At 48.5% G+C, this 115,343-nt stretch carries 97 protein-coding genes, 27 tRNA genes and 6 rRNA genes (2 of these 130 only partly in view); 31 read left to right on the top strand and 99 right to left on the bottom strand.

The features are described from left to right. Both LACSTY_RS03825 and LACSTY_RS03820 read left to right on the top strand, forming a co-directional pair. A protein-coding gene (locus tag LACSTY_RS03825) for an Abi family protein (RefSeq protein ID WP_306390955.1) crosses the window boundary here: on the top strand, positions 1–490 show its 3' portion. 485 nt of this gene lie to the left of the window's left edge; only the last 490 of its 975 coding nucleotides appear in the window; its start codon lies off the left edge, out of view; it ends in the stop codon at positions 488–490. A gap of 115 nt (positions 491–605) precedes the next feature. Then, entirely contained in the window at positions 606–1,733 is a 1,128-nt protein-coding gene (locus tag LACSTY_RS03820) for a site-specific integrase (RefSeq protein WP_306391017.1), read from the top strand. A gap of 121 nt (positions 1,734–1,854) precedes the next feature. Here LACSTY_RS03820 and LACSTY_RS03815 read toward each other — a convergent pair. The 8 genes from LACSTY_RS03815 to LACSTY_RS03780 form a co-directional block, all read right to left on the bottom strand. Further along, positions 1,855–1,944, bottom strand: a tRNA-Ser gene (locus tag LACSTY_RS03815). An 8-nt stretch (positions 1,945–1,952) separates the two neighbouring features. After that, positions 1,953–2,025 (bottom strand) — tRNA-Asn (locus LACSTY_RS03810). 7 nt (positions 2,026–2,032) lie between these two features. Next, a 5S ribosomal RNA gene (gene rrf / locus LACSTY_RS03805) occupies positions 2,033–2,149 on the bottom strand. A 199-nt stretch (positions 2,150–2,348) separates the two neighbouring features. Continuing rightward, positions 2,349–5,266: ribosomal RNA gene (locus tag LACSTY_RS03800) — 23S ribosomal RNA — on the bottom strand. Positions 5,267–5,485: 219 nt separating this feature from the next. Then, positions 5,486–7,055: ribosomal RNA gene (locus tag LACSTY_RS03795) — 16S ribosomal RNA — on the bottom strand. The 16S, 23S and 5S rRNA genes sit together here with 2 tRNA genes alongside, the layout of an rRNA operon. Before the next feature lie 474 nt (positions 7,056–7,529). Beyond that, positions 7,530–7,991: a Fur family transcriptional regulator gene (locus tag LACSTY_RS03790; RefSeq protein WP_025013988.1), complete on the bottom strand. Its 462-nt coding sequence runs from the start codon at positions 7,989–7,991 to the stop codon at positions 7,530–7,532. 301 nt (positions 7,992–8,292) lie between these two features. Then, positions 8,293–10,389, bottom strand: a complete 2,097-nt coding sequence (locus LACSTY_RS03785; RefSeq protein ID WP_087911758.1) for an LTA synthase family protein — start codon at positions 10,387–10,389, stop codon at positions 8,293–8,295. Between the two features lie 495 nt (positions 10,390–10,884). Further along, entirely contained in the window at positions 10,885–11,160 is a 276-nt protein-coding gene (locus tag LACSTY_RS03780; protein ID WP_010493839.1) for a YkuJ family protein, read from the bottom strand. A 166-nt stretch (positions 11,161–11,326) separates the two neighbouring features. On the opposite strand from LACSTY_RS03780, the gene LACSTY_RS03775 reads away from it, so the two are divergent. Then, positions 11,327–12,499, top strand: a complete 1,173-nt coding sequence (locus LACSTY_RS03775) for a pyridoxal phosphate-dependent aminotransferase (RefSeq protein ID WP_087911757.1) — start codon at positions 11,327–11,329, stop codon at positions 12,497–12,499. A 134-nt stretch (positions 12,500–12,633) separates the two neighbouring features. On the opposite strand, the gene LACSTY_RS03770 is transcribed toward LACSTY_RS03775, so the two are convergent. The 4 genes from LACSTY_RS03770 to LACSTY_RS03755 form a co-directional block, all read right to left on the bottom strand. Continuing rightward, the gene (locus LACSTY_RS03770; protein ID WP_087911756.1) at positions 12,634–13,653 is read right to left on the bottom strand and encodes a lysylphosphatidylglycerol synthase transmembrane domain-containing protein; all 1,020 of its coding nucleotides are present in this window, start codon (positions 13,651–13,653) and stop codon (positions 12,634–12,636) included. A gap of 12 nt (positions 13,654–13,665) precedes the next feature. Next, positions 13,666–14,694, bottom strand: a complete 1,029-nt coding sequence (locus LACSTY_RS03765; RefSeq protein ID WP_087911755.1) for a glycosyltransferase family 4 protein — start codon at positions 14,692–14,694, stop codon at positions 13,666–13,668. 2 nt (positions 14,695–14,696) lie between these two features. Continuing rightward, positions 14,697–15,905, bottom strand: coding sequence for a glycosyltransferase family 4 protein (locus LACSTY_RS03760; RefSeq protein ID WP_087911754.1), 1,209 nt, complete (start codon positions 15,903–15,905; stop codon positions 14,697–14,699). 234 nt (positions 15,906–16,139) lie between these two features. Further along, the gene (locus tag LACSTY_RS03755) at positions 16,140–17,840 is read right to left on the bottom strand and encodes an APC family permease (protein WP_075760706.1); all 1,701 of its coding nucleotides are present in this window, start codon (positions 17,838–17,840) and stop codon (positions 16,140–16,142) included. Between the two features lie 450 nt (positions 17,841–18,290). Between LACSTY_RS03755 and LACSTY_RS03750 the strand changes: the two genes are divergently transcribed. The 5 genes from LACSTY_RS03750 to tnpC all read left to right on the top strand — a co-directional run bounded on the left by LACSTY_RS03750 (position 18,291) and on the right by tnpC (position 22,369). After that, on the top strand, positions 18,291–18,833 hold the full coding sequence (locus LACSTY_RS03750; protein WP_087911753.1) for a sigma-70 family RNA polymerase sigma factor: 543 nt from the start codon (positions 18,291–18,293) through the stop codon (positions 18,831–18,833). 757 nt (positions 18,834–19,590) lie between these two features. Beyond that, on the top strand, positions 19,591–19,785 hold the full coding sequence (locus LACSTY_RS03745; protein WP_049172871.1) for a hypothetical protein: 195 nt from the start codon (positions 19,591–19,593) through the stop codon (positions 19,783–19,785). Positions 19,786–20,225: 440 nt separating this feature from the next. After that, on the top strand, positions 20,226–20,423 hold the full coding sequence (locus LACSTY_RS03740) for a hypothetical protein (protein WP_087911752.1): 198 nt from the start codon (positions 20,226–20,228) through the stop codon (positions 20,421–20,423). Beyond that, the gene (gene tnpB, locus LACSTY_RS03735; protein WP_087911751.1) at positions 20,398–20,751 is read left to right on the top strand and encodes an IS66 family insertion sequence element accessory protein TnpB; all 354 of its coding nucleotides are present in this window, start codon (positions 20,398–20,400) and stop codon (positions 20,749–20,751) included. Before LACSTY_RS03740 ends, tnpB begins: the two co-directional genes overlap by 26 nt. 100 nt (positions 20,752–20,851) lie before the next feature. Next, on the top strand, positions 20,852–22,369 hold the full coding sequence (tnpC, locus tag LACSTY_RS03730; RefSeq protein WP_087911750.1) for an IS66 family transposase: 1,518 nt from the start codon (positions 20,852–20,854) through the stop codon (positions 22,367–22,369). 186 nt (positions 22,370–22,555) lie between these two features. Here tnpC and LACSTY_RS03725 read toward each other — a convergent pair. The 30 genes from LACSTY_RS03725 to LACSTY_RS03580 form a co-directional block, all read right to left on the bottom strand. Further along, a tRNA-Leu gene (locus LACSTY_RS03725) sits at positions 22,556–22,639 on the bottom strand. A 45-nt stretch (positions 22,640–22,684) separates the two neighbouring features. Further along, a tRNA-Cys gene (locus tag LACSTY_RS03720) sits at positions 22,685–22,755 on the bottom strand. Positions 22,756–22,801: 46 nt separating this feature from the next. Next, a tRNA-Gln gene (locus tag LACSTY_RS03715) sits at positions 22,802–22,873 on the bottom strand. 7 nt (positions 22,874–22,880) lie between these two features. Further along, positions 22,881–22,953: transfer RNA gene (locus tag LACSTY_RS03710), tRNA-His, on the bottom strand. A gap of 9 nt (positions 22,954–22,962) precedes the next feature. Next, a tRNA-Trp gene (locus LACSTY_RS03705) sits at positions 22,963–23,033 on the bottom strand. 5 nt (positions 23,034–23,038) lie between these two features. Beyond that, positions 23,039–23,119: transfer RNA gene (locus LACSTY_RS03700), tRNA-Tyr, on the bottom strand. Between the two features lie 4 nt (positions 23,120–23,123). Continuing rightward, positions 23,124–23,196 (bottom strand) — tRNA-Phe (locus LACSTY_RS03695). Between the two features lie 48 nt (positions 23,197–23,244). After that, positions 23,245–23,318 (bottom strand) — tRNA-Asp (locus LACSTY_RS03690). Positions 23,319–23,324: 6 nt separating this feature from the next. Further along, a tRNA-Met gene (locus tag LACSTY_RS03685) sits at positions 23,325–23,398 on the bottom strand. Positions 23,399–23,408: 10 nt separating this feature from the next. After that, a tRNA-Ser gene (locus LACSTY_RS03680) sits at positions 23,409–23,500 on the bottom strand. 9 nt (positions 23,501–23,509) lie between these two features. Next, positions 23,510–23,581 (bottom strand) — tRNA-Glu (locus tag LACSTY_RS03675). Between the two features lie 4 nt (positions 23,582–23,585). Further along, a tRNA-Ser gene (locus LACSTY_RS03670) sits at positions 23,586–23,673 on the bottom strand. A gap of 27 nt (positions 23,674–23,700) precedes the next feature. Continuing rightward, positions 23,701–23,774, bottom strand: a tRNA-Ile gene (locus tag LACSTY_RS03665). 13 nt (positions 23,775–23,787) lie between these two features. After that, positions 23,788–23,858: transfer RNA gene (locus LACSTY_RS03660), tRNA-Gly, on the bottom strand. Positions 23,859–23,876: 18 nt separating this feature from the next. Continuing rightward, positions 23,877–23,949 (bottom strand) — tRNA-Phe (locus LACSTY_RS03655). Positions 23,950–23,954: 5 nt separating this feature from the next. Then, positions 23,955–24,028 (bottom strand) — tRNA-Asp (locus tag LACSTY_RS03650). A gap of 6 nt (positions 24,029–24,034) precedes the next feature. Continuing rightward, positions 24,035–24,108, bottom strand: a tRNA-Met gene (locus LACSTY_RS03645). A gap of 48 nt (positions 24,109–24,156) precedes the next feature. Beyond that, a tRNA-Ile gene (locus LACSTY_RS03640) sits at positions 24,157–24,230 on the bottom strand. 8 nt (positions 24,231–24,238) lie between these two features. Beyond that, positions 24,239–24,312: transfer RNA gene (locus LACSTY_RS03635), tRNA-Met, on the bottom strand. Positions 24,313–24,338: 26 nt separating this feature from the next. Further along, positions 24,339–24,412 (bottom strand) — tRNA-Pro (locus LACSTY_RS03630). 5 nt (positions 24,413–24,417) lie between these two features. Then, positions 24,418–24,491, bottom strand: a tRNA-Arg gene (locus LACSTY_RS03625). Positions 24,492–24,551: 60 nt separating this feature from the next. Continuing rightward, positions 24,552–24,623, bottom strand: a tRNA-Gly gene (locus LACSTY_RS03620). A gap of 34 nt (positions 24,624–24,657) precedes the next feature. Then, positions 24,658–24,730, bottom strand: a tRNA-Thr gene (locus LACSTY_RS03615). Positions 24,731–24,772: 42 nt separating this feature from the next. Further along, positions 24,773–24,845: transfer RNA gene (locus tag LACSTY_RS03610), tRNA-Lys, on the bottom strand. A gap of 2 nt (positions 24,846–24,847) precedes the next feature. After that, positions 24,848–24,920, bottom strand: a tRNA-Val gene (locus LACSTY_RS03605). 8 nt (positions 24,921–24,928) lie between these two features. Next, positions 24,929–25,045: ribosomal RNA gene (rrf, locus tag LACSTY_RS03600) — 5S ribosomal RNA — on the bottom strand. Between the two features lie 199 nt (positions 25,046–25,244). After that, positions 25,245–28,162, bottom strand: a 23S ribosomal RNA gene (locus LACSTY_RS03595). Between the two features lie 219 nt (positions 28,163–28,381). Then, a 16S ribosomal RNA gene (locus LACSTY_RS03590) occupies positions 28,382–29,951 on the bottom strand. 843 nt (positions 29,952–30,794) lie between these two features. Then, positions 30,795–31,178 (bottom strand): CvfD/Ygs/GSP13 family RNA-binding post-transcriptional regulator, encoded by a 384-nt coding sequence (locus tag LACSTY_RS03585; RefSeq protein ID WP_087911749.1) that lies wholly within the window; start codon positions 31,176–31,178, stop codon positions 30,795–30,797. 63 nt (positions 31,179–31,241) lie between these two features. Then, entirely contained in the window at positions 31,242–31,826 is a 585-nt protein-coding gene (locus LACSTY_RS03580) for a peptidylprolyl isomerase (protein WP_087911748.1), read from the bottom strand. A gap of 294 nt (positions 31,827–32,120) precedes the next feature. Here LACSTY_RS03580 and LACSTY_RS03575 point away from each other — a divergent pair, with 294 nt between their 5' ends. The 3 genes from LACSTY_RS03575 (at position 32,121) to LACSTY_RS03565 (ending at position 34,393) form a co-directional block, all read left to right on the top strand. Beyond that, complete coding sequence (locus LACSTY_RS03575) at positions 32,121–33,107, top strand: NAD(P)/FAD-dependent oxidoreductase (RefSeq protein WP_087911747.1); 987 nt, start codon at positions 32,121–32,123, stop codon at positions 33,105–33,107. A 42-nt stretch (positions 33,108–33,149) separates the two neighbouring features. After that, entirely contained in the window at positions 33,150–33,653 is a 504-nt protein-coding gene (locus LACSTY_RS03570; RefSeq protein WP_049171081.1) for a phosphatidylglycerophosphatase A family protein, read from the top strand. 86 nt (positions 33,654–33,739) lie between these two features. Next, positions 33,740–34,393, top strand: coding sequence for a VTT domain-containing protein (locus LACSTY_RS03565; protein WP_010493822.1), 654 nt, complete (start codon positions 33,740–33,742; stop codon positions 34,391–34,393). 81 nt (positions 34,394–34,474) lie between these two features. Here the strand turns inward: LACSTY_RS03565 and LACSTY_RS03560 are convergent, their stop codons facing one another. The 8 genes from LACSTY_RS03560 to LACSTY_RS03525 all read right to left on the bottom strand — a co-directional run bounded on the left by LACSTY_RS03560 (position 34,475) and on the right by LACSTY_RS03525 (position 40,980). Then, positions 34,475–35,107: a TIGR01906 family membrane protein gene (locus LACSTY_RS03560; protein ID WP_087911746.1), complete on the bottom strand. Its 633-nt coding sequence runs from the start codon at positions 35,105–35,107 to the stop codon at positions 34,475–34,477. Beyond that, on the bottom strand, positions 35,108–35,884 hold the full coding sequence (locus tag LACSTY_RS03555; RefSeq protein WP_025012341.1) for a TIGR01457 family HAD-type hydrolase: 777 nt from the start codon (positions 35,882–35,884) through the stop codon (positions 35,108–35,110). 8 nt (positions 35,885–35,892) lie between these two features. Next, the gene (locus LACSTY_RS03550) at positions 35,893–36,519 is read right to left on the bottom strand and encodes a YutD family protein (RefSeq protein WP_087911745.1); all 627 of its coding nucleotides are present in this window, start codon (positions 36,517–36,519) and stop codon (positions 35,893–35,895) included. 59 nt (positions 36,520–36,578) lie between these two features. Next, complete coding sequence (locus LACSTY_RS03545; RefSeq protein ID WP_087911744.1) at positions 36,579–37,955, bottom strand: bifunctional metallophosphatase/5'-nucleotidase; 1,377 nt, start codon at positions 37,953–37,955, stop codon at positions 36,579–36,581. Between the two features lie 100 nt (positions 37,956–38,055). Then, positions 38,056–38,658, bottom strand: a complete 603-nt coding sequence (locus tag LACSTY_RS03540) for a metallophosphoesterase (protein ID WP_010493813.1) — start codon at positions 38,656–38,658, stop codon at positions 38,056–38,058. Between the two features lies 1 nt (position 38,659). Next, on the bottom strand, positions 38,660–39,400 hold the full coding sequence (locus LACSTY_RS03535; RefSeq protein ID WP_087911743.1) for a YibE/F family protein: 741 nt from the start codon (positions 39,398–39,400) through the stop codon (positions 38,660–38,662). Beyond that, on the bottom strand, positions 39,397–40,464 hold the full coding sequence (locus LACSTY_RS03530) for a YibE/F family protein (RefSeq protein ID WP_087911742.1): 1,068 nt from the start codon (positions 40,462–40,464) through the stop codon (positions 39,397–39,399). Before LACSTY_RS03530 ends, LACSTY_RS03535 begins: the two co-directional genes overlap by 4 nt. A 201-nt stretch (positions 40,465–40,665) precedes the next feature. Then, positions 40,666–40,980 (bottom strand): hypothetical protein, encoded by a 315-nt coding sequence (locus LACSTY_RS03525; RefSeq protein ID WP_087911741.1) that lies wholly within the window; start codon positions 40,978–40,980, stop codon positions 40,666–40,668. A gap of 181 nt (positions 40,981–41,161) precedes the next feature. Between LACSTY_RS03525 and LACSTY_RS03520 the strand changes: the two genes are divergently transcribed. From LACSTY_RS03520 to LACSTY_RS03510, 3 genes are all read left to right on the top strand, one after another. Beyond that, a complete protein-coding gene (locus LACSTY_RS03520) occupies positions 41,162–42,502 on the top strand; it encodes a glycerophosphodiester phosphodiesterase (RefSeq protein ID WP_087911740.1) in 1,341 nt (446 codons plus the stop codon). 157 nt (positions 42,503–42,659) lie between these two features. Next, the gene (pepV, locus tag LACSTY_RS03515) at positions 42,660–44,063 is read left to right on the top strand and encodes a dipeptidase PepV (RefSeq protein WP_087911739.1); all 1,404 of its coding nucleotides are present in this window, start codon (positions 42,660–42,662) and stop codon (positions 44,061–44,063) included. 154 nt (positions 44,064–44,217) lie between these two features. Beyond that, positions 44,218–44,964 carry a biotin--[acetyl-CoA-carboxylase] ligase gene (locus LACSTY_RS03510; protein WP_087911738.1) on the top strand — a complete coding sequence of 249 codons (747 nt, stop codon included), beginning with the start codon at positions 44,218–44,220 and terminating at the stop codon, positions 44,962–44,964. 12 nt (positions 44,965–44,976) lie between these two features. Here LACSTY_RS03510 and LACSTY_RS03505 read toward each other — a convergent pair whose 3' ends face one another. Further along, positions 44,977–45,660 carry a YjjG family noncanonical pyrimidine nucleotidase gene (locus tag LACSTY_RS03505; RefSeq protein ID WP_087911737.1) on the bottom strand — a complete coding sequence of 228 codons (684 nt, stop codon included), beginning with the start codon at positions 45,658–45,660 and terminating at the stop codon, positions 44,977–44,979. 357 nt (positions 45,661–46,017) lie between these two features. Here LACSTY_RS03505 and LACSTY_RS03500 point away from each other — a divergent pair, with 357 nt between their 5' ends. Further along, positions 46,018–48,768 carry a transglycosylase domain-containing protein gene (locus tag LACSTY_RS03500; RefSeq protein ID WP_087911736.1) on the top strand — a complete coding sequence of 917 codons (2,751 nt, stop codon included), beginning with the start codon at positions 46,018–46,020 and terminating at the stop codon, positions 48,766–48,768. 130 nt (positions 48,769–48,898) lie between these two features. On the opposite strand, the gene ccpA is transcribed toward LACSTY_RS03500, so the two are convergent. Then, positions 48,899–49,900, bottom strand: a complete 1,002-nt coding sequence (gene ccpA / locus LACSTY_RS03495) for a catabolite control protein A (protein ID WP_010493797.1) — start codon at positions 49,898–49,900, stop codon at positions 48,899–48,901. Between the two features lie 321 nt (positions 49,901–50,221). Here ccpA and LACSTY_RS03490 point away from each other — a divergent pair, with 321 nt between their 5' ends. Continuing rightward, positions 50,222–51,325 (top strand): M24 family metallopeptidase, encoded by a 1,104-nt coding sequence (locus LACSTY_RS03490; protein ID WP_087911735.1) that lies wholly within the window; start codon positions 50,222–50,224, stop codon positions 51,323–51,325. A gap of 138 nt (positions 51,326–51,463) precedes the next feature. On the opposite strand, the gene LACSTY_RS03485 is transcribed toward LACSTY_RS03490, so the two are convergent. The 3 genes from LACSTY_RS03485 to LACSTY_RS03475 form a co-directional block, all read right to left on the bottom strand. Further along, positions 51,464–51,985, bottom strand: a complete 522-nt coding sequence (locus LACSTY_RS03485; RefSeq protein ID WP_087911734.1) for a transcription repressor NadR — start codon at positions 51,983–51,985, stop codon at positions 51,464–51,466. Positions 51,986–52,129: 144 nt separating this feature from the next. Further along, positions 52,130–52,636 carry a YtxH domain-containing protein gene (locus LACSTY_RS03480; protein WP_010493791.1) on the bottom strand — a complete coding sequence of 169 codons (507 nt, stop codon included), beginning with the start codon at positions 52,634–52,636 and terminating at the stop codon, positions 52,130–52,132. A 14-nt stretch (positions 52,637–52,650) separates the two neighbouring features. Beyond that, entirely contained in the window at positions 52,651–53,079 is a 429-nt protein-coding gene (locus LACSTY_RS03475; protein WP_087911733.1) for a DUF948 domain-containing protein, read from the bottom strand. Between the two features lie 742 nt (positions 53,080–53,821). Between LACSTY_RS03475 and LACSTY_RS03470 the strand changes: the two genes are divergently transcribed. Together LACSTY_RS03470 and LACSTY_RS03465 are read left to right on the top strand one after the other, a co-directional pair. Continuing rightward, positions 53,822–54,697 carry a mechanosensitive ion channel family protein gene (locus tag LACSTY_RS03470; protein WP_087913233.1) on the top strand — a complete coding sequence of 292 codons (876 nt, stop codon included), beginning with the start codon at positions 53,822–53,824 and terminating at the stop codon, positions 54,695–54,697. Positions 54,698–54,751: 54 nt separating this feature from the next. Further along, positions 54,752–55,657 carry a DUF368 domain-containing protein gene (locus LACSTY_RS03465; protein ID WP_087911731.1) on the top strand — a complete coding sequence of 302 codons (906 nt, stop codon included), beginning with the start codon at positions 54,752–54,754 and terminating at the stop codon, positions 55,655–55,657. 55 nt (positions 55,658–55,712) lie between these two features. Here the strand turns inward: LACSTY_RS03465 and cbpB are convergent, their stop codons facing one another. Then, positions 55,713–56,198 (bottom strand): cyclic-di-AMP-binding protein CbpB, encoded by a 486-nt coding sequence (gene cbpB / locus LACSTY_RS03460; protein WP_010493780.1) that lies wholly within the window; start codon positions 56,196–56,198, stop codon positions 55,713–55,715. Positions 56,199–56,759: 561 nt separating this feature from the next. On the opposite strand from cbpB, the gene LACSTY_RS03455 reads away from it, so the two are divergent. Continuing rightward, on the top strand, positions 56,760–57,491 hold the full coding sequence (locus tag LACSTY_RS03455) for an MIP/aquaporin family protein (protein WP_010493778.1): 732 nt from the start codon (positions 56,760–56,762) through the stop codon (positions 57,489–57,491). A 78-nt stretch (positions 57,492–57,569) separates the two neighbouring features. On the opposite strand, the gene LACSTY_RS03450 is transcribed toward LACSTY_RS03455, so the two are convergent. Together LACSTY_RS03450 and racE are read right to left on the bottom strand one after the other, a co-directional pair. Further along, positions 57,570–58,088, bottom strand: a complete 519-nt coding sequence (locus tag LACSTY_RS03450) for a metallophosphoesterase (protein WP_087911730.1) — start codon at positions 58,086–58,088, stop codon at positions 57,570–57,572. Then, on the bottom strand, positions 58,085–59,539 hold the full coding sequence (gene racE, locus LACSTY_RS03445; protein ID WP_087911729.1) for a glutamate racemase: 1,455 nt from the start codon (positions 59,537–59,539) through the stop codon (positions 58,085–58,087). The genes LACSTY_RS03450 and racE overlap by 4 nt, the downstream gene beginning before the upstream one ends. 325 nt (positions 59,540–59,864) lie before the next feature. On the opposite strand from racE, the gene LACSTY_RS03440 reads away from it, so the two are divergent. Next, positions 59,865–60,347, top strand: a complete 483-nt coding sequence (locus LACSTY_RS03440) for a DUF2507 domain-containing protein (RefSeq protein WP_010493769.1) — start codon at positions 59,865–59,867, stop codon at positions 60,345–60,347. A 146-nt stretch (positions 60,348–60,493) separates the two neighbouring features. Here the strand turns inward: LACSTY_RS03440 and dltD are convergent, their stop codons facing one another. From dltD to ruvA, 27 genes are all read right to left on the bottom strand, one after another. Further along, on the bottom strand, positions 60,494–61,765 hold the full coding sequence (dltD, locus tag LACSTY_RS03435) for a D-alanyl-lipoteichoic acid biosynthesis protein DltD (RefSeq protein WP_087911728.1): 1,272 nt from the start codon (positions 61,763–61,765) through the stop codon (positions 60,494–60,496). Beyond that, complete coding sequence (gene dltC, locus LACSTY_RS03430; protein ID WP_010493765.1) at positions 61,762–62,007, bottom strand: D-alanine--poly(phosphoribitol) ligase subunit 2; 246 nt, start codon at positions 62,005–62,007, stop codon at positions 61,762–61,764. Before dltC ends, dltD begins: the two co-directional genes overlap by 4 nt. Positions 62,008–62,074: 67 nt before the next feature. Continuing rightward, positions 62,075–63,292 (bottom strand): D-alanyl-lipoteichoic acid biosynthesis protein DltB, encoded by a 1,218-nt coding sequence (gene dltB / locus LACSTY_RS03425; RefSeq protein WP_087911727.1) that lies wholly within the window; start codon positions 63,290–63,292, stop codon positions 62,075–62,077. Further along, positions 63,292–64,812, bottom strand: a complete 1,521-nt coding sequence (gene dltA, locus LACSTY_RS03420; RefSeq protein ID WP_049171138.1) for a D-alanine--poly(phosphoribitol) ligase subunit DltA — start codon at positions 64,810–64,812, stop codon at positions 63,292–63,294. The genes dltB and dltA overlap by 1 nt, the downstream gene beginning before the upstream one ends. Positions 64,813–64,829: 17 nt before the next feature. Then, positions 64,830–64,979, bottom strand: coding sequence for a teichoic acid D-Ala incorporation-associated protein DltX (locus LACSTY_RS03415; protein ID WP_005714493.1), 150 nt, complete (start codon positions 64,977–64,979; stop codon positions 64,830–64,832). Between the two features lie 519 nt (positions 64,980–65,498). Next, positions 65,499–65,810 (bottom strand): thioredoxin, encoded by a 312-nt coding sequence (trxA, locus tag LACSTY_RS03410; protein WP_010493758.1) that lies wholly within the window; start codon positions 65,808–65,810, stop codon positions 65,499–65,501. Between the two features lie 66 nt (positions 65,811–65,876). After that, positions 65,877–68,237 (bottom strand): endonuclease MutS2, encoded by a 2,361-nt coding sequence (locus LACSTY_RS03405; protein WP_087911726.1) that lies wholly within the window; start codon positions 68,235–68,237, stop codon positions 65,877–65,879. 65 nt (positions 68,238–68,302) lie between these two features. Continuing rightward, a complete protein-coding gene (locus LACSTY_RS03400) occupies positions 68,303–68,836 on the bottom strand; it encodes a CvpA family protein (protein WP_087911725.1) in 534 nt (177 codons plus the stop codon). Positions 68,837–68,848: 12 nt separating this feature from the next. Beyond that, positions 68,849–69,094, bottom strand: a complete 246-nt coding sequence (locus LACSTY_RS03395) for a cell division protein ZapA (protein ID WP_087911724.1) — start codon at positions 69,092–69,094, stop codon at positions 68,849–68,851. 487 nt (positions 69,095–69,581) lie between these two features. Beyond that, positions 69,582–69,902, bottom strand: a complete 321-nt coding sequence (locus LACSTY_RS03390; RefSeq protein WP_010493750.1) for a DUF1292 domain-containing protein — start codon at positions 69,900–69,902, stop codon at positions 69,582–69,584. Between the two features lie 48 nt (positions 69,903–69,950). After that, complete coding sequence (gene ruvX / locus LACSTY_RS03385; protein ID WP_025012321.1) at positions 69,951–70,385, bottom strand: Holliday junction resolvase RuvX; 435 nt, start codon at positions 70,383–70,385, stop codon at positions 69,951–69,953. Continuing rightward, positions 70,385–70,645, bottom strand: a complete 261-nt coding sequence (locus LACSTY_RS03380; RefSeq protein ID WP_003564007.1) for an IreB family regulatory phosphoprotein — start codon at positions 70,643–70,645, stop codon at positions 70,385–70,387. Before LACSTY_RS03380 ends, ruvX begins: the two co-directional genes overlap by 1 nt. A 104-nt stretch (positions 70,646–70,749) precedes the next feature. Next, the gene (locus LACSTY_RS03375) at positions 70,750–71,841 is read right to left on the bottom strand and encodes a hypothetical protein (RefSeq protein ID WP_087911723.1); all 1,092 of its coding nucleotides are present in this window, start codon (positions 71,839–71,841) and stop codon (positions 70,750–70,752) included. 206 nt (positions 71,842–72,047) lie between these two features. Beyond that, on the bottom strand, positions 72,048–74,693 hold the full coding sequence (gene alaS / locus LACSTY_RS03370) for an alanine--tRNA ligase (RefSeq protein WP_087913231.1): 2,646 nt from the start codon (positions 74,691–74,693) through the stop codon (positions 72,048–72,050). 415 nt (positions 74,694–75,108) lie between these two features. Further along, a complete protein-coding gene (locus LACSTY_RS03365; RefSeq protein WP_087911722.1) occupies positions 75,109–76,044 on the bottom strand; it encodes a hypothetical protein in 936 nt (311 codons plus the stop codon). A gap of 4 nt (positions 76,045–76,048) precedes the next feature. Then, positions 76,049–77,395, bottom strand: coding sequence for a DEAD/DEAH box helicase (locus LACSTY_RS03360; RefSeq protein ID WP_087911721.1), 1,347 nt, complete (start codon positions 77,393–77,395; stop codon positions 76,049–76,051). Positions 77,396–77,400: 5 nt separating this feature from the next. Beyond that, the gene (locus LACSTY_RS03355; protein WP_010493715.1) at positions 77,401–78,357 is read right to left on the bottom strand and encodes a DHH family phosphoesterase; all 957 of its coding nucleotides are present in this window, start codon (positions 78,355–78,357) and stop codon (positions 77,401–77,403) included. Between the two features lie 6 nt (positions 78,358–78,363). After that, positions 78,364–79,677: a DRTGG domain-containing protein gene (locus tag LACSTY_RS03350; protein ID WP_087911720.1), complete on the bottom strand. Its 1,314-nt coding sequence runs from the start codon at positions 79,675–79,677 to the stop codon at positions 78,364–78,366. 116 nt (positions 79,678–79,793) lie between these two features. Beyond that, positions 79,794–80,900 (bottom strand): DNA polymerase IV, encoded by a 1,107-nt coding sequence (dinB, locus tag LACSTY_RS03345; protein ID WP_087911719.1) that lies wholly within the window; start codon positions 80,898–80,900, stop codon positions 79,794–79,796. Positions 80,901–81,182: 282 nt separating this feature from the next. Beyond that, a complete protein-coding gene (gene zwf, locus LACSTY_RS03340; protein ID WP_087911718.1) occupies positions 81,183–82,670 on the bottom strand; it encodes a glucose-6-phosphate dehydrogenase in 1,488 nt (495 codons plus the stop codon). 29 nt (positions 82,671–82,699) lie between these two features. Further along, on the bottom strand, positions 82,700–83,344 hold the full coding sequence (locus LACSTY_RS03335) for a metal-dependent transcriptional regulator (protein WP_087911717.1): 645 nt from the start codon (positions 83,342–83,344) through the stop codon (positions 82,700–82,702). A gap of 159 nt (positions 83,345–83,503) precedes the next feature. Beyond that, positions 83,504–86,110: a bifunctional acetaldehyde-CoA/alcohol dehydrogenase gene (gene adhE, locus LACSTY_RS03330; protein WP_151466767.1), complete on the bottom strand. Its 2,607-nt coding sequence runs from the start codon at positions 86,108–86,110 to the stop codon at positions 83,504–83,506. A gap of 328 nt (positions 86,111–86,438) precedes the next feature. Next, positions 86,439–86,840 carry a preprotein translocase subunit YajC gene (gene yajC / locus LACSTY_RS03325; protein ID WP_162494878.1) on the bottom strand — a complete coding sequence of 134 codons (402 nt, stop codon included), beginning with the start codon at positions 86,838–86,840 and terminating at the stop codon, positions 86,439–86,441. Positions 86,841–86,930: 90 nt separating this feature from the next. After that, entirely contained in the window at positions 86,931–88,073 is a 1,143-nt protein-coding gene (gene tgt / locus LACSTY_RS03320) for a tRNA guanosine(34) transglycosylase Tgt (protein ID WP_049171575.1), read from the bottom strand. Positions 88,074–88,541: 468 nt separating this feature from the next. Continuing rightward, a complete protein-coding gene (gene queA / locus LACSTY_RS03315) occupies positions 88,542–89,627 on the bottom strand; it encodes a tRNA preQ1(34) S-adenosylmethionine ribosyltransferase-isomerase QueA (protein WP_047107365.1) in 1,086 nt (361 codons plus the stop codon). 19 nt (positions 89,628–89,646) lie between these two features. Beyond that, positions 89,647–90,678 carry a Holliday junction branch migration DNA helicase RuvB gene (gene ruvB / locus LACSTY_RS03310; RefSeq protein ID WP_087911713.1) on the bottom strand — a complete coding sequence of 344 codons (1,032 nt, stop codon included), beginning with the start codon at positions 90,676–90,678 and terminating at the stop codon, positions 89,647–89,649. 79 nt (positions 90,679–90,757) lie between these two features. Beyond that, on the bottom strand, positions 90,758–91,354 hold the full coding sequence (ruvA, locus tag LACSTY_RS03305) for a Holliday junction branch migration protein RuvA (protein WP_049171578.1): 597 nt from the start codon (positions 91,352–91,354) through the stop codon (positions 90,758–90,760). Between the two features lie 89 nt (positions 91,355–91,443). On the opposite strand from ruvA, the gene LACSTY_RS03300 reads away from it, so the two are divergent. After that, the gene (locus tag LACSTY_RS03300; protein ID WP_010493681.1) at positions 91,444–92,040 is read left to right on the top strand and encodes a TVP38/TMEM64 family protein; all 597 of its coding nucleotides are present in this window, start codon (positions 91,444–91,446) and stop codon (positions 92,038–92,040) included. Between the two features lie 106 nt (positions 92,041–92,146). Here the strand turns inward: LACSTY_RS03300 and LACSTY_RS03295 are convergent, their stop codons facing one another. Together LACSTY_RS03295 and LACSTY_RS03290 are read right to left on the bottom strand one after the other, a co-directional pair. Continuing rightward, positions 92,147–92,620, bottom strand: a complete 474-nt coding sequence (locus LACSTY_RS03295; protein ID WP_010493679.1) for an S-ribosylhomocysteine lyase — start codon at positions 92,618–92,620, stop codon at positions 92,147–92,149. 113 nt (positions 92,621–92,733) lie between these two features. Further along, the gene (locus LACSTY_RS03290; RefSeq protein ID WP_087911712.1) at positions 92,734–93,867 is read right to left on the bottom strand and encodes a vitamin B12 independent methionine synthase; all 1,134 of its coding nucleotides are present in this window, start codon (positions 93,865–93,867) and stop codon (positions 92,734–92,736) included. Between the two features lie 612 nt (positions 93,868–94,479). On the opposite strand from LACSTY_RS03290, the gene LACSTY_RS03285 reads away from it, so the two are divergent. After that, complete coding sequence (locus LACSTY_RS03285; protein WP_087911711.1) at positions 94,480–94,941, top strand: DUF3290 family protein; 462 nt, start codon at positions 94,480–94,482, stop codon at positions 94,939–94,941. A 9-nt stretch (positions 94,942–94,950) separates the two neighbouring features. After that, entirely contained in the window at positions 94,951–95,598 is a 648-nt protein-coding gene (locus tag LACSTY_RS03280) for a DUF421 domain-containing protein (protein WP_049171588.1), read from the top strand. An 8-nt stretch (positions 95,599–95,606) separates the two neighbouring features. Here the strand turns inward: LACSTY_RS03280 and LACSTY_RS03275 are convergent, their stop codons facing one another. Both LACSTY_RS03275 and LACSTY_RS03270 read right to left on the bottom strand, forming a co-directional pair. After that, positions 95,607–96,452 carry an alpha/beta hydrolase gene (locus tag LACSTY_RS03275; protein ID WP_087911710.1) on the bottom strand — a complete coding sequence of 282 codons (846 nt, stop codon included), beginning with the start codon at positions 96,450–96,452 and terminating at the stop codon, positions 95,607–95,609. Positions 96,453–96,607: 155 nt separating this feature from the next. Then, positions 96,608–97,405 (bottom strand): hypothetical protein, encoded by a 798-nt coding sequence (locus LACSTY_RS03270; RefSeq protein WP_191981866.1) that lies wholly within the window; start codon positions 97,403–97,405, stop codon positions 96,608–96,610. 218 nt (positions 97,406–97,623) lie between these two features. Between LACSTY_RS03270 and LACSTY_RS03265 the strand changes: the two genes are divergently transcribed. Beyond that, positions 97,624–98,448, top strand: a complete 825-nt coding sequence (locus LACSTY_RS03265) for an aldo/keto reductase (RefSeq protein WP_087911708.1) — start codon at positions 97,624–97,626, stop codon at positions 98,446–98,448. 168 nt (positions 98,449–98,616) lie between these two features. Next, positions 98,617–99,090: a class Ib ribonucleoside-diphosphate reductase assembly flavoprotein NrdI gene (gene nrdI, locus LACSTY_RS03260; RefSeq protein ID WP_087911707.1), complete on the top strand. Its 474-nt coding sequence runs from the start codon at positions 98,617–98,619 to the stop codon at positions 99,088–99,090. Between the two features lie 8 nt (positions 99,091–99,098). On the opposite strand, the gene LACSTY_RS03255 is transcribed toward nrdI, so the two are convergent. Then, positions 99,099–100,031: an alpha/beta hydrolase gene (locus LACSTY_RS03255; protein ID WP_087911706.1), complete on the bottom strand. Its 933-nt coding sequence runs from the start codon at positions 100,029–100,031 to the stop codon at positions 99,099–99,101. 123 nt (positions 100,032–100,154) lie between these two features. On the opposite strand from LACSTY_RS03255, the gene LACSTY_RS03250 reads away from it, so the two are divergent. Beyond that, on the top strand, positions 100,155–100,613 hold the full coding sequence (locus LACSTY_RS03250; RefSeq protein WP_010493661.1) for a MarR family winged helix-turn-helix transcriptional regulator: 459 nt from the start codon (positions 100,155–100,157) through the stop codon (positions 100,611–100,613). Between the two features lie 87 nt (positions 100,614–100,700). On the opposite strand, the gene LACSTY_RS03245 is transcribed toward LACSTY_RS03250, so the two are convergent. The 5 genes from LACSTY_RS03245 to LACSTY_RS03225 form a co-directional block, all read right to left on the bottom strand. After that, positions 100,701–101,372: an HAD hydrolase-like protein gene (locus LACSTY_RS03245; protein ID WP_087911705.1), complete on the bottom strand. Its 672-nt coding sequence runs from the start codon at positions 101,370–101,372 to the stop codon at positions 100,701–100,703. An 82-nt stretch (positions 101,373–101,454) separates the two neighbouring features. Further along, on the bottom strand, positions 101,455–102,609 hold the full coding sequence (locus LACSTY_RS03240; RefSeq protein ID WP_087911704.1) for a cation:proton antiporter: 1,155 nt from the start codon (positions 102,607–102,609) through the stop codon (positions 101,455–101,457). Positions 102,610–102,633: 24 nt separating this feature from the next. After that, on the bottom strand, positions 102,634–103,158 hold the full coding sequence (locus tag LACSTY_RS03235) for a GNAT family N-acetyltransferase (protein WP_087911703.1): 525 nt from the start codon (positions 103,156–103,158) through the stop codon (positions 102,634–102,636). A 157-nt stretch (positions 103,159–103,315) separates the two neighbouring features. Next, positions 103,316–103,663 carry a hypothetical protein gene (locus LACSTY_RS03230; RefSeq protein WP_010493652.1) on the bottom strand — a complete coding sequence of 116 codons (348 nt, stop codon included), beginning with the start codon at positions 103,661–103,663 and terminating at the stop codon, positions 103,316–103,318. A 52-nt stretch (positions 103,664–103,715) separates the two neighbouring features. Beyond that, complete coding sequence (locus LACSTY_RS03225; RefSeq protein ID WP_087911702.1) at positions 103,716–104,639, bottom strand: proline iminopeptidase-family hydrolase; 924 nt, start codon at positions 104,637–104,639, stop codon at positions 103,716–103,718. Between the two features lie 166 nt (positions 104,640–104,805). On the opposite strand from LACSTY_RS03225, the gene LACSTY_RS03220 reads away from it, so the two are divergent. Beyond that, positions 104,806–107,154 carry a cation-translocating P-type ATPase gene (locus LACSTY_RS03220; RefSeq protein ID WP_087911701.1) on the top strand — a complete coding sequence of 783 codons (2,349 nt, stop codon included), beginning with the start codon at positions 104,806–104,808 and terminating at the stop codon, positions 107,152–107,154. Between the two features lie 88 nt (positions 107,155–107,242). Continuing rightward, a complete protein-coding gene (gene ndk, locus LACSTY_RS03215; protein WP_087911700.1) occupies positions 107,243–107,683 on the top strand; it encodes a nucleoside-diphosphate kinase in 441 nt (146 codons plus the stop codon). A 104-nt stretch (positions 107,684–107,787) separates the two neighbouring features. Here ndk and LACSTY_RS03210 read toward each other — a convergent pair whose 3' ends face one another. Beyond that, positions 107,788–108,138: a hypothetical protein gene (locus tag LACSTY_RS03210; protein ID WP_010493644.1), complete on the bottom strand. Its 351-nt coding sequence runs from the start codon at positions 108,136–108,138 to the stop codon at positions 107,788–107,790. Positions 108,139–108,273: 135 nt separating this feature from the next. Here LACSTY_RS03210 and pepF point away from each other — a divergent pair, with 135 nt between their 5' ends. After that, entirely contained in the window at positions 108,274–110,088 is a 1,815-nt protein-coding gene (gene pepF / locus LACSTY_RS03205) for an oligoendopeptidase F (RefSeq protein ID WP_087911699.1), read from the top strand. A 421-nt stretch (positions 110,089–110,509) separates the two neighbouring features. On the opposite strand, the gene LACSTY_RS03200 is transcribed toward pepF, so the two are convergent. Further along, a complete protein-coding gene (locus tag LACSTY_RS03200) occupies positions 110,510–112,093 on the bottom strand; it encodes an ATP-binding cassette domain-containing protein (protein ID WP_087911698.1) in 1,584 nt (527 codons plus the stop codon). A gap of 114 nt (positions 112,094–112,207) precedes the next feature. Between LACSTY_RS03200 and LACSTY_RS03195 the strand changes: the two genes are divergently transcribed. Beyond that, positions 112,208–113,182 carry an Rgg family transcriptional regulator gene (locus tag LACSTY_RS03195; protein ID WP_087911697.1) on the top strand — a complete coding sequence of 325 codons (975 nt, stop codon included), beginning with the start codon at positions 112,208–112,210 and terminating at the stop codon, positions 113,180–113,182. A 24-nt stretch (positions 113,183–113,206) separates the two neighbouring features. Here LACSTY_RS03195 and LACSTY_RS03190 read toward each other — a convergent pair whose 3' ends face one another. Further along, complete coding sequence (locus LACSTY_RS03190) at positions 113,207–113,716, bottom strand: flavodoxin domain-containing protein (protein ID WP_087911696.1); 510 nt, start codon at positions 113,714–113,716, stop codon at positions 113,207–113,209. Positions 113,717–113,942: 226 nt separating this feature from the next. Here LACSTY_RS03190 and LACSTY_RS03185 point away from each other — a divergent pair, with 226 nt between their 5' ends. Continuing rightward, positions 113,943–114,440 carry a thiol peroxidase gene (locus tag LACSTY_RS03185; protein ID WP_087911695.1) on the top strand — a complete coding sequence of 166 codons (498 nt, stop codon included), beginning with the start codon at positions 113,943–113,945 and terminating at the stop codon, positions 114,438–114,440. A gap of 178 nt (positions 114,441–114,618) precedes the next feature. Here LACSTY_RS03185 and LACSTY_RS03180 read toward each other — a convergent pair whose 3' ends face one another. Further along, positions 114,619–115,343, bottom strand: partial view of an AEC family transporter gene (locus LACSTY_RS03180; protein WP_087911694.1) — the 3' portion only. It continues 262 nt past the right edge of the window; the window shows 725 of its 987 coding nt (coding positions 263–987); its start codon lies beyond the right edge, outside the window; its stop codon occupies positions 114,619–114,621.

Raw genomic sequence — 115,343 nt, 5'->3', positions numbered from 1 at the left:
CGTGCCCCTGTGGGTGCTCGTGAATTTCCTCACTTTTGGTGAGCTGAATTATTTTTATTCAAATATGACTACTGATCTGCAACTGGAGGTTGCAAAAGATTTCACACGAATGCGAGTGCGAGAATATCGGCCAACACACTATGTTCCTACATCTCCTGCAGCAATTCGATCTGTCAACAAAATAGTGAATTTGTTCAGGAACAGTGTCGCACATGGGGAAATCACATTCTCAAAAAAGCTTGTCAAAAGCACAAATATGAAGCCTATCAAACAAGCGCTCGGCATTACAAATATCGCCTTAAATAGTCAAGCCGGGTTATTTGAACTCATCTTATGCATGAAGTTGATGCTAACGAAGAAGGACTATCATCGGTTGCAAAAGGACTTAAAAGGCTTATTTAGCAACTATAAAAATGAATTCACATCAATTTCATTCAATTCTGTGTTACAAGATATGAACTTTCCCAAGCGATACTTTGACTATATTTAAAGAAAAAAGCGCCTACCCCACTGGCTAAAGTGAACGGGTAGACGCTTAAAAGAACGTGACTGTGTGGTGGGTGCAATAGCACCCGTTTGTATTGTAGCACAAGGAGGTATGAATGATGGCCAGCATTAGTAAACGTGGCAAAAAATGGCAATATCGTGTCTCTTACAAGGATAATGATGGAACACGCAAGTATGTCAACAAGGGTGGCTTCCCCTCAAAAAAAGCTGCTGATATAGCGGCAATCGAAGTCGAACGTCAGCATAATCGCGGTGCAAATTTGGATCTTAACAAGATAACGTTAATCGACTACTGGGACAAATGGATTGAGCTGTACAAATCTGGTAAGCATTCTCGTATCACCGAAGCCCGGTATAAAACAATTCGTAAACAGTTATTAGCCTATTGGGGCGAAAGCCGTGAACTAAAATCAATTTCAAAATCAGACTGGCAGGCATTTATCAATGATTTTGGCAAAAAAAGGGCTAAAGATACAGTCAGCAAATTGAATGGCTATGTTCGCTCAATGGCTGATTCTGCCGTCGATGACCAAATAATATATACTAACTTCACTCATAACGTTGTCCTCACTGGTAATGAAGGCCAAGCAGGAATCATCAAATATTTGCAAGTAAAGGATTTGCGCAAGCTCGTCAATTACTGTCTAGAATTTGCAGACTACGAGCATATTGCTTACTACATCATCGCAACCGGGGCACTGACCGGAGCTAGGTATTCTGAAGTTCTTGGGCTCACGTGGGATCATGTTGATCTTAAAAAGCGCGTTGTGCACATTACCAGAACGTGGGATCACAGATATGGCAGCGGCTTTGCTGCTACTAAGAACAAATCAAGTGTACGTGACATCGACATCACGAGAGAACTTGCAGACTTGCTTTTACGTCTCAAGAAAGAACAGCAAGAGGTCTACCTTGCTCAGGGATATCGTGATAGCAAACAACTATTATTTCGCAGCATACGGCATAACATGCTATCGAGCACGGCAATTAATAAGGATCTAAGGACGATCGAGAAGACTCTCGACATTTCCCCCGCGATTACTTTCCATGGGCTTAGACACACTCACGTTTCCTATTTGATTGCCAATCACGTTGACATTAACTATATTTCAAAAAGACTTGGGCATGCCAATACAATGATCACTCAAAAAGTCTACGCTCATCTTCTTGAAGATCAAAGAAAAGAGCAGGTATCCCAGACACTACAAGCACTTTCGAGACTTTAGCTTGTGCACATTTTGTGCACCGGAGGAAAAAAACAACCGAAAATAAAAGGAAACAAAAATCCCGAAATGCCTTTATACCAGCATTTCGGGAAGCTACAGAAAGCATCTAGAAGCATAAAAACGGAGAGTAAGGGATTCGAACCCTTGATACAGGTAAAACCCGTATACATGGTTTCCAACCATGCTCCTTCAGCCTCTCGGACAACTCTCCATAAAAAACTCCGGTTGTCAGGCTCGAACTGACGACAACCTGATTAACAGTCAGGTGCTCTACCAACTGAGCTAAACCGGAATAAACAGCGTGGCAGCTTCCTACCCTCGCAGGCAGTTTCCCACCAACTACTCTCGGCGTGAAGAAGCTTAACTTCTGTGTTCGGCATGGGAACAGGTGTATCCTTCTTGCTATCGCCACCACACTTATGAGAACTTTGCGCTCTCAAAACTGGCTATCATTGTTGCTGGTTTTCTTTGCTGAGAATCGGCGTATTTCATCGAAACGCGTTCGCAGTCGCAGAAACCTCCACATAAGGACCCTGAGTCCATTGGCCAAAACCCGGCCAACGAACTCAGGCCCGCTTATGCTCCGGTTTCTAAGCGCTCCTGCTCACGCTCTACTTGGTTAAGTCCTCGACCGATTAGTACTGGTCCGCTCCATGCATCGCTGCACTTCCACTTCCAGCCTATCTACCTGATCATCTCTCAGGGGTCTTACTTCCATATAGGAATGGGAAATCTCATCTCGAGGGGGGCTTCACACTTAGATGCTTTCAGCGTTTATCCCTTCCGTTCATAGCTACCCAGCGATGCGCCTGGCGGCACAACTGGTACACCAGCGGAACGTCCATCCCGGTCCTCTCGTACTAAGGACAGCTCCTCTCAAATTTCCTGCGCCCGCGACGGATAGGGACCGAACTGTCTCACGACGTTCTGAACCCAGCTCGCGTACCGCTTTAATGGGCGAACAGCCCAACCCTTGGGACCGACTACAGCCCCAGGATGCGATGAGCCGACATCGAGGTGCCAAACCTCCCCGTCGATGTGGACTCTTGGGGGAGATAAGCCTGTTATCCCCAGGGTAGCTTTTATCCGTTGAGCGATGGCCCTTCCATACGGAACCACCGGATCACTAAGCCCGACTTTCGTCCCTGCTCGACTTGTCAGTCTCGCAGTCAAGCTCCCTTCTACCTTTACACTCTGCGAATGATTTCCAACCATTCTGAGGGAACCTTTGGGCGCCTCCGTTACATTTTAGGAGGCGACCGCCCCAGTCAAACTGCCTACCTGACACTGTCTCCCGCCACGATCAGTGGCGCGGGTTAGAGTGTTCATACAGCTAGGGTAGTATCCCACCAACGCCTCCATCGAAACTAGCGTTCCGATCTCTACGGCTCCTACCTATCCTGTACAAGCGGTACCAACACTCAATATCAAGCTACAGTAAAGCTCCATGGGGTCTTTCCGTCCTGTCGCGGGTAACCCGCATCTTCACGGGTACTATAATTTCACCGAGTCTCTCGTTGAGACAGTGCCCAAATCATTACGCCTTTCGTGCGGGTCGGAACTTACCCGACAAGGAATTTCGCTACCTTAGGACCGTTATAGTTACGGCCGCCGTTTACTGGGGCTTCAATTCTGGGCTTCGCTTGCGCTAACTCATCCTCTTAACCTTCCAGCACCGGGCAGGCGTCAGCCCCTATACATCATCTTTCGATTTAGCAGAGACCTGTGTTTTTGATAAACAGTTGTTTGGGCCTATTCACTGCGGCTGACCTTGCGGTCAGCACCCCTTCTTCCGAAGTTACGGGGTCATTTTGCCGAGTTCCTTAACGAGAGTTCGCTCGCTCACCTGAGGATACTCTCCTCGACTACCTGTGTCGGTTTGCGGTACGGGTAGTTTATTTCTCACTAGAAGCTTTTCTTGGCAGTGTGACATCAGGAACTTCGCTACTTTAATTTCGCTCCCCATCACCGCTTGTCCTTATGGTCGCAAGCATTTCACTCGCCACCAGACTTGCGGCTTGGACGCACTTTTCCAGCCGTGCGCTTTCCTTAGCCTCCTGCGTCCCTCCATCGCTTAAACAAAATAAACTAGTGCAGGAATCTCAACCTGCTTGTCATCGACTACGCCTTGCGGCCTCGCCTTAGATCCCGACTAACCCTGGGAGGACGAGCCTTCCCCAGGAAACCTTAGTCATACGGTGGATCAGATTCTCACTGATCTTTCGCTACTCATGCCGGCATTCTCACTTCTAAGCGCTCCAGCCGTCCTCACGATCGACCTTCAACGCCCTTAGAACGCTCTCCTACCGCGCACCCTGACGGGTGCACCCACAGTTTCGGTATTATGCTTAGCCCCGGTATATTTTCGGCGCAGTGCCACTCGACTAGTGAGCTATTACGCACTCTTTAAATGGTGGCTGCTTCTGAGCCAACATCCTAGTTGTCTGTGCAACGCCACATCCTTTTCCACTTAGCATAAATTTAGGGACCTTAACTGGTGATCTGGGCTGTTCCCCTTTCGACAATGGACCTTATCGCTCACTGTCTGACTCCCGGAGTAAGATCGATGGTATTCGGAGTTTATCTGAATTCAGTAACCCTTGATGGGCCCCTAGTTCAAACAGTGCTCTACCTCCATGATCCATCCTCCGAGGCTAACCCTAAAGCTATTTCGGAGAGAACCAGCTATCTCCAAGTTCGTTTGGAATTTCACCGCTACCCACAACTCATCCCAGCATTTTTCAACATACATGGGTTCGGTCCTCCAGTGTGTTTCACCACACCTTCAACCTGGTCATGGGTAGGTCACTTGGTTTCGGGTCTACATCTGCCTACTCATTCGCCCTGTTCAGACTCGCTTTCGCTCCGGCTCCGACTTTTCATCTTAACCTCGCAGGCAAACGTAACTCGCCGGTTCATTCTACAAAAGGCACGCCATCACCCCTTAACGGGCTTTGACTAATTGTAGGCACACGGTTTCAGGAACTGTTTCACTCCCCTTCCGGGGTGCTTTTCACCTTTCCCTCACGGTACTGGTTCACTATCGGTCACTAGGGAGTATTTAGCCTTGGGAGATGGTCCTCCCGGATTCCGACGGAATTTCACGTGTTCCGCCGTACTCAGGATCCTGGACGGAGGGTCCGCCGTTTCGCTTACAGGGCTTTCACCTTCTATGGCGCAGCTTTCCAGCTGACTTCGACTACGTCGAACTTTGGTAACTCCAATGTCCAGTCCTACAACCCCGAGAAGCAAGCTTCTCGGTTTGGGCTCTTCCCACTTCGCTCGCCGCTACTATGGGAATCGAGTTTTCTTTCTCTTCCTGCGGGTACTGAGATGTTTCAGTTCCCCGCGTCTGCCGCCGACAAGCTATGAATTCACTTGCAGGCAATACACTGATGTGTACTGGGTTCCCCCATTCGGAAATCTCCGGATCAAAGCTTACTTATAGCTCCCCGAAGCATATCGGTATTAGTTCCGTCCTTCATCGGCTCCTAGTGCCAAGGCATCCACCGTGCGCCCTTTGTAACTTAACCTGTACTGACTTGCGTCAGCGGTTATGCGATGCGAATTTCTAAATTAGAAACTCATACAAATACGCTGTGTTCTCGGCAATTTAAAACATTTACAACAATGATATCCAGTTTTCAAAGAACAAAGTCGCACCCGCTAGGGTGCTTGAGGGTCGTCCCCTCAAAACTAAACAAAGTTTCGTGTGTGCAGGTTTCCGTCAGACTTAATGTCTGTTTCCTTAGAAAGGAGGTGATCCAGCCGCAGGTTCTCCTACGGCTACCTTGTTACGACTTCACCCTAATCATTTGTCCCACCTTAGACGGCTCGCTCCCTAAAAGGGTTACGCCACCGGCTTCGGGTGTTACAAACTCTCATGGTGTGACGGGCGGTGTGTACAAGGCCCGGGAACGTATTCACCGCGGCGTGCTGATCCGCGATTACTAGCGATTCCGACTTCGTGTAGGCGAGTTGCAGCCTACAGTCCGAACTGAGAATGGCTTTAAGAGATTAGCTTGACCTCGCGGTCTCGCAACTCGTTGTACCATCCATTGTAGCACGTGTGTAGCCCAGGTCATAAGGGGCATGATGATTTGACGTCATCCCCACCTTCCTCCGGTTTGTCACCGGCAGTCTTACTAGAGTGCCCAACTTAATGCTGGCAACTAGTCATAAGGGTTGCGCTCGTTGCGGGACTTAACCCAACATCTCACGACACGAGCTGACGACAACCATGCACCACCTGTCATTTTGCCCCCGAAGGGGAAACCTGATCTCTCAGGTGATCAAAAGATGTCAAGACCTGGTAAGGTTCTTCGCGTTGCTTCGAATTAAACCACATGCTCCACCGCTTGTGCGGGCCCCCGTCAATTCCTTTGAGTTTCAACCTTGCGGTCGTACTCCCCAGGCGGAATGCTTAATGCGTTAGCTGCGGCACTGAAGGGCGGAAACCCCCCAACACCTAGCATTCATCGTTTACGGCATGGACTACCAGGGTATCTAATCCTGTTCGCTACCCATGCTTTCGAGCCTCAGCGTCAGTTACAGACCAGACAGCCGCCTTCGCCACTGGTGTTCTTCCATATATCTACGCATTTCACCGCTACACATGGAGTTCCACTGTCCTCTTCTGCACTCAAGTTTCCCAGTTTCCGATGCGCTTCCTCGGTTAAGCCGAGGGCTTTCACATCAGACTTAAAAAACCGCCTGCGCTCGCTTTACGCCCAATAAATCCGGATAACGCTTGCCACCTACGTATTACCGCGGCTGCTGGCACGTAGTTAGCCGTGGCTTTCTGGTTGGATACCGTCACGCCGACAACAGTTACTCTGCCGACCATTCTTCTCCAACAACAGAGTTTTACGACCCGAAAGCCTTCTTCACTCACGCGGCGTTGCTCCATCAGACTTGCGTCCATTGTGGAAGATTCCCTACTGCTGCCTCCCGTAGGAGTTTGGGCCGTGTCTCAGTCCCAATGTGGCCGATCAACCTCTCAGTTCGGCTACGTATCATCGCCTTGGTGAGCCGTTACCTCACCAACTAGCTAATACGCCGCGGGTCCATCCAAAAGCGATAGCTTACGCCATCTTTCAGCCAAGAACCATGCGGTTCTTGGATTTATGCGGTATTAGCATCTGTTTCCAAATGTTATCCCCCACTTAAGGGCAGGTTACCCACGTGTTACTCACCCGTCCGCCACTCGTTTTAAGTTGAATCACAGTGCAAGCACCGTTCATCGACCAAAACTCGTTCGACTTGCATGTATTAGGCACGCCGCCAGCGTTCATCCTGAGCCAGGATCAAACTCTCATATAAATATGAGCTGTTCGAATAGCTCGATTTGTTGTTCTAGCGAATTGACTTCGCAAATGTTACTTTTTGCCTCGATACCGAAATATCAAGGACCCTGCACATTTAAACGAAACTTTGTTCAGTTTTCAAAGGACGATCTTGTCAAAAGACAACTTTGATAGATTATCATGCCAACAAACGAGTGTCAACACTTTTTATTAATCAGCTTCACAACAAGGTTATGAAGCAACTTCTATCTCTTTCCAAAAAAGAAAGTTCGGTTTTTGACAGCAATAATATAATACCAGTAACCTCGACAGCACGCAAGCATTTTTCTCAAAATGCTTGCACAAATCATTGCCATAAAATAGCTATCGAAAATGAAACCTACGCGTTCATCCAAAGTTTTTCGCGCAAAATCAAAAAGTGCGGCAATCAGGCTAGACCTGAAAACCGCATAAACTAAAATAGCTTAACTTTTTCGACGCGAATTATTGTTCACTTTGTATGCTGCTTTGCTGGCTTCATACCCAATTTAACCTGGCAATCAGGACAAATACCGTAGACTTCAAGATGATGGCCGCTCACCTTAAATCCGGTTTCTTTAGCCGCAACCGCTTCAACGTCTGTCACTCCTGGGTAGGTAAAGTCAAAAATCTTACCACAATTTGTACAGATCGCATGGTAGTGCGGTTCAATTGGAAAATCAAAATGTGTTGCCGCATCATTGGAAGACATTTCTTCAACTAGATTAAGGTCCACCAACAGACGCAAATTGTTATACACCGTGGCAACACTCATATGCGGAAATTGCGGTGAAAGCTTTGCATAAATCATCTCGGCTGTCGGATGTGCAGTGCTGTCGATCATGTATGAAATGATCGCTTCACGCTGTGGTGTGACCCGAATCTGCTTTGCTTTGAGCAAGTTAATTGTCTTGTTATAAACTGCCTGATTCATCGCCAACCTCCTAATTTATAAACATTATCATCTAGTAAAATTGTACGCCTTTTTCTAATGTAGCACAACCTTTACTTACAAAAGTTTAGAATTTCCTCAGTACTAGATACTTAAGACTCACGCATGAATTTGTGTACACCAAAACGGATTAACCCTCAGCGACAACCCTGATACATCTAATTTGGCCAAGGGCTTTGGTCATAATGTCATCTTTACACATTACAAAGCGCCCTACGAAGACAGGCTATCAATTGAAAAAAGCAGCGCCTCAGTGGGCACTGCTAAACCATAATCATCGTGACTACTTTGAGTCATCGCTGCCATCGTCATCACTACTGCTTTTAAGTTCGGGCGCATCGGTTTTGTATTCATCCACCGTAGACTTACCCTTATTTTGCGCCTTCAGACTCGTACCGTCTTTTTGGGCAGCTTTGAGCTTCTTCTTCGTATCGGTTAACTTATACGAAAAGTCACTGCGATCGACTTTTTTAAAGCCGCTTGGCGTATAGAATCGGAGAAGGTCGCCGTTAATCACGCGATCTGACAAGGAAAGTTCAGTTGTCACGCGGTTGGTAGCCGCATCAACTGTCTTTTTCTGACTGGCTGATAGTTTGCTGATCTTCTTGCCAGTGCTGGTGTTAAAGTACTGACTTCCCACCTTGGTAAAGTCAGGCGTCACAAAATCCCCGTTTCTGAATGCAACTGTTTGTGGATGGTTGGGCGACAGCAAATCAGAACCAAATTGAACAGTGTTGTTATCCTTGACACCAAGTAAATTCAAAATGGTCGGCAACGCATCGATTTCCCCACCGTACGTGTGATTAATGCCGCCTTTGAGTCCTGGCATATGAATCATAAACGGCACTCGTTGATACATGGCGTTGTTATAGTCATTAAAGCCGGAGATGTTGGTTAACTTAGCCATCGCCTTTTTATGGTTGTTGGAAATCCCATAGTGGTCGCCGTATAACACAATCATCGACTTATCATACAACCCGGTTTCTTTTAACCAATTGAAAAATTCACCCATGGCTTCGTCAAGATAGCGCGCCGTCTGCACATACCCGTCTACCGTGTCATCGCCTGTATCGGTTTTACTGATCGTTTGGTTGGCCTTATCTAGAGTATACGGATAATGGTTGGTAACCGTGATCATTTTGGCATAAAACGGCTGAGGTAGCTGTTCAATGTATTGAGCCGAATCTTTAAGGAAGATCTTGTCTTTCAGACCATAGCCCACGTCATAATTCTTACCGCTTGAGAAGTAATTCTTCGAGAAGAAGTAATCATACCCCCAAGACTTATACGTATTATCGCGATTCCAAAAGCTTGGTACATCCCCGTGGAATGAAGCGGTGGTGTAACCATGCTGGTCTAAAATAGCCGGAGCCGCCTGAAACGTGTTAGTCGTGCCATCTGTCACCATGGCCGCGCCTTCAGGTAAGCCAAATAATGAGTTCTCCATCATCATTTCGGCATCCGCGGTTTTACCTTGGCCAACTTGATTAAAGAAGTTATCAAACGATAAAGTATCAGATTCGTGATACAGCTTATTCAAGTTTGGCGTGACTTCCTGGCCATCCCATTTGAAGTCGATCATAAACTGCTGCAGGCTCTCCAGATGGATGATGAAAACATTTTTGCCTTTTGCCACACCTGTGTATTCCGCATTTGGAGCAACACGATTTTTGTTCAAGTAGTTCAACACTGACTTAACATCGCTGGAATCGGCATTAGCTTTGGTGGCACTGTTTTTGGCTGTCTTAACGCCGTCAACAACTGTGTAGGCGTTTAAGCCGAGATACTTGACGATATAGTTGTTATCAAATGTCCGGGTCAGCAAACCAGAACGATCGCTGTAGGCCATCGCCAAGTTGGCGCCAAACATCAATACAGCAAGCAGCGAAACGCCGAGAGCAAACCGTTTTTTGATCGGACGAATATCCATGCGAATCACTTTAAACGCCAGTAATAAAATCAAAACCACAACGTCAACAAAAACCAGGAAATCCGTTGGTTGAACAATCCCCATGATCCCTTTGTTTAAGTTATTGGAAACCGCTCCCGATCCTTTGATCAACGCAAACGTCAAGAAGTCTGAGAATTCCCGATAATAAAGCACATTGGCAAAAAGCCAAACAGACGTCAATGCATCAATCACCAGCATCGTGACATACGATTTTCGTCCGGACATATATAAAGCAATGCCAAAAAGAAAAAGCGTTGTCGGGATGGGATTAATCGCCAAAATCAGATGTTGAAAGCTGCCGGTGACTCCCAAGTTAAATTTAGCTTGATATGCCCAGTACGTCTTTGCCCAGAATAAGACAATGGCAAGGGCCAAAAAGCCGAGTCTTGTATTGAAAAAACCTCGAAGTTTAGTGCCGATCTGGTTCATTTGGAGCCTCCAAGTCATTGTTTAATGTCAAAAGTATAGCACATTCGCTAGGATAACCGCTTGTTTCTCAAAAGACAAATGTTCACCGTTGATTAAAGCTTAATTATGGGCAATCTTAAAGAAGCCTTAAAATGGGACGTCCGGATATCGTGGAGAACGAGCGTTGTATTATTTACGGCGCGTGTGCATGCGAAGCTCTGCTTTCCATAGAGCTGTTCACCGGCACAGAAGTCTGCATTGTAAGGACCTTGGTCGCAGTGGTCAATGATTTCTTACTGGGGATTGTTCTATTAGAGGCAAAAAGCTAATTGATTTTCGCTTTCTATAACGCGTTCGCAGTCGCAGAAATCTACGTGTAAGGACCTCAAGCCTAAATGGCAAAACCCAGCCATTTAGGCTTGAGGCCACTTACACTCCGATTTCTAAGCGCTCCTGCTCACGCTCACATAAAAAAGAGGCCAACCCTTTCAAGTCCGCCTCGTTCAGCACTCAGACTTAAGCCTGATCACTGTCGTTAGTATCATTAGTGTCCTCGTCTTCATCAAAATCCATCAGATCATAGATTTCCATGGCCGCAAGATCGATGTTGTCAAACTGGAAAGTCTGGTGCGTTCCAAGTTCTTCAAGTTCATAAGTTTCGGTCTTGGGATCGTATGTCACGAGGCCCTTTTCATCACCATTTTTTTCGAAGCGGCGTGACTGTGTCTCGCCGTCGCCTGTCTGCATGGCTTCGAGGCGTTTGATGATGGCCACGAGCTGTGATTGTTTCATAAAATGGCCTCCTAATTTTCCTATTTCAAGAAATAGCTTAGCATAAACCGCCGCCTCTGTGGGAGAAATATCACTTCAAATTGCAGTTTTATCCGCTTTGATAACGTTGCGCGACGACGGGTAAATGGACTATGCTATTTGCAACCTACATATAAGGAGCGCGCGTATGACATTGCAACCACTAAATGAACAATTACCGGCGATTGAGGTCAGTGAAATCCGAAAATTTGACGAAAGCGTCAGTAAAATTCCCGGCATTTTGAAATTGACCTTGGGCGAGCCTGATTTTAACACACCAGAACACGTTAAACAGGCGGGTATCGCGGCCATTCAGGAAAACTATTCCCATTACACCGGCATGGTCGGTGATCCTGAATTACGGGCAGCGGCCCAGCATTTTTTCAAAACTAAGTATGGAACGGATTATGATGCCGCGGATGAAATCCTGGTGACCGTGGGGGCGACCGAAGCCTTAGCAACAGCAATTACCACGATTAGCGATCCAGGTGATGCAATCCTGGTTCCCTCCCCCATTTACCCCGGCTACATTCCGCTTTTGACTTTGAATCATGTGACCCCGATTTATATCGACACCAGCAAAACTGATTTTGTATTGACGCCGGAGCTCATCGAGGCCACCATTGCTGCCAACCCTGATGCCAAAATTAAGGGTATCATCCTGAATTACCCTAGCAATCCCACGGGCGTGACCTACCACGCTGCCGAAGTTAAGGCCATCGCCTCGATTGCCGAAGCACACGACCTTTATATTATTTGTGACGAAATTTATTCTGAGTTAACTTATGACGCTACCCATATTTCAATGGGGCGTTACGCTTACGATCGGACATTCGTCGTCAACGGCTTATCTAAATCCCACGCCATGACCGGCTGGCGCATCGGTTTCCTGATGGGTCCGCGTCACTTAATCGCCGAAGCCAAAAAGGTGCACCAGTATCTCGTCACTGCCGCTACCACCATTGCGCAACGTGCCGGCATCGAAGCCTTAACGAATGGTGCCGACGATGCCCAGGTCATGAAGGCAGCTTATATCAAACGGCGCGATTTTGTTTATGCTGCCCTTATTCAAATGGGCTTTGAAGTGGCCCGCCCTGATGGTGCTTTTTACCTTTTTGCCAAAATTCCCGAACGGCTTCATATGCATTCGCGTGAATTTACCCAAGCGTTAGCCAATGAACAGAAACTGGCCCTGATTTCCGGAACTGCATTCGGCCCGGGTGGTGAAGGCTACATCCGGATCAGTTATGCCGCTTCAATGGACGACCTTAAAGAAGCGGTCAAACGGCTGCGTGCTTTCATTGCCAGCCGAACTGCCTGATGGCTGCCAAAAATGCACTGACTGAACACAGCACCTAAAAAAGTGACGTTAGAGACAATCTTGATTCATGTCTCTAACGTCACTTTTGATTTGTCTGAGTCGCTGGGCGCAAACCGCAGCGCAACACCTGATGTTCAGGAAACCTTATCCGACTTTTTGGGTGGTAAGGCCATCGCAATGATGCCGCAAATCATGCCGAGATAATAAGTTAAAAAACGCCACAATAACATCCCTAACACCAACTTGGATGGCGAGGTAACATATGTCGCAAACAGCGTCTTAAAGCTATATTCCGCACCGCCAGCACCGCCAGGAATCGGAAACAGGCTGACGATCATGACGATCATGACGTGCAGAACAATCACCTCAACAATGCTGACGTGATTAACCCCGAGTGCCAGAAGAACAAAATACGGCACCGCATAATAAAGTAACAGCTGCACCAACGTCAGTAAACAAGCCTTGATCACGCGCACTTTTTCCCGCTTTAAATGCAGGCTTTCCGCATAAAACGTATCGATTTTATGATCAAGATCGGTCTGCATCGCCAGTTTTCTTTCCGGCTTCACAAACCAGCCAACCGGCACCATGATGAGTCTAACCAAGCGCTTGGTAAATTTGTAATAGTACATCACCATCAACAAACCGACAATCACGATGACATGAATGACAAAGCCAAACACAATAAATAAAGCCAGCGCGCCGAAATGTCTGGAAACCTGATCAAAACCGATGACCAACGTTAAAATGAAATTGATCAGGACCATAAATTGATAGACGACAAACTTCATCAAAAGCACCGAGCTCGCGCGACCGGCCTCAACGCCACTTTGCATCAGCGCAAATAACTGAGCCGGCTGACCACCGGAAGCCATTGGCGTAATCGCGTTGAATAGCTGCTCGACCAGTGGTACCCGCAGCGCCGTCTTAAAATCGAGTGTATCCGTCCCGTTCTTGATAAAAATCTGGACGACAAACGTTTCGACGATCCATGAGCCGAACATGAGCAAAAAGGCCACCAGCAACCACTTGAGATCAAGTGATAATAACTCGTGCACCAGCTTGGCGCCATTCAAATCACGCGCTTCGTAAATAAAAATGCCGGCGCCAATCAGAACCATGATTAGGACGGCCAGTTTGTTCTTCCGTGTCATATAACTCCTCGGCTATTGCTTCCCTAACGCGGCCTGCTTTACGTAGAAATCGTGCCAGATCTTTTCAAGGCGGCTTTCCGCATAAACCTGCGCTGCCTGATGACTTTTAGTCGCATAAGTTGCCAACAACTCCCGGTCATCCGCCAAGGCTCGAATCCGCGCCTGCATATCATCGACATCAGCCGCGGTAATGGCATAAGGGGTGATGATCTGCTGGTAAAGCTCAAGATCACGTACCATAACCGGCGTACCGGTTGCAAAAGCTTCAAGCACCGACATCGGAAACAGCTCTTCAAAAGACGGCAAAAGAAACAGGTCCGCCATGTTATAGTAATCAATCATGGTTTCCCGCGGCATAATGCCGGTAAAGTCCAGGTTTGCCGGCGCATTTGCTACTGCCTGCTTAAGCCGTTCATAGCCTTCAGTGATCCGGCCAAATGAAAATCCGCCAGCCCATACAAACCGAAAGTCAGGATTCTGTTGGGCCAATTTGATAAAATCACCGACGCCTTTCCGATCTTGCACCTGACCGGCACCAAAGATCACAAAGTCATCGGGCTTAAACCCATTCGCATGGCGCAATGCCTGCCTTTTTTCGGCCGACACTGGATGAAACGTCCGTTGCGAAACAAAATTCGGAATATACGTCACTTTTTCGGGACTGATCCCATAAGCTTCCAATTTCGGAATGAAATTGGGATTGACCACGACCAATTCATCCATCCGCTTATAAAAGGCAAGCGTATATTTATCAAGCGTCCACCGCGCAACTCGCGGCAACTTTAAGCTGGCATCCAACGTGCTGGGAACAAAATGAACAAATCCGATTTTTCGACCTCGTTTTTTGGAAAAGGTTGAGGCGTAAAACTTAGGATCAATTGTATGATAATGGCTAATGTCACTGCGCGTATAACGATTCACATTGATTTGAAACTCATTGGCAAAGTCATGCTTGAGCAGCCCCATTAATTCTGTGTAAACTGCCCCCACGCCTTGCCCCGCCACTTTATTAGCGGACGAAAACATGTTAATAACGATCATAGTTAGCCTTTCATGGTCCGTTTACTCGTACTTTCATCGGTCCATGGCGCAGATTCATCAGCTTCATTAGGCGAATAATGACTGATAACATCACGATAGAAATCAAGCACGCGATCCCCGAAACGATCCGCAGAAATGGCAGCTAGTTTTTCAGCACGCGGTTTAGGGTCATCATAAGCGTTAGGATGACGCAGATAATTCACAACTTGATGAACCATTTCCGCTTCCGTTGAAAAAGTGGTTCCAAGTGCCGGATCATCAAGTAAATGATCGGTGTAATCGCCTGACAAAGCCACCACTTTTCGATCTGCCGCCATGGCTTCAATGTAGGTTAACCCCTGGGACTCCGAATCACTTGCCGACACAAAAACATCGCCAACCCGGTAATAATCACCCACATCATCATGATTGATTTCACCGGTGAATCGCACATGATCGGCAATTTCTAACTCGGCGGCCTGTGTCTCCAGATCTTCTCGCGCTGGACCGTCACCAACAATTAAAAGCACGGCGTTAGGAATCTGCGCCAAAATGGCCGGCATCGCACTGATCACCTTGTCGATCCGCTTCTCATAAGCAACCCGACTGAGTGAGATCAAGACCGGTACATCAGCTAGGCCCAGCTTTTCACGAAGATGCGGATCTTTTTGCTCGGCAAATTGGGTTAAGTCAACTCCGGTCGGTATGATCTTAATCTGCGTTTTAACACCATAGCGCCGTAACGTGTCGTAAACCCGTTCAGACGGCGCAATCACGCCACTGACATGATAAAGAAAGGCACGCGTAAATTGCTTCACATGATACGGCTTTAGCAGATGGCCATTTAAAACATAGTGCAGGTAATCTTCATACATCGTGTGATAAGTATGGATGGTTGGAATCTTTAATTGCTTCGCCACAAACTTGCCGATGTAACCCATTGAAAACTCGGTTTGTGTGTGGACAATATCCAGGTTCAGTTCCTTAGCCACGGCATAAGCATGGAACAATCCGCGCACCGCAATTCGCCGATCGGTAAAGGACACGAATGGCACACTCGTAAAACGGAATAAGTTGGGTTCGACAGCATCATCCGGCACATGTGGGTCAGTGGTCGTAAAAATATAAACCTGATGACCTTTGCGTTCTAGATCGTCCTTCAAGGTCTTGATGGACGTCGCGACACCGCTGACTTGCGGAAAGTAGCTATCTGTAAAAATCCCGATATTCACCTGATCCCCTCCAGACGTCATTTGTTTAGTATAAGTATAAAGATAGGCTTAGCTAAATGCAATTTTCTCACAAACCTTTAGAATTATCTTACCTTGCCGTCAAATTAACCTCATCAGGCAAAAGTCGTAAGTTTTTTCCCAGTCGTTTTGTAAGCATTGTTGAAGCCAAGCCTTTTATAAACTATCTTCTCCATTCGCTATCCATAACATTTTTAATAATAGCCAACAAAGCAATCATCTTTTAGCCGTCTGCTCGGCATGGGTGCTGTCATCAGATGGCGGCATTTTAACTTTGGCATTGACCCGCCGTGCTCTGCGGAAATACTTGGAAAAAATGTGGCTGTTGATTCCCCAGAAGTAGAAAACAATCGCACCTATCACAATCACCACAAAGTCCATGGGATAGTGAATCCAGTTTAAACCATTAAACTCACGACTGCCAATTAAGGAAATGACCGACAGGAAGATCAGGTAGCCGATCATCCACGCGGACGCTTTCAGCTGTTGCCATGTCGAACGCCAGCCCGAACGCCATTCATAAAATAAATACAGTGGAATGCCTAAGAAGATGACGCCGATGACTTCCACTGTCGTTGGCCACTTCGCCCAATATGCTGCCAGTGAAGTTAACACAAACGCCAAGGGTGCCATGAAACGCAATCTGGCTGACTTAACCGGTCGCTTAAAGTCAGGTGCCATGTCGCGTAATGAGATAACCGTAACCGGACCAGTCAGATAAGCGATCAACGTGGCCGTCGAAATGACGCTTGCCAGTGTTCCCCAAGACGGGAAAATCGAGACCATGACCATACTCAAGACTGCATTGACTACCATTGCGACTCGCGGCGTTCCGTATTTTTCGTCAATTTTACCGATGAATTTAGGAATATGGTTGTTCCCGACCATGGCCTGAAGTGCGCGCCCTGATGAAGCGACAAACGAGACGCCGGTACCAAATGGCGACACAAAGGCATCCATATAAAGTAAAACGGATAACCAGTGAATTCCTAATAAAATGGCCAGATCAGCAAATGGTGAATTGAGATTCAATCCTTTCCACCCGTGCGTTGCCAACATGTTCGGCGAGATCGTCGTAATGAAGACACTTTGCAGCAAAATATAGATCACCCCGCTGATTAACAGCGAGATGCCGATGCCACGTCCGATGTTTTTCTGCGGGCGTTTAACATCGCTGCCCATATTGATCACGGTCTGGAACGCATTAAACGAGAAAATAATCCCTGATACCGATGTTGCCGCAAAAATCGGTGCGCTCCCATATGGCATCAAGGTGGCCAACGAGTGTCCATAATTTTCGGGATGGAAGCTCGACATTGCCAGCAAAATAATCGTCAGCAGCGGCACCCCGATTTTAAAAATCGAAATGAAGCTGGTAAACCGCGTCAACAGCGTGACTGACCAGTAATTAAGCAATGTGAAAATAATAATAAACGCAAAGACGACTAGCAAGCCCTCCGGCGTTATCTTGCCTGCCTTTAAAAAGCCGCGAGTAAAGCCCGCCCATTGCCACGGCCACGACGCCATATACTGCACGGCCGCCACAGCTTCGATCGGCAGCAAGGTGACCAACGAAATCCAGTTGGCCCATGATGCGATGAAACCGACCAGCGAACCATGTGAATACTGGGCAAATTTGCTCATCCCGCCAGACTCAGGAAACATGGTCCCCAGTTCGACATAGTTATAAGCGATGACCCCAATGATGACGCCACCAATGATCCAGGAAAAAATCGCAGCTGGTCCGGCAACTGCGGCTGCTTCCCATGATCCAAAAAGCCAGCCGGAACCGATCAACGAACCAAGCGCCAGCATGACTAATTGAAATAGACCAATTTTATTATCTTTCCCTTTAGAAGCGATAATATGAACCCTCCTTATAAAATGACTTTTATAATTTAACGCAGATTTCTCCATATGTAAAATAACCTGACTCGTAGGATGGCGCCACAAACAAAGTCATGGGACTGGTGGCGCGTGCCTGAGATTTTTTGGGGTCTTTGCAGAAATCAATCATCCTTGTCACCTGAAACGAAAAATAGAAACGATCTGTCCTCACATACCGATTTTATTTTGGCAATCGTTAATGTGGGATTTAGTTGAAGCTTCAATTGCGAGATCTCATTTAAAAAAGCTGTCACTTCGGCATTAAATACGCACGCTCTCATTTTTCGCGAAAAAAATAAGAAAATAATGTTATTAATTTTGCATTTTCAAAAGTGCTATCTGTTCTCCTTTTCGCGAGCATACAAGTGATTAAATGGTATAACTGAACAATTGTTCGCTATTCAATTGCAAACGCTTTATTGTAGAATAATCTTGTCATTACAGGGTAATACTGCTAGTTAATCGGAGGGAGGAGGCGATATGAAACAAGTAGAAATAGAACTCATACGTGAAGCTGTAAACGATTCGGCAGCATTTGGCAAATTGTTCGCTCAGTATCGGCCATTGGTGTTGACGGTTTTAAAACCTTACCATCTCAGAGACTTTTCATACGACGATTGGATGCAGGAGGCCCGGATTGCGATGCTTAAAGCCGTTGTTCGCTATGACGGCAGCAGCGGCTCACAGTTTGGCCCCTACTATCGGATGGTTTTAAAATCCCACCTGCGCTCGGTGTTGCGCAAACACTTTGCCCATAAACGGCGCATTGACGCCAACGCTATTCCGGTCAATGACACGTCACTCGAGTCATTGCATGATCGACTGGCAATTCGCTCAGTTGAAGACGGACTGCTAATGCGCGTCGAATTCTTACAGTTTCTGGAAAGTTTGTCACCCTTGGAATATGAGGCATTTGAGGCGGCCATTCTATATCCGTCCAAAAAGCCCATACTTAGTCGGCATCGACGCGCGTTAGAACGCGCTCGCGCGAAGATTCTGAAGTTCTCGCGGGAAGACGAGTAATAACAACTCCAAAGCTTTCCAAGATCATTAAGCTACTGCCTTATCGTGACCGTTCACGACGGACATGGTAAGGCAGTTTTTGCGTGGCATGAATTTGTTTCGCTAGAAAGCTGGATTATGAGCCGACATTCAGTTTAGTTTGCTGTTTCTACATGCAAGTTTTCGAAGTGTCAAAAGAGGCAATAATCTCACTCCGTCAAAAAAGCCACCAGCTCACGGACTTTAGACAGCGACCGTAAAAATTTTGCCATAGTGGATCATTACACGACGATTCAGCTAAACTTATTGTTAAATCCTTGTAAAACACACCATCTTTAAAAACCTTATTTATTCAAGATTGGAATCAGCCCGATCGTAACTAAGTGCCTTCAATCCCTGCCAAATCACTGGATACACAAAAAGTTCGATTCCGAAGAGTCGATTTTTGGCGCCATTATTGATATGATCAATCAAAGGTGCCAAGCCACGGTGAGGAAACAGCGACGGGAATCGACATGTGCAACAAGGAAAGACTGCACGTTTCACAAGCACTCAATGCACAAAAAAAACACCAACATGAGCACATACCCATCGATCCATAAAAAGTGTTTGTCTCCCCGTTACTTGGTCTAATTAAATGGCATTGAACAAGCCTAAGGTAGCACTTAGGCATTCACAGCAATGCTGTATGAGCATTTTTATGACTGCTTATCCTGCTCGTTAAAAAGAACCAAATCATTCAGCAGTTAATTTCCGCGTAGAAATGGAGGAAATCAAAATGGACATTGTTATTCTCATTGGTGGTGCGCTATTTGTCTTAGGCATGTTGATCGCAGCCGTAAACACACGCATTGATTATGGATTTTTCACTCACTATCGAAGCGTCAACCGCGGCGTTAATCTCATTGCAATACTGCTTATCATCATTGGTTTAGGGATTGTCATTCTTAAATTTATGGCAAATGGACAGTAAGCCCCTTTTAGGCCCAATATATCGGCAAATGAAGACAAGCTCCTATGCACAGTGAAAAGTGCCATTCAGGCCACCGTCAGGAACCTGTCAAAAAAGCTGTGCTGCGCAGCCAAAAGTCAGCCAGCGACCAGCAGGACCGAAAACGGCTCATAAATGAAAAATGATCGGTCGTTTGGCTTTTCTGTCAAATGCCGATCGTTTTTTATTGGAACCCTGCCACCATTTCAAGATACGAAAACCGTCAAAGTTCTATGACTATCTACCGACCACTTTTAACGAATAACGCTCAAAAAGCAAAAATGGTCGTAGTGGTCGGTAACGGGACAATTTTTAAAAGCTTTTACTTACCCCCAGAAAGTAAGCGTCATATAGCACCGTACCTATAACTGTTGGAATCCTCCGTTTATACTTGTCTTATCAAGAAGATTGGAGGATTTTTTATGACCCAACCCAACGATATGGTGCCGATCCAAATGGTGAACCGCGATGGTGCCTCGGTTGTCGTAAAGCCAAAACTAGGTGCCAAGGTTAAACTCAAGGAAGCCGAGGTACTCTTTTACAATGGTATCGATAAGGTGATGGCTCGCATTATTCTGCAGGAGTTGATGACCCATGATTCCCGACCTGTCCAAAGCTAATATCTACATCATTTGCGGCCGCACCGACTTACGTAAAGGCATTGATGGCTTAGCGGCGTTAGTCACGGAAGAGTACAACATGAATGTCTTTGACAATGCGCTATTTATCTTTTGTGGCACGCGCAAGGATCGCTTCAAAGCACTGTACTGGACCAAAAGCGGTTTTCTACTTTTGTACAAACGCTTTGAAAATGGCTATATGCAATGGCCACGAGACCGCACTGAAATTCGCCGGTTGAATTACCGGCAGATGTCGCGGTTAGTCAACGGTTTAGCGATCGAGGAGCGCCGCACGATTCAGCCCATGACACCGGGGCATGTGTACTAATCCGGCCTTAGAAAGTCTTTTCCCGAAATTAGAGAAAAGGCTTTCTTTTCGTTTCTCCGCTTGATATACTTTTTTCAATTATTTGAACGGGAGACGCAAAATGCCAGCCGAAGCAGTCATCACGCAAGCAGAATATGACTATATCAAACAAGAGAATGCGCTACTTCGCGAAGAACTTGCGTTTCTAAAGCATCGTCTTTTTGGGGTTAAGCGCGAAAGCCTCACTAACGGTCAAGTGGACCTCTTCGATCAAAGTACTGTCTTTCAAACACCGGCACCGTCCGAACTGGAACAAGCGGAAACGGCGTCAAAACCGGAAAAGCCGGATTGTCATAAGAAGCAAAAGGGCAAGAAGGCCATGGTGTTAGCGCAATACCCTCAAGTCCCAGTGCATCATGAGCTGGACGGTGAGGCCCGACAATGCCCACACTGTGCGACCGAGATGCGTGATATTGGCACCACGATTACCAGTCGCGAACCCGTTAGAATTCCGGAACATTTTGAAGTACACGTCCACTATCAGCACGCCTACGAATGTCGCCAGTGTTCAAATCAACTGGATCACAGCGTCATTAAAAAGGCGGCGGTACCCCGTCCACTGATTCCCAATAGTTTCGCTTCACCGAGTATCCTCACTCAGACGATGATTGAAAAGTATCGCAAAAAAGTTCCCGTCTATCGCCAGGAAAAGGACTGGGAAGAAGCGGGGTTCCCACTGACGCGCCAACAGATTACCAACTGGCATATCTTGGCTTGCGACTATGGACTCGCTAGTCTTTATGAGCTGATGCATCAAACGCTGCTCAAACAGGACGTGGTTCACGCCGATGAAACCAGCTATCGGGTCTTGGAAAGTGAAAAGCTGAAGACCTATTACTGGGTCTTCGCTTCCGGCCGCGCAGAAGATAAGCAGATCTTTCTGTATGAGCACGCCGATTCCCGTGGCACTGAGATCCCAAAGCATTTTCTTAGTGGTTATACCCGTTATCTTCAAACCGACGGCTATCAAGTGTATGAGAAACTTGATCAAGTCACGCGAGTGGCTTGCCTCTCCCATATCCGTCGTAAGTTCTTTGAGGCCATGGGTCAACAGAGCACGACAAAGAGCAAAGCCAAGAAAGGAGTCGATTATTGCGACCGCATGTTCAAGCTGGAGCGGAACTGGAAACTGCTCACGCCGGAACAGCGCTATGAAAAGCGGCAAGCCAAACTAAAGGAAGAGCTATCCAAGTTCTTCACATGGTGTGAAACCCTCCATGTTTTACCGCAATCCAAACTTGGCCGCGCCGTTGACTATGCACTCAGCCAACGTGAAGCCATGGAAAATGTTTTATTAGACGGCCGTTTGGAGCTGTCAAATAACCGCGTTGAGCGTGCCGTCAAAGAACTCGTGATTGGCCGTAAAAACTGGCTGTTTTCCAAGAGCTTCAAAGGCGCCCGATCAAGCGGGATCATTTTAAGTGTGATACGCTCCGCCGAGGCCAACGGACTCGACTGCCGCAGATATCTTGAATACTTATTTACTGAATTACCCAACCTCCCTATTCCTGGCGATTCTAAAGCGCTACAGGATTATTTACCATGGTCGCCGCAGGTTCAAGCGAGTTGTTCACGCTAGAACGACTCAAAAACAAAAACAACGGCTTCGGTATTCCTTAACAGCATAAGGGATATCGGAGCCGTTTTAAATGTACTGCACAATCGTGCGCTTACGTTTTAAATGTACTGCACAATCGTGCGCTTACAAAAATCCCGGTTTAAAGCCATTTCAAGGTACAAAAAAAGCCCCAAAACGGGGCAAGTCTACCGGTGATCGGGGTCGAACCGATACTCCATTGCTGGAACGGGATTTTGAATCCCGCGCGTCTGCCAATTCCGCCACACCGGCATAATGTAAAATGGCACTCTCTTGCTGGGCGTTAACCGCAAGATAAGGCGGTGATCGGAATCGAACCGACGATCAAGGTTTTGCAGACCCATGCCTTACCGCTTGGCTACACCGCCATATTCATCAAGTTAAGCGCGTTTCTCCTATGGCAGTTGGAGAAAATTGGGGTAGCTGGATTCGAACCAGCGCATGACGGAGTCAAAGTCCGTTGCCTTACCGCTTGGCTATACCCCAGTAAAAGGGCGGTATGTGGGGATCGAACCCACGTATGCCGGTGCCACAAACCGGTGTGTTAACCGCTTCACCAATACCGCCATGATAAGCAGGGATAGTAGGAGTTGAACCCACACTGACGGTTTTGGAGACCGTAGTTCTACCATTAAACTATATCCCTATAAATGGAGGAGATAGGATTCGAACCTATGAACCCGAAGGAGCGGATTTACAGTCCGCCGCGTTTAGCCTCTTCGCTACTCCTCCATAATGGCGCGGGACGGAATCGAACCGCCGACACATGCAGCTTCAATGCATTGCTCTACCGACTGAGCTACCGAGCCATTTAGATCGCTTTTATGAAGTTGATGTTCCCCTCAATTAGAGGGGGACGGTTCCAACGGGACTCGAACCCGTGATCTCCTGCGTGACAGGCAGGCGTCCTAACCAACTAGACCATGGAACCATGTAATTGCGGGAGCAGGATTTGAACCTGCGACCTTCGGGTTATGAGCCCGACGAGCTACCGAACTGCTCCATCCCGCGATAATAATAAAGGAGAATGAGGGATTCGAACCCTCGCGTGGACTTACGCCCACCTGACGGTTTTCAAGACCGTTCCCTTCAGCCAGACTTGGGTAATTCTCCATCTAACCATGACCCGTACGGGATTTGAACCCATGTTACCGCCGTGAAAGGGCGGTGTCTTAACCACTTGACCAACGGGCCACAACGGAGAAGGAGGGATTTGAACCCTCGCACCAGTTTCCCGGTCTACACCCTTAGCAGGGGCGCCTCTTCAGCCACTTGAGTACTTCTCCATGTGCAATATAAAATTAATGGAACAATGGGCCTAGGTGGACTTGAACCACCGACCTCACGCTTATCAAGCGTGCGCTCTAACCAACTGAGCTATAGGCCCATATCATAATCGCAGCGGGTGACGAGAATCGAACTCGCGACAACAGCTTGGAAGGCTGTGGTTTTACCACTAAACTACACCCGCATAAGGGTGATTATGAAATGGCGCGGGACAGAATCGAACTGCCGACACATGCAGCTTCAATGCATTGCTCTACCGACTGAGCTACCGAGCCGCAAACGGTCCCAACGGGACTCGAACCCGTGATCTCCTGCGTGACAGGCAGGCGTCCTAACCAACTAGACCATGGAACCATGTAATTGCGGGAGCAGGATTTGAACCTGCGACCTTCGGGTTATGAGCCCGACGAGCTACCGAACTGCTCCATCCCGCGATAACAGTAACAAATCGATTATACCGAACAGTGACCACCCTGTAAAGATGGACCTTGTAGGGCTCGAACCTACGACCGGACGGTTATGAGCCGTCTGCTCTAACCAACTGAGCTAAAGGTCCAAGCTCAATCGCGGCGGGGGGGATCGAACCCTCGACCTCCCGGGTATGAACCGGACGCTCTAGCCAGCTGAGCTACACCGCGAAAAAACCATATGGACTGGCGTCCAATCGGGAAAACAGGATTCGAACCTGCGACCCCCTGGTCCCAAACCAGGTGCTCTACCAAGCTGAGCTATTTCCCGTCAAATGCACCCAGTAGGAGTCGAACCTACAACCTTCTGATTCGTAGTCAGACACTCTATCCAATTGCGCTATGGGTGCAAATCATGATAATACCGAGGAATCTTTCGACCAAACGCACCCTCGGCACTGCGTTTGGAAAGCGGAAGACGGGATTCGAACCCGCGACCCCCACCATGGCAAGGTGATGTTCTACCACTGAACTACTTCCGCATGAAACAAGATGCTTATCAAATTATTGGTGCCATGCCGACTAAAGGATTCGAACCTTCGACCCCCTGTTTACAAGACAGATGCTCTACCAACTGAGCTAAGTCGGCAAAAATATCGACTTGAGCCGCCATTTAAAACCAATAATTCTCTGAGCCGTGACAGGCTCGAACTGTCGACCCACTGATTAAAAGTCAGTTGCTCTACCAACTGAGCTAACGGCTCAATGGAGGATACAGGGCTCGAACCTGTGACCCTCTGCTTGTAAGGCAGACGCTCTCCCAACTGAGCTAATCCTCCATATGTAAGCGTGGCAGCTTCCTACCCTCGCAGGCAGTTTCCCACCAACTACTCTCGGCGTGAAGAAGCTTAACTTCTGTGTTCGGCATGGGAACAGGTGTATCCTTCTTGCTATCGCCACCACACTTATGAGAACTTTGCGCTCTCAAAACTGGCTATCATTGTTGCTGGTTTTCTTTGCTGAGAATCGGCGTATTTCATCGAAACGCGTTCGCAGTCGCAGAAACCTCCACATAAGGACCCTGAGTCCATTGGCCAAAACCCGGCCAACGAACTCAGGCCCGCTTATGCTCCGGTTTCTAAGCGCTCCTGCTCACGCTCTACTTGGTTAAGTCCTCGACCGATTAGTACTGGTCCGCTCCATGCATCGCTGCACTTCCACTTCCAGCCTATCTACCTGATCATCTCTCAGGGGTCTTACTTCCATATAGGAATGGGAAATCTCATCTCGAGGGGGGCTTCACACTTAGATGCTTTCAGCGTTTATCCCTTCCGTTCATAGCTACCCAGCGATGCGCCTGGCGGCACAACTGGTACACCAGCGGAACGTCCATCCCGGTCCTCTCGTACTAAGGACAGCTCCTCTCAAATTTCCTGCGCCCGCGACGGATAGGGACCGAACTGTCTCACGACGTTCTGAACCCAGCTCGCGTACCGCTTTAATGGGCGAACAGCCCAACCCTTGGGACCGACTACAGCCCCAGGATGCGATGAGCCGACATCGAGGTGCCAAACCTCCCCGTCGATGTGGACTCTTGGGGGAGATAAGCCTGTTATCCCCAGGGTAGCTTTTATCCGTTGAGCGATGGCCCTTCCATACGGAACCACCGGATCACTAAGCCCGACTTTCGTCCCTGCTCGACTTGTCAGTCTCGCAGTCAAGCTCCCTTCTACCTTTACACTCTGCGAATGATTTCCAACCATTCTGAGGGAACCTTTGGGCGCCTCCGTTACATTTTAGGAGGCGACCGCCCCAGTCAAACTGCCTACCTGACACTGTCTCCCGCCACGATCAGTGGCGCGGGTTAGAGTGTTCATACAGCTAGGGTAGTATCCCACCAACGCCTCCATCGAAACTAGCGTTCCGATCTCTACGGCTCCTACCTATCCTGTACAAGCGGTACCAACACTCAATATCAAGCTACAGTAAAGCTCCATGGGGTCTTTCCGTCCTGTCGCGGGTAACCCGCATCTTCACGGGTACTATAATTTCACCGAGTCTCTCGTTGAGACAGTGCCCAAATCATTACGCCTTTCGTGCGGGTCGGAACTTACCCGACAAGGAATTTCGCTACCTTAGGACCGTTATAGTTACGGCCGCCGTTTACTGGGGCTTCAATTCTGGGCTTCGCTTGCGCTAACTCATCCTCTTAACCTTCCAGCACCGGGCAGGCGTCAGCCCCTATACATCATCTTTCGATTTAGCAGAGACCTGTGTTTTTGATAAACAGTTGTTTGGGCCTATTCACTGCGGCTGACCTTGCGGTCAGCACCCCTTCTTCCGAAGTTACGGGGTCATTTTGCCGAGTTCCTTAACGAGAGTTCGCTCGCTCACCTGAGGATACTCTCCTCGACTACCTGTGTCGGTTTGCGGTACGGGTAGTTTATTTCTCACTAGAAGCTTTTCTTGGCAGTGTGACATCAGGAACTTCGCTACTTTAATTTCGCTCCCCATCACCGCTTGTCCTTATGGTCGCAAGCATTTCACTCGCCACCAGACTTGCGGCTTGGACGCACTTTTCCAGCCGTGCGCTTTCCTTAGCCTCCTGCGTCCCTCCATCGCTTAAACAAAATAAACTAGTGCAGGAATCTCAACCTGCTTGTCATCGACTACGCCTTGCGGCCTCGCCTTAGATCCCGACTAACCCTGGGAGGACGAGCCTTCCCCAGGAAACCTTAGTCATACGGTGGATCAGATTCTCACTGATCTTTCGCTACTCATGCCGGCATTCTCACTTCTAAGCGCTCCAGCCGTCCTCACGATCGACCTTCAACGCCCTTAGAACGCTCTCCTACCGCGCACCCTTACGGGTGCACCCACAGTTTCGGTATTATGCTTAGCCCCGGTATATTTTCGGCGCAGTGCCACTCGACTAGTGAGCTATTACGCACTCTTTAAATGGTGGCTGCTTCTGAGCCAACATCCTAGTTGTCTGTGCAACGCCACATCCTTTTCCACTTAGCATAAATTTAGGGACCTTAACTGGTGATCTGGGCTGTTCCCCTTTCGACAATGGACCTTATCGCTCACTGTCTGACTCCCGGAGTAAGATCGATGGTATTCGGAGTTTATCTGAATTCAGTAACCCTTGATGGGCCCCTAGTTCAAACAGTGCTCTACCTCCATGATCCATCCTCCGAGGCTAACCCTAAAGCTATTTCGGAGAGAACCAGCTATCTCCAAGTTCGTTTGGAATTTCACCGCTACCCACAACTCATCCCAGCATTTTTCAACATACATGGGTTCGGTCCTCCAGTGTGTTTCACCACACCTTCAACCTGGTCATGGGTAGGTCACTTGGTTTCGGGTCTACATCTGCCTACTCATTCGCCCTGTTCAGACTCGCTTTCGCTCCGGCTCCGACTTTTCATCTTAACCTCGCAGGCAAACGTAACTCGCCGGTTCATTCTACAAAAGGCACGCCATCACCCCTTAACGGGCTTTGACTAATTGTAGGCACACGGTTTCAGGAACTGTTTCACTCCCCTTCCGGGGTGCTTTTCACCTTTCCCTCACGGTACTGGTTCACTATCGGTCACTAGGGAGTATTTAGCCTTGGGAGATGGTCCTCCCGGATTCCGACGGAATTTCACGTGTTCCGCCGTACTCAGGATCCTGGACGGAGGGTCCGCCGTTTCGCTTACAGGGCTTTCACCTTCTATGGCGCAGCTTTCCAGCTGACTTCGACTACGTCGAACTTTGGTAACTCCAATGTCCAGTCCTACAACCCCGAGAAGCAAGCTTCTCGGTTTGGGCTCTTCCCACTTCGCTCGCCGCTACTATGGGAATCGAGTTTTCTTTCTCTTCCTGCGGGTACTGAGATGTTTCAGTTCCCCGCGTCTGCCGCCGACAAGCTATGAATTCACTTGCAGGCAATACACTGATGTGTACTGGGTTCCCCCATTCGGAAATCTCCGGATCAAAGCTTACTTATAGCTCCCCGAAGCATATCGGTATTAGTTCCGTCCTTCATCGGCTCCTAGTGCCAAGGCATCCACCGTGCGCCCTTTGTAACTTAACCTGTACTGACTTGCGTCAGCGGTTATGCGATGCGAATTTCTAAATTAGAAACTCATACAAATACGCTGTGTTCTCGGCAATTTAAAACATTTACAACAATGATATCCAGTTTTCAAAGAACAAAGTCGCACCCGCTAGGGTGCTTGAGGGTCGTCCCCTCAAAACTAAACAAAGTTTCGTGTGTGCAGGTTTCCGTCAGACTTAATGTCTGTTTCCTTAGAAAGGAGGTGATCCAGCCGCAGGTTCTCCTACGGCTACCTTGTTACGACTTCACCCTAATCATTTGTCCCACCTTAGACGGCTCGCTCCCTAAAAGGGTTACGCCACCGGCTTCGGGTGTTACAAACTCTCATGGTGTGACGGGCGGTGTGTACAAGGCCCGGGAACGTATTCACCGCGGCGTGCTGATCCGCGATTACTAGCGATTCCGACTTCGTGTAGGCGAGTTGCAGCCTACAGTCCGAACTGAGAATGGCTTTAAGAGATTAGCTTGACCTCGCGGTCTCGCAACTCGTTGTACCATCCATTGTAGCACGTGTGTAGCCCAGGTCATAAGGGGCATGATGATTTGACGTCATCCCCACCTTCCTCCGGTTTGTCACCGGCAGTCTTACTAGAGTGCCCAACTTAATGCTGGCAACTAGTCATAAGGGTTGCGCTCGTTGCGGGACTTAACCCAACATCTCACGACACGAGCTGACGACAACCATGCACCACCTGTCATTTTGCCCCCGAAGGGGAAACCTGATCTCTCAGGTGATCAAAAGATGTCAAGACCTGGTAAGGTTCTTCGCGTTGCTTCGAATTAAACCACATGCTCCACCGCTTGTGCGGGCCCCCGTCAATTCCTTTGAGTTTCAACCTTGCGGTCGTACTCCCCAGGCGGAATGCTTAATGCGTTAGCTGCGGCACTGAAGGGCGGAAACCCCCCAACACCTAGCATTCATCGTTTACGGCATGGACTACCAGGGTATCTAATCCTGTTCGCTACCCATGCTTTCGAGCCTCAGCGTCAGTTACAGACCAGACAGCCGCCTTCGCCACTGGTGTTCTTCCATATATCTACGCATTTCACCGCTACACATGGAGTTCCACTGTCCTCTTCTGCACTCAAGTTTCCCAGTTTCCGATGCGCTTCCTCGGTTAAGCCGAGGGCTTTCACATCAGACTTAAAAAACCGCCTGCGCTCGCTTTACGCCCAATAAATCCGGATAACGCTTGCCACCTACGTATTACCGCGGCTGCTGGCACGTAGTTAGCCGTGGCTTTCTGGTTGGATACCGTCACGCCGACAACAGTTACTCTGCCGACCATTCTTCTCCAACAACAGAGTTTTACGACCCGAAAGCCTTCTTCACTCACGCGGCGTTGCTCCATCAGACTTGCGTCCATTGTGGAAGATTCCCTACTGCTGCCTCCCGTAGGAGTTTGGGCCGTGTCTCAGTCCCAATGTGGCCGATCAACCTCTCAGTTCGGCTACGTATCATCGCCTTGGTGAGCCGTTACCTCACCAACTAGCTAATACGCCGCGGGTCCATCCAAAAGCGATAGCTTACGCCATCTTTCAGCCAAGAACCATGCGGTTCTTGGATTTATGCGGTATTAGCATCTGTTTCCAAATGTTATCCCCCACTTAAGGGCAGGTTACCCACGTGTTACTCACCCGTCCGCCACTCGTTTTAAGTTGAATCACGATGCAAGCACCGTTCATCGACCAAAACTCGTTCGACTTGCATGTATTAGGCACGCCGCCAGCGTTCATCCTGAGCCAGGATCAAACTCTCATATAAATATGAGCTGTTCGAATAGCTCGATTTGTTGTTCTAGCGAATTGACTTCGCAAATGTTACTTTTTGCCTCGATACCGAAGTATCAAGGACCCTGCACATTTAAACGAAACTTTGTTCAGTTTTCAAAGGACGATCTTGCCAAAAGACAACTTTGATAGATTATCATGACCAACGTATCATGTCAACAACTTTTTAGAGTGAATATTTATTCAATCCGTTTCAATTGTGACTTCATCCTACGAGTGGTTTATTTCATCCGTCATGAATCGACGTCTTTGTTTTGACAACAACAAGTATCATACCAGCACTTCAACAATCTAGTCAACAAAAAAATTGCAGAATTTCAAAGAATTGTCAGTTCCGATAAATAGCGAACATTTTAATCCAAATTGTATAAATATTCGCATTGATCGCGAACAATATTCAGCAAAACGCGTTTAAAGTTCACTAAACTCATAGCGCTTATAGCCGTGTATGCTGCAGTTTTCCCTAACTACTGAGCAAAACGGTCACTGGACGCACTTCGCTCACATGTATTTGCCAATCATCTAAAATAATAAACGCCATTTCAGCTAAACTTCAAATCTTGAAAATCGCTTCTCTTAGCTAACCGATTCTAATCGTTGATACCCAGTCATCCCAATAATGTGCAGTGCCCGCGTTTATATCAGCTTTACAAATCAGCCACCGATCATTATTGCATCGTTACTTCTCAATGAAAGTCTACTAGTTTCCGCAAACCAGCCATGCAAGGCCCGTACCCTCCCCAAAAGGTCCGTTCTTACTTGCCATGCCCTCATGCTTTTACAATTACCTATCGCATCAATGGCAGAAAAAAGCCACTCATTTTTGAGTGGCTTCTTCGTTTAAATGTTCAAGTGCTTCAGCGACCCACCCATCTAAGTGAGCGGCAATCGGCGCAAAGCCGGTGTGAAATTTACGACTGGTCCAATAGTGCTTGCGGCGGCGTTTCTTGCTTAATCTAGGCGGCGCCTGTAAAGCACGTAAGGATAAACTGATTTTATGGGTATATTCGTCGATGTCCAAAATCACAACTTCAACTCGCTGGCCGACGGTAAAAATATCGCTGGTGTCCTTGACGTAACCATGCTGGCATTCTGAGATGTGCACTAATCCTTGCGTGTGCTCATCCAGCATCACAAACGCCCCGTATGGTTGGACGCCGGTGACTTTGCCAGTCAAGATATCTCCTATGCGATATTCCATTCTGACACTTCATTTCATTGGATTTCTCTTTGAGTATACCCTAAAAATCACTTGCAACCAATATCAGTCTTGAATCGTCAATTCATCAATCGTCACAGGCTCAACTGGCTTATCATTGGCACCCGTTTTGACTTTACTGATCTTCTCAACCACTGACATTCCAGACAATACCTGCCCGAAAACTGTATGGCGATGATCAAGCCATGGTGTCCCGCCTTGTTGGTAAGCGTCAATGATCGGTTCCGGGAACCCCGCTTCGCTTAGCTGAGCCTTCATGCTTGGATCCAAATGCGTATTTGTCACGATGAAAAATTGACTGCCGTTCGTATTGGGCCCAGCGTTGGCCATTGACAACGCACCTTTCAGATTGAAAAGCTGATTCGAAAATTCATCCGCAAACGGCTTTCCCCAGAGGCTTTCACCACCCATGCCAGTGCCAGTCGGATCACCGCCTTGAATCATGAAGTCTTCAATAACCCGGTGAAAAATGATGCCGTCATAATAGTTCTTTTTGGCCAAGCCGATGAAGTTCTCAACGGTTTTAGGGGCTTGTTCCGGAAATAGTGCAATTTCAAATTGCCCTTCACTGGTTTTAAAGATCGCTTTTGGGCCTTTGAAATCGGCCAGTTCTAATTGTGGATAGTCCATGTTCGTTCTCCTTCTTTAATCAAATAACGTGCATGGTTCTAGGCGTAGTATACCAGCATCGGCAACTCGCGCCAATCAAATGAATAGATGGAACCCTTCTACAACCTTAACGTTGGCATTAAAAATCAGTTGCTGCGCTTTTTACACTTTTTCCCCAATTATCGCAACGCCCGCGCTTTATGGCACTTTAATCTCCCTAAATTGCCGGCATTCTCCGCCTTCGTCAACTTGGTAACTATTCGTAAAATATGGTAGGGTATGAACGTCATACTATATAGAAACGGAGCATTGCAAATGTCAGTGCAACATGTATATGAAATCACCGTGATTGGTGGCGGGCCTGTTGGTATGTTCGCCGCCTTTTATGCTGGCTTACGTCAGGCAGACGTCTTATTGCTGGAGAGTCTGGACGAGCTTGGTGGCCAAACCGGTAATTTATACCCAGCCAAAATTCTTTACGATATTGGCGGCTTCCCCCATGTTAGCGGAAAAGATCTGGTTTCACAGTTGAAGACGCAGCTTATGCATTTTCACCCGGATGTTAAAACCGCTACGGAAGTGCAAACGATTGAGGAAGCAGACGACGGGACGTTTATTCTGCATACAAGTCAAGGGGACTTCCGGAGTAAAACCGTCATTGTTGCAACAGGTGGCGGAGCCTTTACGCCGCGCAAATTAGCCGTTGATTACGATCCGGCATTAGAAGGCAGGCAATTGTTTTACTTTGTTCAGGATCTGGAGACCTTTCGCGATCAGAACGTTGCCATTGCCGGTGGTGGCGATTCGGCCATTGACTGGGCTTTGGCGCTGGAACCGGTGGCCAAGCATGTCAGTCTGATTCACCGGCGCGCTAAATTCCGTGGCCTCGAGGCAAGTGTGGCAGCACTGGAAAAAAGCAGCGTTGCCATTCATACGCCTTATTTGATTGAGGCGGTTAAACAGGAAAATGGCAAGCTCGCCTTGCAGTTAAAGGAAGTTCGGGGTGAGAACGAGCCGGTTTTAACAGTCGACAAGTTGCTGGTTAATTATGGTTTTGTCACTGACAAGCGCCATCTCCAGGCTTGGCAGTTTAAGACCGATCGTAACGGCATTCTGGTTGATTCACAGATGCAAACCAGTCGCCCGGGCATTTTTGCTATTGGCGATGCCGTCAGTTACGCGGGAAAACTACCGCTGATTGCCAGTGGCTTCGGTGAAGCACCAACGGCCATTAACGAAGCACTTAGTCGACTTTATCCGGAACGGCGGCAAGCGTTGCACAGTACCCAGCTTTATCGATAAAAGTCAGCCTTACCCACTCAGCCAAAAGGAAAGCGTGAGATTATGACCAATGAAGAAAAGCTTTATGAACGGACGATCCAACTGTTGCATGAACGTGGCGTCAGCTTGAGCGATATTGGCGAGCTTGTCATGTTTCTGCAGGAACGTTTCATTCCTAACTTAACCATTGAAGAAGCAACGCAAAACGTTCGGATCGTTTTACGCAAACGTGAAGTGCAAAACGCGGTTATGACCGGCATTGCACTGGATAAGGCAGCCGAAGCCAACCAGCTTGAAGAGCCTTTGCAGAAAATTATTGCCGAAGACGAAGGACTTTACGGCGTCGATGAAGTCTTAGCCTTTTCTATTGTTAATGTTTATGGTTCAATTGGTTTTACTAATTACGGCTACATCGATCGGATTAAGCCAGGCATACTGGCCAAGCTTAATGCCCACGAACCGGGGATTATCCACACCTTTCTTGATGACATCGTGGGGGCCATGGCGGCGGCCGCGGCTAGTCGACTGGCGCATTCGCATCCGGAAATCGAAGACGACATTTATTGACGTTTTTCTAAAATTTACTTTTGTTTCATGAAATTTTCATATTATCCCGTATAATGAAATGTAAATTCATTAAAGGAGCTTACCCAATGACCCAACTGTTTGATTTCATCCTGCATATCGATGAGCATCTGATTACCATCGTTAATAGCTTCGGCCCTTGGACCTATGTCATCCTTTTTGCGATGGTCTTCATCGAAACAGGGGTTGTTGTCTTTCCGTTCCTACCGGGAGATTCACTGCTGTTCGCTGCCAGTGCTTTGGCCGCCAACGCTGCTTATAACTTAAACGTTTGGATCCTTTTCGCAGTCTTTTTGGCCGCAGCTGTTCTAGGCGATACCGTGAATTATGAAATCGGTAAACGCGTGGGGTCTGCCGCTTCTACCGGCAAAGGCTGGTTTGGCCGGCTGATCAACCGCGACAAACTGCTGCAAGCCGAGGCCTTCTTTGATAAACATGGTGGCAAAACCATTGCTATTGCCCGTTTCATGCCGCTCATTCGGACGTTTGCCCCGTTTGTATCAGGCGGTTCGAGAATGCATTATGGCAAGTTCATCCACTACAACTTATTAGGCGGCTTCCTCTGGGTTACCTTGTGTGTACTCGGTGGCTTCTACTTCGGCAACGTAACGTTCGTCAAAGAGCATTTTTCGTTAGTAGCGCTTGGCATCGTTTTGATTTCACTCTTGCCAATGGTCATTGCTGCCGTTAAAACTCGCACTGCTAAAGTCGTGGATCGTTAAGCTAACCATCGCATTTTCCATGTATGCAAAAACGCATGTCCCCAACGTCACAACGATATTGGGAACATGCGTTTTTTATTTTTAAAATGGTGACTGACGCCGGGCATCTTGGCGACCGCGCCAGATACCCCATATCATGATAGCCTCGAATAAAGCAAATGCTGTGAGAAAGCAAAGCATGAAGAAGCCTTCAGGTAAGACATTGATAATCGGATCCGTGGCTGGGTCAAACAGCCAGTCACGATTGCGAAATAGAACCTCATGGAAAATGATGAAGAAACGATCAAAGTTAATGCTTAGCAATCCGGTTAAGATGATCGGCACCACCGCCCCGATCATAAACGGCCGGACCAGCAAATACCGCTTCTTGGCTGCTTTAAGCTGACGCACCCACCGAATGGCAAAAGGAATCGTCACAAGGGCAATCACAAGATCCAAAATAAACAAATGGCGCACATCGGCAAAATGAAGCGCGCCATGCAGGCTTGTGGGGAAATCCTGCATATGCAGCGTACCAATCCACGGCAAGTCTAAGTATGCCATGAGTTGCAAATAATTATGGTACAACCGTCCCAGCGACATGGCAGCGATTTGCGGCAGGTTATCCATATGTGCATAAATCGGGAACGTCAGCAGCGTGCTGAAAATCGTCACGAAAATGACGCCACTGACAATCGCTAGCCAAAGCGTCAGCCAATGAACGATGCGTTTCATCTAGACCTCCCAGTCCGTCAAGGCATCAATCTGATGCGTTGGTTGGTGGACCTGCTTGGAAACATAATCCCGGGTAGAAACGCCGGTATAGACTAAAATCGTATCGATCCCCGCATTCAACCCTGCCTTAATGTCGGTGTTGTAATTATCACCAACCATGGCGACAGCGTCTTTTGGCAACCCCATCTTCTTCAGTGCTTTTTCCATAATCGTCGGTTCGGGTTTGCCAATATAAAACGCCCGTTGCTGCGTACTGCGTTCCACTAAAGCAATCAGTGACCCTGCTCCAGGCACCAAGCCGCGTTCATTGGGCAGATTGGTATCCGCATTAGTCCCGATAAATTTAGCGCCGCGTTTGATTGCCAATGTGGCTAACTCAAATTTATGGTAAGTCACGTCATAATCCAGCCCGACTACCACATAATCCGGATCCACTTCATTCAACCGCAATCCCGTATCCAAAAGCGCCTGCTTCAGCCCCAGCTCACCGATGATATACACCGACTTTCCGGAAACATCGCCATGATTGAGATCAGTCAAATAAGCCGCGGTCGCGAGCGAAGGCGTGTAAATCTGCGCCGGTGACACATGAATATCGTGATTCTCCGCCAGATTTTTCACCACATCTTCAGGACTTTTCGTCGTATTGTTCGTCAAAAATAAAAACGGAAGCCGCGCCGCCTGTAACCGTTCGACAAAATCCTTAGCTGCTGGAATGCGTTCTTTGCCACGATAAATCGTCCCGTCAAGATCGATCATATAACCTTTATACTTCAAGTCTGTCCCTACTTCTTGTTAGTCTCACGTTGACGGATCGTAAAATGCCGCTTGCGTGGTTGTGTCTGATTGACTGTTTTGGCCTGTTCGCCACGAAAATGCGTCGAACGGGTTGTTTTTTCCGTGTATGGCTTGTTTGCCTTGGCATAAGGCTTACGTTTGCCATGATGTTGTCGCTGTGTCGGCTTTGATTGTTGCCGGTGCGCGGTTTTGCCTGTCGCCGATTTTCGCTCCCGATCGTGCCGCCGATCAACTAACTTAGTTGCCGGTTTATCCAAACGGGCCAGCACAAAATAAGCACAGCCAAAATTACAATATTCATAGAGATAGTCTTCTAATGTGCTGATTTGCTGATCCTTGCTCGCACCGCGGCGATCGTCTTTGTAAAAGCCACGCAACCGTAGCTGATCGTAACCCCAGTCGCCAACAATATAATCATACTTGTCGAGAATATCATTGTATCGTTCATTTAACCGTTCAAGGTCAAAAGCATCACGGTGGTCTTTGACAATGCGATAGCGGCGGCCATCAATCGTTATCAGATCATGGTCGACTTTGACAACCCGCATCTCTTTGGTTGTGTCCGGAGTCAAGGCGACATCAATTTGTTCGGATAATGCTTCTCGTTCAGCCAAGTCGCGTCCTCCTTTTAAAAAAATCATTCGACTCGTAATTGTAAAAGTATAGCATGAATTTATAAAGGAAAAACCTTTGCCATATAATCGCCAACAACCTGCCGTATCAGTTTTGGAAAAAGGAATTCATTGCTGCCCATAATTTCGATGGTTGGGAAGAACGGAATGAACAGAAAGTTGTCGACGGTTGCAAATGTATATTGCCGTTCCGGAACCAACGGCTCGCCATGCCACAAAACCGTTCGCTTTTCTCGATCAACCGAAATGCCGCGATAACCGATGTCACCAAAAATTTTGCCGCGGAAGCTCATGCCGATCATGTGGAAGTGGCGGAGAAACATGCGGTTCTTTTCCATTTCCATGATCAGACGCCAGAGTTCCTTGCCACTTAAAGTTACTTTCAACAAGTGCATGGGATGGGGCAAACATGTCAGGAGATCAGCCTGGGTGACAATCCCGGGGCCAAGCGGTGTCAGGAAAAGGCCGGCATTCAGGATTGCCGCATCGGTTTTAGCAGCATCAGCGACCGCCGCCAAGCCAAAATCAAGTAATGGTGATGGCCGATCATACTGAATCGCCAGGTGTTTAGGCAAGCGAGCAACTTTTTGCTGCTTTAACAAGGCAATGCCTTTACTTTCATAGCCTTGAATTTCTCGCGGATCTGCTGCTGCTCCTTGCAACAAAGCAGTTTGAAAGGTTTCGGCACGACGCGTCTGAATTTTGTGGTCATCATCCAGCGTTAGCGTAATCTTCCCAACATAATGGCCATACTTTTCGGCGGCAGTTAACAACGTTGTCCCGTGTAATTCGCCTTCTGCAAGCAAGTGATGCGTATGCCCGCCAATCACAACATCAATCTGCGGATATTGCTGGGCTAAATGACGATCAGCCTCAATGCCTAAATGTGATAGCACAATCAAAACATCATAGGTGCCCTCAAGCTTCTTAAGAATTGCCGGGAAAACGTCTGCTACTGTCTTAACCTGCCATCCATTTGGCTGATACGTCAGAAAAAACGGTGCCGTAAAGCCGACAATGGCAATTCGCGTCCCTGCCGGTGTCTGCTTAATGACAATGGGCTTGGCCCAATGCGGACGCGTGCCATCCGGCTCAAACAAGTTGGCCAGTGCAACGGGAAAATTAGCGTGATCGTACAAATGCTCCAACACCTGATGCGGATTGCCGACGCCTTCATTGTTGCCAATGGTCACCGCATCATAGCCGATTTCATTCAACAGCTGAATATTAATCTGCCCGTCCGTTGCTTCGGTTAACGGTACCGAACGATCCATTGCGTCGCCATCGTCAAAAGCTAAAACGCTCGCCCCTTCTGCCTGTTCTGCAGCGCGGGTTCCCAACATAAACCGGCGAATTTTCGGCCAGTTTTCAAAGTGGGAATGCAGATCATTCGTGTGCAGAATCACTAACTTTTCCACAAGGCACCTCCCTAATCGGTCTTTCAGGTGACATTTCTAAATTAATACCCTAGTTTTATCCTATGCCCTGCAAGACAACGGGTCAAACATCACATTGTGCTCAGCGTTCCTTAGCCAACACCGCAGCCTTCAACCGGTAAATCTTGTGTACTTCAGCCGCCGTCAGTGGGGTTCCAAAAGGCAGATGTGGCACTAACAAATCCCGTTCCGGAGCGTCTACCCCTACATTGATATTCTCCGCAATGTTGACGCTATTGTGGTGAATGTGGCCGTGTAAATTCAGCGTCTGCTTCACAATACCCATCATCAACGGATAATGCGTCATGATGAACTGCGTATGGTCATCCTTGATAATCGTGCCAACCGAATGGAAGGTGAACTTAGGCAAGCCGTTCACGCCCGGATCATGGCGATGAAGAAACTTAAACAGCGATTCGTAGTCGTGATTGCCTTTTATAAAAACAATCCGACCGTGCAACTGTAGTAGGATCGCCAAAACTTCCGGTGGTTGGGGAAAATGTTCCGGATTCATGGCAATATCGCCTAAATGATAAACGATATCGCGATCGTCAACCCGCGCATTCCATGCCTGAATCATCGCTGCGTCCATTGCCTCAACGGTTGGAAACAGGCGCGGAGCAAAATCGTTGTTTCCTAAAAGATCCGCGTGGAAAAAATGCGTATCTGCAATAAAATATTGCATGCTACTGCTCCTTTCGGCGATGTGCATGTCTGGTCGTGACCACCCAAGTCGTCATCGGCACGGTCAAAATGACGGCAATAACCGAAATCAAGACCTGCAAGAGTTCGCCAACAAAAATCTTGTTATTAATCACTTGTGAAAATGGATAGCGCAGTGACGCAAACCAGATAAACAAAGAGGAAAAGCCGCCAAAGAAACCAAAGAACAGCGTATTTAAAGCAGTTCCGATAATCTCGTGCCCCATTTGTTTAATCCCGGTGGCGCTTGCCTGATCCTTAATCTCATCCATTCCGGCTGCAACGGCAATCGCTGCTTCGGCGATCGCCCCAAGCGTGCCTAGCAAGGTGGTCGCAATCAAAATGTGCGGGAAACTGACGCCGATATACACGGAAAAGCCTTCCAGTGCTTCGGAATCTTCCGGCCCAAACCCGGCCGTCTGGCTTAATGTCATCGTCAAAAGAATCAGTCCGACCAATAACGTCATGATTAACAAAGACGAGACAAACGCCGGTCCGGCGACAGAAAGCTGGCTGGTGCTGAGGAAAATCGTGCTGGCCAAAATAATCAGCCCAAAAATAATAGCTACAATAATCGGATTAAACCCGCTGGCCATTAAAATGACGACCAAGATCATTAACAAGGCGTTGACGGCTAAGGCAAAGAAATTTGACAAGCCTTGCTTGCCGCCGACAATAAACATCATGACAAGCAGAACCAAGGATAGTGCAAGAATAGCGTTCATGCTGTCACCTTCTTAATTTTAGCCATCATCGCCGCTAACCCGCTCGTCACCGGCACTGCCAGCACAATACCAAACGCGCTGATGAGGCTCTGGGCAAATCCAAGTCCCATCACCCAGATAACCGTTTGCGCAATCGAATTATTGTTGCGGATCCACAAAACCGACTCCATGAACGTATCGGCAATGAAAATCATAAACAGAACCGAAATCAGCGGTCCCATGACATTTCGTCCAATGGCCATCCCTGCCCGAAAACGCTCCTTGGCCGTGTCATGAAGCTGGAAGATCGCAACCGAAATGTCACTCGCCTCGTCTAGCACAGCGCCCAAAGAGCCAATCACAATTTGACCGAAAAATAAAAGCTGTGGCGTCTGGGTAGCGTATTTGACCTCTTCAAAGTGAATACCGTTGTAATTGGTCAGGGCCATTATGCCATAGCCAAGTGCCACTGCAGCCGCGGTGGCTAACAACGTCCCCAGTGAAATAGTTGCCGCAATCGGCTTGAACCCGACAATGAACACTGCCGTCAAAACAGTGAAAATCACCGCCAAAATAACAAATAGCCACCACGCCTGCCACTGTTTACTGCCGATCTCCCATTCAACCGCGACAAAGAAAATTATCGTGTTAAGTAAAATGCTAATACTCGTTAACCACGCACGCCGCCCCATCACCAAAAAAATCAAGCCAAAGGTCAAGACCAACAACGCCGCCAGAATCGCATCCCGCTTCACGTTGTTCAAGGTATAGGCGCCTTTATCAACATCCAGGAAAACCTGCTCGCCCACGCGAAGTTCATTGTCCAGCGCACCGCTAAACGAGTATGTATTATGCATGGTGATGCGTTTGCCGCGTTTGGCGGTATTCAGGAGACGCACACGAACCTGCTGTTTGATCAGCCGGTCATGGTTTTGATCTTCGTCTTGGTGGTTGGTGGTTTTGACCACTTTAACTGCTTCAACCTGACCCACTGGCTTGGTATAAAAGCCGCTGTCAAATTGCATGCCAATAAAAACCGCGATCGCCGCGACGAACGGGATAAGCCATTTACCTAAATACTTCACGCGGATCCCTCGCTTTCATATGCCTTACATTATATAAGTAGCATCAATGTGACGCAAAGCGCGTGTCCGACCTATCCGCGAAAATTGTCACGCTGACAAGCCCGGCTATGCGATAATCACGGAAATTATTCAAAAAATTGAGGTTTTTATTAAAATCTATCTCTCGAGTGCCGAGCCGGCAGAAACCCTCATCGTCCTATTTTACCCGACATGATTTTGCCGGAGAATCTCATGGTAAGCATCGCGAATCGGGCCTTCCGGTTTGTCCCATTCTTCCCAACTGGTTAAATCAGCCGGCGGAAATTCATAATGCTCGTTGATATATTTTTCATAAGTTGCCACAGCGGTTGAGTGGGCAATGTTCAGCTGAACAATCCGCACCCGCTTAATAAAGCCCTTCATAGAAGCCTTTTCGGCACGGCCATTCAGCATGACGTTTCCCAGTTCAAAATAGCGACTCCCGTCCAGCCGGGTAATTTCCTGAATCAAATCAAAAACCTGATATTTTTCTGTCATCTTTGACGCTCCTTATTTGTTTGCTGATTTCGGTTTGAGTTTATCGTCACGCGGTTGGTGTCTGTCGCTCTGTCGGCAGCGAATGGTTTGTGTTTTGGCATTTCCTTCTATAACACGCCGGTTCGCGCTCACTGTGCTATGTTTGTGGTATGATGTTTTTTTCTGGAAAGGAGCAGCCTGTATGGGCAAACGATTCACTGTGGCAGTTTTGCTGCTGCCATTATTTCTTCTGCTTTCAGGGTTTACGCTGGTTGGCCACCGTGGCGATCCGCTGAACTATCCGGAAGAAACTTTTCAAAGTTTCGATAGTGCTTTTAACAACGGTGCTGATTATGTTGAACTCGATGTACATGAAAGTGCTGACGGCGTGGTCGTGATCCAGCATGATTCAACGATTCAACGCATGACCGGCGCCAATTTGACCATTGCCAAGAGCACTTTTGCGCAACTTCAGCAATATCATACCAAAAATGGCGAACCGGTTCACAGCCTCGAGGAGCTTTTCGCTCACGAGCAACAGACAAACCACAAATTCTTGATTGAAACCAAAATCGTTAAAGGCGAACCGCATCCCCACCTTGAAGACAAAATTACGGCTTTGATTAAACAGTACCACATGGAAAACCGCGTCATGTTCCATTCGTTTTCAGCTGCCAGTCTTAAACGCTTGCAGGCGGATTTACCATCTGTGCCGCGGATTTTAATTGTTGGTTCGCTTAAACGGATCAATTTTGATGTGTTGACTTATGTAGACGGCATTAATTTAAGTTCGGATCTGGTGACGCCGCAGCTGGTCAATCAGCTGCATGACCTTGGCAAAAAAGTGTACGTCTGGGATGAGATGAACGAGGATCGGGATCGGTGGACATGGCTGGTTAACCTCAACATTGACGGTGTTGTGACCAACTACACGAGTCTCGGGCATGAATTCCAGGCGCTGAAAGCCGCGTCTGTTACCACCAGTATCAACGATCTTGGCGCTAACTCCAGTGTCTCGGCGCTTCCGGTTTACGAAAACCCTTATCAGCCGCTCCTACGCCCTGAACAGTTAGCACCGCAAACACCGATTGCGATTTCTGCAATGGTTACCATTGCCGGCAGCACGTATTATCAAATCGGCGATAACGCGTTCGTGCCGGCTACAACGATCAACCTCGCACCCCAAGCCGGCTGGGCCAGCCTGTTTCTCCACCAAAAAATCGTCGTCACCAGCCGCGGTTTTCGTGCGCCGGTTTACGCTGACCCGTTACACCAGCAAAATGTTACTGGCCACGTTGCGGACAATACCCGCGCACGGGTTCTGGCCGCACGCTACGAAAATAGTCGGCTTTACTTAAAAACCAAAACAGGCTGGTTAAAAGCCAAAGATGTGCAATTGTTGCCATCTGCCGAAAACATGGCAACCTGGCTCATGCTCTATCGCAGCATTCCACTAAAAGAAAAGCCGCTCATCCACTGGGCATTAGGCAACACGGCATTTGATACACCCCTGCTTAATGCTCGGGTCACTGACATCGGTTGAGAAATACCCCCAGACATGGGTGTGCTTACAATCGCGCCATGACAAGCTTTTCACCGTGTTCTGACCGCTTTTCGATTTTCTCTGAATGATTCAGTCGTTTCTGTGGAACAAACATGCTATTCTAAAGACAACGATAGAAAGAAAGTAGGTTAACCTCATGGCAATTAATTGGCAGCAGGAAGCAGAAAAATTGGAACCCCAGCTTCTTTCTGATCTCACAACACTGTTGAAGATCAATTCCGAACGCGACACCGAGCATAAAACCGCAGAATATCCACTCGGACCCGGTCCGGCAAAAGCGCTGGATGCCTTCTTGGCAATTGCCGAGCGGGATGGTTTTAAGACGCTCAATGTGGACCATGTTGCCGGTCGGATCGAGTTAGGCAGCGGTCCTGAAACTTTAGGACTATTTGGGCATGTCGATGTTGTTCCCGCTGGACCTGGCTGGAAAACCGACCCATTCGACCCAGTGATTCGCGATGGCAAGATTTACGGTCGTGGCACCAGCGACGATAAAGGACCGAGCATTGCTGCTTACTATGCATTGAAACTCGTCCGCGATCTGGGCCTGCCAATCAATAAAAAGATTCACTTTATCCTTGGAACCGATGAAGAATCCGATTGGGTTGGCATGCATCGGTATCTCGAAAGCGAACCGGCACCGGATTTTGGCTTTTCTCCTGATGCCGAATTTCCAATTATCAACGGTGAAAAAGGCATTGCCAGCTTCAAAATCGTGCAAAAACCGGTTGCTGCAGCAGAAGCCCAACTGACTTTGAATGAATTTTCGGCGGGTATTCGACCAAATATGGTTCCGCAAGAAGCAAAAGCAACGATTACCGGCGACTTGCCTGAAAGCTTTGCGACCCAAGTCAGCGACTGGGCTGATCAGCAAGGCGTCAAACTCACCTTGACGCTGGGCAATCCTACAACGATTGAAATCGTGGGTAAAGGTGCCCATGCCCAGGAACCAAAAGATGGCAAGAATGCGGCCACTTATCTGGCAAGCTTGCTAGCTGATTTACCTTTTGATCCGGCAGGCAAAGCCTATCTGACCATGATCGCCAAATATCTGCACTTAGATTCACGCGGCCACCACTTGGGTATCAATTACACGGACAAACTGATGGGTGAGTTAACCGCTAGCCCGGATATCTTCACGTTCACCCAGGATGGCGAACAAAGTGTGCTGGTCAATGTCCGTTACCCGCAAGGCACCGACGCTGATAAAATCCGTGATCAAATTGAAAGCGCGGTTGGCGCCGACCAATTCGACGTATCCTTGAGTGGCCATGCACAGGAACCGCATTACGTTCCTGGTGACGATCCGCTGGTTAAAACCCTATTGCAAACTTTCACTGACCACACTGGTATTGCCGGACACGAACAAGTCATCGGTGGCGGCACCTATGGCCGAATTATCAAACGGGGTGTCGCTTTCGGCGCCCAGATGCCGGGACAGGAAAATGTCATGCATCAGGCGAATGAGTACATGCCGATTAAAGATATCATCACGGCTGTGGCCATTTATGCCGACGCCATCAGCCGCTTAGTCAAATAAGCTAAGTCTCTGTATTTTTAAAATGTAATCAGTATTCACATTACTGATAACAGTTCTTGGCAAATTTTAAAATTCATGCTCGTGCCTGTGCGCCAGAAGTCTGTCACCTGACTTCTGGCGCACTTGCGATTGATCCCAGAAAGGAAGCTTTCTTATGTTAACGCCTGATAGCTTAAATCCATGGTTAGATGATCCACATTTGCGTGCAGCCGTCACAACGCAGGCAACGGTGACATCAACTAACACGGTTTTAAAACAAACCGTCCAAAATGGTGCTACGTTACCGCAAATTCTGATTGCCGGTGAACAAACTGCCGGTGTGGGTCGACACGGCAAACACTTTGCCAGTCCGGCCGATGCCGGTCTCTATCTGAGTTACGCCTTCCACCCGCAAATCAGCCGTGCCTTAATCACGCCGGCTGCAGGTGTCGCTTTGCAGCAAGCGATTGAAACCCAATTTGGTATTGTCACCGCGATCAAATGGGTCAATGATTTGCAAAAAAACGGCAAAAAGGTTGCCGGTATTTTGGCAGAAGCATTGCTCGAACAAAATGCCGTGGTGCTGGGCGTCGGCGTTGATATTTTTCCGACCCTGACAGCGCCGTTACCGACCGATCAGCCAATCACTACCCTTCTTACTGAAAAGCCCGGTAGCGATCCGCGTCCGGAGCTTGCCGGCCGTTTCTTGACGAATCTCATGCGGTTGTTTGCGAATCCTGACACCATTATGCCGATTTATCGGAAAAAGGCTGCCTGGATCGGTCGGCAAATCACGGTTAGCGGTACACAAAACCCGCTGACCGGAATCATCAGCGGGTTCGATGATAATGGTGCCTTACTGTTAAAAACGGCCCAAGGAACAATGGTCGTTACAACTGGCACCATTCGCTTAGCCGATTAAGCCACACATCGTCTAGTTGGCGAGCAGTAACTTCGTCAAATCACTGAATTCATTCAGCTGATAAGTTGGCGTTATCTGCTCGCGATTAGGTTGAAAATGCGGATTGAACCAGATTGAATCAATCTTGCCGTTGATGCCGCCTTGAATGTCCGAGGTCAATGAATCACCCATAATCAGCGTCTCGCGCCGATTGAATCGGGGAATGCGTTTGGCAACATAATCAAAAAACGCCACGGTCGGCTTCGGGCTCCCGACACTATCGGAAACAAAGATGTCTTCAAAATAATCAATTAAACCGCTGGTTGCCAGACGCTCACGTTGGACCGGCTCAATGCCATTGCTGACGATAAACAGCCGATAGTCTTTTAAGGCATCCAGAGTTTCCGTCACCCGCGGCAGCAAAATCGCTTCCTGATCCAAAAAATGATGATACGTCCGTTCAGCTAAATGCGGATCGGCGTTCAAATGGTGATGGCGAAACAGCTTGGCAAATCGCACGTCAAACAGTTCCGGCCGCGTAATCCGGCCTGCTTCGTAATCACGCCACAGATCAGCATTGATTTTCAAATAACTCGCCTCAATCCGCGGCGTATATGGTAATTTAAGCCTGGCAAACATCTTAGCCAGGCTTTTTAGTTCCCCTGCTTTAAAATCCAACAAAGTGTCGTCTACATCAAACAAAATAACTCGATACATGTTTAACCCCTGTTCTCGCACGCTTATTTATATAGTTATCAGTCTTGCACAACACAACGCGGGTCGCAAGTGAAGCCGCTTGAACTTATGAATGGTGAGGACAAACAGACAAGTTGGTTTTGAAGTGCGTTCTCGCAAACAGAAACTGGTGCTTTCCACAAACGCGCTCACTGGCGCAGAAGTCTGCGTATAAGGACCTTGGTCGCGATGGCCTAAGCCCGGGCCATCACGCCCAAGGCCACTTATACTCCGACTTCTAACCGCGCCAGTTCGCGCTCTGCCAACAGTATTAGAATCCGCTTTATTTTTACGGTATACTAAGGAGTATTAGACCAAAATTTAAGGTGGGACAAGCACTTGAAAAAGTTCGTCGATCGGGTCAAGACGCTTGGGACTCGATTTCGCCGCTGGTTCACGGCATTCGTGACGCGGCGTCCTGATTCCAAAGCTGATTCCAAACATTTAACGGGTAAAACTGCCGTTGTTTTTTACGGTAATGTCACGCTTCAAAGTATGAAAAGTATTGTCTATTACTTATTAGGCGTTTTAGGCATTGCGGCTGTTTTCGGGCTCGGCTTATTTGGCGGCTATTTTGTGTCGATTATCGATGCAACGCCGATTCCGACCGAAGCAGCGATGAAGGCAACGCTATCCAACACCAGCCGTACTTCCAGTATGTATTTTGCACATAACGTCAAGCTCAGTGACGTCAAAAGCGACTTGTATTCCACAAAAGTCAGCCTTAACGATATGTCGCCATGGCTGACCAAGGCGATCATTGCCACTGAAGACGAGGACTTTTATCGTCATGACGGGGTTGTGCCCAAGGCGGTGATTCGGGCTTTCTTTTCCGATTTAACCGGCATGGGTAACCAAACTGGCGGCTCGACTTTGACGCAGCAGGTTGTCAAAATGATGTTTTTGAACTCAGAGACAACCTTCAAACGTAAAGCTGCGGAGATCATGTTGGCGCGGCGCCTAAACAACCACTTCAGCAAGAACGAAATCCTGGAAACTTATCTGAATGTCGCCACGCTGGGTCGGAACAACAAGGGGCAAAACATTGCCGGCGTCGAAGCGGCTGCGCAAGGACTTTTTGGCGTCTCTGCCAGTCAGGTGAACCTGCCGGAAGCCGCCTTTATTGCTGGCTTGCCGCAGAGTCCGTTTGTTTACACGCCGTATACTGCCAACGGTCAACTAAAAGCCAGCCTTAAATCCGGCATTAATCGGCAACAGACCGTGCTGTTTCGGATGTATCGAGCTGGCGTCATCAGTCACAAGCAGTATGTTGCAGCCAAATCATTCGATCTAAAAGGCGCGTTCCTCAAGCCGGAAAATGCCGAACAGGATGACAATGAGTATGGGTATGTCTACAACATGGTGCTCAGTGAAGCTAAATCATTATTAGCTGAGAAATTAGCCCAAAATGATGGTCACTCTGCTGCCGACCTTGCCAAAGACAATGCCTTGAACAACGATTATTTAAGGCAGGCAGGCGACCTTTTTGCTTCGAAAAACTACCAAATCAAAAGTACCATCAACAAAGACGTGTACGACCGGATGCAATTTGTGATGCGGGCCACGCGAAAGACATTCGGTCAAACTTACACCAGCACTCAGATCAATCCTAAAACCGGCGAAACCGAAACCGTTAAACATCCAGTGCAAAACGGCTCGGTTGTGTTGGACAACCAAACCGGTGCCGTTCTCGGATTTGTCGGCGGGGTCTCTGGTGAACTCAATCACATTTACACCTTACGTTCTCCCGGCTCCACGATTAAGCCGCTTTTGGTGTATGCACCAGCGATCGATCAAAAAGTCATCGGTTCGCAGACGGCTTTGGCTGACTTCAAAACCAACCTTGGCAACAATTACAGTGTGACCGATTACGGCGACCAGATTCAAAATCGGTTCATCCCTGCCACCGAAGCGCTTGCCCAATCCTACAACATTCCGGCAGTTAATCTGTATAAACACATCAAGCCGAACGTCAATGTCAAAAGCTACATGGAAAAAATGGGCATCAATACCCTCACTGACAATGATTACAGCCAGCTCGGTCTAGCCTTGGGCGGTACCGATTATGGCGTCGACGTCAAGGAACAAGCCAGCGCTTTTTCCACTTTTGCCAATCAAGGCGAACACGTACCAGCTTATGTCATCTCTGAAATCGTCGATCCTTCAGGCCATGCCGTCTACCGCCATCAGGTTAAAAAGACCAAGGTTTTCTCCAAAGGTACGAACTACATCATGAATCAAATGTTGAAAAACGTGGTTGAATCAGGGACTGCCGAGAGCCTGAACTATCAGCTGCGCTTCAATACGGACAACCTGATCGGGAAAACCGGTACCAGCAACGATTTCCGCGATATTTGGTTTATCGGTTCAACGCCGGGTGTCACCATTGCCAGTTGGATGGGCTATGACAACAGTAACGGCACCAACTACACGCTTGATGAAAACAGTTCAATGACCAACGAAGCTTATTGGTCGAAGTTGGCAAATGCGGTTTATCACACCATCCCTAAGCAATTTAAAGTTGACAAAAAATTAGCCCGACCAAGTACCGTCAAGTCCGTCACTGTCGATAAGCAAACCGGGCAACCGGCTGGCACCCTTACTTTTAACGGGCGCACTTATCACACAGGCGAATCAACTGTTACCAGCCTCTACAATGACTGGCAGCCAACTGCGAAAGCTGAATTTGGCATCGGCGGCAGCAAAGACAATTATCAGTTGTTCTATGACCATCTCAACGGTAAAAGCAATGGCTATGGTCAGGTTTCTGACGCTAATGGTCGCTCGACCGAAGCCAAAAAAGAGCATCAGGAAACACCGATCACGCCTGAAACCACGGCACCGGCCACAACTGAAAGCAGCCAAACGCCTAGCGTCACGGTGCCTTCCAGCCAGAAAAACCAGCAAGGAACCTCCGAAAACCAGCCAAGTGAACCGCAAACAACGGGAACTGGCGGGACAAACGGTGCAACTGGCACTGGCGGCGAAACAACCGGCACTGGCACGACAACGACTGGCGGTAACACAACTGGTGGCACAACGACCAATAATCAGCAAACCACACCTGCTACAACTGGCAGCGGTCAGTAAGTTCATGCGTCATCTTGAAGGCCAATCAATCCAGTAACGCAAAAATCGGTTCTAAAGACACACATCATCTGTCTTTAGAACCGATTTTTTATTGCTCACGAGGTGCCAAAGCTGATTTCGCTCAACACCTTTATTTGGTTGAGCCGCGTTTCAAAATATCGAAACCTAACATCACGGTTTTTTCTTCGATCTCTTCTTTGTTCATCATCTTGGTCAGCAACCGCATTGCAACAGCACCAATATCATAAAGCGGCTGATCAATTGATGTCAGTTGCGGCCGGGTCATTTCGGTTAACTTAGTATTGTTGCTGGTAATGATTTCGAAATCATCCGGTACCTTCACACCCTTGTCCAGCGCGCCGTCCAAAATGCCGACTGCCAGTTCATCATCGCCGGCAATGACAGCCGTTGCGCCGACTTTCTGCAGCTTACCAAACAATGCCAACCCTGCTTGATAACTTGGCTCATTTTCAAAGATCAGGCTTTCGTCATAGGCAACGCCAGCTTTTTCAAGTGCCTGTTTATAGCCCTTGAGGCGGAACTGACCGTTAATCGGATGGGTGAGCGAGCCGGTCGCCAATGCCACCCGCTTATTACCGCTCTCCAGTAATTGGTGCGTCGCTTCTTCAACTGCGGCCACGTAGTCAATGTTGACACTGCCAACCTGTTCATCCGGATCAATCGAACCTGCCAGTACAACCGGCGTTTTGCTTCGGGAAAATTCCGCGCGAATCGAATCGGTCAGTTCATGACCCATGAAAATCAACCCGTCAACCTGCTTGGCCAACAAAGTGTTAAGTACGGAAACTTCCTTTTGGTTATTTTCATCCGAGTTCGCCAAAATAATGTTGTATTTGTACATGGTCGCAACATCATCAATCCCACGGGCCAAGCTTGAGAAGAACATGTTGGTAACGTCGGGAATGATAACGCCGACAGTTGTCGTTTTCTTGCTTGCCAGGCCACGGGCTACCGCATTCGGTCGGTAGTCGAGGCGTTCGATAACCTCTAAAACTTTCTTGCGGGTAGCCGGCTTCACATTCGGGTTACCATTAACCACTCGGGACACCGTCGCCATCGATACATTTGCCTCGCGGGCAACATCATAAATTGTTATTGTTTGTTTTTCCACTTTATTTTCTCCTTAGTCGTGAGTATGAAAATCACGAAACATCTATTTACATTCCAAAATAGCAGAATGAGAAAGGCAATGCAAGCGTTTTACTGAATTTTCCATGAAATTTTCACAAACGGGCTTTTCAGAAAGTGTCTCTCAAGGCTCGTGATATACTGGTAAGGAAAGTTGCATTTGGCATCGCGACTAGCACCTTATCTTGCAAGTCATTTTCGATGCCTGAGCACTTGGCACGTCAATATCACGGTGCAGCACAAATATGGTAAAAGATTCGTTTTGCATGATATTTTGTGCTGTGCCCTTTTGAGGAGGACCACGATGAACGAGCATTTAGCAGCATTACAAACCTGGGTTGGCGAAGAAGGCCTCGACCTTGCTTATATCAGTGACCCGGTCAATATCAACTATTACACGGGTTTCTTCCAGGATCCCGAAGAACGGATCACCGCGTTAATCGTCATCCCGGACAAGGATCCGTTCCTGTTCACCCCGCAACTAACCATTGAGGAAGTTAAAAAAGCTGGCTGGCCTTATCAGGTATTTGGCTATCTTGATCACGAAGATCCGTTTGCCGTCATGGCGACCCATATCAAGGACGTGAACCCTAATCCGACCAAGTGGGCTATCGAAAAGGATAACCTCGCTGTTTTCAAATTTGAAGCCATTATGAAGCAATTTCCTGATGCGACTTTTCCGATCGATGCTTCCCGTTTCATTGAAAAGCAACGGTTAATCAAAACACCAGCCGAAATTAAACAAATGGAAATGGCCGGTGCTCAGGCTGACCGCGCGTTCCAAGCCGGCTTTAAGGCGATTAAAGCAGGTGCGACTGAACAGGAAGTCGCGGCCGAGATTGACTATGCGATGATGAAGGAAGGCGTCATGCACATGAGTTTTGGCACCATCGTCCAAGCTGGCGTAGATGCGGCCAATCCGCATGGCGAACCGATGGGAACAAAGCTCGCTCCAAATGAACTGGTCTTGTTTGATCTTGGTACGGACAACCATGGTTACATGTCTGACGCCACGCGCACCGTCGCTTTTGGTCAGGTCACCGGTAAGCCGCGTGAAATTTTTGATATTTGTCTAGAAGCGAACCTGACTGCTATGGATGCCGTTAAGCCGGGATTAAAAGCATCCGAACTCGACAAGATTGCCCGCGACATTATTACCAAAGCGGGTTACGGCGAATATTTTAATCACCGTTTGGGACACGGAATCGGCATGTCCACCCATGAATTCCCATCCATCATGGAAGGCAACGATATGATTCTACAGCCAGGCATGTGCTTCTCGATCGAACCTGGTATTTACGTTCCTGGTGTCGCCGGTGTTCGAATCGAAGACTGTGTCCACGTCACGGAAACCGGCTGCGAACCCTTTACCCACACATCAAAAGAATTCACTGTCATCAATGGTTGATGACGCCGGGTCGCTCGTCGGTAAAAAATGAACAGTGCGCTAAATATCGAAAATGGTCCCAAAGAGGTAACGCTGCCTCCTCGGGACCATTTTTATGTTGTTGACTGCTGATGTTTTTGTCTCTACCAGCGAAATTGACTAGTCTGCTTCCGACTGTTCATATAAGATGCCGGCCTTGCGCAGTGCTTCTTTAATTTTGGCGATATTCCGTTCATTTTTAACGCTAATCGTGTGCAAATGAATGCCACCGGTTAGCTCCGACAGCAGGCGGCCCTGATAACGCGCTAGGCGACTCAAAAACAGCTTCATATCGGCAACGGTGCGAATATTCAGCTGGCCGCGTAACTGACCATATAGCGGATGCTCGACCAAAACATCTTCAATCCATCCGCCGTTGTCGAGGATCAGCTGCAGCTCTTCCTCTGTTTGCTCCGGCGTATGTTTGCAAGGAATCAAAAACTCATGGGCCGCTGGATGTGACAACGTATAACCACGCGGCGTTGCAATGATCGGTTCGCCTTGGGCCCGCAAAAGCGCAATATCACCGACGATGGTCTGCCGACTGACGGTAAACCGCCGCGCAAAACTCGACGCACTGAGCGGTTCGGCAGCAGTACTCAAAGTGGCTTTGATGTGTGCCTGACGTTCGCTATTTAGCATAGTATTCTCCCTCATTCATGATCAAAATGCTTCAAACAAATTCAGCTACGATGCTAAAAGCGACAAACGAAAGGCGCTCACGTCGGGGTGTCTTTCGTTTGTCGCCATTTTTAATATTCAAAATCTTGTGGTTGCTAGTGATGATTAATCGGTTGCTTCAGATTCAGAACTTGCCGGTTTGGCTTCTGATGCCGCTGCACCACTAACCGGCTTTGGTTCGGTCGGCTCAGGTACTTCATCGGTGCGGGTTTCACTACCCTCATCATCGTCCTTGGCTTGGGCAAACGCACTCTTACCATCCAGCACAATGTCATCAAAATCAGCCGAAGTATCCGTATCCGCTGCGGTATTCAATTGATCACGCAATTGCTCAGTCGCAGCGTCATAATTAGCCAACGCTTCTGACCCATCGGCATCATTCCCACGCGCCTTCAAGTCATCGACAAAATCCGTCGCGCTTTGCTTCCAGTCAGCACTAGCCTCTTTGGCGTAATCATAGTAATCAACCGCACGATCGGCTAAATTCGCGGAAGCATGCTTAACCCGTCGCTTTAACTCGTCACTGGTTTGCGGAGTCAATAAATAAGTCGTTGCTAAGGCACTGGCAGCTCCGAATACAAATCCAAGCAAAAAATGTCCTTTTTTAGCCATGATGATTCCCCCTGCTATTCATTATGATGTTTCTTTTTGGTCAACATTGAAAATGCTTTGGCACCCATACGTGTCGCAACCGTCGCCTTGGCCCCGTTCTTAGCACCATGGGCAACGCGTTCGGTCAAATTACGCGTTGACTGATTCAAATCAGAAACGCTTTCACCAAGCTCACCAATTGCGGTAAAGACAGGATCAATCGCCGCCACCTTGCCATTGACATCTTCAAGAAGGGTATTGCTCTTCGCAAGAAGGCCTTCGACTTCCTTCGTCAAAATGCCAAGCTCCCCGTTGACCGTGTTCAACGTCTTATTCGTCTCGGCAACCGTTTCCTTAACTTCCTTGGTCACACCCGAAACCCGAATCGCAATGACGGCAATCGCCAAAGCAATAATCAAAAAAGCAACCGCAGCAATGATCCAAGCAATCTCTCCACCTGACATGCAACACCCTCCATTTCAAACCAGTTGGTTACATCAATCATAACATCGAGGGGAGAGTGGTGCAAAAGATTTAAAGAGCGCGAGCAGGCCCGGTTAGAAACCGGAGCATAAGTGGCCTCGAACCTAAATGGCTGGGCTTTGGCCATTTAGGTTCGAGGTCCTTATGTGTAGGTTTCTGGGCCTGCGAGCGCGTTTCGGATCCGGATTGCCTTCCAATTCTTATCCCCTTTGGCCATTGCGACCAAGGTCCTTACACGCAGGCTTCTGCGCCGGGGATCGCGTTTCGGAACCGGATTGCCCCAAATGGCTGGGTTTTGGCCATTTAGGCTTGAGGTCCTTACACGTAGATTTCTGCGACTGCAAACGCGTTTCGGAACCGGATTGCCCTGCAAAATTTATTCCCCCAATACCTAGGCTTTGGCCATTTAGGTTCGAGGTCCTTATGTTTAGGTTTCTGGGCCTGCGAGCGCGTTTTCGGGCCGGATTGCCCCGCAAAGCTTATTCCCCCAATGGCCCGGCTCTGCCCATCGCGAACAAACTCCTTACACCCAAACTCCTGCCCCAGCAAACATATCCGAAACTGAATCGCCTTACCACCCTTTACTCCGTGCCACACACCCTCACCCACCCCTTCTCCCACCAAAAGTTAAAACTTATCCGCATCATGACAAATCCCCAGCAGATCCGCCCCGGTTCTGGTAAAATAAAGCCAACACCAAGAGGAGGTCGTCACGTGACAGGCATGATGTTCACGGCAACGGCCGTAACTGAACAACCCAATGTGTGGTTACGGTATTTTAAAACCATCAACTGGGATAAAATTGCCGGGACCGTAATTGATAAGGTTCTGTCGTTGCTATTCTTTTCGATTTTATTTCTTGCACTTTATCGTTTAGGCCAGTTTGCCATCAATCGAGCTTTTAAAAGCTATCAACGCCGCGCCCATTTATCAGGCACGCGCGTCAAAACCATCCACACCCTTTCGCGAAATCTATTTTTCTATTTTGTGCTCTTCTTCTATTTTTACGCGATCCTATCAACGTTGGGCGTTCCGGTGGGGACACTGCTTGCTGGTGCGGGCGTGGCCGGCTTGGCAATCGGCTTTGGTGCTCAAGGCTTCGTCAATGACGTTGTGACTGGTTTCTTTATTCTACTGGAGGCGCAGTTTGACGTTGGTGATGTTGTCCAATTAGGCAAGATTTCCGGAACGGTCACGAGCCTTGGCTTACGCACCACAGTGGTTAAAAGTTATGACGGTACCGTCAACTTTATTCCTAATCGCAACATTACGATCGTCAGCAACCTTTCCCGCAGCAATATGCAGGTACTCATTAAGTTGCCACTTGAGCCGACTGCTGATCTCGATTTGGTCCGCAAAACTATTGAACGCGTCAATCACGAATTAGTTCCAAAATTCACGACCATCACTGAGGGTCCGGATATTCTGGGTCTGACAGAGGAAAAAAATGGCACGTTTACCTACCAAGTTCTTTTTTACGCTGAAAACGGTGAGCAGCTCAGTTTACAGCGAACATTTCTCGCTGCTTACATTGCTGCATTAAACTCCGCCGGCATTCATGTGATCACGCCGCCGATCAATTTACAGTCTGGCTCATAAAGAGTTTGGCGTTTTACCAATATTCACACCAAAATCCATTTATAAGGAGATGCTATGCTCAACTTCATCAAAGGTGCCATCATCGGCATTGCGCTTGTCATTCCCGGTCTTTCCGGCAGTATTTTTGCCGTCGTCGTCGGGTTGTATGACCGCCTCTTACAAGCAGTGAATCACTTCCGCGCCAATCCCAAGAAAAATTTGCGTTTCTTGGCACCGATTGGCTTAGGAGCCGTCGTTGGTATCTTGGTTTCCACTAAAGCCGTCCTAGTCGTCACTACGCATTGGCCGCTACCTAGTTATGGTTTCTTTATCGGGTTAGTACTTGGCATCGGCCCGTTTATTTATCGCAAATTGGTGCTCAAACCCTTCACTTGGTGGTACCTCTTACTAGTGGCTGGAGGATTTGCGGGTATTTACGGACTAGCCAAGATTGGCGGGACCCAGCCGGAGAACCTCATTGCCATTCAGCGCCTGAGCAGTGTTAGTGACGCCGGTGTGATGGCTTTTGCCGGCATCTTTGCGGTATCGTTAATGGCCATCCCCGGTATTTCCGGCTCCGTCATGCTGATGGTCATTGATCAATACGGAACCGTCTACAATGCCGTCAGCCAGTTAGGCGATGCAGCCCGGGCATTCGCTTCCGGTAACTGGTCGGCATTTAACGCAGCGATGGGCTCGGTGGCGTTGCTGCTGCCCTTCATGCTTGGCGCCATTGCCGGTCTGATTGCGGTGGCCAAATTGATGGCGTATTTGCTCGAGCATTTCGAAACCCAGGTTTATTATGCTGTATGCGGTATTGTTGCCGCAGCAGTGGTCATTCTGCTCGAAACTGGCATCGCGCCTTATTGGCCGGCGTCTGGTATAGTCATTCCGGCACTTTTGGTTGTGGTTAGCCTCATCATCGGCGTTTTAGCGACCATTTTCCTAGATAAACCGGAATCCAACGCAGACGCTAACTAATGTGGCCAATAAAAAACCAGCATACAGGTTTGTCCGTATGTCGGTTTTTAAGGGGTTAAGATTCTTTTTCAACGACTGACGCTAAAGGTTCCAACTGGAAATGCTTGTCGATATTGTGACCAATATTGTTGATGCCTTTCATCACCTCACGCCGGGTCACAATACCAGTGAAGTATCCATCCTGAACGACCGGAATGAACGGGTTGTCGACAAGCAAATGTAAAACGTTCTCCAAGTCATAGGGGTCACTAATTGTCGCCACATCAGTCTCCATGACATCTTTGACGGTCATGGTATCTAGTGACTGAAAACTGATATGGTCCAGACCCAGCATCGTTTCGGTAATCATCGGCAGTGAAATGAGCCCTTTAAACTTCGAGTCGTGATCCAAAACCGGAATTTTCGCATAGCGTACCTTGGTAAGAACAAGAAACGCATGACTTAATGGGTTATCTTCGGAGACCGTCGCAACCATATCTGCAGAAATCATAAAGTGATGACGATTTTCAATCAGCATATTGGCAATGGCTTGATTTAACATTTGGGTAGCTCCTTTTTAACATTCTTGGTTTAAGTACATCGATCAAAAAGTTAGATTAGTTAACTTCATTGGTTCAGTTTACCGCTTATCCATGCCGGTGCCATCCGTCAAAAGGCGGAAACACCATATGGTTATTTTACCATGAATGACATCAAGGAATTTCTATCGCCGTTATTCATAAGAAATACGACAACTTTTTAGTGAGCGTGAGCCAGCCCGCTTAGAAGCCGGAGTGTAAGTGGCCTCGGGCGTAATGGCCGGGCTTTGGCCATTGCGATCGAGGTCCTTACACGCAGGCTTCTGGGCTGGCGAACGCGTTATGGGTGAGCGTGAGCAGGAGCGCTTAGAAATCGGAGTGTAAGTGGCCTTGGGCGTGATGGCGCTCTTTGCCATTGCGACCGAGGTCCTTACACGCAGATTTCTGCGACTGCGAACGCGTTATGGTGGAGCGTGAGCCAGCCCGGTTAGAAGCCGGAAGAACACGTTATCGAAGCAACAAAGCAAATCAAAGTAAGCACCATGCACATGCTAGCAATGAACGAATCATTTGGAGGGGTAAAAATGACATATGATCTAGGCGTGCGTTTGGCCGCCGAATTTATTGGCACTGCCATTATGGTTTTGTTAGGAAATGGCTCCGTTGCCAACGTCGATTTGAAGGGTACCAAAGGAAATGGCTCAGACTGGCTGCTGATTGCGGTCGGCTACGGTGCCGGAGTCATGATTCCTGCCATGATGTTTGGCGCCATTTCCGGTAACCACATCAATCCTGCATTTACGTTAGGTTTAGCTGCCTCTGGCATGTTCCCGTGGTCAGAAGTGTTGCCGTATATTGTGGTCCAGATGGCCGGTGCCATGGTCGGACAGCTGTTTGTCGTTGCAGCTTACAAACCGCATTATGATCTCACGACCAATACCCAACACATTCTTGGGACATTTAGTACGATCAGTGCGACGAAGAGCAAACTAAACGGTTTCGTCAACGAATTTATCGGTTCGTATATTCTTTTCATCGGCGCCCTTGGTATTACCAAAGCACCGTTCTTCCAAGACAATCTTGGAACGGCACACATGGGCTTAGGCTTCCTTGTGGCGACATTAGTGGCATCACTGGGTGGCCCAACCGGACCGGCATTAAACCCGGCCCGTGATCTCGGCCCGCGAATTCTGCACGCGCTTTTGCCATTAAAACACAAAGGCAGTTCCGACTGGGGATACGCCTGGGTGCCTGTGATCGCGCCAATCGTTGCAGCCATTCTCGCGGTCTTCACTTACAAACAGCTCTTCATGTAACAACGGTTTGATTCTCATAAAAAATCGGCTCTAGCAATTGCCGCTAGAACCGATTTTTAATTATCTCAAACATGCCAATCATGCCTGCAAAAAGTCGCGGCTTAATGGCGCAACGATGCTGCCGTCCCGCTTCAAAAAGTCAACGTGCACTTTGTCCTCTGTCCAGGAAACTGTGGCGTAAGTACCGCCTAAATTGGCAAACTGACCGCGGGGCTGACTAATTGAACCTGGATTCAAAATCACCATACCGGCGCGCTCTTCCACGCCAAGTTGATGCGTATGCCCGAAAATAACCAGCTGAGCATGGGCAGCTTCGCCAGCAGCCATGAGCTTGTCCAACCCAAAGTTCACGCCAAATCGATGACCATGCGTCATGAAAATCGTGATACCTTTAACCGTCGTTGTCACACTCATGGGAAAATTAGGATCAAAGTCCATGTTCCCTTCAACTGCATGATACGTTTGAAAAAGCGAATCATCGGCAGGTAACTCCGAGTCACCAGCATAGAAATAACCGTCCAGATCCGGCTGCTGTTTCAAGATTGTCGCAAGAATTTCACGATCGCCGTGCGTGTCGCTTACTGCCAGAATTTTCATATCTCTTCCTCCAACCATGCCTGCCAGACTTTCTCCAGTGATCGCATGGCATTGCCCCGATGACTGATCTGATTTTTTTCTTTGGCAGTCAGTTCTGCCAACGTTTTGCCTAGTGATGGCACCAAGAAAAATGGATCGTAGCCAAAGCCGTCAGTTCCGCGCGGGATGGCCGTGATTTGTCCAGAAAGATCACCATGAACCACCAGATCGGCTTCCGGATGATCCGGTTTTGCCAGCACCAAGGTTGTATGGAACGTGGCGGTTCGCGCATCGTCAGGAACATCAGCTAAGTTCGCCAAAAGTTTGGCATTGTTTGCCGCATCGTTATGCCCATTACCGGCATAACGAGCTGAACGTATGCTCGGTTGACCATCAAGCGCATCGACCATCAAGCCAGAATCATCGGCAATCACCGGTAACTGGAGATCTTTGGCGTACTGGTCGGCTTTTTGCCGCGCATTTTCTTCAAAAGTCGTGCCAGTCTCGTCGACAGTCGGGACGCTGGGAAAATCAGCCAGACTTTTAACCGTGACGCCAGCGGGCTCAAACATCGCCTTAAATTCTTTTACTTTACCGGGATTTTTGCTGGCGACCACGATGGTTTTACCATTCGGCATGCCTGCCATGTCGACAAAGTGGGTCGGCTCTGATTCAATGTTAACATGCTGGGCATGCATGGGCGCTTTCAGCTCGAGCCAGGACTCGCCCAGTTCATCAAACATGGAAGGGGCTCCTGTCGTATAATAAGCGTGCGTCGGCGTTTCATGGCTGTCATTGGCCAAATCAAAATAGTCCAGCAGCATCGAAACATCATTAACGGTTTCTGCACCTGAGTCAATTAAGGTGACGCCGCTACCCATCACGTTTTGAATAATCGGCCGTAAAATCGGGTAATGCGTGCACCCGAGCACCAACGTATCAATGTCCGTGTGCAAAAGCGGCTGCAAAGTATCCGCCACCACCCGCTTGGCGATTGGCGAATGCGCCTCGTTACTTTCGACCAATGACACGAACTTGGGTGCCGCTAGACTGGTTAAGCGAATGTCAGGCGCCTTCGTCCGCAAAGCCTGGGTATAGGCACCACTTTTAACCGTCCCTTCTGTCGCGATAATGCCGATATGGCCGGTGCGCGTTGCTTTTAAGGCCGCACGACTGCCTGGCTTGATGACCCCGATGACCGGAATCGATAATTTGGCTTTAATCAAAGGTAACGCCGCCGCTGTTGCTGTATTGCACGCAATGACCAGCATTTTAATGTGCTTGGTGAGTAAAAAGTTGACCATCTGCCAGGTAAACGCTTGAACCTGTTCAGCCGGGCGCGGTCCATATGGCAAACGCGCCTGGTCGCCCAGATAAACCGTGTTTTCGGCTGGTAGCTGATGCAAGGCTTCTTTCACAACGGTCAAGCCGCCGACACCTGAGTCAATAAATCCGATTGGTTGCTTGTTCATTATGAGGTTCTCCTTTGAAACTTCTATATTAAGATAAAGCCGTTGGTTAACGATCGCTGTCACGTTAGCGTTGCACTGTACCGAGGCAACGTGACATACAACTGAAAAATCCCGACGGCACCTGATCCTTATCCGCTGCGACTAGCGTTAACGGCATGATTCAAGCGCCTATTCATCTTCTCAAACCATTTGCCAGCTCACTGTCGCGATAAAACTCTGAAACTTCATTGTGAGTTTAATTCTTAAAAAAAGCAAGCGTTCAGAAAAGCATGTTTTTAAACCCGTTTTTCGGCTATACTAGACGAATAGAAACAGGAGGCACAACATGGCAAAATCTGATTATACCACCCTGCTGAACCTTCCCGGCTCGGTCTCATTCTTTGCAGTAACGGCAATGCGCGATTTGATGCTGCCGAACATGCTTGGTGAAGAACAGCACCATATCCTATATTGGTCAGGACGCGATTTGGCAACCAAATTACCGGTCGATGAAACCGCCTTGCCGCAACTCTTTACCCAGGTTGGTTTCGGTACATTAACGCCGCTCAAACAAAAGCGCCAGGAGCGCCAATATTTGCTGGCTGGAGACGTCGTGGCAACCCGTATTCGTACATACGATGACCCAGACTTTCAACTTGAAGCCGGGTTTTTAGCCCAATCATTGCAACAGGTCTTGGGCTTTGCCGTTGAAGGCGGCAGTGCGATTCAACGGCGTGACCAAAACGTTGTCCTAACCGTTGTCATGGACAATCAAGATTCGCAACCTACTGCCGATCATCTCATTGATCTGGCGCCCGATGATCAGTAACTCCCCTTCAGGTCGACCATCAACTTAAGGATGACCGAACAACTTGAATTAGACGCAATCATGCAAAAGCGGCCCCGAAGACGCCATTCGTCTTCGGGGCCGCTTTTTGTCAGGCACGAATATTAACTATCACTATTTTCAGAACCTCAGTCTAGGCCATTGGCTGACCGCTGTTGCCAACTCTTCGTGTAAAACTGGTCGTTAAGTTTGTAATGAACTCCAGTTGCCTTATTCGTTTTAAGGAACGGCCGAACTGTCTGGTCCATTTTAAGCCAGCCGCGCCAGCCAATATGAATCGTATCTTCCATGAAGTACGGTTGCGCACCATCTTGGCTTAAGTCCAGGACATGATTAAAGCCTTGTGTTTTCAGCTGATAATTCAACTTCGTCACGGTATCTTGGATCATGTTCATATCCAAGCCGGTATACGCTGCCCACTTGGCATTGATTGGCGGAATGACAAACAATACTTCCATATGCTTCTTCGCAAATGTATTCAATACCAGTTGCAGATCTGAATACTCCGGCGATTTTACGTAACTCCAGTGTGCCTGTGACCCCTCCAGCTTAGGCAAATTCTTTTTGACTCTTTTCGAATAAAAGTCATTCTTGAGCCCGAAAGGATTGTTCGTTGTTTCCTTCATGCCTATCTGTGTCGCCACGCCGTCTAAGTCATCAGCATCATACTTGGCAGGCAGCTGTTTAGCCGCTTTGTCCAACTTCGGCTGATTATTATTTAAAAACAACTGCGAGAACAAAGCATCCTGATGATCAGCCATCGGACTTTTAACTTGCTTCAAATACCAATACTGGGCATCCGACAGCTTCTGTCCGGCAGCGATGTTCTTCAACGCACCATTGGACATCCGATCCGAGTTAGTCGAAGGAAATTGTAATAGTCGGCGCGCTGCATAGCGATCTGCTTCTGAATTCGGATTCGCATGCAGCAGGAAAGTTGTCAGTTGCGCCGGTGAAAAGAAGAAGTCAAACTGCGCCTTGCGCACACCGCCAGGAACAAACCATTGCGGCGACAGCACCATGACAGCCTTTTTCCCATTCACATGCGTCAACGCGTTGACCGACAGGAAATGTGTCAGCGATTGAGTACCGGCCATCCCCATCAAAAACGGACGATAGCTGCGATGATACTTTTGCGCCAATACGGAAGGGTGCAAAGCATCCATCCGCGACAATTCGGATGACCCAATGAACGGGACATAGTTCTCGGCCATGGCTTCATTTTTAATATTTTCGCCTTTAAGCACGTTGGCCGACATTGAACTGGCTGCCTGCCTGATCGTCGCTTGGCTGCTGCTGCCAAACTTAAATGGCACGAGCATCAAGGCGGCGACCAGGATCACAGCGATCAGCAGCGGGCCAAGTCCGCGCCAAAGGATCTTCCCGATCGGTTTTTTCATTGTGCTTGTTCGACCTTTGCAATGATTTTATTAGGGGTATCCCATTCCTTACGATCAAATTCCGAAACCGGTGCGTTCACACCATACTGGCTTTGCAGTTCCAACAGCAGCTGTACGGTTCCCATTGAATCCAACAGCCCGGTTTCAAACAAGTTCATATCCAAATCCTTTTTCACATCGTCAGAACCGGTTAAATCAGCCAAAATATCCAAAACACCATTTTTAATTGATTCGTCTGCCATTATCAACTACCTCTTTCTTTTCAACTCCAGTCGGTCATTGAACGACCGGCCATTTACCACAACATTTTTAATGGAACCACAGTGTGTCCAAGAACCCGGAAAAAATCAAGAACGAAAGGCAGACTGCATTTGCTGTCATGAAAATAGCAAAGTAATGCGTTGCCTTATTGTGCGGGAAGACGTCTTTGTGCTTCTTCTTAAAGCGCAGCCAAGCATCGGTCAAATTGATGAGCATGGCGTGGAATAACCCGTAAACGATGTAATACCAGTGTTCACCATGCCAAATACCCATGATCAGGAATAACACCAGATAACCGACAAACGCCGTCGAAACGCGTGACTTCAGCCACTTATGTTTCATCACGAAGAACACGAACCGCATGTAAATGTAGTCACGGAACCAGAAGCTCAGACTCATGTGCCAACGATTCCAGAAATCCTTAATGTTATAAGACATCCACGGCTTGTTGAAGTTCATTGGCGTCTCGATGCCCATCAGATACGAAATGGCTACTGCGAACAAACTGTAACCGGCAAAGTCGAAGAACAAATACCCGGAATAAGCGTACATGACGCCGACAACTGGCCAACTGAGTCCCAAGAATGCCCCACCGCGACTTGCCATCGCCATATGCTCGACGGAAGGTAGCCACAGCGTTCCAAAGATGTAACCCAAAATGAACTTGTAAAGGAACCCGAGCATCAAATAATGCATCGCTTTTGTGACTAGCTGGGCATAATGTTCAGGATCAGGGACCCGATCATAATCTTTAACGAAGCGGCGATAACGGTCAATCGGGCCGCTTGAGATCGTTGGGAAGAACAATAGAAATTGGACAAACTTCCACATATTCAGGTCTTTGATCGAGCCATCCCGGATTTCCATGATCGTTCCGACGACACGGAAGGTCAGATAACTAATTCCCAGAAAACCCAGAATCGAGCCGTGATGTTGGAACAACGGGGTAAACTTGACAACCGCTAGCTGGGCAATGCCTAACGCAACACTGAGATAAAACACGGCCGTCGAGTTTTTCGACCCTTCTCGCGTGCGATACTTGAAGTAGGCATATACCAGCAACAGGTTGAAGACAACATATCCCAACAGTGCCTTACCCTGTGGCCACTTGTCAGCGTCAAAAATCAGAACCAGGAACACCAGTGAAAAGATGCTTTCATACCAATGCATCCTGAAGCCCTTAAACATCCCGATGATGACCGGCAGCAAGGCGATGATCAAATAGAGAAAATACTGTGGATTTTCATAAGGTTGTAAATTCAGCATTAATGATTTACCTCTGCAATCAGTGCTTTGCGATCAACCTTGCCATTCGCTGTCAATGGTAATTGATCCCGATAGATAATGCGTTGCGGAATCATATATTCCATCACCATCTTGCCCAGTTCGGCTTTGACCGCCTGCGTTAACTTCATATCACTATCGAAGTCGTTAGGCTTGGCAACCGCAAAGGCGATTAATTGTGCTACTTTATGATCCTTATCGTAGCGCGGCACCGTTGACGCCTGTTTGATATACGAAACCTGATTCAGGTTATGGTCAACATCTTCCAGCTCAATGCGGTACCCGTGCAGTTTGACTTGAAAATCGGTACGACCACGATAAAAGATCATGCCATCTGCCGTCATTGTTGCTAAGTCACCGGACCGATAACCCCGCTTACTGCCAACTTTAAAGAAAGCTTTTGCGGTTTTATCCGGATTATTGAGATAACCCTTAGAAACACTTGGTCCGACAATCATTAACTCGCCTTCCGTATCAGGCGGCACTTGATTGCCTTGCTCATCAACAATGAAAATGTCGGTGTCAGGCTTGGCATATCCAATTGGCAACCGCGGATATTGATCGACAATTTCCTGCGTGATCGCCATACCGGTCACGGCAACCGTTGCTTCTGTCGGACCATAAGTGTTATAGACCGTTGCTTTCGGGAAGCGCGTAATCAGCTCCTGTGCGGTCTTATTGACAAGTTCCTCACCGCAGAATAGAAAATGCGTCAGGTTCGGATAGTTTTCCTGTTTAAAGTTCGGATCCAGCAAGGCAATCTCAACAAATGACGGGGTTGAAACCCATTCATTCAGACCGAGTTTTGGCAGCGTTGCAAATAAGTCTTTGAAGTTGTCAGTCACTTCTTTTGGCAAAGCTTTTAACGTGCCGCCGAGTACCAACGTTGGATATAGATCCATGACACTTAAGTCAAACGAATACGGCGGTTGGGACATCGAAACGACGCCTTCCTGGAGGCCAAAATCGGAGATATTCCAATTAACATAGCTCAACAGATTCTCGTGGCTGATCTGAACGCCTTTTGGTTTGCCGGTTGTGCCGCTCGTGAAAATGATGTAGTAGTTATCGTCTCCGGTGACGGCATGTTGCAAGGAACGAATCGGTTCATGCGTCTTTTCGGCGTCATGGAGTTCCGGTGCCTTAATAATCTGGACGTCTGGAACCGTAATCGGCAGCGGTGCGACTTCAATGACGGCCGGTGCATGGGCAACATCCTGGACCTGCGTGATCCGTTCATTCGGACTGTGCGTATCGATCGGAATGTAGGCATGCCCTGATTTTGAAAGCCCAAGGAAAACCTCAACCATATCAAAGGTTTGTCCGCCATACACAATGATCGGCTGACCATCTGGCAAGGTTTCCGCAAAGAAACCGGCCAAGCGATCACTGCCGTCTTTTAACTGCGCGTATGTGTACTGTTTACCTTCATAATCATAAGCCACGCGCGTTGGATGCTCTGCGGCGACCCGATCAATCGCTGTGATGACATTATCGATCATCTCGGTTTTCCCCCTTTTTAGAACTCGTTATAGATGAATTTACTGTTATTGATGCCACTGTATCCGTATAGATAAACCAGAACCAGCAGAATCACGAAATACGTGACGGTCCAAAAGATGAACCGAAATGTGGGATTTTCCCACACCGCTTTTAATTTTGCGAACATCTTGTCACCCCACGTTCTTAATTACACGTCTATTATAGTTTTACAGAAAACGCCTCGCCAACGAAAAGCGTAACAATCACCTAACAGTTTCGTAATGTGAACCAGACAACTATCTGCCGGGCTTCAACCCAAACAATTGTTTAACATCTCAAAGTTCCTGTTATACCAACGTCGGACGCGTTTATGCGTGTTCAATACAAGTCGTTTCCCAGGCTAAACCACCACGATGAAATAACCCTAATATAGCGATTACATCTGAAAAATCCCACTGATTTTCCTCGGTTTGGATTAAGATTCGTCTTTTTATCATGTTTTTTATATCCACAGTGAACGGTATTTGCTTTAACCCCAAATTTTCAAGTCTTGCCAATCTGGTTATGAAAAAGAAAAGACGCCTAACTTTCGCACAAACCTGCTTGTGTGCTAAAAAGTTACGCGTCTTATTTGACACTTCTAAAAAAGGCTACAGCCTTATTCAGACTGCAGCCTCCGACCAGAATGTTGGTCCTTTTGCTTCAATTAAGCGGTGTACTTGTTTAGTGTTGCATCGAGCTGATCTTTGGTTTGATAGCCAACCAGCTTCTCGACAACCTTGCCATCTTTCTTGATGACAAGCGTCGGGATCGCCATAATGCCAAATGATTTTGGTGTCTCCGGGTTGGCGTCGACATCCATTTTAACAAATTTAACATCATCGCGACTCTCGGCTAATTTTTCAATCACCGGGCTCTGCATGCGACAAGGGCCGCACCAAGTCGCCCAAAAATCGGTTAGGGTGACGCCGGTGTCGGTCTCCGTCTTGTAGTTTGAATCTGTAACTGCTTGAACCATGAACGGATTCCTCCTCTTACTTTTTGTAACTAAATCATAGCACATTCACTGGTAAAATACTACCAGCTACTTGAAATTAACAATCGTTGCCCCGGATCCACCAGCATTCTGCGGGGCAAACCCAAAGCTTTTCACTTGCCGATGACGCTTCAGATATTGGGTCACACCATTGCGAATCGCGCCGGTGCCCAAACCATGAATGATCGTCACGGACGGATAGCCTGCCAACAGTGCTGCATCGATATATTGATCCAGATCGGCCATCGCCTGCTCATAACGTTCACCGCGCAAATCCAACGTGGTGGACGGGCCGCTCATGCCACCGCCACTAACTTTGACCACTGGCCGCTGGACGGAGGCCTGTTTGGTTGGTTTGACTTTTTCCAGTTCTGACGTCGGCACCTTCATTTTCAAAATGCCCATCTGAACCTGCCAATGATCCTTGTCGAATTGTTCTAATAAAGTGCCGGTCTGGTCATAACTGGCGACCTTCACCTCATCGCCGACATGCAAGGCCTGCTTTTCCCGTTCACGCCGAAGCACCCGATTTTTTTGTAGTGGCTCGTCTTGGTGCAGACGCTTCAGAGCGGTTTTGGCCGCAATCAATTGATTTTCTTTGACGGATCCCGGATTGGTCAGCTGCATTTGCCGCAGCTGCTTAATAATTTTATCCGCTTTTACCTGCGCCTTGTCAACCATGGCATTGGCTTTTTCCTTCGCCTGTTGCAGCTGAGCGTCCCGTTCGGTGGTAAATGTCTTATACGCGTCAGCCAATTCGTCGTGAAGCGCTTGGGCATCCGCCAGTTGCCGTTGCGCGGCTGCCCGCGCATTTTCTGCTGCCTTATGTTGCCTTTCCAAATCGCTGATCATATTGTTGAGTTCGTGACTGTCAGAGCTAATCATCGACTTGGCCCGATCGACAATCGGCTGCGGTAGACCTAATCGCATCGAAATATCGAAGGCGTTTGATCGACCGGGAACACCGACCAACAGGCGATAGGTTGGCTGCAGCGTTTTGCTGTCGAACTCCATCGACGCGTTGATGGTTTTGGGGGTGTTGTAGCCGTACAATTTCAGTTCCGGGTAATGCGTCGTGGCCACAACATAGGCACCAATTTCGCCGACCGCATCCAAAATCGCAATCGCCAGCGCCGCACCTTCCTGTGGATCCGTGCCTGCGCCCAATTCATCAAACAGCACCAGACTATTGTGAGAAAGCTGTTTAAGAATGTGCACGATATTATCCATATGGGCCGAAAAAGTGGACAGATTCTGCTCAATCGACTGCTCATCGCCAATGTCGGCAAAAACCTCATCAAAAATGCCGATGCGGCTTTCATCGTCAGCCGGAATAAACAGGCCGGATTGACCCATGAGCTGCAATAAGCCTAACGTTTTTAAGGTGATCGTTTTCCCACCGGTGTTGGGGCCTGTGATCACCATTGCCTGATAATCTGCTCCCAGTGGGATGTCATTACCAACCACCTGATGCCGGTCAATTAACGGATGGCGTGCCTGCCGCAACAGGACATCATTATCGGATGAAACAAGTGGTTCGGTTGCCTTTTGGTCCTTAGCCAACTTGGCTTTAGCGTTAATAAAGTCAAAATGGCCCAAAACCGCCGCATTGGCTTTGATCTGCCCTGTATAGGGTGCCAACTCATTTGATAGCTCAGCCAACACCCGATTGATTTCGGCTGTTTCTGCCATCTGTGCCTCACGCAGACGGTTATTCAACGCGACGATAGCTTGTGGTTCAACAAAAAGGGTTTGCCCCGTGGCACTTTGATCGTGAACGACCCCACCGAATTTGCTGCGATACGCTGCTTTCACCGGGATGACATAGCGATCGTCACGAATCGTTACAATTGGATCACTCAAATATTTTGACTGGGCGCCACGCGTATATTCAGACATTTTGTTACGAATATCGCTTTCAATACGTTTAATTTGCTCACGAATCCCGTGCAGCTCGGGACTGGCTTCATCAGTTAAAGTGCCATCTGGATCAACGGCAGTCTTCAAACGCCGAGATAATTGCGGCAATGCTGTTAGTTCCTCTTGCAACGTATATAACTGCCGAAAGTCAATCTGATCCTGTAAATCAGTCAAAAATTTATCGATGGCACTCACTGTTTGCAACACCCGACTGATGCTGGCCAACTCCTGGCCATTCAAAACGGCCCCGATATCGACGCGCTTTAATGCCGGATCAATATTTTCCAGCTGGGGAACCGGAATGCCGCCTTTGAGCCGCAATGCTGAGGCCCCGTCAGCGGTTTCATCCAGCGCCCGTTGTACGGCCACCGGATCCGTTAACGGCACCATATTCTGGACCAGCTGCCGTCCTTTCGCCGTTACGACTTGACGCAACAGTGCTTGCTGAATCTTGTCGTATTCAAGTGTTTTTAAAATCTTTTTATTCATGTTCTGCTCCTATAACCACGAAGCGCCCAAAGACATCCGTTCTCCGTCCTTGAGCGTCACTGTGTTCACAACCAAAGGGCATTCACAAATTGTGTTAACCCCGGTGAATATTTAATCATGACTTTGGCAACAATTGAATGGTCGAGGCCCTGCTGAATCCCGGCAATCGGAATCAAAGCCAGCAGCGCCAAAATGAGAAACAAAAAAATATACCCGATTACCAAATTGGCAATGCCGCCAATGACAGCACTTTTGCGGTGACCCATTGCCTTATAAGTCAAACCATGGAACCACAACGAGATAATTCGAGTCATTAACCAGCCGATCGTCAGTACCAGTAAAAAAGCAAAGCCGCGATAAAACGCGGTATCTAATGTCAAACCGATTTTATCGGAATAAAACGCAAATTGACCGGCGTTAGTCGCCGACGGATAAGGAATTAATAACGTGAAGTGTTCCCCTAATGGCTGGGCCAAGGCAGTTGCCGCCAAAAAACTCAGGGCATATCCGCCCACGTGTAGCCACTGCAACGCAGCCCCGCGACGTGCCCCACTGTAATAAAAATATGCCAACACTAAAATAATCGCAATCGAAATCAAGTCGTTCCCCCACTATGCCTTTTGATCCGGCTCATCCTGTTGGGCCGCTAACAGTTTAACCTGATCAGAAACAGCATTGAAGGCAACTAAAACGGCCTGCTCTTCGGCGGTCAGATCAGGTGCAAGTGTTTTAACTTGATCCAGCCGTTCGTTCAGCAGCTTCGTCACGGTCAAAAAGTGTTGCTCGGATCCGGGTCCGATAATCGTATACGCTTTACCGCCAATAATGGCTTTAAAGCGGCGCTTCTCCTCAGTCATGACGCGAATGCCTCCACTCTTTTAAGGTGTATTTTACCATAGTTAACCGGTCGCGAGCAGGTGCGGGTAAATGCGACTGAAATTGGGAGTTATCTGCTCGAAATGTGCTCGGTTGCCATAACACGCTCCCCCAGCGCAGAAACCTCCATGTAAGGAACTTGGTCGCAATGGCAAAGACCGCCTCGAAAACATACGTCCTTACTCCATAACGCGCTCCCCGACGCAGAAACCTGCACATAAGGACCTTGAGATTAAATGGCCAAAGCCCAGCCATTTAATCTCAAGGATATTGATGCTTCGATTCACTTCAGCTCTCCATAACGCGTTCACTGGCGCAGGAGCCTGCATGTAAGGACCTCGGTCGCAATGGCCAAGCCCGGGCCATCACGCCCAAGGCCACTTACACTCCGGCTCCTAACCGCGCCGGCTCGCGCTCACACAAAAAGCAGACCACCAATTCCGGTGGCCTGCTAGGGGGATGACTTGGTTAATCTTGTAGATTTGAATCGTCATCGGCCAAGAAGGTGTTTAGGACTTCTTCGACCATATCCCATTCCTCATCGTCTTCGATAGGAAAAAGATCTCCCGAGCTGGCATCCCCGTTTGCATCCGGCGTGAATGAGAAAGCCTGGATTTCAACTTCCTGATTATCGCTTTCGCTGGCAGGATATAAAAGCACGTAGCTTTTGCCGTAATCTTCGGAATCAAACGTGAATAAAACCTGATAGAGCTCTTCGTTGCCCTTTTCATCGATCAGCGTAATCTGCTGATTGTCATCTCCGGGCGTTACATGTTCGTTATTCGCCATCTTGCCCTCCTTAAATACAGGCGGAACCTGTGTTGCCACCTGCCATGATTATTGCTTCGTCAAGGGACCTTTTGCATCCAGATAATTTTGCAGGATCATCTGGGCAGCCACTTTATCGATAACCTGTTTTTGCCGCTTACGGCTGGCGTCTGCTTCTTCAATCAGCATCCGCGAAGCCTCAACGGTTGTAAGCCGCTCATCAATAAAGTCAACTGGCAAACCAAACGTCTCTTTAAGTAAATCACCATAAGCCTGTGACTTTTCTGCGCGTGGTCCAATTGAATTGTTCATATTTTTGGGTAAACCCAAAACAAAGGCGGTCACCTCATATTGCTTGACCAACTCTTTGAGGCGTGTAATCCCAAACTGTTGTTTATCTTCATTGATCCGAATAATCTCCAGACCTTGTGCCGTCCAGCCTAAAGGATCACTGATCGCTACCCCGACAGTCCGAGAACCGACGTCCAACCCCATTAAGCGCATTAAGCTTGCTCCTTGCCAAGATAGTTTCGAACAAGCTCTTCAATGATCTCGTCGCGCTCATGTTTCCGGATCAGGTTACGCGCATCATTGTACCGAGGAATATAGGCTGGATCCCCAGAAATCAGATACCCCACTATCTGGTTGATCGGGTTATAGCCTTTTTCCTCAAGCGCCTTATACACAGTTTCCAACGTTTCGTGAACATTTTTCGGATTGTTATCTCGAAAATCAAAGTGAACGGTTTGATCTAATGTGCTCATTCTTACACCTCTATTCTATCCGCTTCACAGACCATTTTACTTGAAAGCCAGGCAAATGTACAATTCCTGAGCAAAAGTAAGTAAAAAGTCAATGAAAGCGTCTGTTACACCCAATCATCATCCTCGTCATCCCAATCAGCCAAGCCGATCACCTGTTTAATCTTATCAGGATGCACTGGAAAATGAATCGGCGGCATAACCTGCGCATCGACAACCTCACCATGCAGCGTACGCCCTTCATTTCCCACCGGAACGATGACCACGTCGCCTTCCTGCAGTCCAGGCAAATCGGTTTTATACAAATAATCCTTGGACCCTTGCCGGAAGTTGACTTTAATGTAATGCATCAACTGCGGACCGAGTTGATAAGCTTCCTGCAGATCACGTCGTTCACCGATCCGCCGAAAATTCTGAATGGCCGCAGTGACTGTCTGCCATAACTTCTTCATCTTCAAGTCGGTTTCAGCATTCACTTGAAGTTGCGTTGGCTCGCCGTGCGGATACTTTACCGTCAATACCAGAATCGCTCGCGGCCGCTGAGCAGGATCGACAGTGATGGCGGTTAAATCGCCTAAACCAGCCACAGCATCGGTCACCTTTTTAGCTAAGGATGCTACCAGCTCAGGGTCATGATAGACAACATCATGATCGGAAAGCGGCTCGGCGTAGGCAGTTTTCAGAACCACTTGATTATTCAACGCATCAATCAGGTACGTTCGCCGATAACGTAATTGCCGATTTAAAAAGCGGCCCGGTCCATCGAACTTCGGCAACTGGATGGTGCCAAAACGGACATAATCCATCTGCCACGCTGTAGGCGGCAAAAAATGACCGCCGGGAACGGTAACGGCATACTTCAATAAACTAAGCAAGGTTTCAAAATTTTCAGGAAGTGGCTGACCGCCTTCGTAGCGATCCTTCTGACCACCATCGTCAGTGATCGTCAATTCCCAGCGCGTGTCAGCCAGCATCGGTGACTTTTCAGCTGACGGTTTGCGCCAGGCATTGAAGTCGAGCGCGGATAGTTTGGCAATAAACGCCGCAGCATCCGCTCCTGTCAATTCATTCTCGGCCGCTCCTTCCAGCGTTGTCGGATCAACAATATAATCTATGTTAACCAGGTTATCGCGACAGACGACTTGATAAACCTCCCGCGTCCCCAAGAAATCGGTTAAGGCCAACCGCAACGCTCTCATGCTACTCACCCCCAATGGAATCGTTTTCTTCATTCTACCATGAATCATCGCGCTCATAACGCCAAAAATAAAATGCGTCAGGATTCGACTAACAAAATAACTGTTAGCGAATTCTGACGCACGGTACAACTATTTAAATGGCATTCAAGAGGATCAATTTAGGCACTGAAGCTGACCATGATTACCAGTAAAACGGCTTCAGTTTACTAAGCTTGTTGGCCAATAACCTGCTTGGCTTCGCTTAAGGCTGCTGCAATACCGGCCGGATTCTTGCCGCCTGCCTGAGCCATGTCCGGACGACCGCCGCCGCCACCGCCAACTTTTGGCGCGATGGCTTTGATCAGGTCACCTGCTTTGATGCCGGCTTTATTCGCGGTTGCATTGGCTGCTACCAGCAAGTTTGCCTTGCCATTGGCTTCCGTTCCCAGCACCAGCACATCCGAAGCGTTCTTGGTTTTCCATTCATCAGCCAATTGTCGCAACTCGTTCATCCCGGCAACTTGAACCTGTTTGGTAATGATCTTGAAGTCGCCAACCGTTTCGGCATGGTCAAAAATACCAGCTGCAGCTTGGGCAGCAAGTTTTGCCTGCAACCCATCCACTGTTTTCTGCTCGGTTTTAAGATCAGCCTGCAGTTGGGCAACCTTGCTTGGCACGTTTTTCACCTGATCAATTTTCAGATGATCTGCGGTTTCTCTTAGCCAATCCTGTTGTTGCGTCAGATATTCGTAAGCTTCTTTAGATGTCACAGCTTCAACCCGGCGAATACCGGCACCGATACCGGATTCACTGGTGATCTTGAATAATCCTAATGCATTGGTATTGGTTGGGTGCGTGCCGCCGTCAAATTCCTTGTTATAATCGCCAATCGACACAATCCGCACGACATCGCCGTATTTGTCCCCAAACATAGCAATCGCGCCAAGTTTCTTGGCCTCTTCGATTGGCATCTCTTTCCAGGTAATCGGCAAAGCATCCCAGATTTTCTGGTTAACAATCGTTTCGACTTCACGGAGTTGTTTCGGCGTTACCTGTCCAAAGTTCGTAAAATCAAATCGCAAGTAGTCCGGTTCGACTAATGAACCTGCTTGGTGAGTGTGCTCGCCCAAAACGTCGCGCAGTGCCTGATCAAGCAAATGAGTCGCCGTATGGTTAAGCGATACTTTCTTCCGCCGCAGCCGATCAACACTCAGCCAGTATGCTTGGCCTTTTTCCAACTTACCGTTAACCGTCACCGTATGCAGATTCTGGCCATTGGGTGCGTGTTGGACATCGGTCACTTCTGCCAATACCGTGCCGTCTTGCGCCTTAATTTGTCCGTGATCGGCTACCTGGCCGCCCATTTCCGCATAAAACGGGGTTTCGTCAAAAATCAACTGCGCCGTGCCATCGCTAACATCATTCTGCAACTGATCGTCAACAATAATATCCTGCAAGGTCGCATGCTTATGATCCAGCTCGGTCCAGCCGGTAAACTTGCTTGGTGTCGTGATGTTCATTAAGACAGTATCCTGACTGCCCATCGACTGGCGATCGCCGCGCGCTTTACGGGCCCGATCACGTTGCGCGGCCATGTTCTTTTTGAAGCCGGCCATATCGACTTGCAAGCCTTCATCCTGTGCATACTCGTTTGTCATTTCAACCGGGAAACCATACGTGTCGAACAACTTAAAGGCATCAGCGCCGGAAATTTCTTTCTTGCCGGTTTTCTTTAATTCGGCAATGATCTGATTCAACAGATTGACACCGGCATCCAACGTCTGACGGAATCGTGTTTCCTCGGATTTGATCACCTTTTGGATAAATGGTTGGTTAGCCAGAATCTGTGGGTAATAGCTCTTCATGATTTCGCCGACAACCGGTACCAACTGATACAGAAAATCGTGATCGATGCCTAGCTTTTTGCCATTCAGAACCGCACGCCGGATCAGCCGCCGCAAGACGTAACCGCGACCTTCGTTACTTGGCAAGGCGCCATCACCAATGGCAAATGTCACCGTCCGGGCATGATCCGCAATGATTTTAAATGAAACATCATCCTGCGCGTTGGCACCGTATTTCTTTCCGGCACTCATCTTTTCAGTTGCCTTGATAATCGGCATGAACAGGTCAGTCTCAAAAATCGTTGGCGTCCCTTGAATGACAGCAACCAAACGTTCCAGCCCCATGCCGGTATCAATATTTTTATGCGGCTGTTCGACAAAGCGCCCGTCTGGTAAATGATTCAGTTCTGAAAAGACAATATTCCAGATTTCAACATACCGCGAGTTTTCACCACCGGGATAGTTCTCCGGATCATCTTCAGCGACATTGTTGAACGATTGGCCGCGGTCGTAAAAAATTTCAGAATCGGGACCGGATGGGCCTTCGCCAATATCCCAGAAATTATCTTCCGCTTCAACGATGTGATCGTCAGGAACCCCGACCTTGCGCCATAGTTCTTTAGTTACCTTATCTTTTGGATAAACCGTCACATACAGACGTTTAGGATCGAATCCAAACCATTTAGGACTCGTCAGTAATTCCCACGCCCACGGAATCACTTCTTTTTTGAAATAATCACCAACCGAAAAATTGCCTAGCATTTCAAAAAAGGTTAAATGCCGCGCGGTTTTCCCGACATTTTCAATATCGTTGGTTCGAATCGACTTTTGGGCATTGGTGATCCGCGGATTGTCCGGTACGACCGAGCCATCAAAATACTTCTTCAGCGTCGCAACACCGGAATTGATCCATAACAAAGTCGGATCGTCGACCGGAATCAACGAAGCACTTGGTTCAACGGCATGACCTTTACTCTTAAAAAAATCCAGAAACATTTGGCGAATTTCGCCACTTGACATCTTCTTCACTAATTTTTCCTCCTCTGAGCGTGAACCAGCCTGTTTAGAAACCGGAGTGTAAGTGGCCTTGGGCGTGATGGCGGTCCTTGCCATTGCGACCGAGGTCCTTACACGCAGGTTTCTGGGCAGGTGAACGCGTTAATGTGACTGACTAGTAAGCCCGTTAACACAAAAAGCACCATTGCTGCCAAGGGCGCTTACACGCGGTACCACCTTGGTTGCAATGATGCGACTCATTACCACTTCATTAATATTCGTTCAACTGATATCAGGGAGCACATCTTAGCCTGGCGCAACCGTTCTCAACTAATGCGGTTGTTTCTGTCTCACACAGGGGTCGACGCATATCCTAACGAGTCCCCATTATAGCTTTTCTGAAAAGTTGGGTCAACTCACTTTGTTAAGGGACATGAAGGCTTGGCGGCTAATTCACCGTGATCGTTGCAACCCGCCGATAAACCGCGGATGTCATGTCTGCCTCTCCTGACACCTGATAAAACGGCGACAGTGCCAACGCTTCTTTGGCTGTCGGATGGGCCGTTAATGCCGTGCTTTTTTGCAAGTCTTCGATAATCAGTTCGCTACCGGTTCGTTTAACCGGAATGGTCAGGCCAAATCGATTAGGCAAATACCGCGGCATTTCCAGCGGCAGCGTATTGCCGAATGAAAACAGGCTAGGGTTACCGCCACTTTGCAGATATTCATATTGATCCTGAGTTGGCAGACGGAAGCCAAAATAGCTCAATGACTTGCTCAAATCAGCTTTTCGCCACGATTTAACGATACTGACCTGATAATGATGGGCACTGGCCAATCGCAATTTGACGCTGCCGCTTGTCAGGGTAGCCGGCCAGCCGGTTTGCGAAAACGGATCAAGGCTGCCATGGCGATCTAGTAATGCCAATACTTGCGCACGGATTGCCGCATATGCCATATGGTTGCCCTTGAAAATTCGGGTGGTCAAACTAACCCGTCCCAAAATCTCCTCATTGGCTGGCGTTGCCCTTGTTGCGACCAACATAGGAGGCATATCGGTTTTTCTAACCGGCGAAAGCAGCTGTTGAATGTCAGCCAGGGTCAAATCGCTTTGCGCCAGGTAAGGTGCCAACTCTTCTTGATGATTCATCGCGAATCCCAGACTGACATTCGTCATCCCTGGAACCAACCGCACCCACTCACCACCGATCATCGCTTCAAAAGTGTGAAGTGTCTGACCGTAAAACGTAGCGGTCACCGGACGAATCGCGTCAACTGTCAGCAATGGACTTAAAAAATAGCGAGTCAGCTGTTGAAAAATAAAGCGCTGCCGTTTTTCATTCAGGGTATTCCATGTCGGCAGCGTCAACTCGTTTACGGCCATATTTTTATCCTCGTTTGCGGTTTTTACGTTTTTCGGCTAATAAGGCTTGGCGACGGGCAACTTTGGCATTCCGTTTGCGTTCCAATAAGGCAGCAGTGCGAATCTTCTTACGATAGTTTGGCATATGCTTTTGCTTGGCTTTTTTGACTAAGCCGCGCATCGCCAGACTCGTTTCTTCCTGCTTAGGCTTACGGTGAACGCGCCGATTTCGGTCATACGTGTCGACCAATTCGCCTTTGTGAAGGGTCTTAGGCGCAAACTTGATGCCCATATGCTCTAACTCGGCAACCTGATCTTCTTGTCCCGGTTCGTAAAGCGTGATCGCTGTCCCGGCCATGCCGTTTCGTCCAGTCCGCCCTACTCGATGAATAAAGAACTCCAGGTCTCGCGGAATCTCGGCATTAATCACCATCGAAACCCCTTTAATATCAATGCCACGCGCAGCCAAATCGGTTGCAACTACGTATTGATATTTAAGATCGGCCACTTCTTTCATAATGCGCCGACGTTCACGCGGTTGGATGCCGCCATGAATCTTGGCAACTTTCAACCCTTGATGTTTCAGGTAATCATGAATCGCATCCACACTGGTTTTGGTATTGGCGAAAATTAACACCAGAAACGGATGACCCATCGTGACAAGCTGATAAATCAGTTCGTTTTTATCCTGTCCTTTAGCAGCAATCAGAATATTTTCAACGGTATCGGCGATGACAGACTGTGGTTTGAGTTCAATCATCGTGGGATGATGCATGTATTTACGCAGGAACGGCTCGAGCTTTTGCGGAATGGTGGCGGAAAAAACAGCCATCTGCAAATTCTCCGGAAAACTGGACGCAATCGCATCGACAGTCTCCAGAAAACCCATGTCCAACGTCATATCGGCTTCATCAACGACAAAATGCCGAACCGAAGCCGGCACTAAATCATAACGTTTTATCATATCTAGAATCCGCCCCGGTGTGCCAATGGCTACATGTGGCTGATGATGCTGCAGTTTGTCAATCTGCTTTTGCTTATCCATCCCGCCGACTAACCGACTGATCCGAATCGCTGGCTCCGTTTGGGTCAGTTGTTGGGCAACCGCATAAATCTGATTGGCCAGCTCGCGGGACGGTGCCGTGATGACCACCTGAGTTGCATCCTGTTCAGGATCGACCATGCTAAGCAACGGTACCAAAAAAGCGTGGGTTTTCCCGCTGCCTGTCTGACTCTGACCCACAAGATTCTCCCCGCGCAATAAGGCCGGAATCACCTTTTTTTGAATCGGCGTCGGTTGCGTGATCCCCATAGCATCAAGGCCGGCGATCACGAACGGCTTGATTTGGTATTGTTTAAATTGATTCTCCATAATGCCTACTTTCCTGAAGTTGAATAGTCTTTGACCAATTGATCAAGTTGCGTTTCGATTTGAATCACTTCGTCAAAATTAGCGGCTTTGGCACCGCTGGCCAAGGGATGCCCTCCGCCATTGTGCGCTTTTGCGAGTGTATTGATAATGGGCCCCTTAGAACGTAAATGAACTCGGTACCCGCCTTCTGCCTGTTCGATAAATTCGGCCCAGGCGACAACAATGTCGAGTCGGCCAGGTGTTCCGACCACGGCACTTACCTGATCGTCTGCTAATTTCAGATCCTCAATGGCAGTACGTGGCACGGTAACGCTCGCTGCCCCGGCCGGACTGATCTTCAAATGGTCAATCACATACCCTTGCAGTCGGGCTTGCGCCAACGTGACTGTGTTCATCCGATTGTTAATCGCGGTCGGGTCAAAATCCTTTTTAATAAGCTCGGCGGCTACCTGCAACGTATGCGGCGTCGTATTATTAAAAAGAAAGCGACCGGTATCACCGACAATGCCGGCATAAAGCATCCTTGCCGCTTGATCCGATAATTTTAACGTGCCATCACTGGCCGCAATAAGATCGTAAATCAGCTCGGATGCCGAACTAGCATCGTTATCGACCCAGGTAAGATCGCCGTATGCATCATCATTAGGGTGATGGTCGATTTTAATCAGCATTTTTCCTTGATTAAAGCGCGTATCCGAAATCCGCGGGGTGTCAGCTGTGTCGGTCACAATCACTAGCGCGTCTTTATAAACCTCATCGCTGATGGTTTGTTCCTGCGCCAACCAGCTTAAGTTTCCGGTATCGCTGCCGACTTGATAAACCTGTTTGTCCGGAAAACCCGCGCGAATGGCTTCGGCCAAGCCAACTTGGGATCCCAATGCATCCGGATCCGGGTTCACGTGCCGGTGAATAATAATGGGATTATTGGCCTTAATGGCGTTGATAATATCGGTTTGAATCATGTTTGATCAATTCCTTTCTAGTAACTGACAGGTCACAACCGCCTTAGCCACCTGAACCCCATCGCTGAGGACGTCGACATCGACGGTGGCATCATGACGTGTCAGTTCAAGTACGCGTAGCAAAACGGTCACAATGCTTTCCAGTTGTACAGGGCGGAAAGTGGTCAGATTCACACCTTCAACCAACACATTTCGCCGCCCGCTAGCGTGGAGATACCTTGTGGTGCAGCTATTGATGGCTTCAGCAAGGACCCCAAAACTCATCGTCCCCAACGCATTGGTCATCGCTGGCACCGTTTTGAGTTCAAACCCGCCACCGTACGGCTTTTGCGGCGTGATCGCCGTCAATTGGGCACTGACTTGATCCGCAATGGTATTGGACAATTCCCGACTATGCGCAATCCCGGTCAAACTGGAAAAGACTGCATTGCGCGTCACGATTCCGAGTAGATTCCAACTGTCATCGACCACCGGCATCGCATTCATGCCATTATCCTGCATCGTGTGTCCGACGGTGGTAACACTCAAATACGGTTTTACGGTTTGCGGATCTTTTTGCATTAACCGCTCGATCGGCACGGTTGGCTTTTTGCCAGCTGCCAATGTCGGACGCATCAATCCAACCAGGCGACCGTTGCGGGTGATGACCGGTAACGGATAATGCGGATCCGTCATGGCCAGATAATCGCCCACTGTTGCTTCGACGCCGATTGTTTCAATCTGGGAAAGTGGCGTATAAATCGCGGCAACCGTTAAAATATCCTGCTTAATCGCTTGATCGGACAAAGCCCGATTAATCATTGTCGCCACGGTAAAAGTGTCATAAGCGGTCTGCAGCACTGGTAGCTGCTGATCATCTGCTAAAGCAATAATCGCCGGACTGGTTTCAAATCCCCCAGTGATTAACACTGCGGCACCGTCTTCAAGTGCCAGGCGCTGAACGTCTTCACGATTTCCGACAATCAGCAATGAATTACGCGTAATATATGGCCGCATGGCAGCCGGCGTCATCGCACCAATCACGAATTTATCGAGCTTCTTATCCATGCCGGCATGACCGCCTAAGACGTTAGCATCAATCAAATCAACTAACGTCTTAAACGTGACGGATTCAATTGGATTTAACGGTTTTTGCTCGATTCGTATCGTTCCGACCCGGGCAATTGTGGAAACGAAACCGGTATTCTCAGCTTCCTTAATCGCCCGATAGGCAGTACCTTCACTGACCTTCAAATGTTTAGCAATTGATCGAACCGAGATTTTCTTGCCGACCGCTAAATTCGCAATATAATCCAGAATCTGCTCATGCTTTGTTGCCATACCATCACCTCATTGCAATCTATCGTTAGTATACCATAGCTTTGGCTGTACTATGACAGTATGGGAACAGTACCATTCGGCCACAGGCGGCATGACAATGAAAACAGTTCCAATCCTCATCCTAATGGCAAATCAATATTTTCATACTGTTTAGGATCGAGGCCGGTCACGGTAATGCCCAGCAGGCGAATCGCTAACTTTGGTAACTTGACGCTCTGCCAAAGTTGCCATGCAGCGGCAAAAATATCCTGTTCATTTTCAAAATAATGATCCTGGGTTAAGCGTTTTGTCTGAGTGATAAAATCGACATCCCGAACTTTAAGGACAACGGTCTTGCCATGCATGCCTTTTTGATTCAACGAGGTGACAACGAGCGCCGCCAGTTTGTGCAGCTGGGCTTGGACACTTGAGCCGTCAGTCAGCGGCGTGCCATACGTTCGTTCCTTGCCAATCGACTTTGCGGTCCGCACAGCCACTGGGCGATTATCGACGCCGCGGGCATGCTGGTACAAGACAAAGCCCATCTTGCCAAACATCCCCAGTAGCTGATCCTGTGATAACGCACGTAACGTTTTGCCATCGGTCACGCCTAGATCCGTTAATTTTGGCAGCGTCTTTTTCCCGACGCCGCGAAACTGTTTAATCGGTAAGCGATCCAAAAACAGTAATGCCTGTTCCGGTAGCACCACGGTCCGACCGTTGGGTTTGTTATAGTCAGACGCCTGTTTGGCAATGAATTTGTTGTAAGAAATACCGATGGAGCTGGTCAGTTGCGTGGCCTGACTGATTTGATCCTGCAACCATAAGGCCAATGCAATGGTGCTGGGAAAAGCGTGATTAGCCGTCACATCCAGATATGCCTCGTCAAACGCAACTGGTTCTATCAAATCAGTGACTCGATGAAACAAGGCATGAATTTGGGCTGAGACAGCTTTATATTTAGGAAAGTCCGGTGTTTTAAACACCAGTTCCGATCGCGGCACCAGTTGCAAGGCTTCATTAGCAGGCATAGCCGAGTGCACGCCATAGCGCCGAGCCACATAATTAGCCGTCGTCACAACGCCTTTTCCGCCGGTCGTTCGCGGATCGCGGGCAATCACCAAGGCTTTGCTTCGCAGTCGCGGGTCATCGCGCATTTCAATCGAGGCGTAAAAAGCATCCATATCGAGATGGATAATCTTTCGGGACGTATCATTTTGCAAAGGTAATTCGAAGAGTGCCATGTGTCCCTCCTTACGGTGATTGAAAAGCGATCGTGCTTACTTGGCTAAGGTTGGCGGACGGGAAGCTTTCTATGTTGGGCGAATAAGTCTGGCTGAGTTTGGCTTTCTATAACGCGTTCGCTGGCGCAGAAGCCTGCGTGTAAGGACCTCGAACCCAAATGGCCAAAGACCAGCCGGTTCGAGGCCACTTACACTCCGGCTTCTAACCGCGCCAGCTCACGCTTACAAAAAAGGAACTCTGACCACTTTCCGGCCACAGTCCCTTCTCACTGCAAATTAGTCTTAATCAGCCATTTGAACACGGTGCGGCTGCCAGAACCATTCGCGGCCGTCGCGCGACAACAAATCAAACGCTGCCTGTGGTCCCATGGTTGCGGCCGGATACGTTGGCATGTTCGGCTCTTGTGACCAGGCAGCCTGAATGGCATCAATGAAGTGCCACGAAGCCGACAATTCGGACCAATGGGTAAAGTTAGTCTGATCGCCTTCCAACACGTTGTTGATTAACCGTTCATAAGCCTCCGGTGCTGCAGCCGCTGCCTCTGGGTCATGGCGGTAACGCAATTCATCCGGTTCAATGGTGAGGCCAGTTCCCAACGCCTTGCCGTTTAGCTGTAGTGAATAGCCTTCACTTGGCTCGATATAAATGGTCAAGGTGTCCGGTTTGCTGTCGGCGGATTGGCCGAACAACGGCGCAGCGACTGGCTTGAAGGTCAGTGTCAGCTGCGTCGATTTGCGCGTCAGACGCTTGCCGGTACGAATATAAATCGGGACGCCTTGCCACTGCGGCATGTCCAACATAATTTTTCCGGCCACAAACGTCGCGGTTTGCGAATCAGCCGCCACGCCTTCTTCCTCACGGTATCCGCGAACGGTTTTCCCATCGACTTCAGCGCCGACGTACTGGGCACGCACAAAGTTGGCTTTTGCTGTTGCCAGATCATAGGGCTTCAACGCCGCGAATACCTTATCCTTTTCCGCCAAAATATCATTGGTGGTAAAGGATTTCGGCTTGTCCATGGTGAGATAAGACAGCACCTGCATCACGTGATTTTGAACCATGTCCCGCAGCGCGCCAGCCTTTTCATAATAGCCGGCCCGTTCCTCAACGCCGACCGCTTCTGCCAGCGTAATTTGGATGTTGTCGATATACTTCTTATTCCAGATGCCTTCAAAAATCGTATTGTCAAACCGAAACGCTAAAAGATTCTGAATCATCTCTTTGCCTAAGTAATGATCAATCCGGAAGATCTGATCATCGGCAAACGTTGCCGTTAACGAGTCATTCAGTTCTTTGGCGCTGGCGTAGTCATGGCCAAACGGTTTTTCGATAATGAGCCGATTAAACCCGACATCTGTCAACAAATGTTCGGACTTGAGATGGCTGGCAATGGTTTCAAAGAAGTCCGGTGCCATCGCCATGTAAAAGACCCGATTGCCACCCGTCGCAAACTGATCATCCAACTTAGCCGCCAGATTTTTTAGCGTGATGTAATGATCCGCATCGGTGACATCATGGCTTTGATAAAAGAAGTGTTGGGCAAACGCGTGTGCTTGCGCCGGCTCCGGGTTAAGCCCGGCAATCGCGGTTTCAACCACCTCATGGTAATGTTCATCGCTCCATGGTCGTCGGGCAGTCCCGATCACGGCAAAATGTTCAGCCAACACGCCGCGGCGATAAAGATTAAACAATGCGGGATATAGCTTACGCGAAGCTAGATCCCCTGATCCTCCAAAAATAATGATCACAGCGCGTGATTCTTCTGGCATGTATACGACCCTGCTTTCTCAAAACCTGATTACAATTCAACAAATATATGAGCAGCGCGATCAGCATCGACCGCCAATTCTTTTCCAGTCCGATCCAATTTAATGACCACCGCATCCAGCGTTTTGGCAGTCACTGTAAAGGCATCATCAAGTCGCAAATCAATTTTGACGGTGTAATCAATTAACGAGACTTCATCGATTACCCGTTCGATATGACCGCGTTGACCAACTTCCATTGTACCCAAAGTGACGCGACTCTGCTGGATATAGTGGCCTTCCGCATCCGGAATCACGCCACCATGCGGACAGTATTCGGGATTTTCCAACATGGCAGACAGCCGTTTTGCCATCTCCGGTGTCAGGGCATGTTCCAATTTTTCCGCCTCCTGATGAACAGCATCCGGCGAATACTTCAGGCATTTAACTAAAAACACTTCCCAAAGACGATGATTACGCACCAAAATAGCCGCTTTTTTCCGGCCTGCCGATGTCAATTGGATGCCCTGGTAAGGCGTGTGCGCGACCAGTTTTTCTTCACCCAGTTTATTGATCATCTCACTGACCGAGGCAGCAGAAACATGCATCCCCGCAACGATTTGCTTATTAGAGACCAGTTCGGTGTCACCGCCGATCTCAAAAATCAACTTAAGATAATCTTCTTTATTCGGTGTCATTTTACGTCCTTACTTTTAATTTGCAGTCACTGTACTACATTATGCCATGACTTGCACAAAAAAACACGTCAATTTCATGACGTGTTTTAGGTGATCAGCACAAACAGTTAACTTGATGAACCATTGCCGATCATCGTGAAATGATTAGCATATGCTCGCCTAGAAAGTCGATTCCGTGCCTTCGTATTCATCAAGAATGATGTGCTTCAAATCACTGATTAATGGTTCTTGTGGATTGGTGACCGTGCAGTTGTCTTCGTAAGCAAGTTCGGCAAGTCGATCAACCTGCTTGTCCAGATCAGCTTTTTTAACCCCTTGATCCTTCAGACTCAACTTGATGCCAACGCTGTGTGCCAGTTTGATGAAGGCCTGAACGTAGCTTTCTACCAGCTCATCGGTGGTTTTACCTGGCAAGCCAAGATAACGGGCAATTTCTGCATAATCTTCGTTAGCGCGGAAGTAACTGTACTTAGCCCAGATAGCGCGCTTCTTCGGCTGACTGGCATTGAAACGGATCACGTGTGGCATGGTGATCGCAATGCAACGGCCATGAGGGAGATGGAACGCCTGACCCAACTTGTGGGCAATACTGTGGTTAATTCCCAGCAGTGCGTTGGCAAAGGCCATCCCGGCAATCGTTGAAGCATCATGCATCTTGGATTTCGCAGCGATGTCGCCGTGATAACTCTTTTCGAGGTTTTCAAATACCAACTTGATTGCTTCGAGGCTCAAACCCTTGGTGTAATGGGTCGCCATGGTGGATACATAGCTTTCAGTTGCATGGCAGAGAACATCGAGACCGGAGTCGGCAACAACCACTGGGGGTACGGATTCAATGAATTGACTGTCCACAATCGCGATATCCGGGGTCAGCGCATAATCGGCTAAGGGATACTTGATGCCTGCTTTCGAATCTGTGATAACCGCAAATGGGGTAACCTCAGAACCGGTACCGGAAGTCGTCGGGATGCAAACCAGTTTGGTCTTGTTCAGTTTCGGGAAGGTGTAAGTCCGCTTACGAATATCCAGAAACTTTTGCTTAGCCCCGAAGAAGTCGGCATCTCCGGCATCATTGAATAAACACATACCCTTGGCAGCATCCATAACCGAGCCGCCACCGATAGCAATCACGGTGTCTGGACCAAATGATCGCATGATATCGGTTCCTTTGAAGACAGTGTCGGTTGATGGATCAGGTTCAACATCAACGAAGGTCTGCACCTGAACCGGATTTTCCCGGCGTGCCAGCACATCTTCAATGATCTTCACGAAACCCAGCTTTTCCATGCTGCGGTCGGCAACGATGAACGCCCGCTTAATGCCTTCCATGTGTTCCAGATAGCGAACCGAGTTTTTTTCAAAATAAATCTTTGGCGGCAACTTCATCCATTGCATGTTGTTGCGCCGTTTTGCCATGGTCTTGATATTCAGCAAGTCAACTGTCCCCACATTGTGCGAAATCGAGTTGCCGCCATAAGAGCCGCAGCCCAGCGTCAGACTAGGAATCATTTCGTTATAAAGGTCCCCGATCCCGCCGACAGAAGATGGCGTGTTGATCAAGATCCGGCAAGCCTGCATGGCATCGGCATACTTCAAAGCCAAGTCTTCATCAGCCGTATGAATAACCGCCGTATGCCCTAACCCGCCGATATCCAGCATAGTTTCGCATTTCTTGAAGGCATCTTCATGTCCGTCAGCTTTGACCATGGCCAAAACCGGGCTCAGCTTTTCGCGGGAAAGTGGATACTTCGCGCCCACGCCTTTAAGTTCAGCGATCAGAATCGTGGTACCTTCCGGAATTTGAATACCGGCCCACTCAGCAATTTGCTTCGGACTTTGACCGACAATGCGCGGATTGACGCTTTGCTTTTCAAGATTGATCACGGTGCTTTCAAACTTCTTCATGTCCTTAGGTTGGACAAAATAAGCGCCTTGGGCTTCGAATTCTTTCTTCACGGCATCGTAAATGCTGGAATCAACAATCGCTCCTTGTTCGGAAGCACAGATCATACCATTGTCAAAACTCTTGGAAAGTACTAGGTCATTGACGGCCTGTTTGATGTTGGCACTGGCTTCGATGTATGCCGGGGCATTCCCTGCACCAACCCCTAAGGCAGGCTTGCCAGAAGAATAGGCGGACTTAACCATGCCCGGGCCACCTGTTGCCAGGATCGTCGCAATGCCTGGATGATCCATCAGAGCCTTGGTCGCTTCCATGCTTGGTACCGGAATATACTGTAAAGCGCCTTTTGGCAATCCGGCTTTTTCAGCTTCTTCACGGATGACTTCCAGCGCACGCGCTGAAGACTTTTGGGCACCCGGATGGAAAGCGAAAATAATCGGATTACGGGTTTTGATTGAAATTTCGGATTTGAAGATTGTGGTAGAAGTCGGATTGGTCACCGGTGTTACCCCGGCAATAACCCCGATCGGTTCGGCAATTGACACCAAGCCGCGTTGCTTATCTTCATTGATCACGCCAACCGTCTTATTGTTCTTAATTGAATGCCAGATTTCTTCGGTGGCAAACATATTCTTGATGGCTTTATCTTCCCAAACTCCACGGCCGGTTTCATCAACGGCGAGTTTTGCCAATTCCATATGATGATCCAAGCCGGCAATCGCCATCCGATGAACGATGTGATCGATCTTTTCTTGATCAAAGGTTTTCATAATCTTCAAAGCTGAGTGCGCATTGGCAACCAGTTCGTCGATCATTTGCTTCACATCAACTTCAGTAGCAGTTTTCGCGGTATTCTTAAGCATGAGCTTACCTCCAAGCATTTCGCAGAATTTTTGTTAACCATTTCACAAGAAGATCATAACTGATTCATGTGAATTTGTAAACAACTTTGGTGAACTTTTTCACGAAAAGTTTCCTTGCTCATTGCCATTAGCGGAGTACCAAGGATTAAAAGCGCTTTTCACTTTGTATTTTTTTGAACTTGGTCGCCGGGAATTACGAGTAATCGACAATTTGATCAGAAATTACGTGCTCGTAGTCACAGAAAACTCTATGTAAGCGCTTCCGTTCCTGCTCAAAAAAAGAGCCAGCAAATGCCCGCTCTTGTTTGATTCAGCAATGAATTGCCGATTAATTCTGTTTGTTGTCTGCTTCCGAAGTCGTGTCGTCTGAGGCAGCTGCTTGGCTATCAGCTTCCGATGCTGTGTCGTCAGCTGCTTTGGCTGCTCGTTGTTCATCCGTATTGGCAGCTTCTTCTGACTTGGCTGCTGGCGCCGGTGTTGCGGGACGGGAAGCTACGCCGCGGACTGCGTTTAAGTTGAACGTCAGATAAATCCCGTCAGAATCGATAACAACCGTTCCTGCTTGCTGGTCAATGGAGTCGATAACCCCGTGCAGGCCGCCAATTGTCACAATCGGATCGCCTTTTTTTAACCCATTCAGCATTTCCTGGCGCTTCTGCTGCTGCTTTTTTTGCGGACGAATCATGAAAAAGTACATGAAGGCCACAAACAAAACCAACAGAACGATCATTGAAACATTACCATTTCCCAAATTAGGCACCTCTTATTTTTAGTTTGTCAATGCATAGTGTACCAGAATTTCGCGTTGTGCTCCAATAAACTAGAAATTCTTTGCCTTTTCCTTGTTGTACCCATAAGCTTCAAAAAAGTCTTCGCGGAAAGCCAAGAGGTCGTCATTCGCAATGGCTTCGCGAACCTGCTGCATCAGGTGTAACAGGAAATACAGGTTATGGTAGGTCGTCAACCGAATGCCAAACGCTTCGCCAACGTGAATCAGATGGCGAATATAGGCGCGGCTGTAATTGCGGCACGCATAACAGTCACAATTAGGATCGAGCGGGCCAAAGTCATGGGCATACTTCGCGTTTTTGATGACAAGGCGGCCACGACTGGTCATGCAGGTGCCGTTGCGGGCGATCCGCGTTGGCAAAACGCAGTCAAACATATCAATGCCGCGCAATGCCCCGTCAATGAGCGCATCCGCCGACCCCACACCCATCAGATAACGCGGTTTATTCTCCGGCAGCAGCGGCGTTGTGAAGTCCAAAACGTGATTCATTTCATCTTTGGATTCACCAACTGACAACCCGCCAATCGAATAGCCTGGAAAGTCCATGCTGACCAAGTCCTTGGCACTTTGCTCACGCAGATCCCTGAAGCCAGCTCCTTGGACAATGCCAAACAACGCCTGCCAATCCGGATTCTTATGGGCTTTTAACCCCCGCTCCGCCCAACGACTGGTTCGTGCCACACTTTTTTTGACGTAATCATAGCTTTCAAAAAATGGCGGACACTCATCCAGACTCATCATGATATCGGGGCCAAGCGCATTCTCAATGGCAATGGCTTTTTCCGGTGACAGAAACATTTTCGCCCCGTTAAGATGATTCTTGAACGTAACGCCGTCCTCCGTAATATGTCGGGTATCGGCAAGCGAAAAGACCTGAAAGCCGCCTGAATCAGTCAAAATGCCCTTATGCCAATTCATAAATTTGTGCAACCCACCGGCTTCTTCAATTAGCTCTGGTCCCGGGCGCAACCACAGATGGTACGTGTTGGCTAAAATAACGGTGGCACCCATCGTATCTAGTTCCTCCGGCGCCATCGTTTTAACGCTTGCCTGCGTCCCCACCGGCATAAACATAGGCGTCGGAAAAGTCCCGTGTGGCGTGATTAATTCACCTAAGCGGGCACCGCTATGCTTATCTTGATGGATGAGACGATATTTAACAGCTGGTTCCATGAACGAACTCCTTATTCACCGCAGTGCCCTCGCAGCACCACTGATCCATTTTCTCGTTATGCCAGTTTAACAGAGTTACTTGTAATTTAAAAGAAAGGGATCTGTTTTAAATGACAAACCGAACACCACTCAAAGTTTGGCAGATTTAGGCCCGTTTACTTTTTTCGGCTCGCGATTCCTGTTAAAATAAACCTAAGGGCGGGATCACCGTTACCGTAGTTTTCGCACTTCCCGGGTTTTGACCCGGCCATTGTGATCGTCTATGAATACGTTGTTCCACGCAGCGATGCGTTAAAAGAAAAATCGAGACATGTCTGTAGGTGTGTGTTGATGTGATCCCGTCCGTTATAAAGCCGGCTTGCGTTGGGCAAGCCGGCTTTTTGCGTGGTGTGGTGTTTGTTGAAAAAATGTTCTCTGATGCTTTCCGTAACGCGTTCGCCGGCTTCTAAACGCGCCGGCTCACGCTCATCAATAAATAAACATCGCATCCCCAAAACTAAAGAACCGATATTTTTCTTCAATCGCATGCTTGTAAGCATTCAGGATGGTGTCGCGGCCGGTGAAGGCAGCTACTAGCATGACTAGGGTTGATTTTGGTAGATGGAAGTTGGTGATGAAGGCGTCGACGACTTTCCACTGGTAGCCTGGCTTGATGAAGATGTCGGTCCAGCCGGAGTCTGGTTTGATTTCACCGTCGAACTTGGTGCCGATGGCTTCGAGAGTCCGGATCGAGGTTGTCCCGGTTGCGATGATGCGGCCGCCGTTGTCGCGGACCTCATTTAACGTTGCCGCGGCTTCCGGGGTTAAGCGGTAAAATTCGCTGTGCATTTTGTGGGCTTCGATATTTTCTTCAACCACTGGCCGGAACGTGCCGAGGCCGACATGCAGGGTCAGATAAACTAATTTGACGCCTTTATCCTGCACTTTTTTCAGCAGCTCTTTAGTCCAGTGCAACCCGGCTGTTGGGGCTGCTGCGGATCCTAGTTCCTTAGAATAAACTGTCTGGTACATCTCCGGATCGTCAAGTTTTTCTTTGATGTAAGGCGGGAGTGGTGTTTCGCCAAGCTTGTCCAGAATCTCCATGAAAATGCCATCGTAATCAAAATGAATCATGCGGCCACCATGATCCAGTTCTTTGGTGACCGTTGCCTTCAACAAGCCGTCACCAAAGTCAATCACGGTGCCAACCGGTGCCTTACGCGCTGGCTTCATCAAGGTTTCCCAGTCATCGCCAGACGTGTTGTTAAGTAACAAGACTTCCATGTGCGCGCCGGTTTCCGGCTTAACACCATAAAGCCGTGCCGGCATCACCCGAGTGTCATTCATGACCAGTGCGTCCCCGGGTTTGAAATAATCCAAAATATCATAAAAATGCCGATCCTGCATGGCACCGGTGTCAGCATTCAATACCAATAACCGACTGGCATCGCGTTCCTTCAGCGGTGTCTGCGCAATTAATTCATGTGGCAGATCATAATCGAAATCCGAAAGTTGATAATTTTTATTTTCTACTTGACGATAACGTTTTTTGTCTTGCACCTTGTTCGCTTCCATTCATTTTAATCGTTTTGACTTACTGCGCCCGGTTGTCAGGCTCCGGCGCCGTCATCCCCATATGCGCAAATCCGGCCGGCGTCACCATGCGGCCGCGTGGTGTTCGTTTTAAATAGCCAATCTGCAGCAAATAGGGTTCGTAAATTTCTTCAATGGTGGCCATTTCTTCGCCAATGTTCGCAGCGATCGTGGATAAGCCGACCGGACCGCCTTGGTAGTCGCGGATCATGAACATCAATAGTTTTCGATCAATTTGATCGAGTCCTTGCGCATCAACCTGTAATTGATCCAAGGCATGATCGACCATTTGCAAATCAACCGGACTTTTACCGGCAACTTCCGCAAAATCGCGCACCCGTTTCAGGAGACGATTGGCAACGCGCGGTGTGCCCCGCGACCGCCGCGCAATTTCATGAGCGCCTTCAGCATCAATCGCCATGTTAAAAACCGTTGCCGACCGCTTAACAATCTCACTTAAGTCGTCAGGCGAATAATACGCCATATGTTCACTGATGCCAAATCGATCCCGCAATGGCGCTGACAGCATGCCTGCACGCGTCGTGGCACCGATTAGTGTAAACGGCGGTAAGGGAAAATGAACCGGATGCGCGGTCGGCCCTTGACCCACCACGATATCAATATAGAAGTCCTCCATCGCCGAATAAAGCATTTCTTCTACGATTTTGGGTAAGCGGTGAATTTCATCGACAAACAGCACGTCACCGGGACGCAGCTCATTCAACAACGCCACTAAGTCGCCCGGCTTCTCAATGGCCGGCCCGGAAGTGGTCCGAATGTTGACGCCTAGCTCATTGGCAATAACTAATGCCAGCGTGGTTTTCCCCAATCCCGGCGGCCCGTAAAGCAACACGTGATCCAAGGACTCTTCGCGTTGCTTAGCCGCGGTGATATAGACCTGCAGCTGATGTTTAACCCGATCCTGGCCAATGTACTGCGCCAGCATCCGCGGACGTAAGCTCTTTTCAATTTGCGCTTCGTTTAGGTCATCAATGTCGCCTGAAACCAACCGATCCTTGTTTTCGTCTGCCAAAAAGGTTCACCCCCTATTCTTAACCTATTCATAAGTTCCTTCATGTTGTCGGCCGAGAATGGCTCCAGTATAATCAATGCTACGCACGTCCGCTTAATAATCGCAAGCCTTCACGCAAATAGGCATCAGTCGTTGTGGCATCAAATGCCTTCAAAGCATCTGTGATACCGTCGACTGCCCGTTGGGTGTATCCTAAGGCAACCAAGGCCGCCAACGCATCGGCCAACGCCGGTGCCACGTCACTAGCTGTCGGCGTGATGGCAGCTGGGGACGGCTCGGCATCCGCTGAAATTTTTCCTTTTAGATCGAGAATGATCTGGGCCGCGGTTTTCTTGCCGATACCCGGAAACTTGGTCAGGAACTTAACGTCATCCTGAGCGATGGCAGTTGCTAGGCCGCCGCTGGAGACATTCGCCAAAATAGCCAGTGCCGATTTCGGGCCAATCCCGGTGACAGTCAGCAACTGGTTAAACGTGCGCTTATCCGCGGCAGATTCAAAACCATACAGGGCTTGATCATTGTCGCGGATAATCAGCTGAACGTAAATCCGCATCTGCTTGCCGGCTTCAAAATCATACGGGTTGGCAACCAGCAAGCGAAATCCGATACCGTTGACATCAATCACGATGTACGCAGGGGTAATGGCCTGAATCGTGCCTTCAAAGTATTCGTACATAAGCTCTCCATTCAGTACATATGTTTGGTACGCTTGATTCATTGTAGCATAGATGTTTTCTTGATGATAAATCGTTTTGAGGCTTAATGATGACTCCCAAAAATATCCGCCATTTGATTAACCTGGCAACCGTTGCTGTTGTCATCGCTTTAATTGCTGTGACTATCTACTGGTATGACCTCGGCATTCTCTCCGATGTCAAGGTCCTGCAAGCTTATATCGCTCAACTCGGCCTGACCGGTGTTCTGTTTTTTGTCATCATTCAGGTTATTCAGGTTGTCATTCCGATCATTCCCGGCGGCATTAGCACAGCAGCCGGGGTCATTCTTTTTGGCCCGTGGTTTGGTTTTCTCTACAACTATGTCGGCATTGCGATTGGCTCGTTCATCAACTTTTTCCTCGCGCGACGCTATGGTAAACCGCTGCTGACTTATTTGATATCGGAAAAAACTTACGATAAGTATATCGGTTATACGAAAAATCAAACCCGGTTCGACCGGTTATTTACGCTGGCAATTGTGTTACCGGTCGCACCTGATGATGTTTTGTGTCTGCTGGCTGGTTTAACCAAAATGACGTTCACAAAATTCTTCTGGATTATCATCCTTGGAAAGCCCATTACGATTTTCGCCTACAGTATGAGCCTTCTTTACGGTGGCCGCTGGTTGATCGATTTATTCAGTTAAACTAGTTGCCATAAAAATGGCGCTGCCAAGTTCGCTTCACAAACTTGGACAGCGCCTTTTTTTGCGCACACGGACGCGCAATCATTCGTCGATCATTTTGACAAACTCAGACAACCTGACGCACATATGGGTCGTCGGAAATGCCGCGGCTCAGAATTAGCTTTGCCCATTCCTTGGCCGAAAAAAGACTGTGATCTTTGTAATTGCCGCAACTCTTGATATCAACGCCCGGTACATCATCCCAGGTAATATCATTGGCAATTGCTTCCAGGCTGGACTTGAGAGCCTTGGCTACTTCAGTGGTGCTGTGCGTGCCCCAGGTAATCAGATGGAATCCGGTTCGGCAGCCAAATGGTGAACAATCGATGACGCCATCCATCCGATCGCGCAACAACGATGCTAACAAGTGCTCGATCGTGTGCAAACCAGCCGTATCGATGGCTGCGGTGTTAGGTTGAACCAACCGCAGATCATAATTCGAAATTTCATCGCCTTTGGTACCTTTTTCAGTCGTAATCAAACGTACGTAAGGTGCCTTGACTGCCGTGTGATCCAATGTGAAGCTTTCGACTTTTGCCATAAATAAAAGATCTCCTTCTCAATCGTTTACGTATTCATCATATAACACAATCGCCGATGGTGCGTAAAAAAATCTGTCACGTTTCGGCTTATGTCACCCTAAGGACTTGTCAGTCAGGCATCGGCCCAAACACGATGGGCAATACGTTGAACCAATGCCAGCTTGGCCCATTGATCGTCTTCTGTCAGCTTATTACCTTCTTCTGTCGACGCAAAGCCGCATTGGGTGGACAAAGCTAGATTTTCTAACGGCACGTAAGCAGTTGCGGCGTTGATGCGTTCGATCACCGCTTCTTCATCTTCTAATTCCGGAAACTTCGAGGTGATCAACCCTAATACAATTCGTTTGTTGGGATCCCCGTTCCAAAGTTGCGGCAGTGGTTCAAACGATCCGGCCCGTTGACTGTCATATTCGAGAAACAGTCCGTCGTATGGCAAATCACCAATATCATCAGCCACATATTGATAGCCGCCGGAGAACAAAAACGTCGACTGGAAATTGCCGCGACAGATATGTGAGGTGACCGTCAAATCTTCCGGCAATTTCACCAAAATTGCTTTAATCACGCAGTGGGCCAGCTTAGCTAATGCCACAAAATGTTCATGTTTCTTCGGATCGTTTTCGGTGTCCTTCAAGTTCTGAATCAGATATGCCCAGTTCGTGTCATCGATTTGAAGATAACGATCGCCTAAATCATAAAAGTGCTGAATCGTATCGACATAAGCCTGGACAATATCGGCTAAATAGTCATCAAAGGTGTCATAATACTTCGGCCAGTTGTCACTACGATGATCCCGAAACAGCAAGGCTGGACTGGGAATCGTCTGTTTTGGCAGTACCCCGTCCGGCACGATACTTTTAAGATACTCAAATGCCGCAAAGAATGGATGCTGTGGGTTAAAGCTGACTTTTCCCGCCAAATGAACGTTCGCCGCCGCATTGATGCCGCCTTTAAAATCATGTTCATACTTCCAGGAATCATCTTTTTCATAGCCATTTAAGCCCCAGAAGAAATCCAGATGCCAGTACCGGCGGGAAAACTCCCCATCCGTGACCGCATTAAAACCTAATTCAACCTGCTTTTTGACAATGTGATCAATCGCTTCGTGCTGAATCGCCAGCTCCTGATCCTGTTGAATCTCGCCGATGTCCAGTTGCTGATGCGCCACTTTCAATCTTTCCGGACGTAACAAACTGCCAACTAAATCGGCGCGAAAGGGTGCTTTGATTTTAACTTCTTCTGTCATGAGAATTCCTCCCGTTTTATGAAAATGACGATCCTCAAACAACATTGACCACGCGGCAACGAAAGAGGCGGCAATCGCGATAACGCATTCTCTGGCGCGTCAGTTCACGCTCACCATAACGCGTTCTCTGGCGCAGAAGTCTGCGTGTAAGGACCTCAGGCACAATGGCCTAAGCTCGGGCCATCACGCCTGAGGCCACTTACACTCCGACTTCTAACCGCGCCAGTTCACGCTCATAAAAAAAGGCGCCCCTTGATCTTTAAAGATCAAGGGGCGCCTGACGCGCGTTACCACCCTTATTCGTGTCGGCATAGTGCCAACACCTCACCAGTACCAAATTCGATACCTGGCATGGTAACGGATGCACCCGTTTCAATGGCGTGAACCACTAAAAAGCTATTTGGAGCTCATCTTCTCCGATTAACCGATCGCCTGCTTCCACTGTCCAGGCTCGCTTGGGATCCGCGCTTCAGATACTCTTCTCCGCAAAGCAATGTTGTCTGTTTTGAGTTGCAATTATCATAACACCGTCATGTTTCGTGTCAAGAATAACTTCAAACAGGTTATCATTCTGTTATGATTTGACCAGACTATTATTTTTGGAGGCGTCTCATGGGAACGACTTTTTTCGCGTATTCAGCGCTGACTCATCAAGACAATTGGCAAAACACCTTGCGTTACAGCATCATCATCATCGGAGCTGTGGTGATCATTGCCTACCTGGTTTATTTTCTCCGTCACAAGCGCAGCAACAAATATCGTGACCTTCTAATCCTGGTGGCTCTCATCGAGTTGTTGACCATCGGCATTCAGATTCGCGATCTTCAGGCAAGTCGTACCGCCACTGCTGATTCACAGGCAGTCGCGACTTTATTGCGCAGCGTTGCCAAGCAGAAGCAAGTGCCCGTCAATCAACTATATGCCAACAGTAGCACGGTTCACACGGGAATGCTGGTAACGATTGGCAAGTCCACGAAAAGAATGTACACCGTCACGATCAACGCCGATAACAATAGTTACCAACTCACCAAGACGACTTTAATTGTCCCGCAAGTTCAATTTGTCACCAAGTAGGAGGCACACATGGCACTTTTTCAGGATTTATATTTTGTGACCGCAATGAAACTGCTCTTAGGTTTTATCGTGTTTGTTGTCCAGATTAAGCTCACCGGTAAAGGCAATCTTGCCCCGGCCACAATTGTTGACCAGATGCAAAACTATGTCCTCGGCGGCATTATCGGGGGTGTCATTTATAATACCGACGTCAGCATTTTGCAATTTGTCAACGTCTTGCTGATCTGGACGCTCATCGTCTTCAGCTCGAAATACCTGACGAATCATAATCGCTGGCTCAAACGGGCTATCGATGGCGAGCCGCTATTAGTGGTCTCACACGGGAACATTCGCGTCGAAACCGCCACGCAGGTTGGTTTGTCAGCCAACGACCTCGCCTATCGCTTACGTACCGCTGGCGTGAAAGATCTGCGCGATGTTCGCCAAGCCTATCTTGAACAGAACGGACAGTTGAATGTTATTTTCAAAGGCGATGAGACCATCAAGTATCCGCTTATTTTAGACGGCCAGATTGACCCGGCAGCACTCGATGCGATTGACCACGATGAGGACTGGCTCAAAGCCCGCCTTGCCGAACAAGGCTATAAACCAGAAGACGTGTATATGGCAAGTTTTCTGGGTGGTAAAGTCGTCATTGCGCCTTATGACCGTGACTAGTCGCGAGTTTACCAGATGAACGAATCGACGGCTTTGGCTACTTGCGGATTCTCATGTAATGCACTGTGCTGGGCATCACGGCCAAAGTATTCCTTTTCCTGATAAGTGGCTGCTCGTGTGCTGACAAGATAACGCAAGGATCGCGAAGAGTTATTGGCTACGCGACCATCAGAATCGCTGCCATCGTGAAGATCACCGTAAATATTCAATACCTTAACGCCCTTAGGAAAATGATCCCGTAAACGTGCCAATTCGCCGTAGTTCTCGTCCATGGGTGACGGGTAACCGTTTGCCGCCAGCTTAATCTGGTGAGGTTGATCACCCATGCCAATAATGCCGTCAAAATGCCCGGCAATGGCAACATAGTGCTTCATTTTTGGCAACTTCCCTTGATCCTGATTGCGAACCGCGTAAAACATCACCGCCATGTTGCCCATTGAATGCGCCACAAAGTTAACATTGCGCACACCATAGCGCTGGTAAAGCTGCCGATTAATCGTTGTCAACCAATCAGCCAGTTTCACGACGTCAGGATTCTTGTTGTCTTGAAAGATCACCTGAACAATGGGCTTGCTGACACGATGTGGATCACCGGTCCAGTGAACTTTGCCGTTTTTAGCAACCGTTGCCGTCAGCACTTTGGTCGCACCGGTCCCCTCAGCCCGGCGAATCAACGTATTCGTCGACCCGGCACCGCCAGAATAGCCATGCAAATAAAGTGTCGCAGTGCGTCCAATCGTGGTTTCTTCTTTAGTTGGCGGCGTATCAGGCTGGTTGTTATACCAATACCACCCGGCACCGGCAACAAGCACCACAACCAATAACGCCAACCAAAGCCACTTATCTCGTTTCATGAAACCTCCCTTTCTAGTGAGCGTGAGCCAGCCCGGTTAGAAACCGGCGTGTAAGTGGCCTTGGGCGTGATGACCCGACCTTGGCCACTGCAACTGAGGTCCTTACATGCAGGTTTCTGGGCTGGCGAACGCGTTAATGCGATTCAATAAACCCGTCATGCCGCATTCACCGACTCACTTTCATCAACGGCCGGCCGCGGCAGGAAATGACTCAGCGCCGCGATCACCAACCCAATGACAATGGTCCAACCGGCCACGCGCTGCCACAACGGTGAATACGCAAGAAGCAAATCGCGCGCCAGTTCAGCATTGACCGGCATTCGGGCACTAATGGCGCCTAAAAACGGGCTAGCGGTTGTTAAGACTGCCATAAAGCCGCCCATATACCCCATGATGTAAGTGGAGCGACCCGTGACTGCCAAAAATCGGCGCCAAGAGTGGGCAGTTTTTAGCATAATCAATAAAACGATCACCATCAGGATCGCCGCCACAATGACCGCGGTTTGGGTCATGAGCACCAGTAACGGATAAGCCCGTCCCCAGCCTTCGGACATCACGAGCTGATTGATTTCGCGATCAAGGAAGGTTGTAAGGCTCGTCAGCACTTTCTTTTGATCAAAATTTTGCCCTTGATCGGCAGCGGCTTTCTGCAGGCGACTTGCTATGCTCTCTTTAATTGTATCCAGTGACACACGCATTTGATTGTCCGCACTGGCAGTCACCATTTTTGAAGCCAATCGTTGGGTGTCATCAATGGTCACCAGCGTCGATTGCGGATTCAAAGCGGCGCCATTCTTGTTCGCCGTGTCGATTAATTCTTTATTTAGGGATTGGGTCATCTGCACCAACCCTTTACTTTTAACAATCACCTGTTCAGTACGTGCCGGTGTTCCAACCGTCAGCATCATTCCCGTGCTGAAGGCTTCAACAAAAAGAAGCACCCAGAAAATCATGGTGAAAAATGCAAACCAACTTCGGGAAATGGCTCGCCATTGTTGTGTTCTCGTTTTGACCACCTGCTTCCTTATATGGCATTCATTATACACGATGCACCATCGTGACTTGTACGCATCCTGACATTTGGACTACACTAAATGAAGCGGCAACGACATCACCTGTTATTGCACGATAAACCACCAGCGATTTCGTATTTCACAAGGAGGTTGTTTGCATGCACTATACGTTAAACGACGGCAACGTCTTGCCGGCAGTCGGGTTTGGGACATATAAATTAAATGGCACGAACGGCGTCAGAGCCATGGTCGGTGCCCTTAACTTAGGGTATCGCCTGCTCGATGCAGCGTTTAATTATGAAAACGAAGGTGCTGTGGGCGAAGCGGTTCGCCAAAGCGGCATTCCCCGCAGCCAATTGATCGTTGCATCTAAGTTACCCGGCCGTCATCACCGTTATCAAGAGGCCATTGACACCATCGAAGAAAGTCTATACCGCGCTGGTCTGGATTATTACGACCTTTATTTGATCCATTGGCCTAATCCAAAAGAAGGACTTTACGTTGAAGCTTGGCAGGCGCTGATTCAGGCACAACGGTTCGGCTTAATTCGCTCAATTGGTGTTTCCAACTTCTTGCCGGAGCACATTGATCGGTTGATTAAAGAAACCGGCGTCACGCCAGCGGTTAATCAAGTGGAGCTACATCCTTACTTTAATCAGCAAACCCAACGTGAGTATGATGACGCCCATAACATTCAAACGGTTGCCTGGAGTCCTTTAGGCCGCGGTGCCGTTTTAAAAGAACCTGTCATCAAGCAAATTGCTGCGGAACACGGTAAAAATGTCGGCCAGGTTATCCTGCGCTGGGATCTCCAACACCGTGTCTTGCCAATTCCAAAATCGGCTCATTTTTCCCGGCAACGCACGAATCTTGATATTTTTGATTTTAGCCTGACGAAGGAAGAAATGACAGCCATTGATCAGTTAAGTAAGCCTGATGGCCGCTTAAGGGATCAGGATCCGGCTGTTTATCAGGAGTTTTAATTTGTTCCCATAACGCGTTCGCCGGCGCAGGGGTCTACGTATAAGCGCGCCGGCTCACGCTCACCCAAAAGGAGTCGCGGCGTTTTCGACGACACCACGACTCCTTTTTCCGGCATTATTATGGCCACTAACCAGCAATTTTACTTTTAAACGAAAGAGGCAATCATCATGACTGAACCTATTCGCGTTTTATTTATTTCAATCTCCGGCAACACGCGCGCTTTTGCTCATCGCTTAGCCGACTATGCCGAATCCCAGCACCAGCAGAATCCCGACAATCCACCGATTCAGTTGAAAGAAATTTCTGAAGCCACCCAGAGCGATGGAGAAACCAAGCCGTTTTTTGTCATGGTGCCCACGTATCTTGACGGCGGCAACGGTATCGACAATGGTGTCAAGGAACTGATGACCAATGCGATGGGCGATTACCTTGCTGAAGGCGAAAATGCCGAGTATTGCTTAGGCATCATCGGTTCGGGCAATCGGAATTTTAATGAACAATACTGCCTCACTGCCAAACGCTACGCTAAAGAATTCGACGCCCCATTTTTAGCCGACTACGAACTTCGCGGCACACCAAGCGATGCGCAAAGGATTTACACGATTCTCACCCGCGTTGCCGCCAATGAAGCGCAGCATTAAACGCACACTCACCAGTTGGCGTTAAACCAGCCGACTACGCGTTTGGCGTAAACCTGGGGATGATCCGGAAAACTCCGCGCATGAGCAGCACCCTTAACCACCCAGAGCGCTTTTTTCGCCTTGGTGGCTGCGCGATAATTCTGGTAAACCATTTTAGTCGGGACAAATGTGTCTTTGGCTCCGTGGATAAAAAGAATCGGCCGTGTATTCTTGTGCAAAGCCGTGATCGCACTGGCATCAAAAACGTTGTAACCGGCTTTAAGCGTTGCGGTCAGTGCCACTGCCGGCACCAACGGCCATTTTGGCAAATTAAACATCGACTTGGCTTGATAAGCAAGTTCGTCAATAATGCTGGTGTAGCCGCAATCTTCGACAATGCTCTTGACTTGCGACGGTAGTTTCTCGCCGCTGATATACATCACCGTTGCGCCGCCCATCGAGACACCATACAAGGCAATTTGACTCTGTTTGCCTTGTTTTTTGATGATTTGATTAATCCATTTCAGGTAATCTAGCCGATCTGGCCACCCATAACCGATATAATTGCCTTCCGATTGGCCTTGGCCACGATCATCAGGAGCTAGAACATTGAAGCCGGCATCATGGAACATCTTGATTTGCGGCGCCATATATTCTTTGTTCGTCATATAGCCATGCGCCACCACAACGGTTTTGGTCGTTGGCTTGGCCGCCGGAACATAATCCGCCACCAACTTAAGCTTGTCGCCCACCGCCTGTTGCGTCCAGGTTTCTTTATGTACGGATTTAAGCCACGCCTTCCCGTCCGTAATGATGCGACTCTCTTTGCCACTCAAAAAAGACTTCTTTGAGGGCACAAATGCATATTGGTAAAAATAAAGACTGGCCCCAATTAAGCCCACCACAATAACCCCAACAACTGATAGTAGCCCGATCAACCACGCTTTTTTATGTTTTCGCACGTTCTACAACCTCCATAAGTAGTTCAAGTCCTTTACATAACTAAAAAAGTGTACCGCAACTTTTCAGAATTTCAAGTTACATATAGCCTGTGTTTTGTTAAGATAATGTCTGGAGGAAGAAAAATGACTGATAAACCCTTATTAGAGGCATATGTGGATGCTTATTTTTCAACATTCAAAAATATCAACGAACTGATCTCGGAGCCCATGGCCCAATACCATTTAAGTTTCGAGCAATACCGGATTTTATCCGACATTGCCAATGATCCCACCATCAGCTTGACTGCCATTGTTGCCAAACGCGGCGTAACCAAGCCGGCTGTTGCGCGGCAAATACGCGTGTTGCGTAATTTGAATTACGTGACGCAATCCAAGTTCGAAGCTGATCGGCGGCGTAATACATTGCAGCTAACACCGCTTGGTAAGCAGGTAGAAGCCGCGATTACCAAAGAAGCCAGCGAGCGCTTCAACGAATGGGTGAACGCTTTAGGCGTACGCAAAGCCAAGCAATTTGTGAAACTTTTAAATGAAATCGGCACAAAAGTCATCCAGCCCCGGCAAGCTGCAAAAAAAGAGCAGTAGGCTGCACCGTCTGGATATAAAAACGACGTCAAAGTTCGGAACACCGAACTCTGGCGTCGTTTTGTTACCTGCGGATGTACCACACGTTCAGGATTTGGCGCTAAGTTTGGCAACCTTTTTCAAGCCTTCCGGAATTGCTTCCGGCTTGTCGGCCAAGACTTTGGCGCCAGCATCTTGCAACTCCTTGGCTGAACCAAAGCCATAGGTAACGCCCAGCAGCTGAACATGATTATCCAAGCCACCGGTCATGTCGTTTGCCCGATCACCAATCATGACGCTGGTAGCCGGATCTGTCTGCGTCGCCTTCAGCGCATAAGCCAAAACATCGGTCTTCGTCACTCGCGTCTGCTCATCATCGCTGGCACCGTAAGCACCGGCAAAATATTGATCCAGTGAAAAATGCTTAACCAAACGATGCAACATGGTCTCTGGTTTTGCCGAAGCAATATAAAGCTGATCGCCTTGTTGCTTCAATTCAGTCATGGTATCCAGAAACTTAGGATAGAGCTTTGCCTGATACAGGCCTTCTTCCTCATAGTAATGATGGAAAGCGTCAATTGCCCGTTTAACTTCGACATCATCCAATTCCGGCCAGACTTTCGGCAACATATCCACCAACGCCGGGCCGATAAACTGCACATACGCCGAATTATCCAGTGGCCGCAAGCCGCGATCCTGAACCATGTATTTTAATCCCGCGACAATGCCGGCTTCCGAATCTGCCACGGTCCCATCAAAATCAAAAAATAAAGTTGCCATTGAGATCCTCCTTATTTTTTACCGTCCATAAGCGCCTCAAACCGTCATAATCGCTTATGTCTTGGTGAGCTTACCACTTACATTATACAAGTTCCTGTTCCCGATGGAGGGCATCCTTTAGAATCACCGGCGCAATTAACGTTGTCAGGACAATGACCACAATGACCGCCGAATAATACTCAGCATCCATCAACTTAGCCTCAAAACCGATTTGAGCCACGATTAACGCCATCTCGCCACGGGACACCATGCCGGCGCCGACCACGTTACTTTGCAACCAAGTGGCCCCAGCCAAGCGATCGCCGAGGCCGCACCCGACCCACTTGGTCACCAAGGCCAACAAGGTCAAAATGGCGATAAACCCGATATCCCGGCCAAACGTATCAAAGCGCATGTTCAAGCCAACGCTGACAAAGAAAACCGGAATGAACACCGCATAGCCGATCGCACTCAGATTACTGTCAACTTCCTGCCGATAATGGGTCTGCCCAACCGCAACCCCGGCAAAAAAGGCGCCGATAACGGCTGACATGCCAACAAGATCTGCCACATAGGCCATCCCCAAGCAAATCAGCAGCGACATAATGGTAACAGCCGAAGCCGGGAACAGTTTTTCCGCCAGCCCCATCAAGTACGGCGCCGCCCAGCGAACCACCAGATAAATCCCGATGAAGTACAGCAACTGTTCGACAATTTGCAGCCAGAACGGTACGCTGGCTGTTTTTTGTTCCCCTAACACCGCCACCGTGAAACTCAAAATCAAAACGGTCAGAATATCGTCGACCACCGCCGCACCCAAGATGGTCGCCCCGTTACGGCCATCCAATGCATGCAGTTCTTTTAAAACCTCAACGGAAATCGAGACAGATGTTGCTGCAAAAGTGATGCCGAGAAAAAGGCTGCTGGTCAAATTGAATCCCCAGACGTGAGCAAAGCCGAACACGACGACCACAGGCACGATCACCCCGATCACCGCAACCAGCATGCCGGGTTTGAAATATTTTTTCAGCAATTCCAAATCACTTTCAAGTCCAGCCAAAAACATCAAAATAATAACGCCAATTTCGGCAAATAATGAAATCGTATGGCTAGGCGTCAGCCAACCCAATAATGCCGGTCCAATTAAAATTCCCGCTAACAACTCACCGATCACGGCGGGCATTTTCAGCAAGCGACTGATATGCGCCAGTATCAATGTTGTTACCAAGATGAGTGCTAAGTTGCCAATATCCTGCATATTTCTCCTCCATTTTGAAAATCGTCAACCCGTTGTCAGCCGCACCTCGTAAGCATTCCGTTCCGGCACCGGCTCATCCATGTACACAATCCCGCGAAAGTCGAAGCCCATCCCGGTAATCGCATGTTGCATAATCACGTTTTGTGCGTGCGTATCGACCCGTAAGTCGGTAAAACCGCGGCGATAGGCTTCACTCATGATGTTGCTGAAGAAAACCCGACTCAGTTGTTTGCCACGAATACTGCCGTCAAGCGCAAACCTATGGACGGCCAGGTACGGCACATCGGCCAGCCAGCCTTCCCCGTCGATCCGGAGATAGTGCGGGTCCGGACCCACAACCAGCGCCGCCAGTCCGGCCACCTTGCCGTCAACCACAAGCACCCGGCCGATCCCGGTGGCAACGTCCTGCTCAATGGCTGCCTGATCCGGATAAGTGCCTTGCCATTGAGGAATGCCCTGATCGCCTAGAAACTTGCGAGCAGACACAATCACCCGCATCATATCAGGAATATCGTTGGTCGTCGCCGCGCGCATGAAAATGGTTGACATCAGCTTCATCTCCAAAAAATAATTGTATTGCCCTATTTTCCCGCATCTGACCGCAAGTTTCAATCTGCTCGTTGAAAGTTAAGGCCCTTGCTCAAATTTAGTGACAAAAACGCCCCCGCAAAATAAACTGCGAGGGTCATTTTCGATATTAACAACCTTAATGCCGGTGGTGCATATGATGCTTCTTGTTCAAAGGCACCTCTTCATACTCCGGTGCAAAGACGTCATGAGCGCCGCGATGTTCTGGTGCCAACCGCCAGTTGTGGCGACCGTGATGATGTTTGTGCATTTGTAACTTAAGACTCAGCTGTTTGGTTCGCTCTTTTTCGATGCGCAGCTTCTGGTGACCGCGAATGATCATGATGCCGCCGCCTAATGCCAACGCAATTGGAATCAAATGCACGACGGCCATCGGGATCATTAATTCCGGTTGTTCCTCAATCGCCTTATCAAACGCATGAACCGGTTCAAATAGATCATCTTTTAATTCATCAATGCTAGCCATGAAAGCACCTCCATTACCTAAGCAACTTTAAATCACCACTTTTATTATAACGTTAATTGTCACTTAAAGGTGCTTTTGCGTCGGTTTGCGTGAGCCACTGGCCTAAATGGCTGAAATAATCGGTCGGATTGTCCAACATCTGCCCGTGCCCGGCGTTTGGGGTAACATGCAACGTGGCATGTGGGATCGTTTGGGCCATCCGTTCCGCCGCGGTCAATGGCATGGTCTCATGGCCGCCAAATGTCAAATAAGTCGGCACCGTGATTTGGTGCATATCGGCCCGGCGATCCCAATTTTTAAGCGCGCCGACCATCACGAATTCGTTGTCACCTTGAAAATAGTGATAGACCGGCGTTGCCAGTGTTGAAATTAAGTGCCGTGGCTGGGGATCGGCTGCGTGGTGCAGATAATGCTCACCTAGTTCGCTCACCAACGCCTGGTATTTGGCATCGTCAAACGCATGGCGCGCCTCGATTTGCTGCATATACGCAACGTCTTCAGGTGAAAACATCTTTTCGCGAATCTTGTTGATATTGACTAGGTATTCATCCAGGTTATCAATCATCGAGCTTAGGACCAGTCCCTTAAGGTGTTCGCCATATTTAAGCGCATACTCGATCGCCAGCACGCCGCCCCAAGATTGACCAAGCAGGTAAAAGTGATCAATTCCCAGCTGCTGGCGGACATTTTCCACCTCATCGACGTAATACTCGATGTTGAGGAACCGTTTTTGATTAGCCGGATCCGCAAAGTCGGGTTGATCGGAAAAGAATGAACCCAATTGATCGTAACGGGTAACGCGAACACCATACGGCTCGAGTTCTTGGGCAAAGTTTTCAAACACTTCGTTGGTGCCGCCGGGTCCACCATGCAAAGTCATCAGGCGAATCTGGCCTTGGCCTTGCGTCTGGGTCCATAGATGATAACCGTTTGGCAACGTTACAAAGCGGGTTCCGTTCGGATTTAGTTTTACCATGCAATCGCTTCTTTCCTGTCATTTAGCCTTTATTATGACGGTTGCCATGGCACCAGACAATAGCCGGCAACCGGTATAACTTCAAAGATTCGTAAAAACAAGTTTGATATTCGGCATCTCGTTGCATAGATTGGTAAAATAAATAAAAAGAACTGGAGGGCATGCGATGGCAGCGCAAAACATTTCACCTGATCAGGGTTTATCGGCACAACAGGTTCAGCAGCGGTTTGAGAGCGGTCAACACAACCTTCCGCTCAAGCCTTTGACCCGTTCCATTAGCCAGATTATCCAAGTCAACACGTTTACTTTATTTAATTTGGTCAATGTTGTCCTTGGTGCACTTATCATCACCACCGGCAGTTACAAAAACCTGTTGTTCCTTGGTGTGGCCATCATCAACACTGCCATTGGTACCATTCAGGAAATTCAGGCTAAGCGGCAAATCGATAAAATGTCCATCCTCGCCGCTGCTCATGCCACCGTCATTCGTGACGGCCAGCGCCAAAAAATCGATCTCGAGCAGTTGGTCATGGATGATATGGTGCTTCTCAAACGCGGCGATCAGATTCCGGTTGACGGTACCGTTGTTGCCACCAATGGGCTTGAAAGCGATGAAAGCCCGCTGACCGGTGAGTCGCGGCCGATCACCAAAAAAGTGGGCGACCCATTGCTTTCCGGTGCCTTTGTGGTTTCGGGCCAAGCTACCATGCGAGTCACCGCTGTTGGTAAAGATACTTTTGCCGCTAAACTTTCTTTGGAAGCCAAAGCCGAAAAAGCCAGCCAAAGTCAATTACTGGCAACGATCAATCGCATCATTCGGGTTTTAACCTACGTGCTCATCCCAATCGGTATCATTCTTTTTTCCGTTTCCATGATTCGCCGCGGCAATTATAATCGGGCTATTTTAACCACCAGTGCGGCCATGATCGGGATGATTCCGGAAGGTTTGGTGTTGCTGACCAATGTGGCGCTGGCTGTTTCTGCCCGCAACTTGGCCGTCAAACGCGTGTTGGTTCGAGCCTTGCCTGCCATCGAAGCCTTGGCGCGTGTCGATACGATTTGCCTCGATAAAACCGGCACCATCACCAGCGGAAAACTTAAAGTTGCCAACACGTTGCCGGCTGCCGGTCACACCGCTGAAGATGTCACTAGTGCTGCGGCAGCCATCGTGTATGCGCTCAATGATGATAACGAAACCGCCTTAGCCATCAAAGCCGCAATCGACGCTGACGCCAACCAGCAGGTCACGCAAACTATGCCGTTTTCATCTGCGCGCAAATGGTCTGGTGCCGTGGTTGACGGACGGGCTTTATTTATGGGAGCGCCGCAGTTTACTTTTGGCGAACAGCTGCCTACCGATATCGCGACCCAAATCAAACAAGCCGCTGCAAACGGCTACCGTGTGCTGGCGGTGGGGACCGTCAAAGCGCTTGCTCAGCCGCTTGTGAACCCGGAGTTGCTCGGGCTCATTTTGATCACCGACGAATTACGCCCGACTGCCATTAACACCTTTGATTTCTTCAAGAGTCAAGGCGTGGCATTAAAAGTGATCTCCGGTGATGACCCGATCACAGTTGCCAATATTGCCAAACAGGCACACCTTGAAGGCGCCGATCGCAGTGTCGACATGAGCACAATTGCTGCCGATGCCACTGATGCCGATTTTCAGGATTTGGTCAAGCAGTACAACGTTTTTGGCCGCGTCACCCCGGATCAAAAGAAGCAACTCATTATGGCTTACCAAGCATTAGGCCATACCGTTGCGATGACCGGTGATGGGGTAAATGACGTCCTTGCTTTGCGCCAAAGTGACTGTAGCATTGCCATGGCTTCCGGTGCCGATGCCGCCAGCTCGATTGCGGATTTCGTTTTACTTGATTCTAACTTCGATGCCATGACTGGTGTGCTCAACGAAGGCCGCCGCGTTATCAACAACATCGAACGGGTGGCATCGATGTATCTGGTCAAAACCATGTACTCCGTCATCTTAGCCACCATTTTCGTTTTCCTGCCACTCGACTACCCGATCGTGCCGATTAACCTTACGCCGGTCTCGGCCATCGGCGTTGCCATCCCATCCTTCTTCCTGACGCTAGAGCCTAACTTTGAGCGCGTCACTGGGCAATTCATGCAAAAAGTCATGACGGTTGCCGCGCCAGCCGCTATCAGCGTGGTCGTCTATACCTTATTGCTAACTTGGATGGAGTCGTTCCTGAACCTCAGCTTCGACACCACCTCAACAATGGTCGCGATGTTGATCGGCACAATTTCCCTTAATGTGTTACTGGTCGTTGCCCGTCCCTTCAATCGGCTCAAGGTCGGCTTGCTGGCTGGTCTAAGCGCAGCGTTATTCCTGGTATTCTTTATTTTCAACCATGTCTTTTCGCTCGCCAGCTTGTGGCAGTGGCAGCTAGCATTGATTTATGTACCTCTCATGGTCTCGACTGTACCGTTTTATCTGCTCATCCAGGAATTCCTTGGTCGGCGAGTGTTATCAAAAATCAATTGGCGCTAGACAAAAATTCCATCCGCCATTTGGTTTGACTCGTGTATACTGAATTTGGATGAATTTTCTGAAAATATTTAGGAATCGAGGCACACGCATGGCAGAGGAACAAACTTTAGTTTTGGTCAAACCCGATGGCGTCGCGAATGGGCACATTGGTGAGGTCATTACCCGCATTGAGCGGCGCGGCTTTACCATTGAGGCCTTAAAAGTCACTCAGGCAACAACTGCTCAACTGCACCAGCATTACGCGGCACTTGTCGACAAACCTTTTTTCCCAAAAGTTGAACGGTTTATGACCAGCGGCCCGCTTGTGGCCATGGTTGTCAGTGGCTTTAATGTCATTGAGGCCGTTCGAAAAATGACGGGCGTAACTAATCCGGGAGACGCTGCACCAGGCACCATTCGCGGCGATTTTGGGCGGGAATGGGCCGACCAAACCATCCGCAACGTGATTCACAGTTCCGATAGTGAAGAAAGCGCACGGCGAGAAATCCCGATTTGGTTTGCCGATAAGCAATACGCGCCTAAATCATAATCACCGGGTGGGTACATAACTAATAATCGGAAAAAACCGCGGTACGATCTTTGTAACGATCGCACCGCGGCTTTTTTATGCCAACACGTTAACGGCAAGCAAATTTAATAATACGTACGCCGATTGCCAAAATTCAGCTTGGCAATAATCGTATTCGGCTCCGTCTGATCCGGCGACTGGATCCACAGGCCGCGCGAAGCCAATTCCTTAAACAAGTAATTCGCGGCAGCAATTTCTTCGGCAGCAGGATCATCAATCGTTGCCCCGGCCTGATGCGCTTGGGCAATAGCGTCGTCAACGGACAATACCACTGTGTCGGCAAAGGTCGTTTCCAAAGTCGCGTATAATTGTCCCAGTTTATCGTCAAGATAGGTCTCTAAAGCTTTGAAAAAATCCGCATGGTCGGCTTTTCGATCAAAGTAGCGCGCCACTAGCTGATTGTTGTCGATACCCATTCATAACACATCCTTTTTATATAATTCTACCATGAGCAGTTAGCCGAAAGAAATAATCGGTTCAACAGGAGGCCGACACGCACCTTAAGCGCGATCAATGCTATACTTTAGCCACCATGTGAAGGAGGCTTTTATATGAGCGAAACTGAGTTACCTAAACGCGAGGCGGTTGATCCAAAGCTGACTTGGGATCTAACCCCGATATTTCATGACGACTTTGCTTACGGTGAAGCGGTCAAACAGGTCCGCGCCCTAACCAAGGATTTTGTCCGCATGTATCAGGGAAAATTGACGGAACCGGCCGTGATTGTCGATGCGTTGGCCGACTACGGCACGATTGTGGCCCTCGATAGCAAAATTGCCCACTGGGGATTTATGCCGTATTCAACCGATACCACCGACCCTAAATTGCGGGAACGCCAGGCACAGGTCACCGCACTGGGCGGCGAAATCGGCGGTCAATTGAGTTTCTTCCAAGCCGAACTCACCCAGTTGTCCGAAACCGTGCTTGATGCCGTGGTCGACAAGGCGCCTGACTACGCCGGCTTCATTCGCCAAATCAAAGTAGCCAAGAAAGGCGCCCTGCCACCTGCTGCCGAAAAGGTGTTAGCGGAATTGTCCCCGGTCTTTCAGGCACCCAGCAACATTCGCGACCAAACGATCTTCGGCGACATGGACTTCGGCACGTTTACGGCTCACGGTAAAACCTACCCGCTTTCGTTCGTGATGTACGAAGAAAATTACCAAAAGCATCCCGACACTGAAATTCGGCGCGCCGCGTATGCCCAGTTCAACAAGACCTTGCGCCGCTATGAAAATACCATGGCTGCCGGCTACTTAGCACAAGTCACCCGCGAAAAAATTACGGCAACCATGCGCGGTTACGATTCCGTCATCGATTACCTACTTGCTGACCAGGAAATCAATCGGGAAATGTTTAACCGCCAAATCGATGTGATTATGCACGACCTAGCACATGTCATGCGCAAATATGTGACCCACGTCAAAACGCTTTGGGGACTGGATCACATCGGTTATACCGACTTACAAATCGACATTGACCCGAGCTATGCACCGACCATCACCTTGGCACAGGCTCAGGAAATGATCAAAAACGCGACGGCGTTGATGGGCAAAGATTATCAAGATCAGATGATGCAGGCATTTTCGGATCACTGGATTGATTTTCCTGCCAATCAGGGTAAAGACTCAGGCGCTTACACGGCCGGGCCTTACGGTGTCCATCCATATGTTGAAATGACTTGGAGCAACACACTGCCAGCAGTGTACACGCTGATTCACGAGCTGGGGCACACAGCGCAGATGGTCCGCTCGCAGCAAGCGCACAATGTTCTTGATGCGGACTTCAATGATTACTTAGTTGAGAGTCCTTCGACTTTTAATGAATTATTATTGACCCATTATCTCGAAGAAACTGCCAAAGACCCGCGGATGAAGCGATTTGCTTTGTCACGCTTGTTGAATGACACCTATTTCCACAACTTTGTCACCCACTTGCTTGAAGCGGCTTTTCAACGTGAGGTTTATACGCTGATCGATAAGGGTGAGAGTTTTGATGCTGCGCGCCTTGATGCGATTACACGTAAAGTATTGACCGATTTTTGGGGCCCGGCTGTTGAGCTTGAAGAAGGCGCTGAGCTAACTTGGATGCGGCAAAGCCACTACTACATGGGGCTGTACTCATATTCCTACTCTGCCGGTTTGACCGTGGCCACTCAGGCGTTTCAAGCCATCGAGCAGCAAGGTCAGCCTGCTGTTGACCGCTGGCTCCGATATCTGAGTCTGGGTGATTCACTCGATCCAGCTGCCGCAGCTCGTGTTGCCGGCGTCGATGTCACCACGGATGTTGCCCTGAAACACGCTATCAGTTTCTTAGGTGATACGGTGGATGAAGTCGTGGCTTTGAGTAAGGAAATTGATCAGGATTAATTATAGATTTACACAAGAGGCTGAGCCATAATTCCGTAAGATCATTAACAGTTTAAGAAATTCCGAACGATACAGAAAAGGTTTAGGCAATTGGTTCCAGGCCGCGCCAAACTCCGCAATCTCCGGCCAGCTGGGTCTGGAACGCTGTGGGCACGACTTAGAGCCTCTGCAAAACCGGCAGAGTCTCTAAGCTCGGCCTTGATGTAGGCGGGGCAAAAAGCGCCCCACCAACATCAATTTCACAGCTGAGCCCCATCTGGCCTACGATTGCTCCGCCTTGGCACTCATATCTTAAATAATCTCACCGAATTACTCCATAGAAACAAAAGATGAACATACTCGATAACGACAAGAGTACGTTCATTTTTTTAGCGTGGCTATGAATTATGGCTCAGTTTCTTCATACGATTAGGCGATCAACTCACACATCTGCATCAAGTCGAATCACCTGATCATATTTTTGCTGCCACGATTTGCTGATGTGATGGGCAACCTCGATTAACGTTGCCGGTCCCTGCAGTAAACGTGCGTGCAGTTGATCACTTAACGCTTCATCTAGCGCAGAGGTCACCTCGTCAGCTAACAGAATCGGTCGGTGCCGTAATATTGCCCGAGCAATTTCGAGCCGTTGAATCTGGCCGCCTGACAGATTGTGCCCACCGTCGCCAACCTGATAGTCCCAGCCTTTTTGCGCAATCAGGGTTGTGAGCCCCGCGTCAGCCACCGCTTTGTCTAAATCAGCCTGTGAAAAATGACCGCCTAATGTCAGGTTAAAACGGACCGTATCATCGAACATAAAAGGCGATTGCTTGATCAAGCCGAACAATCGGCTTAATTTTCCACGGGTTTCGTCAGTGATTTGCGTGTCCCCGAGCCAGTATCGGCCAGCAGCTAACGGTAATTCACCCGCCAATAATCGCAACAAAGTCGATTTGCCATAGCCAGACGGCGCCATGATCAAAACTTTTTGGCCAGGCATGATCGTCAGATTTCGGTCATTAAGGATTTTCTGGTTACCAATGACCACTGAGGCATCTTTTAGCCGAATCGTCCCGCTCGCCAAACCGACACTAGCGGATGAATGAGGTTTTGGCGTCGCCTTGTGGACTTTTTCAACCAGTGGCTTTGTCGTTTGCCATTTGTTTAACGCCTCAATCATCATGATCAAGGGATTGCGCATGTCGTTGGAAAGCTGCACGATCCCCATAAATAAAGCCAAGGTTGAAGCGCCTGCCATGACGCGATAAATGCCAACGCCAAATGGTAAAAGAACGCCAAACCAAAGTGCCAGCAACATTCCTAAGACGTTCATGTTACCCGTCAGGATCGACAACCTTTTCAGCTGGTCTTCCAGGCCCCTTGCCAGCCGGCCGATTCTTGTTTTGACCACTGCCTGTGCTTGATAAATCCTGATTGTGTCCCTGCCTGCCAAATAATTCTTGATGCCGGTTGTCCAGCGGCTATTTGCGGTCGACCAGTCTGCTGAAGCGGTGTGCAAGGCACCTTGAGCAACTCGCGCCACCGCAAGCGGCACCAAATTACCAATGAAAAAGGCCAAAGCCGTCATCCAGTCAAATGCGAACGCCCCGATCATGGCGCCAGCAAACACAATAATTTGGTTAATGATGGTCAGTTCACTGGTAATTCCATTGGTTTCGATCATTTTCAAGTCATTCGTCATAAAAGATAACGCCGACGTCTGAGTGCTGGTTAAATCTGCATCGTCTACCAAATAAGCCGCCATCGTTGCTTTAATTCGCAAATTGACCTCACGCGTAATTGCGGCCTGTAAGTACATCACCAGCCAAGCAGCCGCTGATGCGCCAAAAAAGATCACGACACTTGGGCCAACCGCATGCCAGAGTTGGGTCATGGACCGAGCCGATGCCGCTTGAATGAGCATCGTCAAACAAAATGCGACACCGACATTCATCAGGCTATAAAATAAAGCAGCACCGGTATACATCACCAATTGCCATTTGCGGCCATATCGCCACGTTAACATATCAATCACTCCCATTACTTCAACTAACCGAATCTGATCAGATGGCTTGTTGTCTAATATACGCAGGTATATGCTGGGAGATATGATAAATGTCATATATGAAAGGTGATCACCATGGAAATCGGTTCGCTCCTTCGCCAAATCCGCACGAATAAAGCACTGACACTCGCTGACGTAGCAGATGAGAACATCAGCAGTTCTTATCTGTCAAAGGTTGAACGCGGCCAAAACGACATCACGGTCACTAAATTGATTCATTTACTGCGCCGCTTGGAAACCACTCCGGAAGAATTTTTATATCTTGCTGCTAACGGCTTGCGGCTTGGTTACGGCGATCGCGATCGACTTTTGGAAACGTATTTTGGCAAAACCACGTCGATGTCGATTGATCCTAAAAAAATCCCGCAAATTATTAAAGCTTTAAAACGCGAGGAAGAAAAAGCCCGAATCGTTTTTGAAAAGGCACCCTCACTAAAACATAAACTAGCCGTTAACGGGCGCGCGATTTTAGCTGTTCTATTCCAGTCACTGTTTGTTGAAGATCGCCACGAATTGCCGTTGCGCCCCGATCTGACCCATGTTGCGGAACAATATCTGCAACGGTTAGACAATTGGGGTGAGTTGGATCTGTACTTTTTCATGCTCTTTAGTATTGCCATGCCAGCCGCCACGCAACGCCGGCTCTTAACCATTGCCATCAAACGCAGCCATTACTATCGTCACTTCACAAACACCCCGTTGCTTTTACTCAATTTGCTGGAAAATCAGGTCATGTTGGAGCTGACGAGGCAAGATAACCAAGCCGCTGCGCATTATTTAGCTCAATTAGAAAAAGCGCTCGACAAACAGCCAAGCGCTGAGTTCGCTTTGTGGGCGCGATTTCACCAAGCAGAGTTGTATGCTAGAAATGGCCGGTACAAGCAAGCCGCAACTTTGCTTGATCAAAATATCCAAATGGCCACCACGTTAAAGTTACGCGATCTAACCGATATGTTTTCTTATGCCCGGCCGATCATTCTGAACGAGCCACCAACATCGGTGTATAAGTATTTTCACATTATGATTGGCACCCTTGAGGAAACTGCTTAAGCCATCCTTCGTATTTACCACAAATCAAATTTGAACGGCACCATGCGTAAACGGACCGTTCAGTAAGCTGGTCACATCGGCAACTAGTGGCTGAATTGCCTCTTGAACGGCAGGATATGACTCGCTTCCCCAGTGCTTTAACGCGCGGATCGCTCGCAGCCGCCGGAGAAAATTCATTTGGCTAAGCTTGGGATAGCCTTGCACATAATAAAAACTGGTTACAGGGCAATCATGCATGAGCTGATATTGTTTAATTTGCTGGCAATTCACATTGTCACGCCGAACCACGCCGCTGCCAAACACAATGACCATATCAGGCAGCATGGATTTAAATTGGCGGAAAAATGATTTCAAACCGAGTACCTTATTTCCCACAAGATGCCCGCCGTAAATAATCAAGGTGCGGTTTTTTAAGTCCGAGGCCGTCAAAAACTGAACATCAATCACTTCGCAATGTAAGGTTTGCGCAATACTCAACGCAAACCGCTGGGTAAAACCGGTTTCGGATGTGTAAACGACTAATGTTTGCTGCATCTGGCATCCCTCCTCGAACGCGTGAACGTTAATATGAATTATTACGGCTGGAATATCCCCGTTAATTTAACCTTACATAAATATTTATATTAGCGTCAATGTATATGCTGATAAATTTGCGCCAATTAAGTTGTGTCCATGTCACTTATCCCTTAAGCATGATACACTGACTGTGTTGTCTTAAATCTCACCTGTTTCGCGTATACAGGTAAAGGAGTGTTTTTTTATGGAAATTACCCGACACGGCACAGTCATCACGACCAATGGCAATCCAACGGCACTAGGCGAAAAACTACCGACATTTACGGTCACCGATGCCGAGGGACAGCCGGTTAAGACTAGTGATCTCAGTCACCGCCTGACATTAATCAGTGTTGTTCCCGACATCAATACACGGGTCTGCAGCATCTCAACCAAACATTTTAACCAGGATATGGATGAATTTGACGATGTTGATTTTTATACGATTTCAACCAACACCCCACAAGAACAACAATCCTGGTGCGCGGCGGAAAATGTGACGAAAATGCAGCTGCTTTCCGACCAGAATGCTAATTTTGGCAAAGCGATGGGTTTATTCGTTGCCGACAACCACACCGATGCCCGCAGTGTTTGGATCATTGACGACACCGGAACGGTTAAATATCGGGAACTCATCACGGAACAAACACACGAGCCTGATTACACCAGCGCCTTAGCTTATTTAGAAGCGCATCAAGCTTAATTTTGGGCAAAAAAAAGAGCCGTTTCGGGCTCTTTTTTCTTACTACCATAACGCGTTCCCCGGCGCAGGAGTCTGCATGTAAGGACCTCGGTCGCAATGGCAAAGACCGCCATCACGCCCAAGGCCACTTACACTCCGACTCCTAAGCACGCCGGCTCACGCTCAAAAAATGTCATGCTCATGCCAGTCCTTGAACCAGCATCATCAAAATCGGAACGACAATCACAAACAGGACTGTCGAAGTCGTCACAACGTTCGTGGCGTACTTCACGTCGGCGTGGGCTTCTGTTGCCAAAATCGGCAATACGGCAAGACCAGGTGCAGCCGCCTGAATGATCAGGGTTTGCGCTTCGAGACTTGGCACATTGAAGCCAGCCTTCATGCCCAACAGAATCAACCCGGTGATCAATGCCGGAGCGATGACGAACCGGCCAATCAAAGCCACGATGGTATCGCGGTCAAACCGAATCGCTTTCAAGCCAGCATCAGCCAAAATAATCCCGATATAAATCAGCGATAGCGGTGTCACCAGACTACCAACGTAATTTAATGTGTTAACCGCAAATCCTAGCCAACCAACGTGAATGAACGGAATTTTCAGCAACAGGAAGACCAAGGCTACCAAGAAACCAACCAGTGGCGCTGGCAACAATTTCTTCCAGTTAAAGCCTGCACCGCTTTTTTCTGCCTTCTCCTGCGTCGGGTCATCCCATGCCATGATAAAGGCGCCGACTGTCCAGGTTGAGACTGTGTTCACCACGTAATACATCAGGAAGTACGGCACCGCTTTATCACCGAACAAGGCAAGGTTCAGCGGTAACCCGATAAAAATGGTATTGGCATTCACAAACATGTTGATGAACGTTCCACGACGCCCTGGCCGAACTTTAAGCAACCAGACCA

This window comes from Lacticaseibacillus styriensis (genome assembly GCF_030770295.1).
In the GTDB taxonomy this organism is placed as follows: Bacteria; Bacillota; Bacilli; order Lactobacillales; family Lactobacillaceae; genus Lacticaseibacillus; species Lacticaseibacillus casei.
Note: the sequence above shows the minus strand (reverse complement) of the source record. Positions and strands in the feature narration are given on the sequence as shown.

Excerpts from the sequence above, each read along its gene's own strand:
- LACSTY_RS03820 (WP_306391017.1), top strand. The coding sequence starts at position 606 with ATGGCCAGCATTAGTAAACGTGGCAAAAAATGGCAATATCGTGTCTCT.
- LACSTY_RS03790 (WP_025013988.1), bottom strand. The coding sequence starts at position 7,991 with ATGAATCAGGCAGTTTATAACAAGACAATTAACTTGCTCAAAGCAAAG.
- LACSTY_RS03785 (WP_087911758.1), bottom strand. The coding sequence starts at position 10,389 with ATGAACCAGATCGGCACTAAACTTCGAGGTTTTTTCAATACAAGACTC.
- LACSTY_RS03780 (WP_010493839.1), bottom strand. The coding sequence starts at position 11,160 with ATGAAACAATCACAGCTCGTGGCCATCATCAAACGCCTCGAAGCCATG.
- LACSTY_RS03775 (WP_087911757.1), top strand. The coding sequence starts at position 11,327 with ATGACATTGCAACCACTAAATGAACAATTACCGGCGATTGAGGTCAGT.
- LACSTY_RS03770 (WP_087911756.1), bottom strand. The coding sequence starts at position 13,653 with ATGACACGGAAGAACAAACTGGCCGTCCTAATCATGGTTCTGATTGGC.
- LACSTY_RS03765 (WP_087911755.1), bottom strand. The coding sequence starts at position 14,694 with ATGATCGTTATTAACATGTTTTCGTCCGCTAATAAAGTGGCGGGGCAA.
- LACSTY_RS03755 (WP_075760706.1), bottom strand. The coding sequence starts at position 17,840 with ATGGAGAAATCTGCGTTAAATTATAAAAGTCATTTTATAAGGAGGGTT.
- LACSTY_RS03750 (WP_087911753.1), top strand. The coding sequence starts at position 18,291 with ATGAAACAAGTAGAAATAGAACTCATACGTGAAGCTGTAAACGATTCG.
- LACSTY_RS03745 (WP_049172871.1), top strand. The coding sequence starts at position 19,591 with ATGGACATTGTTATTCTCATTGGTGGTGCGCTATTTGTCTTAGGCATG.
- LACSTY_RS03740 (WP_087911752.1), top strand. The coding sequence starts at position 20,226 with ATGACCCAACCCAACGATATGGTGCCGATCCAAATGGTGAACCGCGAT.
- tnpB (WP_087911751.1), top strand. The coding sequence starts at position 20,398 with ATGATTCCCGACCTGTCCAAAGCTAATATCTACATCATTTGCGGCCGC.
- tnpC (WP_087911750.1), top strand. The coding sequence starts at position 20,852 with ATGCCAGCCGAAGCAGTCATCACGCAAGCAGAATATGACTATATCAAA.
- LACSTY_RS03585 (WP_087911749.1), bottom strand. The coding sequence starts at position 31,178 with ATGGAATATCGCATAGGAGATATCTTGACTGGCAAAGTCACCGGCGTC.
- LACSTY_RS03580 (WP_087911748.1), bottom strand. The coding sequence starts at position 31,826 with ATGGACTATCCACAATTAGAACTGGCCGATTTCAAAGGCCCAAAAGCG.
- LACSTY_RS03575 (WP_087911747.1), top strand. The coding sequence starts at position 32,121 with ATGTCAGTGCAACATGTATATGAAATCACCGTGATTGGTGGCGGGCCT.
- LACSTY_RS03570 (WP_049171081.1), top strand. The coding sequence starts at position 33,150 with ATGACCAATGAAGAAAAGCTTTATGAACGGACGATCCAACTGTTGCAT.
- LACSTY_RS03565 (WP_010493822.1), top strand. The coding sequence starts at position 33,740 with ATGACCCAACTGTTTGATTTCATCCTGCATATCGATGAGCATCTGATT.
- LACSTY_RS03560 (WP_087911746.1), bottom strand. The coding sequence starts at position 35,107 with ATGAAACGCATCGTTCATTGGCTGACGCTTTGGCTAGCGATTGTCAGT.
- LACSTY_RS03540 (WP_010493813.1), bottom strand. The coding sequence starts at position 38,658 with ATGCAATATTTTATTGCAGATACGCATTTTTTCCACGCGGATCTTTTA.
- LACSTY_RS03535 (WP_087911743.1), bottom strand. The coding sequence starts at position 39,400 with ATGAACGCTATTCTTGCACTATCCTTGGTTCTGCTTGTCATGATGTTT.
- LACSTY_RS03525 (WP_087911741.1), bottom strand. The coding sequence starts at position 40,980 with ATGACAGAAAAATATCAGGTTTTTGATTTGATTCAGGAAATTACCCGG.
- LACSTY_RS03520 (WP_087911740.1), top strand. The coding sequence starts at position 41,162 with ATGGGCAAACGATTCACTGTGGCAGTTTTGCTGCTGCCATTATTTCTT.
- pepV (WP_087911739.1), top strand. The coding sequence starts at position 42,660 with ATGGCAATTAATTGGCAGCAGGAAGCAGAAAAATTGGAACCCCAGCTT.
- LACSTY_RS03510 (WP_087911738.1), top strand. The coding sequence starts at position 44,218 with ATGTTAACGCCTGATAGCTTAAATCCATGGTTAGATGATCCACATTTG.
- LACSTY_RS03505 (WP_087911737.1), bottom strand. The coding sequence starts at position 45,660 with ATGTATCGAGTTATTTTGTTTGATGTAGACGACACTTTGTTGGATTTT.
- LACSTY_RS03490 (WP_087911735.1), top strand. The coding sequence starts at position 50,222 with ATGAACGAGCATTTAGCAGCATTACAAACCTGGGTTGGCGAAGAAGGC.
- LACSTY_RS03485 (WP_087911734.1), bottom strand. The coding sequence starts at position 51,985 with ATGCTAAATAGCGAACGTCAGGCACACATCAAAGCCACTTTGAGTACT.
- LACSTY_RS03480 (WP_010493791.1), bottom strand. The coding sequence starts at position 52,636 with ATGGCTAAAAAAGGACATTTTTTGCTTGGATTTGTATTCGGAGCTGCC.
- LACSTY_RS03475 (WP_087911733.1), bottom strand. The coding sequence starts at position 53,079 with ATGTCAGGTGGAGAGATTGCTTGGATCATTGCTGCGGTTGCTTTTTTG.
- LACSTY_RS03470 (WP_087913233.1), top strand. The coding sequence starts at position 53,822 with ATGATGTTCACGGCAACGGCCGTAACTGAACAACCCAATGTGTGGTTA.
- LACSTY_RS03465 (WP_087911731.1), top strand. The coding sequence starts at position 54,752 with ATGCTCAACTTCATCAAAGGTGCCATCATCGGCATTGCGCTTGTCATT.
- cbpB (WP_010493780.1), bottom strand. The coding sequence starts at position 56,198 with ATGTTAAATCAAGCCATTGCCAATATGCTGATTGAAAATCGTCATCAC.
- LACSTY_RS03455 (WP_010493778.1), top strand. The coding sequence starts at position 56,760 with ATGACATATGATCTAGGCGTGCGTTTGGCCGCCGAATTTATTGGCACT.
- LACSTY_RS03450 (WP_087911730.1), bottom strand. The coding sequence starts at position 58,088 with ATGAAAATTCTGGCAGTAAGCGACACGCACGGCGATCGTGAAATTCTT.
- racE (WP_087911729.1), bottom strand. The coding sequence starts at position 59,539 with ATGAACAAGCAACCAATCGGATTTATTGACTCAGGTGTCGGCGGCTTG.
- LACSTY_RS03440 (WP_010493769.1), top strand. The coding sequence starts at position 59,865 with ATGGCAAAATCTGATTATACCACCCTGCTGAACCTTCCCGGCTCGGTC.
- dltD (WP_087911728.1), bottom strand. The coding sequence starts at position 61,765 with ATGAAAAAACCGATCGGGAAGATCCTTTGGCGCGGACTTGGCCCGCTG.
- dltC (WP_010493765.1), bottom strand. The coding sequence starts at position 62,007 with ATGGCAGACGAATCAATTAAAAATGGTGTTTTGGATATTTTGGCTGAT.
- dltB (WP_087911727.1), bottom strand. The coding sequence starts at position 63,292 with ATGCTGAATTTACAACCTTATGAAAATCCACAGTATTTTCTCTATTTG.
- dltA (WP_049171138.1), bottom strand. The coding sequence starts at position 64,812 with ATGATCGATAATGTCATCACAGCGATTGATCGGGTCGCCGCAGAGCAT.
- LACSTY_RS03415 (WP_005714493.1), bottom strand. The coding sequence starts at position 64,979 with ATGTTCGCAAAATTAAAAGCGGTGTGGGAAAATCCCACATTTCGGTTC.
- trxA (WP_010493758.1), bottom strand. The coding sequence starts at position 65,810 with ATGGTTCAAGCAGTTACAGATTCAAACTACAAGACGGAGACCGACACC.
- LACSTY_RS03405 (WP_087911726.1), bottom strand. The coding sequence starts at position 68,237 with ATGAATAAAAAGATTTTAAAAACACTTGAATACGACAAGATTCAGCAA.
- LACSTY_RS03395 (WP_087911724.1), bottom strand. The coding sequence starts at position 69,094 with ATGACTGAGGAGAAGCGCCGCTTTAAAGCCATTATTGGCGGTAAAGCG.
- LACSTY_RS03390 (WP_010493750.1), bottom strand. The coding sequence starts at position 69,902 with ATGGCGAATAACGAACATGTAACGCCCGGAGATGACAATCAGCAGATT.
- ruvX (WP_025012321.1), bottom strand. The coding sequence starts at position 70,385 with ATGCGCTTAATGGGGTTGGACGTCGGTTCTCGGACTGTCGGGGTAGCG.
- LACSTY_RS03380 (WP_003564007.1), bottom strand. The coding sequence starts at position 70,645 with ATGAGCACATTAGATCAAACCGTTCACTTTGATTTTCGAGATAACAAT.
- LACSTY_RS03375 (WP_087911723.1), bottom strand. The coding sequence starts at position 71,841 with ATGAGAGCGTTGCGGTTGGCCTTAACCGATTTCTTGGGGACGCGGGAG.
- LACSTY_RS03365 (WP_087911722.1), bottom strand. The coding sequence starts at position 76,044 with ATGGCCGTAAACGAGTTGACGCTGCCGACATGGAATACCCTGAATGAA.
- LACSTY_RS03360 (WP_087911721.1), bottom strand. The coding sequence starts at position 77,395 with ATGGAGAATCAATTTAAACAATACCAAATCAAGCCGTTCGTGATCGCC.
- LACSTY_RS03355 (WP_010493715.1), bottom strand. The coding sequence starts at position 78,357 with ATGATTCAAACCGATATTATCAACGCCATTAAGGCCAATAATCCCATT.
- LACSTY_RS03350 (WP_087911720.1), bottom strand. The coding sequence starts at position 79,677 with ATGGCAACAAAGCATGAGCAGATTCTGGATTATATTGCGAATTTAGCG.
- dinB (WP_087911719.1), bottom strand. The coding sequence starts at position 80,900 with ATGGCACTCTTCGAATTACCTTTGCAAAATGATACGTCCCGAAAGATT.
- zwf (WP_087911718.1), bottom strand. The coding sequence starts at position 82,670 with ATGCCAGAAGAATCACGCGCTGTGATCATTATTTTTGGAGGATCAGGG.
- LACSTY_RS03335 (WP_087911717.1), bottom strand. The coding sequence starts at position 83,344 with ATGACACCGAATAAAGAAGATTATCTTAAGTTGATTTTTGAGATCGGC.
- adhE (WP_151466767.1), bottom strand. The coding sequence starts at position 86,110 with ATGCTTAAGAATACCGCGAAAACTGCTACTGAAGTTGATGTGAAGCAA.
- yajC (WP_162494878.1), bottom strand. The coding sequence starts at position 86,840 with ATGATCGTTCTGTTGGTTTTGTTTGTGGCCTTCATGTACTTTTTCATG.
- tgt (WP_049171575.1), bottom strand. The coding sequence starts at position 88,073 with ATGGAACCAGCTGTTAAATATCGTCTCATCCATCAAGATAAGCATAGC.
- queA (WP_047107365.1), bottom strand. The coding sequence starts at position 89,627 with ATGGAAGCGAACAAGGTGCAAGACAAAAAACGTTATCGTCAAGTAGAA.
- ruvA (WP_049171578.1), bottom strand. The coding sequence starts at position 91,354 with ATGTACGAATACTTTGAAGGCACGATTCAGGCCATTACCCCTGCGTAC.
- LACSTY_RS03300 (WP_010493681.1), top strand. The coding sequence starts at position 91,444 with ATGACTCCCAAAAATATCCGCCATTTGATTAACCTGGCAACCGTTGCT.
- LACSTY_RS03295 (WP_010493679.1), bottom strand. The coding sequence starts at position 92,620 with ATGGCAAAAGTCGAAAGCTTCACATTGGATCACACGGCAGTCAAGGCA.
- LACSTY_RS03290 (WP_087911712.1), bottom strand. The coding sequence starts at position 93,867 with ATGACAGAAGAAGTTAAAATCAAAGCACCCTTTCGCGCCGATTTAGTT.
- LACSTY_RS03285 (WP_087911711.1), top strand. The coding sequence starts at position 94,480 with ATGGGAACGACTTTTTTCGCGTATTCAGCGCTGACTCATCAAGACAAT.
- LACSTY_RS03280 (WP_049171588.1), top strand. The coding sequence starts at position 94,951 with ATGGCACTTTTTCAGGATTTATATTTTGTGACCGCAATGAAACTGCTC.
- LACSTY_RS03275 (WP_087911710.1), bottom strand. The coding sequence starts at position 96,452 with ATGAAACGAGATAAGTGGCTTTGGTTGGCGTTATTGGTTGTGGTGCTT.
- LACSTY_RS03270 (WP_191981866.1), bottom strand. The coding sequence starts at position 97,405 with ATGATTTTCTGGGTGCTTCTTTTTGTTGAAGCCTTCAGCACGGGAATG.
- LACSTY_RS03265 (WP_087911708.1), top strand. The coding sequence starts at position 97,624 with ATGCACTATACGTTAAACGACGGCAACGTCTTGCCGGCAGTCGGGTTT.
- nrdI (WP_087911707.1), top strand. The coding sequence starts at position 98,617 with ATGACTGAACCTATTCGCGTTTTATTTATTTCAATCTCCGGCAACACG.
- LACSTY_RS03250 (WP_010493661.1), top strand. The coding sequence starts at position 100,155 with ATGACTGATAAACCCTTATTAGAGGCATATGTGGATGCTTATTTTTCA.
- LACSTY_RS03245 (WP_087911705.1), bottom strand. The coding sequence starts at position 101,372 with ATGGCAACTTTATTTTTTGATTTTGATGGGACCGTGGCAGATTCGGAA.
- LACSTY_RS03240 (WP_087911704.1), bottom strand. The coding sequence starts at position 102,609 with ATGCAGGATATTGGCAACTTAGCACTCATCTTGGTAACAACATTGATA.
- LACSTY_RS03235 (WP_087911703.1), bottom strand. The coding sequence starts at position 103,158 with ATGTCAACCATTTTCATGCGCGCGGCGACGACCAACGATATTCCTGAT.
- LACSTY_RS03230 (WP_010493652.1), bottom strand. The coding sequence starts at position 103,663 with ATGGCTAGCATTGATGAATTAAAAGATGATCTATTTGAACCGGTTCAT.
- LACSTY_RS03225 (WP_087911702.1), bottom strand. The coding sequence starts at position 104,639 with ATGGTAAAACTAAATCCGAACGGAACCCGCTTTGTAACGTTGCCAAAC.
- LACSTY_RS03220 (WP_087911701.1), top strand. The coding sequence starts at position 104,806 with ATGGCAGCGCAAAACATTTCACCTGATCAGGGTTTATCGGCACAACAG.
- ndk (WP_087911700.1), top strand. The coding sequence starts at position 107,243 with ATGGCAGAGGAACAAACTTTAGTTTTGGTCAAACCCGATGGCGTCGCG.
- LACSTY_RS03210 (WP_010493644.1), bottom strand. The coding sequence starts at position 108,138 with ATGGGTATCGACAACAATCAGCTAGTGGCGCGCTACTTTGATCGAAAA.
- pepF (WP_087911699.1), top strand. The coding sequence starts at position 108,274 with ATGAGCGAAACTGAGTTACCTAAACGCGAGGCGGTTGATCCAAAGCTG.
- LACSTY_RS03200 (WP_087911698.1), bottom strand. The coding sequence starts at position 112,093 with ATGTTAACGTGGCGATATGGCCGCAAATGGCAATTGGTGATGTATACC.
- LACSTY_RS03195 (WP_087911697.1), top strand. The coding sequence starts at position 112,208 with ATGGAAATCGGTTCGCTCCTTCGCCAAATCCGCACGAATAAAGCACTG.
- LACSTY_RS03190 (WP_087911696.1), bottom strand. The coding sequence starts at position 113,716 with ATGCAGCAAACATTAGTCGTTTACACATCCGAAACCGGTTTTACCCAG.
- LACSTY_RS03185 (WP_087911695.1), top strand. The coding sequence starts at position 113,943 with ATGGAAATTACCCGACACGGCACAGTCATCACGACCAATGGCAATCCA.